General features: G+C 58.2%; 104 protein-coding genes and 6 pseudogenes (2 of these 110 running past the window's edge). 49 read left to right on the top strand and 61 right to left on the bottom strand.

The genetic code is table 11. The annotated features are described in order from the left end of the window. The 6 genes and pseudogenes from ACA058_RS11715 to istB form a co-directional block, all read left to right on the top strand. Window positions 1-550 carry the end of a hypothetical protein gene (locus tag ACA058_RS11715; RefSeq protein ID WP_497639217.1) on the top strand. The gene continues 797 nt to the left of window position 1, outside the view, so the window shows 550 of its 1347 coding nt (coding positions 798-1347); the start codon falls outside the window, past its left edge; its stop codon occupies window positions 548-550. Between the two features lie 35 nt (window positions 551-585). After that, on the top strand, window positions 586-2838 hold the full coding sequence (locus ACA058_RS11710) for an Ig-like domain-containing protein (RefSeq protein ID WP_497639216.1): 2253 nt from the start codon (window positions 586-588) through the stop codon (window positions 2836-2838). A gap of 60 nt (window positions 2839-2898) precedes the next feature. Then, window positions 2899-3360 carry a curlin gene (locus ACA058_RS11705; protein ID WP_497639215.1) on the top strand — a complete coding sequence of 154 codons (462 nt, stop codon included), beginning with the start codon at window positions 2899-2901 and terminating at the stop codon, window positions 3358-3360. Window positions 3361-3387: 27 nt separating this feature from the next. Beyond that, entirely contained in the window at window positions 3388-4842 is a 1455-nt protein-coding gene (locus ACA058_RS11700; RefSeq protein ID WP_497639214.1) for a curlin, read from the top strand. 702 nt (window positions 4843-5544) lie between these two features. Beyond that, window positions 5545-5889, top strand: a pseudogene (locus ACA058_RS11695) (IS21 family transposase); the annotation flags it as partial. 20 nt (window positions 5890-5909) lie between these two features. Further along, entirely contained in the window at window positions 5910-6665 is a 756-nt protein-coding gene (gene istB / locus ACA058_RS11690; RefSeq protein ID WP_024264899.1) for an IS21-like element ISPsy14 family helper ATPase IstB, read from the top strand. Window positions 6666-6825: 160 nt separating this feature from the next. Here istB and ACA058_RS11685 read toward each other — a convergent pair. The 27 genes and pseudogenes from ACA058_RS11685 to ACA058_RS11555 all read right to left on the bottom strand — a co-directional run. Continuing rightward, window positions 6826-7260, bottom strand: a pseudogene (locus ACA058_RS11685) (RHS repeat-associated core domain-containing protein); the annotation flags it as partial. A 480-nt stretch (window positions 7261-7740) separates the two neighbouring features. Next, window positions 7741-9000, bottom strand: coding sequence for an IS256 family transposase (locus tag ACA058_RS11680; RefSeq protein WP_497638721.1), 1260 nt, complete (start codon window positions 8998-9000; stop codon window positions 7741-7743). A 20-nt stretch (window positions 9001-9020) separates the two neighbouring features. Continuing rightward, complete coding sequence (locus tag ACA058_RS11675) at window positions 9021-10076, bottom strand: RHS repeat-associated core domain-containing protein (RefSeq protein WP_497639213.1); 1056 nt, start codon at window positions 10074-10076, stop codon at window positions 9021-9023. 199 nt (window positions 10077-10275) lie between these two features. Further along, window positions 10276-11382, bottom strand: coding sequence for an RHS repeat-associated core domain-containing protein (locus ACA058_RS11670; protein WP_497639212.1), 1107 nt, complete (start codon window positions 11380-11382; stop codon window positions 10276-10278). Between the two features lie 481 nt (window positions 11383-11863). Further along, window positions 11864-12274 carry a hypothetical protein gene (locus ACA058_RS11665; RefSeq protein ID WP_497639211.1) on the bottom strand — a complete coding sequence of 137 codons (411 nt, stop codon included), beginning with the start codon at window positions 12272-12274 and terminating at the stop codon, window positions 11864-11866. A 724-nt stretch (window positions 12275-12998) separates the two neighbouring features. Next, a complete protein-coding gene (locus ACA058_RS11660) occupies window positions 12999-14141 on the bottom strand; it encodes an RHS repeat-associated core domain-containing protein (RefSeq protein WP_497639210.1) in 1143 nt (380 codons plus the stop codon). A 253-nt stretch (window positions 14142-14394) separates the two neighbouring features. After that, window positions 14395-14712 (bottom strand): DUF6124 family protein, encoded by a 318-nt coding sequence (locus ACA058_RS11655; protein WP_497639209.1) that lies wholly within the window; start codon window positions 14710-14712, stop codon window positions 14395-14397. Between the two features lie 973 nt (window positions 14713-15685). After that, window positions 15686-16558, bottom strand: a complete 873-nt coding sequence (locus tag ACA058_RS11650) for a CsgG/HfaB family protein (protein ID WP_497639208.1) — start codon at window positions 16556-16558, stop codon at window positions 15686-15688. 30 nt (window positions 16559-16588) lie between these two features. Continuing rightward, complete coding sequence (locus ACA058_RS11645) at window positions 16589-17008, bottom strand: curli assembly protein CsgF (protein ID WP_497639207.1); 420 nt, start codon at window positions 17006-17008, stop codon at window positions 16589-16591. Beyond that, window positions 17005-17394, bottom strand: a complete 390-nt coding sequence (gene csgE / locus ACA058_RS11640) for a curli production assembly/transport protein CsgE (RefSeq protein ID WP_497639206.1) — start codon at window positions 17392-17394, stop codon at window positions 17005-17007. The genes ACA058_RS11645 and csgE overlap by 4 nt, the downstream gene beginning before the upstream one ends. Further along, window positions 17391-17930, bottom strand: coding sequence for a type II secretion system protein (locus ACA058_RS11635; protein ID WP_497639205.1), 540 nt, complete (start codon window positions 17928-17930; stop codon window positions 17391-17393). The genes csgE and ACA058_RS11635 overlap by 4 nt, the downstream gene beginning before the upstream one ends. Then, window positions 17905-18279, bottom strand: a complete 375-nt coding sequence (locus ACA058_RS11630) for a type II secretion system protein (protein ID WP_008054599.1) — start codon at window positions 18277-18279, stop codon at window positions 17905-17907. The genes ACA058_RS11635 and ACA058_RS11630 overlap by 26 nt, the downstream gene beginning before the upstream one ends. Before the next feature lie 4 nt (window positions 18280-18283). Beyond that, complete coding sequence (locus ACA058_RS11625) at window positions 18284-18757, bottom strand: type II secretion system protein (RefSeq protein WP_497639204.1); 474 nt, start codon at window positions 18755-18757, stop codon at window positions 18284-18286. A 2-nt stretch (window positions 18758-18759) separates the two neighbouring features. Next, window positions 18760-20592, bottom strand: a complete 1833-nt coding sequence (locus ACA058_RS11620; RefSeq protein ID WP_497639203.1) for a secretin GspD/PilQ domain-containing protein — start codon at window positions 20590-20592, stop codon at window positions 18760-18762. After that, window positions 20589-21107, bottom strand: coding sequence for a hypothetical protein (locus ACA058_RS11615; protein ID WP_497639202.1), 519 nt, complete (start codon window positions 21105-21107; stop codon window positions 20589-20591). Before ACA058_RS11615 ends, ACA058_RS11620 begins: the two co-directional genes overlap by 4 nt. Next, window positions 21107-21655, bottom strand: coding sequence for a GspMb/PilO family protein (locus ACA058_RS11610; RefSeq protein WP_497639201.1), 549 nt, complete (start codon window positions 21653-21655; stop codon window positions 21107-21109). The genes ACA058_RS11615 and ACA058_RS11610 overlap by 1 nt, the downstream gene beginning before the upstream one ends. Beyond that, complete coding sequence (locus ACA058_RS11605; protein ID WP_497639200.1) at window positions 21642-22187, bottom strand: pilus assembly protein; 546 nt, start codon at window positions 22185-22187, stop codon at window positions 21642-21644. Before ACA058_RS11605 ends, ACA058_RS11610 begins: the two co-directional genes overlap by 14 nt. Before the next feature lies 1 nt (window position 22188). Next, the gene (locus ACA058_RS11600) at window positions 22189-22992 is read right to left on the bottom strand and encodes a hypothetical protein (protein ID WP_497639199.1); all 804 of its coding nucleotides are present in this window, start codon (window positions 22990-22992) and stop codon (window positions 22189-22191) included. After that, window positions 22973-24679, bottom strand: coding sequence for a GspE/PulE family protein (locus ACA058_RS11595; RefSeq protein ID WP_497639198.1), 1707 nt, complete (start codon window positions 24677-24679; stop codon window positions 22973-22975). The genes ACA058_RS11600 and ACA058_RS11595 overlap by 20 nt, the downstream gene beginning before the upstream one ends. Window positions 24680-24763: 84 nt before the next feature. Beyond that, window positions 24764-25297: a response regulator gene (locus tag ACA058_RS11590; protein ID WP_497639197.1), complete on the bottom strand. Its 534-nt coding sequence runs from the start codon at window positions 25295-25297 to the stop codon at window positions 24764-24766. Window positions 25298-25517: 220 nt separating this feature from the next. Further along, the gene (locus ACA058_RS11585) at window positions 25518-26486 is read right to left on the bottom strand and encodes a peptidylprolyl isomerase (RefSeq protein WP_497639196.1); all 969 of its coding nucleotides are present in this window, start codon (window positions 26484-26486) and stop codon (window positions 25518-25520) included. A gap of 14 nt (window positions 26487-26500) precedes the next feature. After that, window positions 26501-28051, bottom strand: coding sequence for a cytochrome c/ABC transporter substrate-binding protein (locus ACA058_RS11580; RefSeq protein ID WP_497639195.1), 1551 nt, complete (start codon window positions 28049-28051; stop codon window positions 26501-26503). Between the two features lie 9 nt (window positions 28052-28060). Beyond that, entirely contained in the window at window positions 28061-28693 is a 633-nt protein-coding gene (locus ACA058_RS11575) for an SCO family protein (protein ID WP_497639194.1), read from the bottom strand. Beyond that, the gene (locus tag ACA058_RS11570; protein ID WP_497639193.1) at window positions 28690-29346 is read right to left on the bottom strand and encodes an SCO family protein; all 657 of its coding nucleotides are present in this window, start codon (window positions 29344-29346) and stop codon (window positions 28690-28692) included. Before ACA058_RS11570 ends, ACA058_RS11575 begins: the two co-directional genes overlap by 4 nt. Window positions 29347-29359: 13 nt before the next feature. Beyond that, window positions 29360-31312, bottom strand: a complete 1953-nt coding sequence (locus ACA058_RS11565) for a YncE family protein (protein ID WP_497639192.1) — start codon at window positions 31310-31312, stop codon at window positions 29360-29362. A gap of 224 nt (window positions 31313-31536) precedes the next feature. Continuing rightward, window positions 31537-37374, bottom strand: coding sequence for a manganese-oxidizing multicopper oxidase MnxG (gene mnxG / locus ACA058_RS11560; protein WP_497639191.1), 5838 nt, complete (start codon window positions 37372-37374; stop codon window positions 31537-31539). 205 nt (window positions 37375-37579) lie between these two features. Further along, window positions 37580-38188 carry a lytic transglycosylase domain-containing protein gene (locus ACA058_RS11555; protein WP_497639190.1) on the bottom strand — a complete coding sequence of 203 codons (609 nt, stop codon included), beginning with the start codon at window positions 38186-38188 and terminating at the stop codon, window positions 37580-37582. Window positions 38189-38394: 206 nt separating this feature from the next. Here ACA058_RS11555 and gspG point away from each other — a divergent pair, with 206 nt between their 5' ends. From gspG to ACA058_RS11540, 3 genes are all read left to right on the top strand, one after another. After that, complete coding sequence (gspG, locus tag ACA058_RS11550; protein WP_497639189.1) at window positions 38395-38844, top strand: type II secretion system major pseudopilin GspG; 450 nt, start codon at window positions 38395-38397, stop codon at window positions 38842-38844. A 14-nt stretch (window positions 38845-38858) separates the two neighbouring features. Beyond that, window positions 38859-40046, top strand: a complete 1188-nt coding sequence (locus ACA058_RS11545) for a type II secretion system F family protein (RefSeq protein WP_497639188.1) — start codon at window positions 38859-38861, stop codon at window positions 40044-40046. A gap of 171 nt (window positions 40047-40217) precedes the next feature. Next, entirely contained in the window at window positions 40218-40820 is a 603-nt protein-coding gene (locus ACA058_RS11540) for a hypothetical protein (RefSeq protein WP_497639187.1), read from the top strand. 115 nt (window positions 40821-40935) lie between these two features. Here ACA058_RS11540 and ACA058_RS11535 read toward each other — a convergent pair whose 3' ends face one another. The 5 genes from ACA058_RS11535 to ACA058_RS11515 all read right to left on the bottom strand — a co-directional run bounded on the left by ACA058_RS11535 (window position 40936) and on the right by ACA058_RS11515 (window position 46828). Beyond that, window positions 40936-41832: a LysR family transcriptional regulator gene (locus tag ACA058_RS11535; RefSeq protein ID WP_497639186.1), complete on the bottom strand. Its 897-nt coding sequence runs from the start codon at window positions 41830-41832 to the stop codon at window positions 40936-40938. Between the two features lie 256 nt (window positions 41833-42088). Next, window positions 42089-42715, bottom strand: a complete 627-nt coding sequence (gene ycaC, locus ACA058_RS11530) for an isochorismate family cysteine hydrolase YcaC (RefSeq protein WP_497639185.1) — start codon at window positions 42713-42715, stop codon at window positions 42089-42091. Between the two features lie 70 nt (window positions 42716-42785). After that, a complete protein-coding gene (locus ACA058_RS11525; RefSeq protein WP_497639184.1) occupies window positions 42786-44624 on the bottom strand; it encodes an amidohydrolase in 1839 nt (612 codons plus the stop codon). Beyond that, a complete protein-coding gene (locus tag ACA058_RS11520) occupies window positions 44621-45223 on the bottom strand; it encodes an antibiotic biosynthesis monooxygenase (protein ID WP_497639183.1) in 603 nt (200 codons plus the stop codon). The genes ACA058_RS11525 and ACA058_RS11520 overlap by 4 nt, the downstream gene beginning before the upstream one ends. A gap of 684 nt (window positions 45224-45907) precedes the next feature. Next, the gene (locus ACA058_RS11515; protein WP_497639182.1) at window positions 45908-46828 is read right to left on the bottom strand and encodes a LysR family transcriptional regulator; all 921 of its coding nucleotides are present in this window, start codon (window positions 46826-46828) and stop codon (window positions 45908-45910) included. Between the two features lie 157 nt (window positions 46829-46985). Here ACA058_RS11515 and ACA058_RS11510 point away from each other — a divergent pair, with 157 nt between their 5' ends. Continuing rightward, on the top strand, window positions 46986-47414 hold the full coding sequence (locus tag ACA058_RS11510) for a helix-turn-helix domain-containing protein (protein ID WP_497639181.1): 429 nt from the start codon (window positions 46986-46988) through the stop codon (window positions 47412-47414). Between the two features lie 52 nt (window positions 47415-47466). On the opposite strand, the gene ACA058_RS11505 is transcribed toward ACA058_RS11510, so the two are convergent. Both ACA058_RS11505 and ACA058_RS11500 read right to left on the bottom strand, forming a co-directional pair. Beyond that, window positions 47467-48291 carry an alpha/beta fold hydrolase gene (locus tag ACA058_RS11505; protein WP_497639180.1) on the bottom strand — a complete coding sequence of 275 codons (825 nt, stop codon included), beginning with the start codon at window positions 48289-48291 and terminating at the stop codon, window positions 47467-47469. A 32-nt stretch (window positions 48292-48323) separates the two neighbouring features. Continuing rightward, on the bottom strand, window positions 48324-48899 hold the full coding sequence (locus ACA058_RS11500) for a flavodoxin family protein (protein WP_497639179.1): 576 nt from the start codon (window positions 48897-48899) through the stop codon (window positions 48324-48326). 311 nt (window positions 48900-49210) lie between these two features. Here ACA058_RS11500 and ACA058_RS11495 point away from each other — a divergent pair, with 311 nt between their 5' ends. Further along, complete coding sequence (locus ACA058_RS11495) at window positions 49211-52015, top strand: ATP-binding protein (RefSeq protein ID WP_497639178.1); 2805 nt, start codon at window positions 49211-49213, stop codon at window positions 52013-52015. Window positions 52016-52236: 221 nt separating this feature from the next. Here the strand turns inward: ACA058_RS11495 and ACA058_RS11490 are convergent, their stop codons facing one another. Both ACA058_RS11490 and ACA058_RS11485 read right to left on the bottom strand, forming a co-directional pair. Continuing rightward, the gene (locus tag ACA058_RS11490; RefSeq protein ID WP_497639177.1) at window positions 52237-53688 is read right to left on the bottom strand and encodes an ATP-binding protein; all 1452 of its coding nucleotides are present in this window, start codon (window positions 53686-53688) and stop codon (window positions 52237-52239) included. A gap of 160 nt (window positions 53689-53848) precedes the next feature. Next, window positions 53849-54799 (bottom strand): GlxA family transcriptional regulator, encoded by a 951-nt coding sequence (locus tag ACA058_RS11485; RefSeq protein WP_497639176.1) that lies wholly within the window; start codon window positions 54797-54799, stop codon window positions 53849-53851. A gap of 210 nt (window positions 54800-55009) precedes the next feature. On the opposite strand from ACA058_RS11485, the gene ACA058_RS11480 reads away from it, so the two are divergent. Together ACA058_RS11480 and ACA058_RS11475 are read left to right on the top strand one after the other, a co-directional pair. After that, window positions 55010-55732: a pirin family protein gene (locus ACA058_RS11480; protein ID WP_497639175.1), complete on the top strand. Its 723-nt coding sequence runs from the start codon at window positions 55010-55012 to the stop codon at window positions 55730-55732. Between the two features lie 459 nt (window positions 55733-56191). Continuing rightward, window positions 56192-57175 carry an alpha/beta hydrolase gene (locus ACA058_RS11475; protein WP_497639174.1) on the top strand — a complete coding sequence of 328 codons (984 nt, stop codon included), beginning with the start codon at window positions 56192-56194 and terminating at the stop codon, window positions 57173-57175. 3 nt (window positions 57176-57178) lie between these two features. Here the strand turns inward: ACA058_RS11475 and ACA058_RS11470 are convergent, their stop codons facing one another. Both ACA058_RS11470 and ACA058_RS11465 read right to left on the bottom strand, forming a co-directional pair. Continuing rightward, a complete protein-coding gene (locus ACA058_RS11470) occupies window positions 57179-58993 on the bottom strand; it encodes an ABC transporter ATP-binding protein (RefSeq protein WP_497639173.1) in 1815 nt (604 codons plus the stop codon). Then, window positions 58990-60030: an AraC family transcriptional regulator gene (locus ACA058_RS11465; protein ID WP_497639172.1), complete on the bottom strand. Its 1041-nt coding sequence runs from the start codon at window positions 60028-60030 to the stop codon at window positions 58990-58992. Before ACA058_RS11465 ends, ACA058_RS11470 begins: the two co-directional genes overlap by 4 nt. 165 nt (window positions 60031-60195) lie before the next feature. Between ACA058_RS11465 and ACA058_RS11460 the strand changes: the two genes are divergently transcribed. The 6 genes and pseudogenes from ACA058_RS11460 to ACA058_RS11435 all read left to right on the top strand — a co-directional run bounded on the left by ACA058_RS11460 (window position 60196) and on the right by ACA058_RS11435 (window position 63810). Beyond that, the gene (locus ACA058_RS11460) at window positions 60196-61047 is read left to right on the top strand and encodes a 3-hydroxybutyryl-CoA dehydrogenase (RefSeq protein ID WP_497639171.1); all 852 of its coding nucleotides are present in this window, start codon (window positions 60196-60198) and stop codon (window positions 61045-61047) included. Continuing rightward, complete coding sequence (locus ACA058_RS11455; protein WP_497639170.1) at window positions 61034-61693, top strand: TetR/AcrR family transcriptional regulator; 660 nt, start codon at window positions 61034-61036, stop codon at window positions 61691-61693. Before ACA058_RS11460 ends, ACA058_RS11455 begins: the two co-directional genes overlap by 14 nt. Window positions 61694-61783: 90 nt before the next feature. Next, the gene (locus tag ACA058_RS11450) at window positions 61784-62197 is read left to right on the top strand and encodes a VOC family protein (protein WP_497639169.1); all 414 of its coding nucleotides are present in this window, start codon (window positions 61784-61786) and stop codon (window positions 62195-62197) included. A gap of 138 nt (window positions 62198-62335) precedes the next feature. Further along, complete coding sequence (locus ACA058_RS11445; protein WP_497639168.1) at window positions 62336-62767, top strand: hypothetical protein; 432 nt, start codon at window positions 62336-62338, stop codon at window positions 62765-62767. Window positions 62768-63064: 297 nt separating this feature from the next. Further along, window positions 63065-63277: pseudogene (locus tag ACA058_RS11440) on the top strand (hypothetical protein); the annotation flags it as partial. A 263-nt stretch (window positions 63278-63540) separates the two neighbouring features. Next, complete coding sequence (locus ACA058_RS11435; protein ID WP_497639167.1) at window positions 63541-63810, top strand: hypothetical protein; 270 nt, start codon at window positions 63541-63543, stop codon at window positions 63808-63810. 37 nt (window positions 63811-63847) lie between these two features. Here the strand turns inward: ACA058_RS11435 and ACA058_RS11430 are convergent, their stop codons facing one another. Next, complete coding sequence (locus ACA058_RS11430; RefSeq protein WP_497639166.1) at window positions 63848-64078, bottom strand: hypothetical protein; 231 nt, start codon at window positions 64076-64078, stop codon at window positions 63848-63850. Window positions 64079-64357: 279 nt separating this feature from the next. On the opposite strand from ACA058_RS11430, the gene ACA058_RS11425 reads away from it, so the two are divergent. The 3 genes from ACA058_RS11425 to ACA058_RS11415 are packed head-to-tail and all read left to right on the top strand — an operon-like array spanning window position 64358 to window position 68317. Further along, entirely contained in the window at window positions 64358-65662 is a 1305-nt protein-coding gene (locus tag ACA058_RS11425; protein WP_497639165.1) for a sialidase family protein, read from the top strand. Beyond that, window positions 65659-66252 (top strand): hypothetical protein, encoded by a 594-nt coding sequence (locus ACA058_RS11420; RefSeq protein ID WP_497639164.1) that lies wholly within the window; start codon window positions 65659-65661, stop codon window positions 66250-66252. Before ACA058_RS11425 ends, ACA058_RS11420 begins: the two co-directional genes overlap by 4 nt. A gap of 31 nt (window positions 66253-66283) precedes the next feature. Continuing rightward, the gene (locus ACA058_RS11415; protein ID WP_497639163.1) at window positions 66284-68317 is read left to right on the top strand and encodes an LTA synthase family protein; all 2034 of its coding nucleotides are present in this window, start codon (window positions 66284-66286) and stop codon (window positions 68315-68317) included. A 10-nt stretch (window positions 68318-68327) separates the two neighbouring features. Here the strand turns inward: ACA058_RS11415 and ACA058_RS11410 are convergent, their stop codons facing one another. From ACA058_RS11410 to ACA058_RS11395, 4 genes are all read right to left on the bottom strand, one after another. Continuing rightward, window positions 68328-68807 carry a DUF6130 family protein gene (locus tag ACA058_RS11410; protein WP_497639162.1) on the bottom strand — a complete coding sequence of 160 codons (480 nt, stop codon included), beginning with the start codon at window positions 68805-68807 and terminating at the stop codon, window positions 68328-68330. A gap of 12 nt (window positions 68808-68819) precedes the next feature. Further along, window positions 68820-69494, bottom strand: coding sequence for an NADPH-dependent F420 reductase (locus tag ACA058_RS11405; protein ID WP_497639161.1), 675 nt, complete (start codon window positions 69492-69494; stop codon window positions 68820-68822). A gap of 215 nt (window positions 69495-69709) precedes the next feature. Then, the gene (locus ACA058_RS11400) at window positions 69710-70168 is read right to left on the bottom strand and encodes a hypothetical protein (protein ID WP_497639160.1); all 459 of its coding nucleotides are present in this window, start codon (window positions 70166-70168) and stop codon (window positions 69710-69712) included. Between the two features lie 94 nt (window positions 70169-70262). Further along, window positions 70263-70724 (bottom strand): anti-virulence regulator CigR family protein, encoded by a 462-nt coding sequence (locus ACA058_RS11395; protein ID WP_497639159.1) that lies wholly within the window; start codon window positions 70722-70724, stop codon window positions 70263-70265. Between the two features lie 166 nt (window positions 70725-70890). Between ACA058_RS11395 and ACA058_RS11390 the strand changes: the two are divergent. Beyond that, window positions 70891-71319 (top strand): annotated as a pseudogene (locus ACA058_RS11390) (metallophosphoesterase); the annotation flags it as partial. 52 nt (window positions 71320-71371) lie between these two features. Here the strand turns inward: ACA058_RS11390 and ACA058_RS11385 are convergent. Next, window positions 71372-72166: an alpha/beta fold hydrolase gene (locus tag ACA058_RS11385; protein WP_497639158.1), complete on the bottom strand. Its 795-nt coding sequence runs from the start codon at window positions 72164-72166 to the stop codon at window positions 71372-71374. Between the two features lie 146 nt (window positions 72167-72312). On the opposite strand from ACA058_RS11385, the gene ACA058_RS11380 reads away from it, so the two are divergent. The 4 genes from ACA058_RS11380 to ACA058_RS11365 are packed head-to-tail and all read left to right on the top strand — an operon-like array spanning window position 72313 to window position 76201. Continuing rightward, window positions 72313-73497: an iron-containing alcohol dehydrogenase gene (locus ACA058_RS11380; RefSeq protein WP_497639157.1), complete on the top strand. Its 1185-nt coding sequence runs from the start codon at window positions 72313-72315 to the stop codon at window positions 73495-73497. An 18-nt stretch (window positions 73498-73515) separates the two neighbouring features. Then, window positions 73516-74955: an NAD-dependent succinate-semialdehyde dehydrogenase gene (locus ACA058_RS11375; protein ID WP_497639156.1), complete on the top strand. Its 1440-nt coding sequence runs from the start codon at window positions 73516-73518 to the stop codon at window positions 74953-74955. Window positions 74956-74987: 32 nt separating this feature from the next. After that, window positions 74988-75512 carry a GNAT family N-acetyltransferase gene (locus tag ACA058_RS11370; protein WP_497639155.1) on the top strand — a complete coding sequence of 175 codons (525 nt, stop codon included), beginning with the start codon at window positions 74988-74990 and terminating at the stop codon, window positions 75510-75512. Further along, a complete protein-coding gene (locus ACA058_RS11365) occupies window positions 75509-76201 on the top strand; it encodes a glutathione S-transferase family protein (RefSeq protein ID WP_497639154.1) in 693 nt (230 codons plus the stop codon). The genes ACA058_RS11370 and ACA058_RS11365 overlap by 4 nt, the downstream gene beginning before the upstream one ends. 58 nt (window positions 76202-76259) lie before the next feature. Here ACA058_RS11365 and cysE read toward each other — a convergent pair whose 3' ends face one another. The 3 genes from cysE to ACA058_RS11350 form a co-directional block, all read right to left on the bottom strand. Then, the gene (gene cysE / locus ACA058_RS11360) at window positions 76260-77087 is read right to left on the bottom strand and encodes a serine O-acetyltransferase (protein WP_497639153.1); all 828 of its coding nucleotides are present in this window, start codon (window positions 77085-77087) and stop codon (window positions 76260-76262) included. Then, on the bottom strand, window positions 77071-78285 hold the full coding sequence (locus tag ACA058_RS11355; protein ID WP_497639152.1) for an amidohydrolase: 1215 nt from the start codon (window positions 78283-78285) through the stop codon (window positions 77071-77073). Before ACA058_RS11355 ends, cysE begins: the two co-directional genes overlap by 17 nt. Window positions 78286-78371: 86 nt before the next feature. Beyond that, entirely contained in the window at window positions 78372-79070 is a 699-nt protein-coding gene (locus tag ACA058_RS11350) for an ArsR/SmtB family transcription factor (protein ID WP_497639151.1), read from the bottom strand. A gap of 70 nt (window positions 79071-79140) precedes the next feature. Between ACA058_RS11350 and ACA058_RS11345 the strand changes: the two genes are divergently transcribed. The 9 genes and pseudogenes from ACA058_RS11345 (at window position 79141) to ACA058_RS11305 (ending at window position 90851) form a co-directional block, all read left to right on the top strand. Then, entirely contained in the window at window positions 79141-80391 is a 1251-nt protein-coding gene (locus ACA058_RS11345; RefSeq protein ID WP_497639150.1) for an MFS transporter, read from the top strand. A gap of 152 nt (window positions 80392-80543) precedes the next feature. Beyond that, window positions 80544-80933 carry a cupin domain-containing protein gene (locus ACA058_RS11340; protein WP_497639149.1) on the top strand — a complete coding sequence of 130 codons (390 nt, stop codon included), beginning with the start codon at window positions 80544-80546 and terminating at the stop codon, window positions 80931-80933. Beyond that, window positions 80926-82434, top strand: coding sequence for a methionine--tRNA ligase (locus ACA058_RS11335; protein ID WP_497639148.1), 1509 nt, complete (start codon window positions 80926-80928; stop codon window positions 82432-82434). Before ACA058_RS11340 ends, ACA058_RS11335 begins: the two co-directional genes overlap by 8 nt. 10 nt (window positions 82435-82444) lie before the next feature. Continuing rightward, window positions 82445-83461, top strand: coding sequence for an NAD(P)/FAD-dependent oxidoreductase (locus tag ACA058_RS11330; RefSeq protein WP_497639147.1), 1017 nt, complete (start codon window positions 82445-82447; stop codon window positions 83459-83461). A gap of 46 nt (window positions 83462-83507) precedes the next feature. After that, window positions 83508-84410: an ABC transporter substrate-binding protein gene (locus ACA058_RS11325; protein WP_497639146.1), complete on the top strand. Its 903-nt coding sequence runs from the start codon at window positions 83508-83510 to the stop codon at window positions 84408-84410. A 14-nt stretch (window positions 84411-84424) separates the two neighbouring features. Next, window positions 84425-85684 (top strand): SidA/IucD/PvdA family monooxygenase, encoded by a 1260-nt coding sequence (locus ACA058_RS11320; RefSeq protein ID WP_497639145.1) that lies wholly within the window; start codon window positions 84425-84427, stop codon window positions 85682-85684. A gap of 18 nt (window positions 85685-85702) precedes the next feature. Beyond that, a pseudogene (sbnA, locus tag ACA058_RS11315) lies at window positions 85703-87722 on the top strand (2,3-diaminopropionate biosynthesis protein SbnA). 3 nt (window positions 87723-87725) lie between these two features. Next, complete coding sequence (locus ACA058_RS11310) at window positions 87726-89522, top strand: FAD/NAD(P)-binding protein (RefSeq protein WP_497639144.1); 1797 nt, start codon at window positions 87726-87728, stop codon at window positions 89520-89522. A 387-nt stretch (window positions 89523-89909) separates the two neighbouring features. After that, a complete protein-coding gene (locus ACA058_RS11305) occupies window positions 89910-90851 on the top strand; it encodes a LysR substrate-binding domain-containing protein (protein WP_497639143.1) in 942 nt (313 codons plus the stop codon). Window positions 90852-91275: 424 nt separating this feature from the next. Here ACA058_RS11305 and ACA058_RS11300 read toward each other — a convergent pair whose 3' ends face one another. Together ACA058_RS11300 and ACA058_RS11295 are read right to left on the bottom strand one after the other, a co-directional pair. After that, entirely contained in the window at window positions 91276-91812 is a 537-nt protein-coding gene (locus ACA058_RS11300; RefSeq protein WP_497639142.1) for a P-loop NTPase family protein, read from the bottom strand. A 49-nt stretch (window positions 91813-91861) separates the two neighbouring features. Further along, window positions 91862-92209 (bottom strand): ASCH domain-containing protein, encoded by a 348-nt coding sequence (locus tag ACA058_RS11295; protein ID WP_497639917.1) that lies wholly within the window; start codon window positions 92207-92209, stop codon window positions 91862-91864. Between the two features lie 185 nt (window positions 92210-92394). Between ACA058_RS11295 and ACA058_RS11290 the strand changes: the two genes are divergently transcribed. Both ACA058_RS11290 and ACA058_RS11285 read left to right on the top strand, forming a co-directional pair. Further along, the gene (locus ACA058_RS11290) at window positions 92395-93132 is read left to right on the top strand and encodes a metallophosphoesterase (protein WP_497639141.1); all 738 of its coding nucleotides are present in this window, start codon (window positions 92395-92397) and stop codon (window positions 93130-93132) included. Between the two features lie 114 nt (window positions 93133-93246). After that, window positions 93247-93555: a hypothetical protein gene (locus tag ACA058_RS11285; protein ID WP_497639140.1), complete on the top strand. Its 309-nt coding sequence runs from the start codon at window positions 93247-93249 to the stop codon at window positions 93553-93555. Between the two features lie 89 nt (window positions 93556-93644). Here ACA058_RS11285 and ACA058_RS11280 read toward each other — a convergent pair whose 3' ends face one another. Then, the gene (locus tag ACA058_RS11280) at window positions 93645-93812 is read right to left on the bottom strand and encodes a hypothetical protein (RefSeq protein ID WP_497639139.1); all 168 of its coding nucleotides are present in this window, start codon (window positions 93810-93812) and stop codon (window positions 93645-93647) included. Between the two features lie 507 nt (window positions 93813-94319). On the opposite strand from ACA058_RS11280, the gene ACA058_RS11275 reads away from it, so the two are divergent. Further along, window positions 94320-94574, top strand: coding sequence for a YceK/YidQ family lipoprotein (locus tag ACA058_RS11275; RefSeq protein ID WP_497639138.1), 255 nt, complete (start codon window positions 94320-94322; stop codon window positions 94572-94574). 337 nt (window positions 94575-94911) lie between these two features. Here the strand turns inward: ACA058_RS11275 and ACA058_RS11270 are convergent, their stop codons facing one another. The 6 genes and pseudogenes from ACA058_RS11270 to ACA058_RS11245 form a co-directional block, all read right to left on the bottom strand. Further along, window positions 94912-95565 carry a glycosyltransferase family 25 protein gene (locus ACA058_RS11270; RefSeq protein WP_497639137.1) on the bottom strand — a complete coding sequence of 218 codons (654 nt, stop codon included), beginning with the start codon at window positions 95563-95565 and terminating at the stop codon, window positions 94912-94914. A 648-nt stretch (window positions 95566-96213) separates the two neighbouring features. After that, window positions 96214-96531 (bottom strand): hypothetical protein, encoded by a 318-nt coding sequence (locus tag ACA058_RS11265; protein WP_497639136.1) that lies wholly within the window; start codon window positions 96529-96531, stop codon window positions 96214-96216. Between the two features lie 45 nt (window positions 96532-96576). Next, window positions 96577-96993 (bottom strand): annotated as a pseudogene (locus ACA058_RS11260) (Sir2 family NAD-dependent protein deacetylase); the annotation flags it as partial. 75 nt (window positions 96994-97068) lie between these two features. Continuing rightward, entirely contained in the window at window positions 97069-98394 is a 1326-nt protein-coding gene (locus ACA058_RS11255; protein ID WP_497639135.1) for a hypothetical protein, read from the bottom strand. Window positions 98395-98440: 46 nt separating this feature from the next. Continuing rightward, a complete protein-coding gene (locus ACA058_RS11250; RefSeq protein WP_258869198.1) occupies window positions 98441-98569 on the bottom strand; it encodes a hypothetical protein in 129 nt (42 codons plus the stop codon). 150 nt (window positions 98570-98719) lie between these two features. Next, window positions 98720-99058 carry a hypothetical protein gene (locus ACA058_RS11245; RefSeq protein ID WP_497639134.1) on the bottom strand — a complete coding sequence of 113 codons (339 nt, stop codon included), beginning with the start codon at window positions 99056-99058 and terminating at the stop codon, window positions 98720-98722. 175 nt (window positions 99059-99233) lie between these two features. On the opposite strand from ACA058_RS11245, the gene ACA058_RS11240 reads away from it, so the two are divergent. The 5 genes from ACA058_RS11240 to ACA058_RS11220 all read left to right on the top strand — a co-directional run bounded on the left by ACA058_RS11240 (window position 99234) and on the right by ACA058_RS11220 (window position 106371). Further along, a complete protein-coding gene (locus ACA058_RS11240) occupies window positions 99234-99884 on the top strand; it encodes a hypothetical protein (RefSeq protein WP_497639133.1) in 651 nt (216 codons plus the stop codon). 42 nt (window positions 99885-99926) lie between these two features. Then, the gene (locus ACA058_RS11235) at window positions 99927-100100 is read left to right on the top strand and encodes a hypothetical protein (RefSeq protein WP_497639132.1); all 174 of its coding nucleotides are present in this window, start codon (window positions 99927-99929) and stop codon (window positions 100098-100100) included. Window positions 100101-100414: 314 nt separating this feature from the next. Continuing rightward, window positions 100415-102793 carry a PD-(D/E)XK nuclease family protein gene (locus tag ACA058_RS11230; RefSeq protein WP_497639131.1) on the top strand — a complete coding sequence of 793 codons (2379 nt, stop codon included), beginning with the start codon at window positions 100415-100417 and terminating at the stop codon, window positions 102791-102793. A gap of 2 nt (window positions 102794-102795) precedes the next feature. Beyond that, complete coding sequence (locus tag ACA058_RS11225) at window positions 102796-105981, top strand: UvrD-helicase domain-containing protein (protein WP_497639130.1); 3186 nt, start codon at window positions 102796-102798, stop codon at window positions 105979-105981. A gap of 84 nt (window positions 105982-106065) precedes the next feature. Then, window positions 106066-106371, top strand: a complete 306-nt coding sequence (locus tag ACA058_RS11220; RefSeq protein WP_497639129.1) for a hypothetical protein — start codon at window positions 106066-106068, stop codon at window positions 106369-106371. Between the two features lie 359 nt (window positions 106372-106730). Here the strand turns inward: ACA058_RS11220 and ACA058_RS11215 are convergent, their stop codons facing one another. The 3 genes from ACA058_RS11215 to ACA058_RS11205 form a co-directional block, all read right to left on the bottom strand. Further along, complete coding sequence (locus tag ACA058_RS11215) at window positions 106731-107708, bottom strand: hypothetical protein (RefSeq protein WP_497639128.1); 978 nt, start codon at window positions 107706-107708, stop codon at window positions 106731-106733. An 82-nt stretch (window positions 107709-107790) separates the two neighbouring features. Further along, window positions 107791-108162 carry a hypothetical protein gene (locus tag ACA058_RS11210; RefSeq protein WP_497639127.1) on the bottom strand — a complete coding sequence of 124 codons (372 nt, stop codon included), beginning with the start codon at window positions 108160-108162 and terminating at the stop codon, window positions 107791-107793. A 66-nt stretch (window positions 108163-108228) separates the two neighbouring features. After that, a complete protein-coding gene (locus tag ACA058_RS11205; RefSeq protein WP_497639126.1) occupies window positions 108229-109110 on the bottom strand; it encodes a hypothetical protein in 882 nt (293 codons plus the stop codon). Between the two features lie 163 nt (window positions 109111-109273). Here ACA058_RS11205 and ACA058_RS11200 point away from each other — a divergent pair, with 163 nt between their 5' ends. The 3 genes from ACA058_RS11200 to ACA058_RS11190 all read left to right on the top strand — a co-directional run bounded on the left by ACA058_RS11200 (window position 109274) and on the right by ACA058_RS11190 (window position 112954). Beyond that, a complete protein-coding gene (locus ACA058_RS11200) occupies window positions 109274-110284 on the top strand; it encodes a helix-turn-helix transcriptional regulator (protein WP_497639125.1) in 1011 nt (336 codons plus the stop codon). 615 nt (window positions 110285-110899) lie between these two features. After that, window positions 110900-112246 carry a tyrosine-type recombinase/integrase gene (locus ACA058_RS11195; protein WP_497639124.1) on the top strand — a complete coding sequence of 449 codons (1347 nt, stop codon included), beginning with the start codon at window positions 110900-110902 and terminating at the stop codon, window positions 112244-112246. Window positions 112247-112264: 18 nt separating this feature from the next. After that, window positions 112265-112954: a hypothetical protein gene (locus tag ACA058_RS11190; RefSeq protein ID WP_497639123.1), complete on the top strand. Its 690-nt coding sequence runs from the start codon at window positions 112265-112267 to the stop codon at window positions 112952-112954. Between the two features lie 25 nt (window positions 112955-112979). On the opposite strand, the gene ACA058_RS11185 is transcribed toward ACA058_RS11190, so the two are convergent. Beyond that, the gene (locus ACA058_RS11185; protein WP_497639122.1) at window positions 112980-113966 is read right to left on the bottom strand and encodes a hypothetical protein; all 987 of its coding nucleotides are present in this window, start codon (window positions 113964-113966) and stop codon (window positions 112980-112982) included. A 36-nt stretch (window positions 113967-114002) separates the two neighbouring features. Continuing rightward, window positions 114003-114224: a helix-turn-helix transcriptional regulator gene (locus tag ACA058_RS11180; RefSeq protein ID WP_497639121.1), complete on the bottom strand. Its 222-nt coding sequence runs from the start codon at window positions 114222-114224 to the stop codon at window positions 114003-114005. 301 nt (window positions 114225-114525) lie between these two features. Here ACA058_RS11180 and ACA058_RS11175 point away from each other — a divergent pair, with 301 nt between their 5' ends. Next, window positions 114526-114855, top strand: coding sequence for a hypothetical protein (locus ACA058_RS11175; protein WP_080960877.1), 330 nt, complete (start codon window positions 114526-114528; stop codon window positions 114853-114855). 92 nt (window positions 114856-114947) lie between these two features. After that, window positions 114948-115343, top strand: partial view of a DUF932 domain-containing protein gene (locus ACA058_RS11170; RefSeq protein ID WP_497639120.1) — the beginning only. The gene runs 573 nt beyond the window's last position; the window shows 396 of its 969 coding nt (coding positions 1-396); the start codon lies at window positions 114948-114950; its stop codon lies beyond the right edge, outside the window.

The raw sequence follows: 115343 nt of genomic DNA, 5'->3' as shown, positions 1-115343 counted from the left end.
GACGGTGGTACGGCCCACTCCGATCATTGCAGAGCGCAGCACTTACTCGCGCAAAGCCGGGCCAAGCGCCCCGGTGGCCCAACAGGACGTGTTCGTGATGGCCCCGCCACCTCCGGCCACCGTGACATTGGACAGCAACAGCCCGGTGCTGAACCTGACCGAGGCTAACACCGCCGGCCACTGGTATGCCCAATCCGCCACCAACCCGACGTTGCCGAGCACCTTGCAGGTCACCGCCGACAACCACCTGGCCATCCCCACCAGCACGCCGACCACGGTGCCCACGGAACTGACCGACCTGGTGGTGATTTCCCGTGCCGAGTACAGCCTCAATGGCGGTCAGCTCACCATCGTGGCCTCGACCAGCGATGAAACCTCACCACCGGTCCTCACCGCCACTTCCGGTACCGGTGCCACCATCGGCGCCCTGAGCGGTGATGGCGCGGAGAAAATCCTCTCGACCGGCATCACGCCGATTCCACCGGCCAAGGTCACGGTGACGTCATCCAATGGCGGCACCGACACCGAAGAAGTGGTCATCGTGCAATGAACGCTCTCATGCCCAGATCCGCATCAGGAGGCATCATGAACAAGTGGCCACGCTTCGCGCTCAACGCGCTCGGGCTGACTCTCTCGCTGTCCGGCAGTGCGTTCGCGCAACTCGCTGCCGTCGACCCCGGCCCCTACACCTTTGCCACGGGGAAATTCCCCATGTGGTATCAGGACAACAACCTGCTGTCGATGGAACTGTGCCAGTCCCGCGCCGTCAGTTCACGGGTACCGAGCGCTCCTGGTGCGCCCTCCTACATGTGCACCCTGCTGGCGGAACCGGGCGTCTATGACGACACCCTGCCGATGATATTTCCGGATAACTGGCCACCGGAAGCGTTCTGGTTCCTCGCCGAGACGGCCATCCCCAACAACGCCGCAGGCTACGGCGTGGATGCCTACGTGGCCGGGATCGAAGCGGCATTCGCTTCGGAAAACCCTGTTGACGGCGATCAGGCAAGCTTCGCGCGGATTCGTATCCGGGTGAACATCCCCACCGCCGGGACCTACACCATCACCCACCCGTACGGCGTGGAAGTCGTCAACGTGACCGCTCCGGGCCGTCGTGCGATCAACATCACTCGAGATATCGGCATCGGCGCGCCCGGCAACTTCACCGGTGCAGTCAACGGTGACATCGGGCCGTTCCTGCGCAGCGTCAACGGTCCCTACACCGAAGTGAACCCGGACACCGGCGCCATCGAAACCTACGTCGGCGACCCGAACCTCACCGAAGCGGTCACCGGCAGCCCCAACAACACCAACTTCCTGCGTATCCAGGGCCCGGCCGGGACCATTGAGACCAGCCTGTTCACCCTGTCCGGCAAAGTCCTCGACAACCGGGCGCAGACCCATGTGGATATCGACCGTGCCACCTACCGCCGCACCTCTTCAGGTCCGGGCACGAGCAATACTCGGGTAGAGATCTTTGGTAAATCGAGCAACGGTTCGAGCCTGTGCTTCCGCGAAACCGTGGCCCTGGTTCCCGGGCCACCGCAGACACCGTGCCTGACCAGCATGCTTGGCGACAACACCGGCCTGTTCTTCGGCCAGCGTCTGACCGGCGCCACCGTGCCTGCGGTGGTGGTAGTCACGGCGACCGACCCGACGGGCACTACCCGTCCGTCTGCGGTATCGAGCAAAGTTTCCGACGTGGTGAAAATCCAGACCGCGCGCTACAGCTGGGACAATCGCAGCTTGCTGATCGAAGCCACCTCGTCTGACGAAGTGGTGGTACCGGACATGGTCGCCCAGGGCTACGGACGGTTGACCAAATCCGGCACCCTGCAAACCCTGACGGTTGCCGACCTGCCGCAGCCACCGGCCAGCGTCACAATCAAATCCGCCTCCGGCGGCACTGACACCGAGCCAGTGGTCGTCGTCGGCACAGCGCCAGACACCGGCGAGAACAAGGCGCCGATTGCCGTCGCCGACAGCGGCAGCACCAGCTTCGGGATCCCGATCACCCTCAGCCTGCTGACCAACGACAGCGACCCGGACGGCAACACACCGCTGAGCATCACCGCGCTGACCCAACCGGCTGCAGAACAGGGCACCGTGGCATTGAGCGGCACGACAGCTGTGGTCTATACCCCGCCCGCCGTGGTCAATGCACCGCTGACCACGACCTTTACCTACAAGGCGCAAGACGTCAAAGGCCTGGCCTCGACCGCTGCGGCGACCGTGACCATCACCGTGGCGCCTAACCAGCCTCCGGTGGCCGTCGCCGACAGCATTGCGACCCTGGGTGTGTCGATACCGATCAACGTGCTGGCCAACGACACCGATCCGGAAGGCAACGTGCCACTCGCCATCGCCAGCTTCACTCCACCACCGGCCGGTCGCGGCACGGTGACCAGCAACGGCACCGTCCTGACCTACAACCCACCGGCCACGGTCACCACGGCATTCACCACGACCTTCACCTACATCGCCCGGGACAGCTTCGGCGCCATGTCGACGTCACCGGCCACGGTCACGGTGCAAGTCTCGCCACGGCCTGCTGCGGAAACCTTCGCAGTGACAGCGGCCACGGTGACGGCCCGTTCCAACAACCGCTTCAACTGGGACTTCACAGGGACTTCATCGGTGACCACCGGCAACACCATCACCGTCCAGGTGACCACGCCGACCGGGCTGGTAACCCTGGGTAGCACCACGGTGCCGCTGACCGGACGCTGGCGCCTGACGGTCAGTAACTCGACCACGGTGATTCCGTCGGCGAACCCGACAGCCACCATCACCTCGTCCCAAGGCACCGTGCGCACGGTGCAGGTCATCGCGAACTGAGTCCTCGCCCCATCGGCCAGGCTGGCTGATGGGGCAAGCCTCTCACCAAAGGACAACGCCATGAAAACGCCGACCGCCGCCCTACTCTGCCTGCTTCTGCTCTGCAGCAGCGCAGGCGTGCGCGCCGACGATCTGATGGAAAACGATGACATTGCCTCTGGCATCGATCTCGGCGAGCTGCCACCTCCAGTGGGCCAGCAAGCCCTGATCGACCAGAACGGCCAGGCCAACGTCGCGCTGCTGCAACAGAACGGCCAGTCGCTGCTCGGCCAGATCGTGCAGTCGGGCAGCAATCAGGAAGCGTACATCCTGCAGCAAGGCAGCGACCTGATGGCATTGATCAACCAGCAAGGTTCCGGCAACGCCGCGTCCATCACCCAAACCGGCAGCCACAACCGCGCGCAGATTTCCCAGAACGGCAACAACAACGACGCCAGCATTGTCCAGGCCGGCACGGGGCAGCAAAGCGCTGTGACCCAAGCAGGAAATGGAATGAGCGTATCGGTCACTCAATATCGCTAAAGCACTGCACCACTTGGAGGTTTCATCATGTTCAAACTGACGCCCCTCACCGCCGCCATCCTGGTCATAGTCAGTGCTCAAGCATTGGCCGACGACAGCGTGTCGACCCAAAACCAGTTCGGTGACACCAACATCGCCGATGTGAAGCAGATTTCGGCACCCCTGAGCACCGCCACCCAGAACCAGTACGGCGCGGGCAACGATGCGGCGGCCGTGCAAGACAACGCCACCAGCACCATCGAGCAGAACCAGGGCGGCAACTACAACGCCGGCTACGCCGAGCAACTGTTCGAAAACAACAGCACCATCATCCAGAACCAGATCGGCGACACCAACGTCAGCCATGCCAGCCAGTCGATCGGGGTCGGCGGTGGCGAGGTCCTGCAACAACAGGAAGGGACCGGCAACTTCTCGTTCATCTACCAGGACAGCCAGGAAAACACCTCCGGCAAAAGCTACCAGTACGGCGACGGCAACGAAGCCAACATCGAACAGATCCAGGTGGGCACTGCCAACAACGCGATAATCATCCAGTACGGCACCGCCAACTACGCCACCGCCGAACAGATCAACCACATGAACGGCCAGATCGACATCAACCAGTCCGGCGGCACCAACTATGCCTACGGCGACCAGCGCTACGGCGAAGGCGGCAACCTGATCATCAACCAGTACGGCGATGGCAACGGCAGCGAAGTCTGGCAGGACACCGAGGTCGCCAGCAAAACTACCATCGACCAGAACGGCCAGACCAACGAAACCATCGTCGACCAGAGCTTCGGCGACCACAACGTCGCCCAGGTGATTCAGGTCGGCGACCTCAACGCGATCTATGCCGACCAGTTCGAGTCCCTGGGCTCGACCGTGACGCTCAATCAACAGGGCATCGGCAACATACACTTCACCTACCAGACCGGTACCGACCATGTGCTCAACGCCACTTCCACGGGCAACGACAACAAGGTCTACGCCAGCAACTGGAAAGGCCCGGCAACGCAGATGGGCGGCCAGTTCGGCACCAACCAGCGCGCCACCGTCAACCAGAACGGCAACGGCAACGTCGCCAACTTCACCCAGAAAAACGCCGGCCACATCATGACCACCAACCAGGCAGGCTACGGCAACAAAACCACGGTCAGCCAGGCCGATTCCTACAACGAGCTGTACTTCGACCAGAACGGCACCGACAACATCCTCATCGCCGACCAGCGCGGCACCAACAACCTGGCCCAAGGCAGCAGCAACGGCACCAACAACACCACCGACTTCAACCAGGAAGGCACCGGCAACCAGGCGTTCACCACACAGCTGTATGGCGAAGACAACATGATCACCATCAAGCAGGCCGACACCATGAACGTTGCCTATGTGACCCAGGGGGGGACTGGCAACATTACCAGCGTGAACCAGAGTGGTATGACCCAGACGGCGAATGTGCAGCAGTTTGGTACGGCTAACAGTGCGACTGTGTTGCAGAAGTAATCGCGCGGGGGGAAAAACCGCGGCTCTTGGGGGAGGGTCGCGGTTTTTTGTCTATCAAGAACATTGTGTAGTTTCATGAAATGAACGTAAATAATTAGTCATTTACTTGAGGAAATTTGGATTTTTTTTTGAATTTTTAGAAAAATTGGCCGACCTAATCTCATCGCGCAACCCCAAAGTCAATAGATAATTTTTTGATGAAAAAACAATTAGCTCTTTCTGATACGCTTGAGCAGCCTCTTGCGTTGGCCTATCAACTTCCGGTGTCACATCATCAAACTTTCCGTTCGATGCATCTCTCAGCCTTCTATCTGAATACCCTAAATAATCATCCGACTCTATGTAATCAAGAACCTTAAGCCGCCCATTATTAGCTTTGGCTTCCCCTCCAACTATTGCGCTTTGTTCTCTTGCCAGAGTCAAATCGACAGCGTATTTTTTGCCCGCCTCCGCGTTTATATTGCTCTGCGCTTTATATATCTTCGCACGCGCATTTACAGCCTGTGCGGGAGTTACTCCCGGCTTCAATGAATGGCGGAGATTTTCGACATCTATATAACCGAATCTAGCGACATTTCTAGCAGCTGCCCGCCGCCCTTTAATTACAAGTTTCGCTGCCAATAAAACAACCTTGAAATTCCGCCCATCTGGATCACTCCTGTTAATTGGATCTCCTGAGCAATACGTGCGGATTCCACGGGCAAAAGTCACCGCGAACATGCCGAATGGACGCCGCAGCGACTGATCCACTGGGCTGAGCAGACCGGGCCGAACACCGCTGGTGTCATCGCCTACATCCTCGAACGCCGGATCCATCCGCAGCACGGCTTCCGCGCCTGCCTGGGGATCCTGCGCCTGAGCAAACAGCACGGCGAAGAGCGGCTGGAAGCCGCTTGCCAGCGAGCACTGGCACTGGGCGCGTGCAGCTACAAAAGCCTGGAATCGATCCTGCGCCAAGGGCTGGAACGGCTGCCGCTGGCCCAGCAAAACCTGCCGTTACTGCCTGAAGAACACATCAACCTGCGCGGCCCTGGCTACTACCACTGACCTGAAAAAGGAGCACCAAAATGCTGCCCAACCCGACACTCGACAAGCTGCAAACCCTGCGCCTGCACGGCATGATCAAGGCCCTTGGCGAACAACACGCAACGCCTGACATCAACGATCTCAGCTTCGACGAACGCCTCGGTCTGATGGTCGATCGCGAGCTGACCGAGCGCGAAGACGCCCGCCTGACTACTCGCCTCAAGGCGGCCCGACTGCGCCATAACGCCTGCCTGGAAGACATTGACTATCGCAGTCCGCGTGGCTTGGACAAGGCCTTGATCCTGCAACTGGGCAGCGGCCAGTGGCTGCGCGATGGTCTGAACCTGATCATCGGCGGCCCAACTGGCGTAGGCAAAACCTGGCTCGCCTGCGCGCTGGCTCATAAGGCCTGCCGCGACGGTTACAGCGTGCGTTATCTGCGCTTGCCGCGCTTGATGGAAGAACTAGGCCTGGCCCACGGCGACGGCCGCTTCGCGAAACTGATGGCGGGTTATGCCAAGACTGACTTGCTGATCCTGGACGACTGGGGCCTGGCGCCGTTTACCGCTGCGCAACGGCGCGACATGCTTGAACTGCTGGACGACCGCTACGGTAACCGCTCGACGCTAGTGACCAGCCAGATGCCAGTGGACAAATGGCACGCGCTGATCGGCGATCCGACCTTGGGCGATGCGATCCTCGACCGGCTGGTGCACAACGCTTATCGGATCGAACTGAAGGGCGAATCGATGCGCAGACGCGCAACGAAATTGACGGCGACAGAGACTTCAGACTAACAATGCAAACCTGCGTCGCTGCGCTCCGACTGCCCGGCCGGATGATCGTGGAACAGGTGGCCGGATGTTGGTGGGCTGGGTGGCCGGATGGCGTGGAATCCGCACAATACGCATACGAATTCACTCCCCCCTTCCCAAAGGGACTCCAACTGTCCGGACTGTTAAACCGCATCAACACCGGGTTAAACGCTCGATAGCCATTACCCAACAAATAATGCCCGGTCACAGGGTCTGGTCGTTCGCCGTTGAAACCCAGCAAGCTGAGCAGTCCATTTTCAGGGCGGCGATGACCATAGGGTGAATAGGCGATGGAATGTCGTGGCTGATTGGCCTTGAGCGTCTGGAGTATCGAGCGTTGTAGATCGGTGGCGAGTAACGTGGTGTCGTGCACATCGTCCTGGGGATGTTGTTGTGCCAACAGCAGGTCGTCGTGCTGGACAATGGCGTGGTGCAGTGCCCCTTGAATTTCGGTGGCCAGGCGACTTTTGCAGTAAAAGCGTTGAAGCGGGGACGCTTTGGATTGGGTGTGGCTGATCAGACGATCCAGAGGATCGTAGCGATAGTGGCAGAGCAGGTTTTGCTGAGGGATAGTCATTGGGTGCTCCGAGCTTTTAAGGTCCGAGCGCTTGAGTATCGGTGATGACGCCAGGGTTGTGACCTAGCAGAACTGATAGCTGCCCTTTCAACCAAAGCAGCATCAACGTCCAGGCGTACACCACTCAGCAGTATGGCGAAGACAACAGGATCAACATCAAGCAGGCCGACACCATGAACATCACCTGCGTCAACCAGAGCGGCTTAACCCAGACGGCCAACGTGCAGCAGTTTGGTACGGTTACAGTGCGACTGTGTTGCAGAAGTAAGCGCATGGCGTAAAAAAACCGCGACTCTTGAGGGAGGGTCGCGGGTTTTTGTGATTTCGCACTGTAGTGAGGATGGTTAATCTCGCTCGGCGATGAAACCGTCACAAAGCCAGTTGATCGTACTGATCTGTAGCCCTCCATCCAGGCTTGGGAGAGTGTCAGATTTTTTGTGTGCGGGCCGGTAACAGCCTGCCGTAAGGCAGGCCTTCATTTCACCAAGTTGGCCTGATGAATCGATCTCCGTACAAAACCGCGAACTGATTCATTGCGTTCTTCCAGTCATGGGCCGGACTGCCCCAATTGGCGGTGATATTTTGCAGTGCCAGCCAGATCAGCTTTGTCGCCGCATCATCGGTTGGAAAATGTCCTCTTGTCTTGATGATCTTGCGCAACTGAGCATTGATGCTCTCGATGGCGTTGGTGGTGTAGATCACTTTTCGTATGGCTGGCAGGAAGATGAAAAACGGGATGACTCGGTCCCAGGCACGCCTCCAGGCAGCAGCCACCGTTGGATATTGTTTACCCCAAGGTCCAGATTCGAAGGCATCTAAAGCCTGCTCGGCAACTTCAGCGTTGAGTGCTTGATAAATCGGCTTCAGGGCTTTGGCCAGTTCGCGACGTTTATCCCAGGCCGCGTAATCAAGGCTGTTACGGATCAAGTGGACGATGCAGGTCTGCAGCGTCGTCTGAGGGAACACCGCACTCAAGGCTTCTGGCATGCCTTTGAGTCCGTCAGTGACAGCGATCAAAACGTCTTCGACGCCTCGAGTCTTGAGGTCATTGAAAACCTTCATCCAGAACTTGGCACCCTCGGTCGTTTCAATCCAGATGCCCAGAATATCTCGTGTACCGTCCGGCAATACGCCCAGGGCTAAGTAAATGGCCTTGTTGCGAACCACCCCCTCGTCACGGATTTTGACCCGCAGAGCATCGAAGAAAATGACTGGGTACATGGGTTCAAGTGGTCGCTGCTGCCAAGCACTGACCTCTTCCAGAACTGCATCGGTGACTGAGCTGATGAAGTCATGGGAGACATCTGTGCCGTATTGCTCCGATAGAAATGCACGAATCTCGCGCACGCTCATGCCGCGTGCATACATGGCAATAATCTTGTCATCGAAGCCGGTAAAGCGGCGCTCGTGCTTGGGGATCAGAATCGGAGCAAAGCTGCCATCGCGGTCTCTGGGGATGTCCAGGCGAAGCGGGCCGTCATCGGTCAGCACGGTCTTGCCGCTCTTACCATTACGCTGGTTGCTCGACTCCTCAGGGCGCTGCGCGCCCTGAGGGTAGCCAAGGTGGTGGCCGAGTTCGGCTCCCAAGGCTCGTTCAATCAGCGCCTTTTTGAACGCCATCGAAGCGTCCTGAATGGCTTCGGCACTCATCGGACCGTTCACGAACTGGTCGATCAGCTCTTTTGGAATGGATGGAAGGTCACGCTGGGCCTCGCGGGCCGGTTTCTTTTTGGTCGGCATACATGCACCTCTTCAACATGTTATGCCCGAACACAAAATTTATGACAGTCCCGACTTGGAGCCGAATCACCATCATAATCCAAAAAAATACTTTCATCACGATCAACTTTGTCAATATACTTCCTCAAGCTTTTGTCTCCCACTACAGACGAATCCAACTTCTTAAATGCAGCAGTACCAATGCCCTGCCTCCGCGGATAATTAAATAACACTGGCTTTCCATCCTCATTGAAAGCTCCAGATGGAGAGTCTGGACTACTAAGATAAGAACTAATCAAATGCTTGTTTTTCTTATGCAAACTTACATGTGACTTCAAATTACTTATCGAAGCCGCCGTTGATTTCTTATTAAGTTGCTTTGAGAGAGCAGCCAAATTATCCATATCAATTTGATCAAGATGACTCGTGATCATTTTAAATACCAAGTCACTCGTGCCTTCAAGTGAGTTTGGCGCGGGTATAGGTATGAATTTGATGGGCGTCACTACGGCTGCTCCAACGGGCTTCGACGAACTCTTGGCTGCCATTAGAATTGCACTCAAACTGTGCCCTGTGGGATCCGAAGCGTTCACCGGATCCCCCAAGCAATATGTATACGAGTTCAACCCACCCTTCCCAAATGGGCTCCAGCTATCTGGACTGTTAAACCGCATCAATACCGCGTTAAACGCCCGGTAACCATTACCCAACAAATAGTGCCCGGTCACCGGGTCTGGTCGTTCGCCGTTGAAGCCCAGCAAGCTGATAAGCCCATTTTCAGGGCGGCGATGACCATAGGGTGAATAGGCGATGGGATGTCGTGGCTGATTGGCCTTGAGTGTCTGGAGTATCGAGCGTTGTAGATTGGTGGCGAGCAACGTGGTGTCGAGCACATCATCCTGGCGCTGCAGTTGTGCCAACAGCAGATCGTCGTGCTGGACAATGGAGTGGTGCAGTGCCCCTTGAATTTCGGTGGCCAGGCGACTTTTGCAGTAAAAGCGTTGAAGCGGGGACGCTTGGGATTGGGTGTGGCTGATCAGACGATCCAGAGGATCGTAGCGATAGAGGCAGAGCAGGGTTTGCTGAGGGAAAGTCATTGGGTGCTCCGAGCTTTTAAGGTCCGAGCGCTTGAGTATCTGTGATGATGCCAAGTTTGTGACCTAATAGAACTGATAGGCGCGCATTCGCAAACAGGCGCTTATCACGCTTCTGTATTGCAACAACATGAGCGCCTTAAAACAGGACAGGGGCATGAACGTGACCCTACCTTTTCCTTTGGATCAAAGCGTCCTCTCCTCAAGAAAAAGAGCGAATTTCATGCATTTTATTCATATATAGTTTCGAGAGCCGAAAAAATTCTTGATAGATCTCACCTATAAAAGGATTATTGAGCTTCTCGAGTTTTTCTTTATACGCGTTAAACGTTTCGATCATTAGCTTATCTCTGCCTGATGACTTAAGGCGCCCCCCTATCCTAATCGGCGGATCAAAAGGTCGAAATCTTTTCTGATTCAATTTTTCCCAAGAGAGCCCAACAACACCATTTTTGTCCTCTCTGAGAAACTCCAACATTTGTAAATATGTATTTTCAGAGGCAGGCTTCCCGGTCATAGCTTCCATCACCCGGCCATCTCGCCTTGCATTACTCAGGTCAAATTCATACTGCCTATTTACGAGCCTACTTGATTCATCAGCGGTCATTTCTCCAAGCTTATAAAACTTTGCCCGATCACTTACAGCTTTTTCGGGACTTATTCCTACTGGCAACTTATATTTGCCATCCATTATCTGGATTACACCTGACCTCTTCACTACATTGACTTGCGCCCGCCTTGACCACACAACAAGTTTAGCAGCGACAACCTTGCTAATCCGCCCAGTCGGATCATATCTATTGATGGGATCCCCCAAACAATACGCATATGAATTAATCCCACCCTTTTCGAACGGACTCATACTGTCAGGGCTGCTAAATCGCATCAACCTGGAATTAAACGCTCGATATCCATTACCCAACAAATAATGCCCGGTCACAGGGTCCGGTAGTTCGCCGTTGAAGCCCAGCAAGCTGAGCAGTCCATTTTCAGGGTGGCGGTGACCATAGGGTGAATAGGCGATGGAATGTCGTTGCTGATTGGCCATGAGCGTCTGGAGGATCGAGCGTTGTAGATCGGTGGCGAGCAACGTGGTGTCGAGCACATCATCCTGGCGCTGCTGTTGTGCCAACAGCAGATCGTCGTGCTGGAAAATGGAGTGGTGCAGTGCCCCTTGAATTTCGGTGGCCAGGCGACTTTTGCAGTAAAAGCGTTGAAGCGGGGACACTTGGGATTGGGTGTGGCTGATCAGACGATCCAGAGGATCGTAGCGATAGAGGCAGAGCAGGTTTTGCTGAGGGATAGTCATTGGGTGCTCCGAGCTTTTAAGGTCCGAGCGCTTGAGTATCGGTGATGACGCCAGGGTTGTGACCTAGCAGAACTGATAGCTGCCCTTTCAACCAAAGCAGCATCAACGTCCAGGCGTACACCACTCAGCAGTATGGCGAAGACAACAGGATCAACATCAAGCAGGCCGACACCATGAACATCACCTGCGTCAACCAGAGCGGCTTAACCCAGACGGCCAACGTGCAGCAGTTTGGTACGGTTACAGTGCGACTGTGTTGCAGAAGTAAGCGCATGGCGTAAAAAAACCGCGACTCTTGAGGGAGGGTCGCGGGTTTTTGTGATTTCGCACTGTAGTGAGGATGGTTAATCTCGCTCGGCGATGAAACCGTCACAAAGCCAGTTGATCGTACTGATCTGTAGCCCTCCATCCAGGCTTGGAGCCTCTTCACCGCCGACACAACGCAATATGGCTTCTCTGCCACATACTCTCGCCTACCACGCTATTCGTTTAACGAACGCAAAAGTTCATCTGCGATGCGGACATACTTCGCTTGCATAGTAGCACGATAATCACCATCATAATCCAAAAAAATACTTTCATCACGATCAACTTTGTCAATATACTTCCTCAAGCTTTTGTCTCCCACTACAGACGAATCCAACTTCTTAAATGCAGCAGTACCAATGCCCTGCCTCCGCGGATAATTAAATAACACTGGCTTTCCATCCTCATTGAAAGCTCCAGATGGAGAGTCTGGACTACTAAGATAAGAACTAATCAAATGCTTGTTTTTCTTATGCAAACTTACAGGAAAAAAGGGGACAGATTTATTTTCAGTGAAAAACGGAAAAAAGGGGACAGATTTATTTTCATTGCATTCAAATGAATCTGTCCCCTTTCTTACATTCAAATGAATCTGTCCCCTTTCTTACACCTTTCTTACAATTGCATTCAAATAAATCTATCCCCTTTCTCAGTCTTCAAATAAATCTGTCCCCTTTCTCAGTCGTCCCCTTTCTCAGTCCTTTCTCAGTCCCCTTTCTTGTTGTCCCCTTTCTTATTGCAAATAAATCTGCCCCCTTTCTTACAGCCCCCTTTCTTACATTCTTAAGCTCGATCACACCTGATTTTTTTCATTAAGTTCGCTAGCCATCGTCTTGCCATAATTAAAGCAAAAGTTACCGAACGAACACTTGTGTGCCCATCTGGATCATATCGGCCAAGAATGCAACGATTACAGGCCCGCGAAGCAGGTCATGCACAGCGCTTCCAACGCACCAGCCTCAAACGCCGGCGGGTGTTGTTACTATGGCGCCTCGGCTTGGAGTACTGGCGCAGCGGACGCGGCGCAAAGTCTCGAAAAACCTTGGAGGGACACGAGCACGCGTTGCGAAACGAGGTGCATCAAGCTACAGGCGTTGGAGTAGATTTGTGGGGATTCCTCAGCGTCTGTCCCCTTTTCCAGTCGCCCCTTTACAGTCATATTCCCAGTCACAACCGGTAGAAGCAACAGGCTAGCCATTTGCGTGGAACCAGGCGACTGTTTTTGCCGCTGTGATTTTAGGCACATGAAAAAACCGCGACGCAGGGGTGCAGCGTCGCGGCTTCAAGCACAGTGCGGTAGTCACTACAAGTCAAAGTTGAGAAAAATACGTTTGTTCCAGTAGTTGTCTGGATGCAGAATTTTCTTGTCGAATAAAGTGAACTGCCACGAGAATTTTCCTTTTTTCGTCCAGCGCCTGATCCGCACCCGGGATAAATCGCCGTAACTCCTCGGCATACTGATTAGCAGCAACAGGACTTGGACGGCTCATCTTTGGCCACTGAGAGTCATATATGCCTCGCCCAGCCTCAGACAGCCTTTGATTAGAATACAACTTCTGCTCTCCCGGCCTTCTCTTTATGTAACCCAGCAAATTAAAGCGATCCCTGTCGACGGACGACATCTTATATAAAAAACTTTCATTATTATTCATCTTCGTGGAATCAGCCAGGTCTCCCATATATTTAGCATCGAGAAAAGTGTGCGCACCTTGACGTTTATGTATATCCTTAATCTCCACAAATGCTTTGACGGCTTCGCTATTACTTATCCCCGGCCTTACCCTATACTCCTTTGGTCCGAGATCCCAAAGTACAAGATTTCTTGTTGTTCCCAGTTTAGATTCAAACTCTGCTTGAGCAGCCACCGCCATTTTCGCTCGACCTCTCCATCTTGCTACCTTTACCGCGACACCAAAACGACTTTGTCCACTTGGATCATTGAAATTTACTGGATCCCCCAGACAATACCCATACGAATTTAGCCCGCCTTTCCCGAACGGACTGAAACTGTCTGGGCTGTTAAACCGCATCAGTACCGGATTAAAGGCCCGGTAACCCTTGCCCAGCAGATAATGTCCTGTCACTTCATCCGGCCGCTCGCCAGTAAAGCCACACAAGCTGCTCAAACCGCTTTCTGCGGGGTGGTAACCGAAAGGTGCGTAGGCGATAGACTGTGGTGGAGGATCTTTTTCGATCGTATGCAACACTGAACGCTGTTGATCAGTTGCCAGCAGAGCGCTACAGAAAACATCTCCCTCGCATCGTCGTTGCGCCAATAATTGGTCTCCACGCTGAATTATGGAATATTGCATTGCCCCCTGAATTTCGGTAGCCAAGCGGCTTTTGCAGTAAAAGCGTTGAAGTTCGGGAGTATTCGCCTGCGTTTGATTGATCAAGCGGTCCAGTGGATCGTAGCGATATTGACAGAGCAGACGATGTGGAGTGGAAGACATGGGGTGCTCCGTACTTTCCGGGGTTGAGAGCTTGAGTATCTGATGTAATGTTGAAGTTGGGTACTAGCAGAACTGATAGGTACATGTTGGTAATGTCGACACCATCAACATCACCAGCGTCCACCAGAGCGGCATGACTCAGACGGTCAACGTGCAGCGGTTCGGTATGGCCAACGGTGCTATCGTGTTGCAGACATAATCGCACGGCGTGAAAAACCGCGGCCCTTGAGGGAGGGTCGCGGTTTTTTTGTGGTCAGCGCTGCGGATCTAGATTATCCAGCGCTCTGTTTACCGCCAAGTCGGCGAGCATGATTACCTGTTGGATGCCCAGCAACATACTGCGTTGCGGTCCGTCTACGAACGTTGCGAAATCGGTGGCCATGATGCTTGCCGAAGCAAGCGATTCGCAGGCGTGGGCCAGCAGGTCTTCGGTGCTAATGTCTGAGGCGATGAGGAACATTGAGCTGGGGTTGTGGGGGGCGGAGGATTTCAGGACGGCGGATTTTAGATGAGGGTTGGAGGCAGGATTTTCGGATTTTGATTCGGGGGGATTGGGGCTGGGCTTGGGCATGGACAATCTCCTTTGATAGATGGACCACCATGACCTATCGCTAAACAAGTAAAGGTGTCAGCTGTACGCAGGTTAGCGATCCGGGGCAAAGGAAACCCGGTAGACACGAAGGTCTCCCACGCACAGCCGCCATGACACAAAATTGCAGACAACGAAGGCTGCACTTAAGTCTGGTCTGGGGCGCTGTAGCGCCTTTGCATGGTGCGGATCGCTAAACCCGGTCGCTGAATTGGCAGCGACACGAAAACGATAAAGACCAGGGACAAGGCGCACAAGCCGGCGGATTCTGGCGTAGTTGTAGGCAATGGCGCAAGGTGATGTAGCCTCGTATTCTTCCTACAGATATTGCTTGGATCGTTTACAGCCGCGAGAGATTGGTCGACTGACAAGCCGCCTTCGCGGGCAAGCCTCGCTCCTACAAAAAAGCGCGCCCATACCGTGATGTTGTGGGCGACATACCCCTGTAGGAGCCTGCGGCGGCGATCCGACTTGCCGGCGAAACAGGAGCTGCGGTGTTGCTGTTGCACCGCGTTATCGTTCTTCGCCGGCAAGGCTGGCTCCTACGGGGGATCTGGTACACCCGCAAAATCAGGTCGGCTCGTAGGCCGCCTCGCTTTTGATTTTGATCTTGCTCTGGCTTTTGATTTGCTTGCCCCGTCGAGAGGCTTCGTTCCGGTTCTGTGCAGTGGGCAAACCGGCATGGATGCCGGTTTAGACGCGCTGGGCCAAGGATGGCCCATCGCGGCGGGCCCTGTAGGAGCGAGCATGCTCGCGAAAAACCTGAGAGCACCGCGGGGTGTCAGGCTCCCCGCGTCATCGTTGACCTCCATCGCGAGCATGCTCGCTCCTACAATAGATCTGGTACAGCCGCGAGCGACTGGTCCGCTATAAGGCCGCCATCGCTGGCAGGCCAGCTCCCACAGTAGATCGGGTACAGCCGTAAGCGACTGGTCGGCTGTAAGACCGCCCCGGTTCACTCATCCTCCCCCTCACCCTCCGGCACCACCCTGTTCTGCGTCAGGTATCGATCCAGCGTCTCATTCTGCGCAGGCACGGAATTATCCCCCGCCACCTGCCACAAATGCCGCTCGATCCCCTGCGCCAGCATATGCCCCACCGCCGCCTCGATCGCCGACAGCACACACAACTGCGCCGGTTCGTTGGTGGTGTAGCCCACCTCGGCTTCAAGCAACTTCTTGAACTCGATGAACTTGAACACCCCGGCACTGCGGGCCACGGAGTAGATGGTCTTGCTGGTCATGACGTTGGACAGCACCTGCCCGCTGCGCACGTCCACCGCCCGCAGGTTCACCGTGACCTGATCGACGCGATACTCCCGAGCGATGTCGATGCCCAGGTAGCGCGCGCCTTCGCCGCCGCTGCGCACGTTGGTGTCGTAGGCGATGATCCCGCCCTCGAGCATCATGTTCGCCGCTTGCAGCGGTGGCAGTTCAGCCTGGATGTTCACCGGGGTATTGGGTTTCTTCTGCGAGGCGCGGATGATCTTGCGCTCGGTCAACAGGTTCTGCAGCCCTTCGCGCTCCAGCACCACGAACCAGCCGCTGGCCTGCAAGGCGTCCATCAGCATGCTCGCCGCGCCCTGGGTGACGCTGGTGGAAAACGAGCTGGCCGGGGTCGGCTTGTATTGCCCGGTCTGGTCGCGGAAGCCGTAGACCACCGCCATCAACCGGCCTTTGGGTCGTGGCATGTTGATCAAGTCGTAGTAAGTCGAGGCCCTTGGGGTCAGGGTCGGGGTTTTGGAGTCCTGCTCCGCCGACATCGGATCTCGCAGACTGCACCCTTGTAATGCTGCCAACATCAGCCCTAGCGCAATTATTTTTTTCATGTCCTTAACTCCCCATTGATCCTATTCCCCTCAAGGGGCCAGGCCATTCACCTGGATTTCCGAAACTTCGCCCGTGGCCCGGTCGGTCACGTTGATCGTCAGCGCACCGGAGTCGTCGACCACGTCGACGATAAAAGCGTCCGTGGACAGGCTCCCCGTGTTGCCGGTGGAGATGTTGTCCAGCAGTTGCCCCAGCAAGCGTGATTGCAACTGGGCGCTGAAGCGCTCCAGGGCCGAAGTCCCGGCCGCCGAGGTACGATCCTTCAAGTCGGGATCGTCGTAGTCGTTCTGCGCCTGAGCGTTGTTGAGCAGCCAGGTGCCGTTCAACGGGTTACCGCCAAACGATGGGTTGATCGGTGTGTAGACCAGCTCCGTGCCCTGGACCAGGGCGCAAGCGCCCAGACCGAGCAAGCATCCACCGGCGCGCTGCAAAAACGTTTTCGCTTTCATAGTTCGTCCCTCTCAAGGTCCGTGGTGTCCTGCAACAAGGCTTCCAGCTTGCGCTGGACAATCTGCCCGCGTACCCAGTCGGCGGCGGCATAGGCCTCGTCCTTGAGCTCCACGGTGTTCGGCGGCAGGAAGCGCCGGTAAACCAGTCGTTGTTGAAATTCCACGGTCACCAGGCTGCCCCAGCGAGCCGAAGGTCGTTCGCGTACCACCAGGTTGAAATCCATCGGGCTGGTGGCGCGCAGGCGTTCACTGAACGAGTAGTAAAATTCGTGGCCGATGTGCGAGATCGTGTCGTCGACGATGAAGCCGAGCATTTCGTCCTCTTCACCGGCCCAGGTCACGGCGGTGCTCAACAGCAGGATCATGGCCAGGCAGAAGCGCTTCATGGCTGCAATCCCTCCGGTCCTGCGGACTGGCCTTTGGCCGGGCCGGAAGCGCCATCGAGGAAGGCTTTCTCGGCCACGAACTGCCAGTCCTTGTAGCTGGCCATGCCATTGAAGTCCGACCATTGACTGGGGAAGTCCGCCTGTTTGAGCGGCAGGTCCGTGGACGGGCTGCTGATGCCGGTGATGCGTCCGTCGAAGCCGCGCATCAGGAACCACTCACCACCACCGATCGGGTCCGGGTACAGCTGGCGGATATGATGTTTGGCATTTGGAAAACGCTCGTCCTGCAACAGGTCGGCGAGTTCCTTGGGGTACTGGGCCAGGCCTGGCGAACTGCGGTAATAGCTGCGCAGTGCCTGAGCGTACTGGGTGCCGACCCACAGTAATTGGCGTTCGCGGTCGCGGCGCGAGGCGGTGGACCACAACTCGCCGGCACTGGCCAGGCCCATGCCCATCACCATGATCAGAAACAGCACACCCAGGTAGGTGAAGCCGTCTTGTGCCGCGGGCTTACCACTCGGAATACAGGCTGCCATCACGCGCCCTCCCTGTGGCACCACTCTTGATATCGGCGACACCGCCGGCCACGCCGTCAGGCGGTGCAACCATGACCCAGGCGTCCTTGCGTTCGGCAATCGGGTCCATCGGCGGATTGCGCAGGTAGCGCTGTTCAACAAGCTGCTCGATGGAGTCGGGATAGCGTCCGGTGTCACCGTAGTAGTGATCCAGGGCTTCGCGCATCGCCGACAGGCTCTGGCGCAGGGTGGTCTCCTTGGAGGCCTCAAGGCTGTTGAAATAGCGGGGCAAGGCAATGGTCATCAGGGTTGCGATAATTGCCATGACCACCATCAGTTCCAGCAGGGTAAAACCCTTTTCCCGACGCATATGCTCACCACTCCCGGTAGGCGATGCCGTTGAGCCCCTTGCCCCGGGCCTTGGAGTAAACGTCAAAGACGTCCTCGCCCTCCCGCGGGTTTTGAGCCGTACTGTCGTAGGAGCGCACGCCCCAGCCACCTTCGTCGTCGCGTTTGACCGGTGCCAGCGGGTCACGGGGCACGCGCCGCAGGAAGTAGAATTTGGCACCCTTGGCGCTGCGCACGTCGCGCACCCCTTCCACCAGCACCTGCAGGTTCGGCGGGTAGCCGCTGCTGTTGAGCGACTTCTCGATGTAACCGGCGTCGAACGCGCGCTTGTAGGCGTCGATGGCATCGCGGATCTGGTACAGCGCGGTGCGCAGTTGCTGCTCTTTGCCCCGGCGCACCACGGTCTCGGTCAGCGGCGCGGCCATGCCGGCCAGCAGGCCGATCAGGGACAGCGTCACCACGACTTCGATCAAGGTGAAACCGCGTTGCGAGGCGTTCATGATCAAGGCTTCCCGACGGTGACGGTGGTAGCGATCGGTGCGCTCATGCCATGGGCCCGAACCTCTTCGACTTCGACCTTCGAGCGGTCCGGCGCCTGGATGTGCATGCTGGTTTCGGTGCCGGTGGGGAATTCCATGTCCGACGGGCTCTGGTACGGCAGGTTGCGCACGATCCGCGGCGTGATCGACAACACCAGCTCGGATTTGCTGACGTCGTCCTTGTTGCTGCCGAACAGGCGACCCAGCCCAGGAATATCGCCAAGACCGGGGATCTTGTTGCCGGTGCTGCCATGGTCGTTGCGCATCAGGCCGGCGAGGATCTGCGTTTCGCCGTCATGCAGGCGCAGGGTGGTCTGCGCGTTGCGAGTATCGACCTGGACCGGAATCGTGCCCTGGCGGGTCGGTTCCAGCGGCGTGGCGTTACTCACTTCCAGGGCCACCTTGATCGCCACTTCGTTGTTCAGGTGCACGGTGGGCTGCACTTCCAGTTTCAGACCGACGTCCAGGTAAGTCACGCTTTCGGTGATCACCGGTCCCTGGGTCGACGGCACCGACGTGGCGCTGATGATCGGCACGCGCTGGCCGATGTGGATGCGTGCCTGTTCGCGGTTACTGACGCGAATCACCGGGCTGGCCAGGGTATTGATGTCCTTGTCCGCCGCGTTGATCTTGGCCTGTGGCGACGGCTGGATAGTGATCCGGCTGGAGTTGATGCCTTTGAGCTGATCAAGAACGCTAACCGCGGTACCGTCGCTGTTGATCACGCCAAAGGTATTCGGCCATTGCAGGCCAAGGTCGAGAATCCGCTGGGTGGCGACTTCCATCACTTCCACTTCCAGCACCACTTCGGGGTTGGACTGATCCTGCGATTGCAGGAGCTTTTCCGCCATGCGCACGGCGTCGCCGGTGTCGCGCATGGTCAGGGTGTTGAGGCGTTCGTCGACGAACACGTCGCGGGTCTTGAGCATGGTCTTGACCATGTTCAACGCGGTGTTGGCATCGATGCTGGTCAGGTAGAAGGTGCGCATCACCAGCTCCTGGTAATCCTTGAGCTTCTGCGGCGAATCCGGGTAGATCAGCAGGGTGTTTTCGTTCACCACTTTCTGGTGCAGCTGGTTCTGTTGCAGCAGCAGCTCCACGGCGTCTTCGATGCGCACGTCGCGCACGAAGATGGTGGCTTTCATGTCCGGGCGCAGGTCTTTGTCGAAGATGAAGTTCAGGCCTGCGACCTGGGACAGCACTTCGAAGATGGTCTTGAGGTTGGCGTCGCGAAATTCCAGGGTCACCGGCCGGTCCAGGCGGGTGCGCAGTTGCGGATAGGCCACCACGTTGCGGCTCTGCACCAGGCGGATATTGCCCTGCAGTTCCAGGGCCCCTTCGTTGTTGGGGTCCAGTTCGAGAATCTGCTTGACCTGACGCTCGGCGCCGTAGATGTCGCCGCGGCGCAGGTCGCCACGGGCCAGTTCGAGTTTCTCATCGAGGCTGCGCATGTGTTCGAGCTGGCGCAAGGCGTCCTGGGCACGGCGGTTGTTCGGTTCGATGGTCAACACCCGGCCGTACGCCATGCGTGCCGAAGCGAAATCACGCTGGGTGCGATCCATGTCGCCCTGGGTCAGCAGCGCCGTGACCGAGCGGGCACGGGTGCTGTTGAGGGCAATGTGCAGCTCGGTGTCGCGAGGGTTTTCCCGCAGGCCCTCCTCGATCCGGGCCAGACCGGCTTCGTATTGCCCCTGTTCGATCAGCTCAGAGGCTTCTTCCTTGGCAACCTGCGCCGAGCTGCAGGCGGCCAGCCCTGCGCAGAGACAGAGGCTCATCAGCAAACGGGATTTGTTCATTGCGCGCTCCCCACAGACAAAGTCTGGGACAAATGCAGAGGCAAATAGACCAGGCTCAGTTCCAGATCGGAAATCCCCTCGATCTTCCATGTTTCGTCGATCACATCCCCTTTACGCACGACGTAGATCTTTTCGCCGTTTTGCAAAAACACTTGCAGGTCGGTGCGGTCATCCATCCGGCCGATGTACTGGAACGGCATGGGCGGTGCAGTGGGGACCTGCACCACCGGCGCGACGTTGACAGGTTGTTCGGTGACGCTGGCCAGGGCCGGTGCAGCCTTCCAGCTGCGCGCGGCGAACAGGTCGCCCGCCGGGCTCAGGTCCTTGATCGCCACTGGCGCAGCGGAGGCTTGCGCGGCAGGCAACGCGCCACGGATCTTGCCTTTGGCCGGCGTGGCCACAGCGCCCACTGCAAGGTCACTGTCGTCGGCCTGCTTGAAGTATTCGGGCAACCAGGTCAGCGCCGCGGCTACGCCGAGGAACGCCACCCAACCCACTGCGCGTTTGCTGTTCATCATGACCTCGACAGGTAAAGGGTCATGCGGATCCGCCCGTTCAGGTCGGTGTCGGCGATCTTTTTGCGCTGCAACTCCAAGTCCTCCACCACCACCGCCGGCAACTGGCCGAGCAAGGCGTGCATGAAGCGCCGCAGTTGCGGGTAGCTGCCCCGCACCGGCAACAGGATCTGATAGCGCGCCAGATGGGTCTTGGGATCGATGCCCAGCGAGTATTCGCCCCGGGACAGGGTGATGCGTTCCTGGGCGGCCAGCGCGTAGATCTTGTCGATGGCGACGGTGGCCTGGGGCTGGGTCGGCAATTTGCTGCGGAAATCATCGAGCTGACGTTGCGGCACCACCGGCGCGGCGACCGAGCCGTCTTCGACCTTGGCCAGGTATTCACGGGCTTCGCGGGTCTGCTGGCTCAGGTGCTGCAGCGCCTGCCAGTCCGGCAACAAACCGAACAGGCCATAGGTCAGCGCCAGCACCAGCATGGCCAGCCCCGCCAGGCCGGGCACGCCCAGGCTTTGCAGGTATTCGTGGACGATCAATCTAGGGATTTGCATCGCCAATCTCCCAGGTAGCCGACAAGTTGAATTGCACCGGGTGTTCCGGCACGTTGGCGACGATTTCGTGGCTGAGCAACGACACGTCGGAGAGCTCGTCGCAGGCTTCGAGGCGGCGGTGGAAGTCGAGCATGGCGTCCAGGTCGCGCGCTTCGGCGCTGATCCGCACCTGGCCCTTGCGGGCATCCGGGGTCAGGGTCAGCAAGGCAATGTTGTCCCGGGGCATGGCTTCGAGCGTGGCGAACAGACGCTCCCAAGGACGGCGCAATTGCTGCGACACTTTGCGCATCTCGGCCAGGTTCTGCGCCTGCTCGCGGGTTTCGGCCGGGGTCAGGCTGACCTTGCTGCCGGTGTCGCCGGTGAGCACGCGTTGCGTGGTTTGCAGATGACCTTGCTGTTGATCGGCCTCCCGGCTGAGGTGTTGCTGAAACAGGATGCAGGTCAGCACCAGCACCACACCACCGGCCAGCAGGCTCCAGCCCAGGGGGCTTGAGCGGCGGCGCGGCTGAAAGTCGAGCATCAGGGGGCGCATGTCAGGCCACCGCCCGGGACATGACGTACAGGCAATCGTGTACGGATGTCCGGTCCTCTTCGAGAGTGCGCAGGTGTACGCCTGGCACTTCAGGGTGCGAGTCGATGCGCGCTGGCGCGTGCAGGTAAACGTTCAGCGGCCGTTCGCAGGTGAAGGCCTGCAGCTGGCTTTCGCGACCGATCAGCGCGGTCAGTGCCGCATCGCTGTCGCTGCTGCCCACCGAACGAACCGCCGTCCAGCGTCCTTCGCGGGCCAGCAGCAACACGCTGCGCACAGGTTCGGCGACCACAAAGAGGAAGTCGCCGTCGCCGAAGCTTTTGTCGAAGTGATTGAACGCCGCCATCAGGTACGGTTGCACCGAACGCAGGCGCAGGCCACGACCGCTGGCAAGGGTGCGCAGACGGTCCAGCAGGTCTTGCGGCAACGCCGTCGCAATGCGGTCGTAGCCGGCGGGTTCGGCCGAGAGCACCAGGCTCCAGGGTTGAGTCGGTACCCCGTAGAGGTCTTCGAAGCACAGCTGGGCAAACCCTCGCAGTTCATCGGGGCTGCTGATCTGCTCGCTCCAGGGCACCAGGCAAAACCGGCTGAAGTGGCCGGAGACCACCACGGTCAACTCGGCACCGGCGCGGGCATGTTCGCCCAGCAGGCGGTCAAGGGTTTCCAGGGCGACCGTCCAGGCCATGAAACCTTCATCGATGAAGCCGACGCTGCCCAGCCACAGGGTGTCGCCACCCTGACGCTGACCGAGGCCGACACCACTGGCGCCGAGCACGGCGACATAACGCTCACGAGATAAAAGTGACACGATTGATCTCCTCGAGAGTGGTCCGGCCTTGTTGCACCAGTTCCAGCGCCGATTCGCGCAACAGGCGCAAACCACGTTTGCAGGCGTGGGCCTTGATTTTCGAAATGGGTTGGCGCTCGACGATCATTTGCCGCAGCTCGTCGTCCAGGTGCAGCAGCTCGGCAATCGCAGTGCGGCCGCGGTAGCCGGTGCCGCGGCAATGACCGCAACCCTTGCCGTGGACGAAGAGGTAATGAGCGACTTGCTGCGGATCGAGCCCCGAGGCTTGCAGTTCTTCGTCAGTCGGGGTGTACGTGCTGCTGCAACTACTGCAGACCAGACGAATCAAGCGTTGGGCCAGCACGGCGTTGAGCGCGGAGACGAGGCTGTAGGGGTCGATTTCCATCTGGGTGAAGCGGCCGATCACGTCGAACACGTTGTTGGCGTGGATGGTGGTGAACACCAGGTGCCCGGTGAGTGCCGATTGCACGGCGATCTGGGCAGTGTCAGGGTCGCGGATCTCACCGACCATGATCTTGTCCGGGTCGTGACGCAGGATCGAACGCAGGCCGCGGGCAAAGGTCAGGCCTTTCTTTTCGTTGACCGGGATTTGCAGCACGCCCGGCAGCTGGTACTCCACCGGGTCTTCGATGGTGATGATCTTGTCCACGCCGTGGTTGATCTCGGTGATCATCGCGTACAGCGTGGTGGTCTTGCCGCTACCAGTGGGGCCGGTGACCAGCACCATGCCGTAGGGTTCGGCGGCGAGGCGGCGCAGTTGGCGCAGGGTTTCGTCTTCAAAGCCCAGGGCCTGCAACTGCACGCCACTGACCTTGTCGGCCAGGTCCTGTTTGTCGAGCACCCGCAGCACGGCATCCTCGCCGAAAATGCTCGGCATGATCGACACCCGGAAGTCGATCTGCCGGCCGCTGATGCCGATCTTGAAACGACCGTCCTGGGGCACGCGTTTTTCGCCGATGTCCAGTTCGGCCATGACCTTGACCCGGGAAATCACCTGCTCGGCGAACTCGTTGCCCTGGATCTTGCTGATGTTGTTGAGCACGCCATCGATGCGGTACTTGATCACCAGCCCGCTGCCGGTGGTGCCCAGGTGGATATCGCTGGCGTGCATTTTCAGCGCGTCGTAGAGGGTCGAGTTGACCAGCTTGACCACCACGCTCGAATCTTCGCTGATGCTGGTCAGGGACAGGCTTTGCAGGGTGTCGATCTCGGTGTTGCCGTCGGCCTGGGCGTTGAGCGATTCCACCGCGTGGAAGCTCTCTTCGTGGCGCGCCAGGTAGGCTTTCAGGTCGTCGGCATGCACCAGGTACAGCGGCGCGCCGTGCAGGCAGTCGTCGATCCAGGCCAGGCGAGCGCTGTCGAAGGGGTCGGCAAATACGCCGATGACCTCGTCGTTGTGACGCAGCAGGGTGAATTCGCGCTTGAGACACTGGGCCAGGGTGACCCGGTCGAACACCGGGGTGGCTTGAAACAGGCTGTCGGTGTCGAGCACCGGATAATGCAGGGTCGCGCCGAGGCATTGGATAAAGGGCATGGGGGCCAGGTCGCCCAGCACCTCAAGGGCTTCGAGCATGCGCTCGCCGGTACTGCCGGCCCGGGAACGGGCTTGAGCCAATTGCTCACTGGAAAATCGAGTGGGTCCACAGTCCAGCGGTGGCGCATCGACGACAAGGGATAGACGGTCCATGACTTGCTCTCCAACGCCCGGGGCTTAGAGCCCTGTCGGCGCGGCGAGCAATTGCGGCAGATGCCGGAACCTCTTGTCGCGCCATTACTCCCCGGCGAGCAATTGTTCGTCGTCTGGCGCTGTGGAGGCCGAAGTACTTCGTCGGCGATCTGCAAGCACCCAACTACCGTCGTACAACTGCAGCGGGAAACTTTCGGTCCTGCTCTGGCGTCGTTCGACAAAGCCTTCGGCACTGCTCACACCCGTTTTGGGTTCGCGCTGCCGCCCCAGAAGATCAAGTACTGCACGCGCCAGTTCCGCCATTGGAAAGGGTTTGAACAGGATGTGGCTGACTCCCAGTTGCCGGGCCCGCTCGCAAACCTCTGCGGTGGGGTGCCCCGTGATCAGCACAAAATGACACTTCCTGTTCTGGCGGACGGCATCGAGCACCTCAAAGCCTTCCATATCGGGCAAGCGGTAATCGAACACCATCACATCGGGTGCGAAATCGTCAGCTTCGGCGATTCCTTGCGCACCGTCGTGAGCAATCCGGACTTCCAGCGCTTGCGCCTGCAGGTAACCCTGGAGGTTTTCCGCCAGCAGCTGTTCGTCTTCAACAACCAGTACTTTGTTTAACAAGGTGGACTCCTTGAAACCGCAGGTCCGAGTACCGAACCTGGCGGAGTGCGCGCCTTGATAGGGCTAACGCACACTTCATGCCAGGCTGAGCGCCGGTAATTTTATGTATTCATGTCCTTGAATTTAAAAGCAATGCCTTTGCGTCCACATACCCCACCCCCAAAAACGGGGGAAAGCGAACGGATGTGCATCGACGCTTTCCCCCACTGTTGGGGAAAGCTCATTCATCGTCAATCCGTTCGATCCGATTGCTGGAACGCAGCTGCGCCAGCGTCTGCAGACGAGCCTGGACCTGTTTCTGTCGGGCAAGGTAAGCCCGAACCATGTCAAGTCCTTGCTCTTCTGTGACATCGGCAGCCTCCAATCGGTTCTGTAACAAGATCAAATGCCAGCCAACCGCCGTGCGCACCGGCTCGCTGACGGCCCCGGGTTTCAGGGCAAAGGCCGCGGCTTCGAACTCCGGCATCATGCGCCCGCGGGCAAAGTAACCCAGGTCGCCACCTGCGCTGGCCGAAGCGTCTTCGGAACCGCTGCGGGCGACGCTGGCAAAGTCAGCGCCTTCACGGATCGTCGTGCGCATTGTTTCCAAGCGTAGTCTCGCGGCTTCGACTGTGGAAGCATCCGCACCCTGAGGCACTTTGATCAGGATATGCCTGACCTGGATTTCCTCGGGCCGGTTCATCTCGGCGCGGTGTTCCTGATAAAACGCCCGCACCTGTTTTTCGTCCGGCTCGCCCACACGCTTGATCTCTGCAAGGATGAGTTCGGCAAACATCTGTTGCGCGCCGAGATCACGGCGGGTGTACTCGATGTAGGCAGCCTCATCGAAACCGGCGTCTTCCAGGCGCCTGGCGAACACCTGTGCGCCCCCCATGGCCTGGCGGGTCTGGTCTACCTGGTCTTGCACCGTGGCATCGCTGATCACCACCCCGCGCTTGACCGCTTCCTGCCAGAGCAGCTCCTTGTCGATCAGGGCGTCCAGCGCCGCCTTGCGCAGCTGTTTGTAGGCGCTGGGACTGCGGATGCTGGCGACCGCCCGGCCCTGATCCTCCAGGTATTCGGCGAAATAGCGCTCCAGGCGCAGCTGGGAAATTTCCTCGCCATTGACCCTTGCCACGGCCGGGCCATTGCTGCAAAACGCGGCGGGAACCCACAGGGTCAACAGCACCAATACAGTCGTGAGTTTCATCTTCGACCTCCGGATCAGGGCATGGCGGCAATGGGTTTGTAGGGGGCGACCAGATAGAAGCGCTGGTCTGGCAGGTCCACGGTGACCACATGGGCGCCGTTCAGGCCCAGGCGTCGGCCCGGCCCGAAACTGATCAGCGGGGTCAGGCCGGTATCGAAGTCATGCAGGCCTTCCAGGGCACTGATCAGTTTTTCCCGGCTGGCATCGCGCCCCGCCTGTTTCATGCCCTCGCTGAGCAGCAGCATCGAACTGTACACCCCGACCTGCAGGACCGCGTGTTCGCCACCGAGCTTCTGGCGCTCGCGCAGTTGGGTCAGGGCTGTGCGCCCGCTCTTCGTCCAGTCGCTGGGCACGAACGGATACGCCAGGAACACCCGCCGGGAAAAACCACTGGGCACCTGCAACAGATCGCCCGCCACCTGATTCGAGGCGGCGAACAGGTAGGGCACCTGGCCCGCGGTCTGCAAGCGCTCGGCCAGGCGACTGAAACCGCCACTGCTGCCCATGTAGAACACCGAGCGCGAGCCCAGTGGCAACTCGTCCTGCGGCGACTCGTAGGGTTGCAGGCGCACTTTCTCCCAAGCGTTGTCCTGCAGGTACTGGGCAAGTTTCTCGGCTGCCAGGCGCTGGCCCGGCTCGTTCGGGTAGGCGATCAGCGTGGGGCCTTGCAGCACGCGCAGGCTGGTGGCGGCGTAGTTGGCCAGCGCAATCATCTGTTCGCGCAGCCCCGGCAGCGGTTCGAAAATCTGCCGGCTTACCTGGGCCGTGCCTTGCCATGACAGCGGCCCGATCAGGGGCACGCCGGCTCGTTCCAGACGCGGGGCCAGCTCAGCATCCAGCGCCGGTACCAGCGGTGCGACCAGCGCGAAAATCCGCTCCTGTTCGATCAACTGGTCGAGCGCCTGCTCGGCGCTGACACGGTCGGGACCGGGGTCAAGGATGGTCAGGCGCAATTGCCGGCCATGAATCCCGCCCGCTTCGTTGATCCGCGCCACGCTGCCCCTGAGCACCGCGGCCACGGTAGCGCCCTCCTCGCCCAGCACGCCGGTGCTCGGCAGCAAGGTGCCCAGGTGCACGCTGTCGGGGCTCAGGCCCGGATCGCGGTCATCGGCCAGGCGCTTGAGGTACGCCGTAAGGTTGCGTTGATCGCTCATCGACAACACGAAGCGTGGCATCGCCGAGTCGAGCCGGTTGTTGCCCGGGTCACGTCCCTCCTGGATCGCCCTGGCCAGGGTGCCCTCGGTATAGGCCGGGTAGGCCCGCCCGTTGATGTGCTGTTGACCGTAGGTGCTGGACAGCCGCGACCAGCTCAGTTCCGGCGGCCGCACCCCGCCTTCCGGGCGGCCCAGCCCATCGCTGCCATGGCAGTTGGCGCACGGCAGGCTGGTGGCCGGCAGCAGCATGCCCGCCGCCCCGATCCGGGCCATGATCGGCTCACCGCTGGCTGATACACCCTCGCGGTACAGGCGTTTGCCGGCGCTTTCGCTGGGCGTCAGCGATAAGGCCTGGGCGCTCAGGCTGATGCCACCGAGTATAAGCAGGCCGAGGATCAGGGCGTTTTTCATGGCCCGGACTCAGCGGCCGGCCACGGGCATTGCCAGCAACTGCAAGCGCTGGGCAATGGCGGCGGCCGGGGCATCGGGACGGATCTTGCTCCAGCGCTTGTTCGCCACGTCACCCACGATCAACTGGGTGGAGTGCTGCTCGGGGGACGGTATGACCTGGCCGATACGCCCCAGGACCAGGTCCATTTGCGCTTTGTCGCCGGTAAGAAAAAGCCAGTGGGGCTCATCGACGCCCTGCTTCAAGGTGTAAGCCTTGAGTACCGCCGGGGTGTCCCGCAGCGGATCACTGGTAAGGGAGATAAAGGTGATGCCGTCCGCCTTGTCGCCCAGCACTTCGCGCACTTGCTTGAGCTTCTGGGTGATCAACGGGCAGGCATCGGTGCAACTGGTGAAAATCACATTGAGCAGCACCACGCGGTTGTGCAGCGCGTCGCTGTAGAAACGCAGGGTATTGCCGTTCTGGTCCTGCAACGGCGTGTCGGTGAACCAGGTCTTGGCATCGCGGGTGCCACCGGCCGGCTGCGCAGCGGCCGCCACCGTGGCGGAGGCAGGCGCCGCCTGCTCATGCCCTTCGTGGGCAATGGCCAGGGAGCTTGCGAGGCAGGAGCAGACGCTCAGGGCGATCCAGTCGAGAAGTCTCATGGTTGATGCTCCATGGCGATAGCGGTGTGTTTTGCATGGGCGTTGCGTTCACCACTGAGCTTCTCCACTTGCCGGGTCAATATGCTCGGGTCGGTGAAGCCGTAGTAGCGGGTCCAATGGCGGCTGTTGCCGTCCCCCACCAGGATCAGCGGTGCATGATTCTTGAAGTCGCCACTGAAGCTGCCCAGGCCCTTGAGGGTTTCGTTGACCGACTGCGTGGAGCCGGTCAACCAGCTCCAGCCCGGGCCGTTCTGGAAGGCGCGGGCGTAGTCGTTCAGGCGCTTGGCGTCATCGCGCTGCGGATCGATGCTGATCGACACCAGCTGCACCTCGGTACCGACCCGTGCACCCAGCTGTTTCTGCACCTTGCCCATGATCGAGGACACCACCGGGCAGACCGTGGTGCAACTGGTGTAGATAAAACTCATGACCACGATCTTGTCGGCCACCAGGTCTTTTTCCAGGCGCACGGTCTTGCCGTTCTGGTCCACCAGCGCGACGTCGGCAAACTTGACCTGGGCGGTCTCGGAGCTGGTGCTTTTGGCCGCCATTTTGTGGCCGGCATGTTCATCCGCCGAATGGGCCACGGCCTGGCCAATACTGGCGGCCAACAGGCAGAGCGTCAGCAGTCCATGATGTGCGAATCGGTTCATGTCGATGTCCTCTTCAATGAGCAATGCCTGGGGTAACCCGAACGCTGGCAAAAGTCTGGTCGTCGAAATTCGCACCCAGGGACGCCGCACGCACGTGCAGGTACCAGGCACCTTTCTGGTCGAGGGTGACCGGGGCTTCATAAATTCCATTGCCGACGTCCCGTGCAGCGACGTGCTGAGACCTTGAACTCGGCGCCAGGAAGTAGCGCACCTGTACGTCCCTGACCCCGCTGCGCTGGACCTTCTGTTTGCCCTGGACGATGCGAAAGCGCACGACATAAGGGCTACCCAGGGCGGCCGTGGATTTGTCGAGCATGAACTCCACCTTCGGCACGCCGGCGACGGGTTCGAGTTTGTCGTTCGCCTCAACCACCGCGCTGAAGCAATGGATGATGTTGGGCTGGTTGAGCAGGAACGCCACGTCGAAGCGCCCCGCCGCCGGCAGCTTGATCCGCGCGCTGTACAGCCCCGGCTCGACTTCGCGCAGGCTGCGATCGATCACCAGTGCCGCCCGCGCCACTTGCCCGCGATTGGGGTAGCCGGACATCGGCGCGTTCATGCCTTCGGCGTAGAAATAGGTGGTGTTGTCCACCGGGTTGACCACAAACACCGCGTTGTCGTCCCGCGACACCGCCAGGCTCGACGCCAGCGGCAAGTCACCGGCCAGCCGCGGCGGCTGCGGCCCGGCTTCAAAACCCTGGCTGATCGGCTTGCGGCCTTCACCGAGGGACGCCAGGTTGATCATCGTCACCTTGGGCGAAGCCAGCCCGCGCACATAGGCATAGGCCTTGGTGAACACCACTTGATAGGGTTCGGCTGACACGTCCAGTTCATGGATCAGCGAATCGGTGGCCGCGTCGATCACCGCGGCCTGGTTCTCCAGGGTATTGAGCACGATACCGAAACGGCCGTCGGCGCTGAAGCCCATCGGGCCGAGTCCCTGCTTGATCTTGATCACCCGCCGCACCGACTGGTTCGCGGCGTCGACCACGGTGACCGTGCCGTCCTTGCCATCGGCCACATAGGCCGCGCCGGACAGTGGCGAGTACACCACCGACAGCGGGTGCGAACCGGTCTTGAGCTGCTTGACGATGGTCAAGGTGGCGACATCGATGATGCTGACGGTGCCGTCGTCGCGGTTGGTGACAAAGGCAAACCGGCTGTCCTTGCTGAAGGCGATTTCGTGGTGGCCGCTGCCGGTCGCCAGGTGCTTGAGGGTTTTCAGGCTACCGGTGTCGATCACCGTGACCCCGGAAAGCTCGGCCGACGGGGCATTGTTGCCGACCCACAGCAGGCGCTCGTCCGGTTGCAAGGCCACGCGCACCGGGTTGCTGCCAGCGGCTACCGAATCAACCAGCTTGAATTGTTCACTGTCGATCACCGCAACTTCCCCCGCCGCCGGCATCGACACAAATACCCGCTTGTTATCCCTGGGGGTGACCCAATCCATCGGCGGTTGCTTGATATCGATGCGCCTCATGGTGCTGGTGATGCCGCCCACCGAGACCGATGGGTCGACCACCGAGACGCTGGCATCGCGGTTCATCACCATCAGGAAGTAGCTGTTGAGATCGAGCAGCGGGCGTGCGCCGATACTCGATTTGAGGAACACCCCGACCCGCGCTTTGCAGCTCTGTTCGCGGCCCTGGGCCTGGTCGGCGGCGAGGGTTTCCAGGTCGATCCAGGCGCCGGGGGCGACACCCGCCAGCGGTTGGCCCGACGCCTTGTCGGTGACGGTGAAACGCACGTCGGCAAACTCACCCTCGCGCAACACACCGCTTTCGGCCAGCGGCCGCACTTGGAGTGCCACCGACACGCCGTCGCGTTCAAGCGTCTGCTCGCTCCAGGTATTGGGTAACGCGATGTCGCTGAGCATGGTCGGAGGCGACGTGCGCCATACCCCGATCCAGATCAGCGCTACCCCGACGATCAGCGCAACGCTGGCGATTTTGATGGTCCTGTTCATGTTCCTACTCCCCTTTACAGATCTGTGCCTGCTGCCCTTTGTGGCGAGGGGATTTATCCCCGTTGGGCTGCGAAGCAGCCCCGGCATTCTGTCAAACACACCGCACAGTCAGGTTTTGCGACTGCTGCGCAGCCGAACGGGGCGGTGCGACGTTTCGCTAAATCCCCTCACCACATTTGTTCATTCCAATTGGGGGTGGTGTGTCCACCACCCCATCCCTACACCTACGGTGCCGGCGCCGGTTCCGGTTCGTTGGTCACCCGCAGCAATCCCCACAACCCGGAGGTGTTGCCGTAGGCGCCGTAGTCGCGGAACAAGTAGTCACCCGGTATCGCGTTGACGCCACCAGCGCTCGGTAGCATGAAACTGAAGTGCGCTGCAGGCAGCACGCTCTCGCGGGCACCGATGTACATCGACATCGGGTTGTAGCCGAACTTCACCGAACCCACGCCAGGAGTGCCCATTGGATAGCCTCCGGTATCGCTCTTCTCCGACAGGAACGGGTTGGTCGACCAGACGTGACCGTCAAGCTGGAAGGTCGTACCGCGACTGCCCCCGGTAGGCATCAGGATGTGCGTACGGAACGGTTGTCCCGGTCTGGCGTACAGCACTGGCGTTTGTGGGTCACCGCCCACCAGCGCGTTGCTGTAGGCCATGTGCGCATTCACCATGTCGCCGTAGCCTGCACCATCGGCATGGCCGAACGGTGCATCCGGGGCCAGGCCGAAGCGGTACCACATCGGTTCGGTCTTGTAGTTGATGGCCATGCTGGAGTTGTCCTGCGGATCGTTCGGCACGCCGAACCCTTCCGCCGCAATCCCTTCCACCGGCCGACCATTGGCCCAGCGAATGTTCAAGGCTTTCTGCCAGACCATAGCGAAGTCGCGGTAGCTGGTTTGCCCTGGTGCGGTGACGGTTGCATTGACCTTGCGCGCGTCTTCAACCCAAGTGGCGCCCGCCGGCAGGATGCTCATCGCAGCGGCCAGGCCTTTTTGCGACTGCTTGATCACATCCGCCGGTGTGAAATTCAAACCGCCGAACTCGATCGCCGTGGCGTTGATGTTGTCGACATTGCGGCCCAACTGAGTGATCGGTTTGCCTTCACGCTCCAGGTGCCCGGCGTAGTACTGATAGGTACGGGTCGGGTAGGCTCCGCTGCTGCCGACACGCGGTGGCACGGTCTGGGTCGGGTTGGCGCCGACGTTGGTGCCGTCGGATTTGGTGATGTCATACGCCAGCAATTGCGCGTGCAGACCCACGTGGCTCGACGGCCGCATCAGGTTGTTGCTGAAGGTGGTCGAACCGGTGCCGTTGTTGCGATCCCGTTTGACCATGCCTTGCATCACCGCCGTCTGGGTCAGGTCCGGCATGACGCTCGGCAGACGGTTTTCCAGGGTGATGTTGATGCAATCACCGGCCGCGGCGCGCAGCACCAAGGGTTCGACAGGCACACCGGGTTTGAGCTTGCCGGTGGCCGGATCGAGGTCGGCCTTGCGTACATACAGGATCGCGGTCGGGTCATGCAGCGGCCCGCTTTGTCCACCGATGGTGATGGTTTCACCGTCTTCAGGATCAATCACGGTGACCTGTGGAATGCTCACGGTGCGCGAGTTGAACACCAGGGTACCGCCGGCCGGATTCAACGGTCCGCCGACATGCTGGCCGAGGCCCGCGGGATCACCGATGCTCAGGCCCAACGGATTGCGGAGGATGTCGTTGGCCAATGCCGCGACCACTTCATAGTTGCGTTGCGGCGTCGGCCGGGTGCCGATGCCATTCGGGTTGGCGCCGATCCTTGGGCAAATGCCGTCGAAGGCCACGGTGTTGCGCATGCCGGTCGGCTTGGCGTTGTTCGGCAGCGCGAACAGATCGTTGCGTTGCGCCGTGTAGTTGCGCATCACGCCCCAGATTCCGCTCCAGTAACCTTCGATCGAGGCATCCATCGAGTACAGGTAGTCCCCGGTGGTGGCCGCCGAGCTGGACAGCATCGAGACCGGCGCAATGAAGCCCATCTGCTCGGAGATGCCGATCATCTGCGACGCGCGCCAGCCGGAGTTGGAGCTGTTGCCGAAACCGGAACCGCTTTGCAGCCACTTCACGCCGTGCAGAGTGACGTTGTGCTCCTCTTCGTGCCCGCCGGCATGCACCCGCAGCCGCACGTTGTCGCCGGTGTAGGTACGCAGCATCGGGGTGAACGGATCGCCAGGTTCGGCGCCGCCCTTGTTGATGTGCGGCGGGAACAGCGTGGTGCCGCCGGTTGGGCCGGTGGCCGCGGTGATCAGGTTCGGCGCCAGGTTCATTGCCGGGATCGCCCGGTCGGTACGGCTTTGCATGGCGTACGCCAGGTCGCCGCCCAGGCCGTCGGCCTGCATGCCGCGCTTGCCGTCCGGGCCGACCTTGTTCGGGTCGTACACCCGCAAGGCCAGCGGTTCGTTGCGGTAATTGACCACGAACATGCCCGGGTCATCGACCGAGATGGCTTGTGGGCATGGCCGGCTTGGGCAACCGGGAAGCATGCCGCCCTGCACTTCAATAATGCCGTCCAGCAGGGTACTGGCGTTGTTGCGCACTGGCGGGTTGATCGCGTAGCGGAAGCTGTCGGCGGTGGCCGGGAAGCTTTGCGCATTCGGTTTACCGTCAGGCCCGGCGCCCACGTACACACCGGCTTCATAGGCGTGCTGGAAGTCGCTGTATTCGAGGAAGAACTCACGGAAGCTGTCGTTCTTGCCGTCGCCGTCGATGTCCCCGGTAGAGATCACCGCTTGCCACGAAGTCGGCCCGCCGTCCTGCCGCGCGCCGCTGTACAACGGCTCGCCGGTTTCGGCGTGGAACCAGGTCGAACCTGCAGGTTCTGCCAGCACGGTGGCGTACAGGCCGATCTGTTGGTGAGTCGACGGGCCGAGGTGGTCGTGGGTAAAGATGGTGCCCAGGCCACGGTCGACGCCTTTGGCGTTGACCACAGGGTCGGCGAACCAGCGCTGCATCGCCGTACGCGCACCGACCCAATCGGCCCGGCCAAATTGACCGAAGTACGGGTGGTTCCTGGCTTTCGGGCAGGCCGGCGTGCCATCACGCGGGTCGCTGCCTTGGCACTGGTTGAACTCGCGGATGGCCTGGATGCGTTCTTGCACCGCGCCTGGGGAGAGTACGCCGTCTTCGTAGTTCCAGCCGTTGGACGAACCATCGGCAGCCACCAGGTCCCACTTCGGCAGGTGAATGTGCTGGCCGATCACGTCGGTCGGCGTGCGCACCTGATAGTCGTCCATCTCATAGGTGGCCGGCACCAGGTTGGTTTGCTGATACTGCACGCAGTCGAAGGTGTTCATGCGCATCACCAAAGGTTCTGGTGGACGCTGTTTGGTGATCACCGGCCAGGCGTCTTCCCAGAGCGCCAGGATGCGCGCTTGCGGGAAGTGGTAGCCAACCTTGTTGTACACCGCGTCGAACTGGATGTTCGCCGCTTTGTAGATTCGCGGACGGTCGGCGGTGAAGCTCGAGGAGCCGATGAAAGACATGCCGTCGATCTTCTCGCCACTGTTGAATTCACCGATGCCGGCGCTGCTGCTCAGGCGTTTCTGCCGGTCGTCCATGCACGGCTCGAAGTACGGCGCGCCAGCAATCGGCAAGGCGCCGTTGGTGCGGAAGGCCCGTGCAACGATTTGATTGCCCGGCAGCAGGGCGAAGCTTGGGTGGTCCTTTTTGGCGTGGAACGCCATCGCCGCATGCTCGACTTCGGTGCCCTCTTCCGGCAGGTAAATCGGCTTGGCTCGCGTCACCGTCTTGGAGAAATCCAGCGACGTGGTAATGGTTTCGGCTTCGCCACCGGCAGAGACACCGTCCAGCGCATGGCGTCCCAAGCCACCGTCCCAGCCACCGGACTGCGCCGGGTCAAGGTTGGCCCACAAGGCTTTGCCCGTGGCTTTCAAGGCCTGCGCCGTGGCAGCGTCGAGCATGTCCAGTGGTGGGGTCGGTGGGCGTTGGCCGACCGAGCTTTCCATGCCGCCGATCCAGAACGGATAGCCAGGGTTTTTCAGCGTGCCATCGGCGTTGCGGTTGGCTTCGCTGCGATCCACCAGCGCCAGGGAACCGATGGCCTGGGCACCACCGCTGCCGCCATGGTGCTCGCCGTCATCGTCGTCTTCTTCATCGTCATCGTCGTCGTGGGCGGCCACCAGGGTTTCGCCGATTTTCGGTACGACAGCGACTTTGCCTGGCATCGGTGCCATGGCTTTACCGGGCAGTGGCACCACCGCCGGGATCGGCGTACCGGCAACGATTTCGCCATCGGGCAAGGCCCGCGCGCCAGCGGCGGGTTTACCGCTGCGCAGGGCATAAGGCTCGTTGTGGAAACCGTCGGCGCCTTGTTGCGACACTTCCAGTCTGGTGCCTTCTTCAAATACGTCGTGCACCCGCCACATGGCCCACATGCCTTGGGCAAAGTGCGGGTAGAAGTGGCAGTGATAGATCGCATCGCCTGCTACCCGGTTGCGGTTGCCCGAACCGCCGTTGGCGATTTCATAGGTGTAGCCGGCGCCCGGACCGATGCCCTGGGCGTCCACATAGTCGGAGTTGTCATCGTTGGGGTTGAACAGCCACTGATGCCCGTGCAGGTGGAAGATGTGCTGCTCATGGCCGTTGTGGGTGTTGCGGAATTTGACGAAGTCACCGATGTAGCTGTGGTTGACGTTGGACGGCTCGGACGGATACAGCGCCATGGTCGCCTTGACGCCCACCTGATCGGCGTTCGGTGTCTGACCCGGGGTGATGCCTTCCAGGCCGGCGTTGGCCGGTACGTCCACCAGCATCGCCACGTCGCCGACGGTGTGGGAGCTGAGGAAGAATTCTTCGTAGGCGCAGGACAGGCAATCGTGCATCGGGCCTACGCCGAGACGGTTGGCGACCACTTCGGCGCCCATGCCGCCAGAGCCATAGTTGATCATGAACGAATCGCGGGTCGGCTCCAGCACATGGGCCATCACCGGGTCGGCCCAGTAGGCAGGGAAGGCCTGGGTCGCGGCGGTTTCATCCTGGAACTGCGAGGCGAAATCGCGGAACGGCTCCAGTCGATTGGGAATCGCCGGGTTGCGTTTGCCCACGGCTTCCAGCGGATAGGTCGAGGGCGGGAAGCTGCCATCGGCGTTGCTGCCCATGACAATCGCGTCGCTTTCGCTGGAAATGATTTCACTGCCGTCGACCATGTTGATGATCGGCGCGCCGGCCTTGCCTTCACGGATCCACGGTTCGCGTTGCGGGTAACGCGCCTGGTAATCGACGATCGGCTGACCGGCCGGGGTGCGGCCGGTGGTGGCCAGGCGCATTTCTTCTTCGGTCACGGTGTTGCGGTAAGTGCGACCGCCCTTGGGCACTACCACGACCTGGCCGAACAAACCGTTGGCCACGTTGCCGGCCGCACCTTCGCCACCGAAGGTTGCGCCACGGCTGCTGGCGGCGAACACCCCTTCGCGCTCGGCGTACAGGGTGTAGGAACGACTGGCACCCGGTGCGATCAAGGAATTGGCATTGCGTCCGGTGAACGAAGCGATGTCATCGATGCTGTTGACCGCTTGCATGCCGTTGACCTGGAAACCGACATGGCGATCGGCGACTTGCTCGTCGACCTTGAAGTTTTCGTTGTTGCCGATTTCGATGCCTTCTTCTTCCTCGCCCTCCTCTTCCTCACCACCGTCGTGGGAACCGGGGTTGGCCTGATAGGCCAGCAGGTTCTGCAGGTTGATGGTCAGGCAGTCACCGGCGGCCACTCGCAGCACCAGCGGACGCGGACGCTTGTCGGGACGCAGCGAAACCTTGCCCGGCACCGCCGCACCACCCTGGGCGAGTGAGATGTCATGGTCATCTACCACATCGCGGCGCAGGGCGAACATCATGCCATTGACGTTCTGCGCACCGAGGCGATTGAACATCAGCGGTTGGTCCAGCGCCACGACGTTGGCCACCAGGTTGCGTTCACAACGCGCGGCGGCTTCAGCCTGCTCGACGCCAAACATCGAAGCGGCGAACAACAGGAAACTGAGCAGGGATGGAACGTGAAAAATGCCGGTCATGATCACGGGCCTCACTGTGGGTGCTCACAGGGAATAATTCTCGACAAAACCCTTTGAGCAATCTGTATGCCATAAAAAATTTATCGTTTTTTCAAACAGTTACAGTCGCCACTTAATTCATCGGGGGATATTCCCCACTCATTCCCCACTTTTGCGCCGGGGCCACCATGCCCCAATGTTGGGGAAACCTGTCCCAGGGTGTTGGTCACAGCGGGGCATCCGCCGCCAGCCCCTGCAAACGCCGGTATTGGCGCAGCACGCTGGGCACATAACGCTGGGTTTCGGCGAACGGCGGGATCACTCCGCCACGGCTGAGCACCGCTTGGGGACCTGCGTTGTAGGCGGCTACGGCGAGGGCGATGTCGTTGTCGAACATCGTCATCAAGCGCTTGAGGTAGCGGGCACCACCCTGGATGTTGGCCTTGGGGTCGTAGACGTTGTTGACCCCCAGCTCGCGGGCGGTGTCGGGCATCAACTGCATCAGCCCCCCCGCGCCCTTGGGCGATACGGCGCTGGCGTTGTAGCTCGATTCGGTCTGGATCACCGCGTGCAGCAACGCCGCCGGCAACTGGTTGTCCGTGGCGGCCTTTGAAACCAGCTCGGCATAAGGGCGCGCGGCGATCATTTGCGGCTGCTGATCGACGCTGACCACAGCCGCTTCGACCTCCTGAACCACCCGTTCATAGTGGCGGCCGGGGCGATGGACATTGGACAAGACGAAGTCGCCCTTGGCGTCCCTGGAAACGAACACATCGGCCTGAGCTGTGCCTGCCAACAGCATCACGCCGAGCAGTCCTGTGGTGAGAGTTTTCATTGTTCTGTCTCCCCTGACCGCCCCCGAAAAATGGGGGTAATGCCCCAATGGACGGTCGTGTATCAGCCACACGCAAGCACTGTGCCGAAAGCGCGAGCGGCCGTAATACGGGGGTTGCACAGAGATGTCAGGAGCTTGATCGGGCCTTTGCATGGCAATTGCATAAGCGCTTGTCAGGACCCTTCTGCCGACTGTGTGAGGTCATCATGAAACAGCGTCTGCGTTTCGCCCCGCGTGATTTTTCCCTTCGAGCCGAGCGCGGGTTCACATTGCTTGAACTGTTGGTGGTGCTGGTGGTGCTGGGGCTGTTGGCCGGCATCGTCGCGCCGAAGTATTTTGCGCAACTGGGCCGCTCCGAAGTGAAAGTGGCCAAGGCGCAAATAGAAGGCCTGGGCAAGGCCCTGGACCTGTACCGCCTGGAGGTCGGCCATTACCCGTCGACCGAGCAGGGTTTGCAGGCACTGGTCACCGCCCCCAGCGACGAAACCCGCTGGACCGGCCCGTACTTGCAGAAAAAACTGCCGCAGGACCCGTGGGGCCGTAACTACACCTACCGCTACCCTGGGGAAAACGGCGAGTACGACCTGCTGTCCATGGGCAAGGACGGCCAACCCGGCGGCGAAGGCGAAAACGCAGAAGTCACCAGTTGGCAATGACGGGAATGGCGACCATGCGTTTTCACCTCAAAGCGGTAGGCAAGGCCGGTGTGGTTTCAATGACTGTCGAGGCGACGGGTGACAGCGAAGCCCGGCGCATCGCCGAAGACCAGGGGTTGCGGGTGGTCAGCCTGCACGCCGAACGACACTGGCGGGCACTGCGCCTCAAGCAGCGTGAGACCTTCAACCTGGTGTTGTTCAGCCAGGAACTGACCACACTGCTCAATGCCGGCCTGCCGTTGATCGATGCGCTGGAAAGCCTGGCGGAAAAAGAGAATGCGCCGCAAGCCCGCAAGACCTTGAGTGAACTGGTGCGCCTGCTTTACGAAGGCAAATCGTTTTCCCAGGCATTGGCCCAGCTGTCGGCAGTGTTCCCGCCGCTGTACGTGGCATTGGTCCAGTCCAGCGAGAAAACCGGTGCCGTGGGCGAAGCCCTGGGTCGATACGTCAGCTATCGCCAGCGCATGGACGAGGTTCGCCAGAAGATCATCAGCGCGTCGATCTACCCCATGCTATTGCTGGTGGTGGGCGGTGGCGTGGTGCTGTTCTTGATGGGTTATGTAGTGCCGCGCTTCAGCCTGGTGTTCGAAGGGCTGGGGTCGAACCTGCCGTGGCTGTCGCAGATCCTGATGAGCAGCGGGATGTTCCTGCACGCCCACCAGGGCGAATTCTTTGGCGCCCTGGCGACGATCATCATTGCCCTCGCCTTCCTCCAGCGCCAACCGGCCTTTCGTCGGGGCCTGGACCGCCTGATCGAAAAACTCCCGGCGGTGCACCAGCGCATCTTCATGTACGAGTTGGCACGCTTTTACCGCTCCCTGGGCATTCTGCTGCAAGGCGGCATTCCCCTCGTCACCGCCATGGGCATGGTCCGCAACCTGCTCACCCCGGCCTCCCGATTGCGCCTGGACCAGGCCTGCGAACGGGTGCGCGAGGGGCAGTCGTTGTCGACGGCGCTGGAACTCAATCACCTGGTGACCCCGGTGTCCCTGCGGCTGCTGCGCGCCGGCGAGCAGTCCGGCAACCTCGGGCAGATGATGGAGCGCAGCGCCGACTTCTACGACGAAGAAATCAGCCGCTGGATCGAATGGTTCGTGCGCCTGTTCGAACCCTTGCTCATGACCTTCATCGGCCTGCTGATCGGGGTGATCGTGATCCTGATGTACATCCCGATTTTCGAGCTGGCTTCAAGCATTCACTGACCCCTCTGGGACGGGACCTGGCTGTGGGTTGCAGGGTTTATCGACATTCCAACTGAATAAAACCGCAGGTTGAGGTGTTTACCGACGTCTCAACTGAATTTCCAACTCGATACAGCAGCACGCAGCGTTGTTTATCAGCGCTGCAACTGAAATAAGAAGACGGAGATCGATATGCACATGAACAAGCTTTTGTTGGCTGTTGCTATTGGCGCAGTTCTGTCAGCGTCTACCGTACTGATTCCGGACAGCCTGTCGGGGGTTTCGAGCGTTCAGGCTAAAGAAGGCGGTAGTGGAGGCGGTGGCGGTGGCGGCCATGGTGGAGGTAGTGGCGGTGGCGGTCATGGCGGCGGCAGCGGAGGCGGCGGAGGTGGCGGTCATGGCAGCAGCGGAGGTGGCGGAGGTGGCGGTCATGGCGGCAGCGGAGGTGGCGGCGGAGGTGGTCACGGCGGCAATGGTGGTGGCGGCAGTGGTCATGGTGGAAGTGGCAACAGCGGCCACAGTGGCAGCGACCATGCTTCGGGGCATTCCGGCAGCACAGCCTCGTCCTCCGGACGCAGTGGCACCCATGCCGAACCGGGTGACGATCATGGCGTTCATCAGGCCGGGCATGACGACAATGGGGTTCACCGCTCCGGCGAGGTAGGTGACGACCACGGCGTTCACCGCTCCGGCGAAGTGGGTGACGATCGCGGCCTGCATGCCGCTGGCGAACCGGGCGACGATCGTGGCGTCCACGTCGGTGGCGAACCGGGTGACGACAAACGCGTCAACTGACATGTACATGCCCTTGTAAATGTAGGAGCGAGCCTGCTCGCGAAAAACGTCCAGACACCGCGGGCATTCAGACAGCCCGCGTCATCGTTGACGTCCATCGCGAGCATGCTCGCTCCTACAAGGGGTTGTGCGAACCGTCCAGCCGCTCGCGCAAAAACTCGATCAACGCCTGCACTGGTCGCGATGACTGACGATGCTGCGGATACACCGCCGATAACGTCAGCGGCTGCGGTCGAAACTCATCCAGCACCGCCTCCAGCCGCCCATCCTTCAACGCCGAACCGACAATAAACGTCGGCAAGCAGGTAATCCCCATTCCGGCAATCGCCGCGTCCTTGAGCAACTCGCCATTGTTGACCCGCATCCGCCCGGTGACGTTGACCACCAGCGGCCTGCCCTGCCCTTCAAAGCGCCATTGCACCTGACGCCCGTGGCCGTAAGGCAGGCAGTCATGGTTGTGCAAATCTTCGGGTTTGACCGGCGTGCCACGCTCGGCCAGGTAAGCCGGGCTGGCGCAATACACGCGTTCGATAGTCGTGATGCGACGGGCGATCAACGTCGAGTCTTCCAGCGTGCCGATACGCAGTGCCAGGTCATAGCCTTCGCCGAGCAAATCCACCGGGCGATCACTCAAGTCCACCTCCACCGTGACGTCCCGGTAGCGCTGCAAAAACTGCGGCAGCAGGCTCCCCAGATGTGCCAGCGCAAACGACAGCGGCGCGCTCACGCGCAGGGTGCCCCGCGGCTCGGTGGTCTGCCCGGCGATGCCCTGCTCCACCTGCTGGACTTCACTCAGCAAACGCAGGGCCGATTCGTAATAACTCTGCCCCAGCGGCGTGACATCCAGCCGCCGGGTCGAGCGATTGAGCAGTCGCACGCCCAGTCGCTCTTCCAGTTGCATCAACCGTCGGCTGACAAACTGCTTGGACAGCCCCAGTTGATCGGCGGCGGCCGTGAAGCTGCCGGAGTCCATCACCTGGCAAAAAATACGCATATCTTCGAACGGGTTCATTGTCATGCCTTGGTTGACAGTCAAACCCTTTATAACTTGATTCTTATCCAGGATGCTCCTTTGTGGCGAGGGGATTTATCGAAACGTCGCACCGCCCCGTTCGGCTGCGAAGCAGTCGCAGAGCTCCCGTTGCCTGAACGCGGGGGCCGCTTCGCGACCCAACGGGGATAAATCCCCTCGCCACAAATGAGATGCCCGCCTGAAGGTTTGCTGACGTGAACAGACACGGCGGGCATTCTTATCTCATTGCAACAACTTACTTCGAAGTAAAGGTCGTGTAGCTGTTGATCAGGTTACGGTAGTTCGGAATGCGTTCCGACAGCAGGTTGGCCAGGCCTTCCATGTCGTTGCGCCAGTCGCCTTGCAGCTCGCAAGCCACGGAGAACCAGTTCAACAGCTGTGCACCGGCGGCCGACATACGGGCCCAGGCTGCTTGTTGGACGGTGGTGTTGAAGGTGCCGGAAGCGTCAGTCACCACGAACACTTCAAAACCTTCGGCCAGGGCCGACAGGGTCGGGAACGCCACGCACACGTCAGTGACCACACCGGCGATGATCAACTGCTTGCGACCGGTGGCTTTCACGGCCTTGACGAAATCTTCGTTGTCCCAGGCATTGATCTGGCCTGGACGGGCAATGAACGGTGCATCCGGGAACTGCGCCTTGAGTTCTGGCACGATCGGACCGTTTGGCCCCTTGTCGAAACTGGTGGTGAGGATGGTCGGCAGATTGAAGAACTTTGCGATGTCGCCAAGGGCCAGCACGTTGTTCTTGAATTCATTGGGCGAGAAATCCTGCACCAGCGAGATCAGGCCGGTCTGGTGATCGACCAGCAGCACAACAGCGTCGTCTTTGTTCAAGCGAGAGTACGGAACGTTGCTCATGTAAAAACTCCTTGGTGGATGGTTGTCACTTGCTGCGCCTGACCAGGAGGCCGGCGCTTATTGGTATTCGTCAAAAGGCAAAGCACGAGCAGCCGAAGGCCCCCCAGAAACCGGTAAAATCACTGACCGGCGCATTCGACAGACGCGCCCGCTCATGGCTGTGGGAGTGCACCGCGCATGGCCCGCTGCACTGGTGAACCTGCGCCTGCAACGGCGAATTCGGCCGCCAATGCCCCGGTACTTTCACCACCGGCGACCAGTCCGGCAGCACCGGCACGCTGAGGGGCCCGAGTTTTTCGAAATCACCGGCGGCATACACCACCTTGCCACCGACCACGGTCAGCACCGACTCGATCCATTTGATCGCTTCTTCCTCGACGCTGAAAAAGTCCGCGCTCAATGCCGCCACGTCCGCCAGTTGCCCGACCTTGATCTGGCCTTTCTTGCCCTGCTCGGAGGAGAACCAGGCGCTGCCATGGGTGAACAGTTCCAGGGCGGTCTGCCGCGACAGGCCCTCGGCGTGCAACTCCAGGCCACCGACGGTGCGACCGCTGACCATCCAGTACAGCGAGGTCCAGGGGTTGTAGCTCGATACCCGCGTCGCATCGGTGCCCGCGCCGACCGGTACACCTTCTGCCAACATGCGCTTGATCGGTGGCGTCGCTTCGGCCGCCTTGGCGCCGTAGCGCTCGACGAAATATTCGCCCTGGAACGCCATGCGATCCTGAATGGCGATGCCGCCACCCAACGCCCTCACCCGCTCGATGTTCTGCGGGGTGATGGTTTCAGCGTGGTCGAAAAACCACGGCAAGCCATTGAACGGAATGTCGCGATTGACCTTCTCGAACACGTCGAGCATGCGGCTGATGGATTCGTTGTAGGTGGCATGCAAACGGAACGGCCAGCGCTGCTCGACCAGATGGCGCACCACCGGTTCCAGTTCGTCTTCCATGGTTTGTGGCAGGTCCGGACGCGGTTCGAGGAAGTCCTCGAAATCCGCGGCGGAGAACACCAGCATTTCCCCGGCGCCGTTGTGCCGCAGGTAATCGTCGCCCTGATGCAGGGTCACGCTGCTGGTCCAGTTCTTGAAATCGGTCAGCTCTTCCTTGGGCTTCTGGGTGAACAGGTTGTAGGCGATGCGCACGGTCAGTTGCTGGTCCCTGGCCAACTGCTCGATCACCTGATAGTCGTCCGGGTAATTCTGGAAACCACCACCGGCGTCGATGGCGCTGGTCAGGCCGAGGCGATTGAGTTCGCGCATGAACTGGCGCGTCGAGTTGACCTGATACTCCAGCGGCAACTTAGGCCCCTTGGCCAGCGTCGAGTACAGAATCATCGCGTTGGGCCGCGCCACCAGCATGCCGCTGGGCTCGCCATTGGCGTCGCGCACAATCTCGCCACCCGGCGGGTTCGGCGTGTTGCGGGTGTAACCGGCAACACGCAGCGCCGCGCGGTTGAGCAAGGCACGGTCATACAAATGCAGGACGAACACCGGGGTATCGGGCGCGGCCTGGTTCAGCTCTTCGAGCGTCGGCATGCGCTTTTCGGCGAACTGGAATTCATTCCAGCCACCCACCACCCGCACCCATTGCGGCGTGGGTGTGCGGTCGGCCTGATCCTTGAGCATGCGCAGCGCATCGGCCAGCGATGGCACGCCTTCCCAGCGCAGTTCGAGGTTGTAGTTCAGGCCGCCACGGATCAGGTGCAAGTGCGAGTCGTTGAGCCCGGGAATCACGCAACGGCCCTTGAGGTCGATCACTTGCGTGCCGGAACCGCGCAACGCCATGGCCTCGGCATCGCTGCCGACCGCGACGAAGCGGCCATCAGTGATGGCTACCGCATTGGCGCGTGGGTTCTCACGGTCGACGGTATGGAATTGGCCATTAAACAGAATCAGATCGGCGCTCATCGCGTTTCCTTGGGCTGAGTGGAAGAGGACAGCCAGGACGCGAACAAGCGCGTCGCCATCGGCATGAACAGGTACACCACCGACAGCACGATCGTCAGGGTAATAAGGAATGTCGCAACCACGTAATTGGAGAGCACGGCGTTGAGTTGCAACAACGGCCCCCAGAGCAGCGGCACCAGCAAGGTGTGCGGCAGAATCACCAACAGCGTGACCACGGCCTGTTTCCAGCGCGGCGCTGGCGAACCCGACTCGGCCTGTGGAGCGAACCAGAATTCGTTGACCGGATTGACCTCGGTCTGGTCGCCGTCGGCCAGCATTGGCGTGGCTTCATTGACCAGCGTTTGCCGTTGCGGCGAATCGAGCCAGCGCTGCATCGCCTCGGTGGAGCAAAAACGCAAGACGCAGGTGTACATATCGAGGCCAGCGTTCTTGCCGCGCATCACGTCCACGCCCAAGTGCCCCTCCTGCTGTCCGGCGACACTGACAATGTTGCGCAGCCAGGCTTCGTAGGGCACTTCAAAACCGGCCTTGACCCGGTGTTTGATGACCAGGGTCACGACTTCCTCGAAAGGCGAGTCGAGCACATTGGAATCGGGCATGACGCAGGGCTCCGGCGAGACAATATTGAAGGCGAACACAAAATTACTGACATTGATCGCCGGTATTGAGATGAATAGTGCCGGGGCGGGGCAGGGAAAAATTGGATGTACGTGCTCTTTTTGCAAGGGGCCGCGTATCCAAGGAACAGCATGGATCCCTGTGGGAGCGAACTTGCTCGCGATGTTGGAGTGTCAGCCGAAATCATTGTTGAATGACACACCGCATTCGCGAATGTTGGTCGGCTGGCAGGCCGCCATCGCTGGCAGGCCAGCTCCCACAGAAAAGCAAAAGCAAAGCGACGTACACCTACCCGCTCTTCACCACTCATCAGGCCGAGCGTTAGCTCGCCTCAAGCTTTTGATCTTGATCCACCCGCCCCTTCGGGAGGCTGAGTGGAGGTGTTCATCCGGGGAGTGGCGCGCAGCGCCGTTCGACGAAGTCGAACACGCTGCATGTAGGTGCAGCGAAGCCAACCGGAGGGCAGTGTCCCCGGATGAATACCGGAGCGAAGGAACCCCGAGCCTCAGCGAGGGGCCGGACGCTGGGGCAAGACCTTTTGGTTACTTTTGGGGCGTTTGCCAAAAGTGACCCGCTGTAAGAGCGGAACCATAGGTGGCCGTTACCGCAGCAACGGATATGTACTCAAACAACCAAGAACCTGGTCGGCCCCCAGGCCGCCACGATCAAGCCAGAACCGACACCGGCTCCGACATAAACTGACTGATCCGCGACCGCAACCAGCGCTCCGCCGGATCATTGTCATGCACCCCGCTCCACGCCATCGACAACTGCGCCGCCGCAATCTCGAACGGCGGATCCTCAGCACGCAAGCCACACCCCTCCACCAACGCGCAAGCTGCATAATCCGGCACCGTGGCAATCATCTCGGTCCCGGCGAGCAACGCGCGCAAACCACTGAACTGCGGCACCCCCAACACTACCCGGCGGGTGCGGCCAACCTTCGCCAGATCCAGGTCGATATTGCCGCTCAGGTCCCCGGAAAACGAGACCATCGCATGGGGCCGCGCACAATACTCATCCAGGGTCAGCGTCCCCGGTCGCTTGTCACCACGCAGCACTTTGCAGGGAATATCGCGCAGTTTCTTGCGCTTGGCATTGGCCGGCAGGTCGGTGGTGTAGCTGACGCCCACGGAGATTTCCCCCGACGCCAGCAATGCCGGCATCAGCAGGTAATTGGCCCGGCGTACAACCACGACAATGCCCGGTGCTTCCTCCTGCAGCTTGCTCAGCAGTGGCGGAAACAAACCGAACTCGGCATCGTCCGACAGGCCAATGCGAAACACATCGCAACTGGTCGCCGGATCAAATTCCTTGGCGCGACTGACCGCGCCGGAAATGGTGTCCATCGCCGGTTGCAACTCCTTGAGAATCGCCAGCGCCCGCCCCGTCGGCTCCATGCTTCTACCATTGCGCAACAGCAAGGGGTCGTCGAACAGATCGCGTAAACGCCCGAGGGCCGCACTCACGGCCGGTTGGCCCATGAACAGTTTTTCCGCAACGCGGGTCAGATTCTTTTCGAACATCAACGCTTCGAAAATCACCAACAGGTTCATGTCGACGCGGCGCAGATCGTTACGGTTCATAGGCACGGTTCCCTTGTGTGTTGAGCCAGGCGCGAGGTGGCGATTGTGTCTGACTTTACGCAAGACTGCCCGCCATGGACGAGGAATTAACAACGTTTAACTCGCAAGCCAGTGCCCTGGGGTTCAAGAATGAATTCTACCGACACGGACATTCGCCATGGCTCACTTGCAGCAAAGCGCCGCCCGCGCGACAGTCACAGAAACACAGGGAAAAAGCGCCAGCGGTCTCAGTCCGCAGCGTGAACGGTTGGTGAAACGACTGATCCTTGATCGCCTAGGCGAAACCCTGCAAGTGACCGAACTGGCCCAGGCCTGTTCGTTGTCGCGCAGTCATTTCTCCCGTGCGTTCAAGTGCAGCACCGGCTGTTCGCCCCAGGAATGGATTCGCCAACAACGCATCGCCCGGGCCAAGCTGCTGATCCAGCACACTGACCTGAGCCTGACGCGGATCAGCCTCGAGTGCGGCTTTTGCGACCAGGCGCACTTCTGCCACATGTTTACCCGCAGTGAAGGCATCAATCCGTTTGCCTGGCGTTGCCGGACAGTACGCGCCCTCCCCACCTCACCCGTACAAACAACCCTGTAGGAGCCCGGCTTGCCGGCGATGGCGATTCCACGGGCGCCATCGCCGGCGTACATCAACCCTTGAGAAACGCCAGCAGATCGGCGTTGAGCTGGTCCTTGTGGGTGTCAGTCAAGCCATGGGGCGCGCCAGGGTAGACCTTCAGCTGCGAACCTTTCACCAGCGCTGCCGCAGCGATACCCGCGGCCTCGATCGGCACCACCTGGTCGGCGTCGCCGTGCACCACCAGCGTCGGCACGTCGAATTTCTTCAGGTCTTCGGTGAAGTCGGTTTCAGAGAAGGCCTTGATACAGTCGTAGGCGTTCTTGTGGCCGGCGGTCATGCCCTGCATCCAGAACCAGTCGATCATGCCCTGGGACGCTGTGGCGCCGGGTTTGTTGAAGCCGAAGAACGGGCCGCTGGCGAGGTCCTTGTACAGCTGCGAGCGATCCACCAGCGAAGCCTGGCGAATGCCGTCGAACACTTCGATCGGCAGGCCGCCGGGATTGGCTTCGGTCTTGAGCATCAGCGGCGGCACCGAGGAAATCAGCCCGGCCTTGGCCACACGCTCGGTGCCATGACGCCCGATGTAACGCGCCACTTCGCCGCCACCGGTGGAGAAGCCGAACAGCACGACGTTCTGCAAGTCCAGGTGTTCGATCAGTTGCGCGAGGTCATCGGCGTAGGTGTCCATGTCGTTGCCGAACCACGGCTGGCTGGAACGGCCATGCCCACGGCGGTCGTGGGCAATGACGCGGTAACCCTGGGTGGCCAGGAACAACATCTGCGACTCCCAACTGTCGGCATTCAACGGCCAGCCATGACTGAAAACAATCGGCTGACCGGTACCCCAGTCCTTGAAGTAAATCTCGGTGCCGTCGCGGGTGGTGAACGTACTCATGGGGCGTGCTCCTTACGTGGGGTTGAGGTGAGTCAATCGGATGCGCGGCCCATTCGCTCGGCCAGCCGCGCCACGCGCTCGCCCAGGTGCGCCGCGGTGCAGCGGTCCTCGACGGGTGGTGCCAGATCAGGGGACTGTTCGACATTCGACTGGGCCATGGCGCCCAATGAACTGCCCAGCCGGTTCATTTGCCCGTCGAACGCGCCTATGGCGGAGCGTGCGGGCAGCAGGTCGAGGCCAACCCAGATCATCGAATGCTGGGCGGCGAACACCGCCATCTGCAGCAAGGTGTTGCGTTTGTCGCCGCACAGGCAGCCGGAATTGGTAAAGCCGGCAGCCAGTTTGTCGCGCCACGGTTGCGCCAGGTAGAACGTCGCCGTGGCCTCCATAAAGGCCTTGAAGGCCGCCGAAGCGCTGCCCATGTAGGTCGGGGCGCCGAAAATGATCGCGTCGGCTTGGTGCAAACACGCCCAGTGCTCGTCCACGTCTTCGACCGCAATGAGCCGGCAGGTGCTGTCTACGTGCCGTTGCACACCCTGGGCCACGGCTTCGGCCATGACCCGGGTGTGTCCGTAACCGCTGTGATAAACCACCACCACGTTGCTCATTTCCGGCGTCCTTTGTGGGAGTGAGCTCGCTCCCACATGACCGGTGGAAGTTGAAGAAGCAGAGTTTTGGGCGTAGACCGGACGCACGACGAGTTAAACGTTGTTAATTTTTCCTGGCATGTCAAAAATCCCGACGGCCCAGGTTTACCGCGTTCCCGGCCAATGTTCACGGGACCGCCAGCCATTACCTGAGACGCGACATTCAATGCGCTTGACCAACAGTCACCCGCACAGCGCATTGCACGGCGGCAAAAACCTGAGGAATATGCTCGAAAAGCGTGTTCCAGACGCATGCAAACAGGAGTAACCCGTTGACCCTTGCCCCCGAACAGGCTGTGCATTTCGGCCCCTACAGGATCTACCCCGGACAACGTCTGGTGATGGAATCCGAGCGGCCCCTGCGCCTGGGCCGACGAGCCATGGACATCCTGTTGATCCTGCTGGAACACGCCGGGAAGGTGGTCAGCAAGCAACACCTGATGGCTGAAGTCTGGCCCAACAGCGTGGTGGAAGAGATCAACCTGCGGGTGCATATGGCAGCCCTGCGCAAAGCCCTGGGCGACGGTCAGGCCGGCCAGCGCTACATCGTCACCGTGGCCCAGCGCGGCTACAGCTTCGTCGCGCCGCGCTCGCTGGAGCGCATCGAACAGGGCCCGAAAAATGACGTCGTTGAATCGAGCAGCCATAACCTGCCCTTGCGCCGCGCCCGCCTGATCGGTCGCCAGGTGCTGGTCGACAGCCTGGTGGCGCAACTGCCACGCCAGCGTTTCATCACCCTCGTCGGCCCCGGCGGCATCGGCAAGACCAGCGTCGCCCTGCGCGTTGCCGAGCAACTGATCGGCCGCTACCGCGATGGTATCCGCCTGCTGGACCTGACGTCGATCAACGAGCCGTCGATGATCACCAGTCATCTGGCGACATTGCTGGACCTGTCCCTGCACGAAGACGAACCGATGAACAGCCTCGCCACGTTCCTGCGCGAACGGCATATGTTGCTGGTCATCGACAACTGCGAACACCTGATCGACAGCGTCGCAGTGCTCTGTGAAAGCCTGCTGCGTAGCGCCCCTCGGTTGCATATCCTGACCACCAGCCGCGAGAGCCTGCGAGCCGAGGGCGAATTCGTCCAGCGCCTGGAATCACTGGACTGCCCCCCGCCCATTGCCGTACTGGACCGCGCCCAAGCCCTGGGTTTTTCCGCACTGCAGCTGTTCGTCGAACGGGCCATGGCCAACCACGACAGCTTTGAACTGACCGACGGCCAATTGCCGCTGGTCATCGATATCTGCCGACGCCTGGACGGCATTCCGTTGGCCCTGGAACTGGCAGCCGCGCAAGTCGCGAACCTTGGGCTGCACGGTTTGCTGACGCAGTTGCAGGAAAGTTTTCGCCGGCTCACTCACAGCAGCCAGACGACCTTGGGCCGGCATCAGACCCTGCGCACGACGCTGGACTGGAGCTTCAAACTGCTCACTGTCTGCGAACAAACCTGCCTGCGTCGACTGGGCATCTTCCGCGGTGGCTTTACCCTGGAATCGGCAGCGGCGGTGATCGTTGGCGAACACATCGAACCGCGCGAGGTGTTCGGCTCGATCACGCAACTGGTGGCCAAGTCGCTGCTGAACGTGGACGTCGGTGACGAAGAGGTGTTCTACCGCCTGCTCGACACCACCCGCGGTTATGCCCTGGAAAAACTCGAACAGAGCGCTGAACTGCCCGCCACCCGCGACCGCCACGCCCAGAGATGCCTGGCCCTGATGCAGCAGGCGCAGGACGACTGGGAACATATCCCCACCGGGCAGTGGATCGAGCGTTATGCCCGCAGCCTGGAAGACATCCGTGCGGCGCTCGACTGGGGGCTGTCTGCGCCAGGGCCGCATGCGCTGGCAATCCGCCTGACCGCGACGTCCACGCCGCTGTGGCAGGAACTGTCGCTGCTCAACGAGTACGGCGCTTATGTGCGCAAGGCCCTGACGCTACTCGATGCAGCGCCCGAGCCCTGCCTTCGACAGAAAATGCTGTTGAAACTGGCCCTGGGCAGCACCTGTTACCACGCCCAGGGCGGCACTGCCGAAACCGTCGAAGCCTTCGTCAGCGCCCGGACCCTGGCCAATCAATGCAACGACGTGGCCGGACAGTTGCGCGCCATTTCCGGGCACCTGGCGGTCAACCTCAGTTGCGGCCACTATCAATTGGCCCTGGAACAGAGCGAGCAATTCGACCGACTGGGGCTGCACAGTGACGCGGCGCTGTCCTTGAGCACCCATCGCCTGCGCGTGCTGACCCTGCACTTTGCCGGCGATCAGCAACGGGCGCGGATGAACGCCGAAGAGGTGATCCAGCGCATGGCCCACAGCGGCCATCTCAACCGCTTCACCCATGGCTTTGGCGTGCAATACGACCAGAGCGTAGCGGCCCTGACCATCCTTGCCCGCATCCTCTGGATACAGGGCCAACCCGAACAAGCCTGGCGTACGGCCCGGCAGGCGCTGGACGTTGCGCTGCAGATCAACCACGGCACATCCATCTGCTACACCCTGGCCCTGTCGGGCTGCCTGATCGCCCATTACAACGGCGACAGCCAAACCGCTCGCGAACGCTTGCGCCTGTTGCTGGAACAAGCGCAGAAACACTCGGTGCTGCTGTTCTACACCTGGGCTCGACACTATGCACAGGTCATCGACTGTGCCGACGCCCATGCGTTACCTCGTCCGGGTGTGGGTTTGATCAAGGAAATCATGGTCACCCTCGACGGCGACTTCGTCGATGACGATTTGCTGCAACGCGCCGAGACCGGCGCGGCGGGCTGGAGCACCGCGGAGATTCTGCGGGCCAGGGCCAATGCGCTGCTGGCTGCTGATTGCCCGGTGAAAAACTGTGCCGCCGAGACCCTGTTGCTCAAGGCGCTCAACGTGGCAAAAACCCAGGGTGCCCTGGCCTGGGAGCTGCGCAGCGCCACCTCGTTGGCGCGGCTTTGGCAACGTCAGGGCCGCCATCGGCAAGCCCAGGAGCTGCTGACGCCGATCTACCAGCAGTTTACCGAAGGCCATGCCACACCGGACCTGGTCGCCGTGCAGCGCTTACTCGGCGAGCTGCAAGGTCACTTGCCGATCTAATGGCCGGCGCGTGTGACTGACGTAGCCGGCGTAGCGCATTTCGAAGTGCGCAAAGCCCCGCTTTGTTCGTAATGCTGTTCACTTAGGCACGGGCCACACATTTGTGGCGAGGGGATTTATCCCCGTTGGGTCGCGAAGCGGCCCCCTGCGTCCATTCAGACTGACTGAGTTGTTCGGGTTTACGACTGCTTAGCAGCCGGACGGGGCGGTGCGACGTTTCGCTAAATCCCCTCGCCACAGGTCTCTTGCGTTCCCGAAGATGTCTTATGTGAACAGCATTCCCCGCTCTGTTCGAGTTTTTCCAGGGCATAGCAACGGGTGGTATTGAGGAAGCGATAGCGGGTTACGCCGCGCACTTGCTCCAAGGACAGCAGCGATTTCAGTGCCAGGCTTTCCATTACGCTGATCAGACTGGAGGGCCGCAACGTCGCGCAACTGATCACGCCCATCGCCGCGTCGAAAGTAAACGCCGACTTGAACACCGCCAGACGCTGCAAAACAGTTTGCTCCAAAGGTGTCAGCCGCTCATAGCTCCAGTCCAGGGCCGCTTTCATGGTCTGGTGCCGCGGCACTGCCGTGCGTCGCCCCTGGGTCAGCATCTGAAAACAGTTATCCAGTTGCGCTTGCAACCCCACCAGCGCCAGCGCATCGATCTGCGCCGCCGCCAGCTCAATGGCCAGAGGCAAACCATCGAGTCGCCGACAGATTTCGCGCACGGCCTTGAGGTCCTGCTCGCGCAGGGCAAATCCTTGTTGGCGGGCTCGAGCACGGCTGACGAACAACTGCACCGCCGAATAGCCCATGACCTCATCGAGACTGCACAATGCCGACGTGGGTGGCACCAGCAGCGGCGGCAAAGGCAGAACTGTTTCGCCAGTGGCCAGCAGCGGTTCACGGCTGGTGACGAGAATCGACAGGCGGGGTGCCGAAATCAGCAGCGCCTCGACCAGTGTCCGGCAGCCTTCAAGCAGGTGTTCACAGTTGTCGAGGACCAGCAATGCATGCCATTGCCCCAGCGCGTCCAGGGTCATGCCGACGTCCAGCTGCAACGTGCGCGTCAAATGATCGACCACATGCGCCGGGTCATCGATCATCGCCAGATCCACCCGCCACACCCCATCGCGATAGTGCTGCAACAGCAATTCGGCGACACACAGCGCAACGGTGGTCTTGCCGATGCCACAGGGCCCGACCAAGGTCATGAAACGGCGCACCGGCAACTGCCGCACCAGACTGCCAACCACTGCATCGCGACCAGTGACGGGGGTGAGTCGTGCCGGCAGGTTGTGTGGGGGGTTCTGAAAAGAGTCGACGGCGAAAGGCGTGACCTCCCTTGCCTGCTGCACCGGCGCGACAAAACTGTAGCCACGCTCGGGGATATTGACGATGTAGCAGTGCCCGTTCTGTCCGTCACGAAAGGCCCGACGCAAGGCAGCAATGTGCACCCGCAGGTTGATTTCCTCGACCACCGTTCTCGGCCAGACCTGAGCAATCAGCTCGTCTTTACTGACCACAGAGCCTGCATGCTCGACCAGCACCTGCAAGATGTCCAGAGCGCGCCCGCCCAGGCGCAACGGCTGATCACCTTCCAGGACCAGTCGTTGATTGAGGTGGAACGCATAGGGGCCGAAGTACAGCACCGTGTCGCTGTTTACATTTCCAAGACTGTTCATCCACTTTCACCCGCTGGAAACCTGCTTGGCACGTGAGGCCATCCAGGCTCCGTACCTTCCTTGCAATGAGTTCACCGGTATCTTGGCAGGCCCCGGTGACGGAACAACAGCCATGAGGGGAGCGTCACGGCCATTAGGGTGCGCACAACGGACAAGGGCGCTAGCTGAACTGCTCGCGGTACTGGGTCGGGGTCAGGCCGAGCTTTTCACTGAACAGGAAGCGCATGTGGCGCACGCTGCCGAAGCCACTTTTGAACGCAACGGTCTTGAGCGGCAATTCAGTGGTCTCCAGCAGATTCCTGGCGCAGTCGATGCGTGCGCTTTGCAGGAACTCCATGGGTGTCATGTTCACCTCTCGGGCAAAGACCCTGGCGAAATGGCGCGGGCTCATGGTGGCCAGGCCGGCCATGCGTTCGATGCTGAAGGTTTCGTCCAGGTGTTCTAGCACATGGTTCTGCACCCGGGTGATCGCCGTTTCATTAGGGGCTACCGCTGCCATCAACGGACTGAACTGCGCCTGGCCACCCTGGCGCTTCATGACCACCAACAACACCTTGGCCACGTCCTGGGCGACTTTCTTGCCATGGTCTTCGGCGACCACTGCCAGCGCCAGGTCAATGCCGGCGGTGACGCCGCCGGAGGTGATTAGGTTGCGGTCCTGGACGTAAATCTGGTCGGTCTCGACCGTCGCCTTGGGGAATGCCTTGATCAATCGCTCGGTGTAATGCCAGTGGGTGGTCACGCGATAGCCGTCGAGCAAATCGGCGTGCCCCAGCACAAACGCCCCGGTGCAGATCGAGCCATAGGTCTTCGATCGACTGACGTTGCGCTTGAGCCACTCGAGCAAGGGTGGATGTTTTTCGTTGTAGGCACCGGGGCCACCGGGTACCAGCAACAAATCAAAGCCGTCACAGGCCTGATCGACAGGCAGGTCAGCCTGCACCCTCACGCCATTGGACGCCCGCAGTGCCCCGGGCTCGGTGCCAATGGTCGTCAGAACATAATGGTCGTCAGGCTTGAGATATCTATTGGCAATGGAAAACACCTCCATGGGCCCTGCCATGTCGAGTAGGAGAAAGTCGGGGAACAGCAGCATTGCCACGGTTTTCATGGGTTCAAAATCACTGGAATCAAAAAAGGATGCGGACTGCTCACCGGCATTGCCATGCATTATGGCGGAGTGGGAGCTCAGCGTCGTCTGCACTTTACTGTCAACCTGAGAGAGACAGTATTTCAATGTCCATCTACTTATTGCATCCACCGGTAAACATTAACCTTCTCCTCACTCGGACGATTTGACGTCCCCACAGGAGATTTCATCATGCTGACCCTTCGCAAAGCATCGGATCGTGGCCTGGCCAGTCACGGTTGGCTGAAGTCGTTCCATACCTTTTCCTTCGCCAGCTATCGCAACCCGAAAGAACAGGGTTTTTCCGATCTGCTGGTGATCAACGATGACCGCGTGGCGGCCGGTAAAGGCTTCGGCCAGCACCCGCACCGCGACATGGAGATTTTCTCCTATGTGCTCGAAGGCGCGCTGGAACACAAGGACACCTTGGGAACCGGCTCGGTGATCCGTCCCGGCGATGTGCAGTTGATGAGCGCCGGCAGCGGCGTGGCGCACAGCGAGTACAACCACTCGGACTCCCGGCCCGTGCACTTTCTGCAAATCTGGATCGTCCCGGACGTCAGCGGTGCCAAACCCCGCTATCAGCAAGAGCATTTCAGCGCGCAGAAAAAACGTGGTCGCCTGCAATTGATCATCTCCCCTGATGGCGCCCAGGGTTCGCTGAAGGTGCGCCAGGACGCGCGGGTGTATGCCGGCCTGATCGATGGCAAAGAGAGTGCCACTCTGGAACTGGCCAGCGATCGCTATGCCTATGTGCATGTGGCTCGCGGTCGCGTCGAACTGAACGGCGTGCCGCTGCAGGAAGGCGACGGTGTGCGGGTTCGCGAAGAACAGTTGCTGACCTTGAGCAATGGGGTGGATGCCGAAGTACTGGTGTTCGATCTGCGTCCGCAAGAGCTGCCTGAAATGCCGTAATCCAGCCTGACCAGTCCGTCCTTCTCCCTGCCGCGAATCAACGCTGCGCGGGTGTTGGGTGTCGATCAGGCCACGGTGGGTCGCCGCATCACCGCGCTGGAAAAATCATTGAGCGGATGGAGGCTGGTGATTACATCGGCAAGATTGTGCTGCGCGTGGACTGATTGCGGCGCTGATCCCTGTGGATTCTATGGTTGGGGGGAAGCCTCTGGGCGTGAAGGCAGCCTGGTTTCGCGGATGTATTCGTCCCCCTGTAGGAGCAATGCTTGCTCGCGATGGAGGTCCGAACGAGGAGATCATTCAGACAGGGCGCGTTATCGTTCACGACCATCGCGAGCAAGCATTGCTCCTACAAGGCATTCAAAAGTGCGAGCCCACTCCCACAAGTCGCATTTTTCCCCACCCCGCGCGCGCATCTGTTAAAACGCGGACTTCATGTCCGTATCAGTGAACCACCCGATGACCGCTGCCCTTCTCACCCGCCTGCGCCTACGCTGGCTACCGCTGCTGTGCATGGCCGCGCTTGTCGTCGGCCTGCCCGTGGGTTGCGGCGCGCTCAAGTACAAAGAGCGCGAGTTGCTGTTTCGCATCGAACCGGGCACGGCCGGCTGGTATCGCGGTTTGCCGCAGGATGTGCAGGAATTCGACATCAAGCCTGCCGATTTCAACACCGGACAAAACCTGCATGCCTGGTGGTGGCCGGCCGCGCGCCGTGACGCGCCATCGATCCTGTACCTGCATGGCGTACGCTGGAACCTGACCGGCCACGCCTTTCGCATCGAGCAATTGCGCGCCATGGGCTATTCAGTGCTGGCGATCGACTATCGGGGCTTTGGCCAGAGCAAAGGTGATTTACCGTCGGAGGCCAGCGTTTACGAAGATGCCCGGGCCGCCTGGGAACGCTTCACGGCGATGCAACCGGACGCCAGCAAGCGCCTGATCTACGGCCACTCCCTGGGTGGCGCGGTGGCCATCGACCTGGCAGCGGACCTGGCCGCACAGGCGAAAAAGGAAAAACACCCGGTCCCGGTGCGCGGCCTGGTGATCGAGTCTACCTTCACCTCGCTGGGCGATGCCGTCACCGAAGTGGCGGGCAACAACCTGCCGGTGAACTGGCTGCCGGTGCGCTGGTTGCTGTCGCAGAAGTTCGACTCCATCGACAAGATCGTCGACATCGACATGCCGTTGCTGGTGGTCCATGGCCTGGCCGATCAGTTCATGCCGTCGAGGTTCAGTCAGCAGTTGTTCAATGCGGCCAACGAACCCAAGCGTCTGTTGCTGATACCTGGCGGCACGCACAACAACAGCATGAGCCTGGGCGGCAGCCAATATCGCCAGGCGCTGGAAGGCCTGATGCGGTCTAAACCGCTGATCGCCGGGCCTATGGTTTCAGGGGGCAGGGTTTCAAGGGGCATGGTTTCGCGGGGCGCCCAGGATTCCTGAGGGTTATCGATAGCCCCGTGCCTGCAGATCAAACAGCTGCGCATAACGCCCGCCGGCCGTGACCAGCGTGGCATGATCGCCACGCTCAAGGATGGTGCCCTGATCCAGCACGATGATGTGATCGGCATTGCGCACGCTGGAAAAACGGTGGGATATCAGCAGGGTCATGCGGCCTTGGGTGTGCTGGCTGAAATGCTCGAACACCGCCGCTTCCGCCGCCGGGTCGAGTGCCGAGGTCGGTTCGTCGAGAATCAGGATATCGGCATCGCGGCGCATATAGGCGCGCGACAGCGCGATTTTCTGCCACTGCCCGCCGGACAGCTCCAGCCCACCGGCAAACCAGCGCCCCAGCTGCGTGGCGTAGCCGCGATCGAGTCGCTCGATGAACGGCGCGGCCATGCCTTCGGCGGCGGCTTGCTGCCAGCGCTGCTCATCCTTGAACGCCAGCGTGTCGCCCACGCCGATGTTCTCGCCGACGGAAAACTGGTAGCGAATATAATCCTGGAAGATCACTCCCATGCGCCGGCGCAGCGCATCTTCCTCCCAGGCCTGCAGATCGCTGCCGTCCAGCAGAATGCGCCCGTGATCGGGACGGTATAGCCGGGTCAACAGTTTGATCAGCGTGGTCTTGCCCGAACCGTTCTCCCCCACCAGCGCCACACTGTGCCCCGGCACCAGGTGCAGGTCGATGCCTGTCAGCGCGGCGCGACTGGCACCCGGGTAACGGAAACCGACGTTCTCGAACCGCAAGCCATCGCCAGGCACCGCGCCCACCGTCAGATGACCCGTGTCGGCAACCACGGGTTCGGCCAGGTATTCATAGAGGCTCGACAGGTAGAGGCCATCCTCGTACAGACCGCTGATGGCGCTCAGGCTGCTGCTCACCGCCGCCTGTCCCTGCTTGAACAACACCAGGTACATGGTCATCTGTCCGAGGCTGATGTTGCCGTGGACGGCGTCGACCACCACCCAGGCATAGGCCAGGTAGAACGCCGCGGTGCCGAGCAGGCCGAGGGCAAATCCCCAGCCATCGCGACGCAGGGTCAGCCGCCGGTCCTCGGCATAGAGCCTGGCAAAGGTGTCACGGTAACGCTGCAACAGCAGCGGCGCGAAACCGAACAGCTTGACCTCCTTGATGTAGCCCTCATGGGAAAGCAACGTCTCGATGTAGTTCTGCTGCCGACTCTCCGGCGCTCGGCGGGTAAACAAGCGAAAGGCATCCCCGGAAAAGTGCGCCTCGGCAAAAAATACCGGCAACGCGCCAATCACCAGCAACACCAGCGCCCAAGGCGAAAAATGCACCAGCAACACACCGAAGCTGATCAGCACGATCAGGTTCTGGATCAGGCCCAGCGACTTCATCACCAACGCCAACGGCCGGGTCGAGGCTTCGCGCCGAACCCGCACCAGCTTGTCGTAGAACTCGGAATTCTCGAACTGCACCAGCGATAACGTCTGGGCTTTTTCCAGAATCATCGTGTTGACCTTCTGCCCCAACTGCACCCGCAACAGCGACTGCTGCACCGACAGCGCACGCTGGGCGGCGGACAGCAAGGCCAGCACGCCCGCCTCGAACAGCACATAACGCACCACCGGCCACAATGGCGCACTGCCCTGTTGCGCATGCAATTGCATGGCGAAGACCACGGCGTCGACAATGCGCTGACCCAGCCACGCCGCCAGCGCCGGAAGCACACCGGCGACCAGCGTTGCCAGCACCAGCCCCAGAAACAGAGCACGGGATGTGCCCCAGACAAGGAGCAAAGCACGACGTGCCTGGTCAAGAAGCGAGGTGGCGCGGGCAAAAAACGGGCTCACTCCAAAGGCTCCGCCAAAGTATCGGGCCGCTCCCCCTGAAACCGCGCCCGATACCGCCCCGGACTCTCGCCCGTCCACTTCTTGAAAGCCCGGTGAAACGCACTCGGCTCCTGGAAACCCAGTTGCTCGGCGATATCGCCGATACTGGCCTGGCTCCCGCGCAACTGTTCGAACGCCACCCCGCGTCGTACTTCGTCCTTGATCTCCTGATAGGAACAGCCTTCGCGCTCCAGTTTTCGGCGGAACGTGCTGGGGCTCAGGTGCTGTTCGAGGGCAAAGGCCTGCAGGGTCGGCCACTGGCTGTAATGGCTGTTGCGCAAGCGCTGGTGGACCTGTGACGCCAGGCCGTGCTGGTTGCGAAAGCGGATTACCAGCCATTGTGGCGCGGTGCGCAGGAAGACTTTGAGCGATGCCAGGTCCTGGACCACCGGCAGCCGCAGGTAATGACTGGCGAACTCGATTTCCGTGCGCTCGGCGCCAAAGGTCAGGTTCGGCCCCCAGAGCAAGGGGTCGTCGCTGAGTGGCAGGCGCTCATGGCGAAAGTCCGCGCGGTCGATCGGGATGCGCCTACCACCCAGCCAGCACAGCAGGCTGATCATCAACACCAGGAAGGTCTCTTCGCCGAAACGGCTGACGTCTTCGTTGGCACCCTGGCTCTGCAGGCTGATGACCGCCCGTTTGCCGCGCACGGTGAGCGTGCCGCGGAAATCGCGCAGGAACAGGGCGAAGTTGACCAGGCACTGGCGCATGGCCTTGTGCAGATCGGGCTCCTGGATCAATGCCCGGCAAATCAGGGCGAAGCTTCCCGGCGGCATGCCGTGGGAGTCGAGGCCGAAGAATTCGTCGTTGAGCTCGCGGATCTGGATCAGCCACAGCGCTGCAAACGCGCTGGCCGGAACCCGCAACGTGGGTTGCTGCATCACCGCCGGGTCGATGCCCGCCTGTTCGAGCACAACCCGTACACGCTGCGGATCGTCCACCAGCCCGTGGATCATTGCCTGCACGAAGTAGGCGGCTACCGAGTCCTTTTCCCGCATGCGAACGCTTCGCTCCCCATCACCCGAAATGGCAAAAAACATCAGTGCCGTTGAACAGTTGCGGCATAGGCCAACCACCCTGCCGGCTCTAGACTCGCGGCAATAGTACGCTTTCGGCCATCACGGCGGCCAAGGTATCGCAGGGTTTATCGAAAGGACGGCAACATGAATCTGCAACACATTGGCGTGATCGGCGCCGGCACCATGGGCAACGGTATCGCGCAAGTCTGCGCCCTGGCGGGTTTCAACGTGACCCTGCTGGACATCAGCGAGGGTGCCTTGCAAAAAGCCCTCGCCACCGTCGGCAAGAACCTTGACCGGCAGGTCGCCAAGGAAACCCTGACCGCCGAGCAAAAGAACGCCGCCCTCGACAAGATCCGCATCAGCACCGATTACAGCAGCCTGCACGACGCGCAACTGGTGATCGAAGCCGCCACCGAGAACCTCGACCTGAAACTGCGGGTGCTGCAACAGATTGCCGCGCAGGTCAGCGCCGAGTGCGTGATCGCCTCCAACACCTCGTCGCTGTCGATCACCCAGCTCGCTGCCAGTGTCAGCCAGCCTGAACGCTTCATCGGCCTGCACTTCTTTAACCCGGTGCCGGTGATGGGCCTGATCGAAGTCATTCGCGGCCTGCAAACCAGCGATGCCACGCATGCCCTGGCGCTGGACATGGCGACCCGCCTGGGCAAAACCGCAATCACCGCCGGCAATCGCCCGGGGTTTGTGGTCAACCGGATCCTGGTGCCGATGATCAACGAAGCGATCCTGGTATTCCAGGAAGGCCTTGCCAGTGCCGAGGACATCGACGCCGGCATGCGCCTGGGCTGCAACCAGCCTATCGGCCCGCTGGCCCTGGCGGACCTGATCGGCCTGGACACGTTGCTGGCGATCATGGAGGCCTTCTACGAAGGCTTCAACGACAGCAAATACCGCCCGGCGCCATTGCTCAAGGAAATGGTCGCCGCCGGTTACCTGGGACGCAAGACGGGGCGCGGCTTCCATGCCTATGCCTGAGCGTTGCTCGCGTTTCGCCGAATACCGGGACAAGGTGCTGGAGTTGTTCGCCAGCAAGGGTTTCGGTCAGGTCGGCATGCGTGAGCTCGCGACGTGCCTGGGGCTTTCCCCGGGCTCGCTGTATCACCATTTCCCGAGCAAACAGCACCTGCTGCTGGACTTGATCGAAGAGTTCTACGAAGAGCTGCTGGCCACGCTGGGGCGCATCAAGCAACAGGCGCCGGCCAAACGCGACCGACTCAACAGCCTGATCCGCGCGCACCTGAACCTGCATCGCGACATGCCCTGGCATTTTCGCCTGGTGGAACGCGACAGCGGTTGCCTGAACGAAGAGCAACAGGCACGGGTTCGACAACTGCGCGAGCAGTACGAACGCCAATTGCTGGTGATCCTCGGCGCCCGTTCGAGGTTCAGTGAATCGGGCCTGCTGGCGGCCGGTCATGCCATCGCCGCCTTGCTCAACAACGCTCCCAGCTGGCTGACGTCCCATTCGCTGGACGAGGGCGAGCACGATGAACTGCTGGAGAACCTGGTCAGCGGCGGCATCGAGCGTTTGCTGGCGCCACGGCGCCCGAGCGAGGCTATAAGCTTGGCGCGCCCTATCGAGAAAACATCTAAAAATACCCAGGCTCGCGCCGCGTTTTAGCGCTTTGCTTGACCAGTCAATGCCATCGGAATTCACGCTTGCAAGCGGCGTCCAATTCGATGTGTACCGTCAATGACCGGGAGCGCAATCATGAAAATCAATCCCTACCTGATCTTCAATGGCGACTGCAAAGCCGCGTTCACCTTCTATGCCGAAAGCCTCAAAGGCCAAATCGAAGCCATGCTGACCTTCGGCGAAACGCCTGCCGCCGAGCACGTACCCAAGGATCTGCACAATCTGATCATCCACACCCGGCTGGCCGTGGGCGATCAGGCGATCATGGGCTCGGACACCACCCCTGATCGCCCCACCGACGAGATGAGCGGCTGTTCGATTTCGTTGAATGTCGACAGCATCAAGGAGGCTGAACAGGTGTTTTCGGCCCTGTCCGAAGGCGGCAAGGTACAAATGCCGCTTGAGGCCACCTTCTGGGCGGCGCGTTTTGGCATGTTGGTCGATCGTTTTGGCGTGTCGTGGATGATCAACTGCGAGAAGGACCAGTAACAGGATCGTTTGCAGCGACGTTGTGCAAGCCATCACGCAGGTCTGGCCTGGAACGGTCGTGCATTCTGGAAACTCCCGGGGCGTCTGCTACCGTCAACAAGCCACCCACGTGGCAGCGGCCCTTCGGAGGAAACCACCATGCAAACCCATGACGCGTCATGGTCCACCCGTTTCAAACTGTCGCTGCTGGCGGGAGGGCTCGCCGCCGCCCTGCTGGCACTCAGCGGTTGCGCGACAGTCGATGCCCAGACCACCGCCTACGTTGGCGTGGAACATCCCGCACCGACGCTGCCCAGTGAAGTTGTGGTGCTGCGCACCGAGCCCCTGCGCCCGCACGTTCGACTGGGCGAAATACTGATCGACGCCAGTGTCGACCCGGCTCCGCCCATTACCGAGGTCGAACAGAAACTGCGGGAAGAATCCGCCAAGCTCGGTGGCGATGCCGTGGTGGTGGTGTATGACCATATCCAGCCGGTAGGTGCCTATCTCAACGGGCCGCTATGGGCTCGCGACGTAGAGACCGTCAATGGCCGCAAACTCAAAGGGATCGTGATCAAGTACAAAATTTAAGTCGCGCGATTTTTCGTTGAAAATTACAACGCGGGGCGCAGTTTCCCCCGCGATTACGCCTTTTCTGACCCGACGCTAGCTGTTCGTTTCAGGCGTCTGGTCTTCCATGAACAACGAAGAGAACCCCAGCTGGAAGGCAGGGATGAAGAAGAACACAGGATTGACCGGCAACGAAAGTAGATCGCCGCCCCCCGTCCACCTCGCCAGCCGCGGTCAATCGTTTGGCCAAAGGCGCTGAACCTGGGCGGGTACACCGGCATGAAGGCCGAGCTGGTCGCGACCTTGCAACAGATGGTTTCCAACATTGCCGTGCTCGCCCTGATCGAAGGATTGGTGGCGGGCGTGACGGCTCGCAACAAGGAAGCCGTCAAGCTGGCGACCGAACTGACCGAAAGCGTGATGTCCTATCTGCATATCCCGTCCAGCAACAAATCGCCGAAAAGTGATGGTTCCTGGGCGACTGCTGTAACGCAGCGCCCAACGGCAACTGCCGACCCGCACCCTGGCTGACGGCACGGGCGATGCGAAGGATGTTGAAATCTGGCGGCCGTGAAAATTCGGATTTACGTGTCCCCTGAGCTGCGGTGCAGCGATCCGACTTGTCAGCGATGGCGGCATAACGGCCACCCTCGCTTCGCCAGAAAGCCGGCTCCTACAAGGTGTATGTCGCCCGGTACAGTTTTTTTCAAACCTGCCGCTCGTCCGCCGCTGCGCACCTTCCTTTGAGCCACTCTTCCAATGCTGTACATCCCTTCGCACGGAAGACTCAAACGATGAACACCACCATTGCCGCTCTCATGCTGACGGGCCTGCTGTCGGCCTCGCCGCTTTACGTGCTGGCAGCCGAGAAAACAACCGAGGATGCAACCATTCCACCTTCCGCCCTTCCCGGGCTCAACGCTGAATCAAACGAGGAAAAGGCCAATAAAAAGGGCGAGGAAGCGGCGGGTTCAAACGCCGGTGCCGACGCGCATTCCATTAAAAAAGACGCGGAGTCGGAAGATGACGGGGACAATCAGAGAGGTAGCGAGTCGGGAAGCTGATCAACCCCTACCCCTCTTTCAAAAGACCCTGGATGTATCAGTCGTCCCGGTCGTCACGATCGCGATAACGACGGTTGTCGCGGTCATCGTCACGACGATCGTATCGATGGTCATACTTTCGATCATCGTCATCCCTTTGGTCATATCCACGGCGATGATCATGATCGTGATATCGGCCGTACCTTTCTCCGTCTTCCCAGTGAGGTCCGCAACCGCCCAGCAAGAGCAGGCTGGAAAGGGCCAGGGTCATCATTACTGCGCGATTCATTTGAGCATCCTGAAGGTCATGGGGGTGAGAGGGTTTTGGCCGATGGAAAATCCCACACGGCGTTCAAACCCTGTCTATGACCATTCAGTAACTCAATGATTCCGTTGGGAAATACAGCAGGCAGGGACAAGCCATCGAGTTGCGCCAGGTCTGCAGTATCTGCCCGAAGCACGCGCCTACAAACAACAGCCTGCAGAATAGAAATTCTTACAATTCAATCATGTACCAAAGTCTTGTGTTGAGTGTTCTAATGGGCCTTGAAATGCCAAAGGCTTAATCATGCGCATCAAATTTCCCGGCATTCCTGCTCTCGTTGCCTACCTTGCCCTGGTTTGCCTCTTCGCGGGCGCATGGATCACCCACCCTGCCCCCGAGCATTCTGCCTTTGCCTTGATGAATCCAGTCATGGCTGTGGCGGACAAAGAAGCCAAACCCATCTATACCAGCCGGTTCGCCTCCTCCGGATTGGTGGACTTCGTGCATTCCGCGGCGGTCACTGCCTTGCCTGACGGTAGCCTGATGGCGGTCTGGTTCGCTGGCACTCGCGAAGGCGCAGCCGATGTGCAGGTGCGCTCCGCCCGTTTCAACCCTGGCACCGGCGAGTGGGGGGAGGAACAGGTCATGGCGACCCGGGATTCGACCCAACAAAGCACGCGAAAATACATCCGCAAACTGGGCAACCCGGTCATTGCCCTCGCGCCGGACAATCGCCTGTGGCTGTTCTACGTCTCCGTATCCATGGGCGGCTGGGCCGGTAGCGCGGTCAATGTGATGGTTTCAGACGACTTTGGTGGACATTGGTCGGCGCCGCGCCAATTGATCACTTCACCTTTCCTGAACATCAGCACCCTGGTCCGGTCGGCACCGGTGTTTCATGCCGACGGCTCCATCGGCTTGCCGGTCTACCACGAATTCCTCGGCAAGTTTGCCGAGTACCTGTACTTGAGCGCAGACGGTGTGGTGATCGATAAATTCCGCATCAGCCACGGCAATAATTCATTGCAACCGGCGATCGTTCCGCTGGATGGTCAGCGCGGCATCGCCTTGTTGCGTTATGCCGGCAACACCTACCACCGAGTCCTGGCGAGCCGCACGGAAGATGCCGGGCAAAGCTGGAGCGAACCGTATCCGCTGGTTCCTTCGAACCCCAATTCCTCGTTGGCGGCCGTTGCCACGCCCGAACACGGGTTGCTGGTAGCGCTCAATGACCTGCAAGAGGGGCGCTTCAAGCTGAGCCTGTATGTCACCGATGCGAAAATGGACATTTGGCGCCTGTTGCACAATCTGGACAAATCACCGGATCCAGAGGGCGATCCGTATACCCCCCTGGTCTACAAGGAAATCATCGGCACACAGTTCCGTGGTTCCAGTGGCAAGCTGCGCCAGGCGCTAGAAGCGCAATTCCTCGATAACCTGGACAAACGTGTGTGTAAAGGCCAGGAGTGTGAGTTTGAATATGAATATGAATACCCCTACTTTATCCGCAGTCCCGACGGGATGTATCACCTGGTTTATTCCTGGAACAACACTTTCATCAAACACGTCACCTTCAACGATGCCTGGCTGTCCGAGCGTCTCCAATGATTAATCTGTGGCAAGCCCATGCCAGCTTCGCGATGATCATCTTCCTGCTACTGCCCTCTTTTGGCCTGGACAGGGTCTGGCGCATTGCGCTGCTGCTTGCCTTGCTGGTCGCCAGCTTCATACCGCTGGGCGGGTTGTCGCTGGCCGCTTACTTGCGCAGCCATATCGATGACCTTGCGATCACCTCGCTGGTGTTCATGGCATGGGGGTGTTTGCGTCGGCTGGGCGTGTTGCCGCCCGCGCAGCAGGGGCAAACCAGTGTATTGATCCTCTTCGCCGCGCTGGCCCTGGTGTTGTACCCGGCAACCTTGGGCCTGAGTGAGCTGGATCCTTACCGGCGGGGTTACAACCCGCGTCCCCTGTTGTTGTTCGTCGCACTGATTACGCTAGGCCTGTTTTATCTGCGTCATTACCTGGCCGTGGTGATGTTGGCCAGCGCGACCCTGGCCTTCATTGTCGGGATCAAACCTTCCCACAACTATTGGGATTACCTGATTGATCCGCTGCTGGGCCTGTATTGCTGCCTGGCACTGCTGGTGCTGGCGGCGCGTTGGGCGTATCGCCGGCTCATCACCCTGCGCGGCGTTTGAAATTCAACGAAATCTTAATAAGGAAACAGGCATGGGCTGGCTGAAATCGAGACGTCTACATTACTGGCTGGGCGTAACAGCGATCGCATTTGTGCTGTTTGCACTGCTTCGGGTGGTGTTCTTGTTCGGCTTTTCCGGTTTCGACGCCAAAGCCCTGGGCGACGAAAATGTGCTGACAACCCTGGGCATCGGCTTTCGGTTCGATGTGCGCCTGGCCATTCTGGTCATGCTGCCATTGGCGTTGCTGGCCTGGATCCCTCGCTGGAACCTTGTCGGCAGCCGCCTCCTTCGCGGCATCGCCCGCGTGTACCTGGTCGCCATCCTCAGCGCTGTGCTGCTGATCTACATCATCGATTTTGGCCACTACGCCTACCTCGGCGTGAGAATCAACGCCACGGTGTTGCGCTTCATCGAGGATGCGCAAATATCCCGTGACATGGTCTGGCAAACCTACCCGGTCATCTGGATTTCACTGGGTTGGCTGGCGACAGTCGCGTTCGTGACACTGGCCCTGGTGCGCCTGGAGCGCGTCACCCTGGACCGCCCGCGCAAAGTGGTTCACCCGTTCTCCGCGACATGGGGTGGTGCGGTGATGGTGTTGCTGGTGCTGCTGGGTATCCTGGGTCGTGTCGAACACTTGAACTTTGAAAACCCTGTGCCGTTGCGCTGGAGCGATGCGTTCTTCTCGGGCAATAACCAGATCGCCGCGTTGGGCCTGAACCCGGTGATTTTCCTCTACGACACCGTCAAGGTCGGCCAGTCGCGCTATGACGAAGCGCAGGTGCGCGAACATTACGCGGTCATGGCCCACTATCTGGGCGTCGACCAACCCGATCCGCAGACCCTCAACTTCGTCCGCCATCAGGCGCCACAACCCTACAAAATTTCAGGCTCGCGGCCACCCAACGTGATGTTCATCATGCTTGAGTCGCTGGGCACCAGCGCCGTCGGGGCCTATGGCAACCCGATCGATCCAACGCCCAATATCGATCGCCTGGCCACTCAGAGCTGGTTCTTCACGCACTTCTATGTGCCGGTCACGGGGACCGCAAAAACCGTCTGGGCCAGCATTACCGGGGTGCCTGACGTCACTCGTCAGGAAACCGCGACGCGCAATCCACTGATCACCCGGCAAAACACGCTGATCAATGCCTTCACCGGCTACGAAAAGATCTACACCATTGGCGGCAACTCCGGCTGGGCCAACATGAACGCCTTGATCAGGCAAAGCATCGACGGCGTTCGCCTGTTCGACGAGCGCGACTGGAAATCCCCGGTGGTGGATGTCTGGGGCATCTCGGACCTGGACCTGTTCAAGGAAACCGACCAGATCCTGCAAGCGCTGCCCAAGGACAAACCGTTCTTCGCTTATGTGCAAACAGCCGGCAACCATCGCCCCTTCACGATTCCAGAGAGCAATGACGGATTCGAGGTCAAGCACCCTACCCTGGAGCAAGTCCAGGCCGCAGGCTCGCGCAGTGTCGAGCAATACAACGCCGTGCGCTTGCTGGACTTCAACCTCGGACGCCTGATGGAAATCGCCAAGGCCGGCGGTTGGTACGAAAACACCATTTTCGTGATGTTTGGCGACCACAACACCCGTATCGCCCAGATCCCTTTCCTGCCACCGGCCTACGAGCAACTGGGCCTGGAAAGCAACGCGGTGCCGATGATCATCCACGCGCCAGGCATGATCGGGACGCGCAAGGTCGAGGAAGCAGTCGGCCTGGTGGACCTGCTGCCCACCGTGGCGGGCATGGCCGGCCTCGAGTTTCGCAACGGCGGCATGGGCCGCGATATCCAGCAGCCCGCGCCCGAAGGCGAACGCGTGGTGCCATTGGTGTTGCGTGAAGGCACCTTCCCGCTGATCGCCGGCGTGACGCAACACTACATGGTACAGATGGAGCACGACGGCAGCTCGCCAAGCCTCCATGACCTGGCCTCACCAACACCGCTGGACAACGTCGCCGAGCAAAACCCTGAAGAGTTCAAGCGACTGTCACTATTGACCCGCGCCATGCATGAAACCTCGCGGTTGATGCTGTACCAGAACGTGCGCAAGTAACCACTCAAAGTTATGGTTTTACTGCGTGACCATCGTCCATGTGAGGGGCGTCAGCTGGTTTCTTCTGCGGAACTGTAAAGTTCACTGCCGTACTGGTGAGGATCTTGTGAGTCGGGTCGGCCACTTCAAGCAGAACCTTGTGAGTGCCGGGCGTCAGTCCGACCAGGATGATCGGGTCTTCACTGGTGTGCGCCCATGTACCTTTCCAGTCGTCGACGGTCACGTGAAGGTGACCGAGACGTGGTGAAACATCAGCAGCCGCTTTACCGAACACCGGCATGATCCTGGCGTGCTCTGTTCGATATTGGATAATGACGACTCCGCGGGCGAGCGGTTCGGCAAGCGGCGGATAGGCAATGAGTTTTGGCGCCGTCTCGGATTCCAAGGGCAGTATTGCCGGTGGGTGATCGGTGACTGCTGCCACTTGACCGCACGCTGCTGTGCAAAAGAACACACCCCAGGCAAGGGCCAACAGATTTTCGGGAGCCATGGTGTTTTTCTCCTAAAGGCCCAGCCTGCGCTTGAGTTCGGCTTCGCTCCAAAGGCCGCTGAGCGGGCCACCCGGCAAACCTTCATTGGCTCGCGCCAGCGGGAAAACGACCGGCAAAAAACCGGCGTCGCGCACCAACCGGGCTCCCATGTCTCGGGCCTGGGCGTCGTCGGCGAAAACGGGAATCGCCTTGTTTTTGCCAGACTGGTCTTTCATTGATGCATAGCCTACGGCGTTGAACGCCCGCACCAGGTGTACTCCCGGCAGATATTGCTGGTCCGCCAAGGCTGCTCCCACCTCTAGCGCCTTGCGCCCGACCTCTGCGTCACGGCCGCTGAACGGGTTGCTGGTGCTGAACACCACCTTGCCATCCAGCTTGCCCTTGAGCTGTTCGGACAGCACCGGCATCGCGCCGTAGGGAACACTCAACACGATCACATCGCCCCATGCCGCGGCATCGTTCACCGAGCCCGCCCGAGCGTTGGGGCCGGCGCTCTTGACCAGGTCCGTCAGCTCCTCGGGGTGGCGTGACGAAAACATCACCGAATGCCCGGCCTTTACCCATAGCGTACCCAGCGTACCGCCAACGTTACCGGCGCCGATGACACTGATCTTGAGGGTGTCCGCCATAGCCTGGCTGGTAAACATGACCATGCCAGCGAACATCAAATAGAGGATTCTGGACATACGCTGTGCTCCTGCGTTGGAAAGCAGTCCTCTATCCACACGGGAAGAGCCTGCAACACCAAGGTGAAGACTAGCTGCTTATTGCATATCCTCGAGAGCGCTGGGTAAAACGCTTTCCGCCCTGCATTACAAAAAAAATCCCGGAAACAGAATGTGTCCGGGATTTTTTTGTAAAAGCCTGGCCGCTAAAAAATCGCTTGCCTGGCAGTTCCTGCTCAATGGGATTTTTTTTGCGCCCCGGTGTTACTCAGTCCCTTCGAGTTGTGGTCTCCCGGCGTCGATGCCGAAATTGCCTTCGCTTTAGCTACGCCGCGCGTGTCTTTGGAATGTGCAATGCCTGAAGTCGTGGTGCCGTGACCGTTGTCACTATTACGATCACTGCCGTAATGATTGCCACTTATGCCATGGTCGCGAACCGCCTTGCCAGCATGATCACTGCTCAAACCCTCGCCACGGCCATTACTGCCAGAGTGACCCGAACCGCTGTGACCGCCACCATTACCGCCGCCATGACCTCCGCCATTTCCGCCGCCGTGGCCACCACCACCACCACCACCACCTTCTTTCGCATAGGCGGCGTTCATGATGGACAGATCAGCAGGGAGTAACGGGGCGGCTGCAAGCATCATGGCGAATGACATTACAGCAACGAGACTCTTGTTTTTAAAAAGCATGATTGCTTCCGTGAGGGTTGATATCGCGTACCTTAAGACGCGTTAAACCCCTGACAGTTCAAGTCCCACGACGGACGGAATGCGCCAGCACTCGTCAATCGAAAGCGCCGCTGAGAACTTCATAAATAAGACCGGTAGCGATCGCAACCAGTATCAGGTCAGTACCCGCTTGCTGCCATTCGTACCCGTCATAATGAGGCAGCCTGCCGATCAGCCGACCATCCAGCTTTTTGGCAATCCCGGGTGGAAGCGGTTTACCACGGGCGAGGTTCTTTTGAATGCCGGGGGGCAAAGCAGGTCCAGGGCTCCAGTAGTCGCGATATCCATCCACAATACCAAGGATGCTTCCTCGATTGATGCTTGGGCCATTATCCCAATCACCGCCGCCTGAATTCTTCCCCTTGTTGTCTTGGTTGCCATGCTCCTGGCTGTTTTGCGAATTCCCCTTTGCGTTTCCCTGCCCCTTGCCATTACCTGGATCGGCCAATGCCGGAGCGGAGCCAGAAACCAATGCAACACAAGCAATAGCGGCAATCAACGAGCGATGTCTGAACATATCCGTTCTCTGAAAAAGGGAATACTCCCACGAATGTAGACGCTTCGAAGCGAAGCCATGCCAAAATCTCAAGAAACACCTGTGACAGGGCCACAACCCTGGCGCATGCTTAAGCGGTCATCTACAAAGCAAAAAAGCAACGCCTTCTGCCGTACCGGAGTGACCAATGATCGAATCTATCGAGGTGTCGCTCATCAAGCGCTTCGCTGCAAACACCGCTGGCCGGGATTTCGCGGTGGGTGATATTCACGGTCACTTCACCCGATTGCAGGCTGCTCTGGATTCAGTCGGCTTCGATCCTGTCGTCGACCGCCTGTTCAGCGTCGGAGACCTGATTGATCGTGGACCTGAGTGCCGAGACGCTCTGGACTGGCTTTCCAAGCCATGGTTTCACCCGGTGCGCGGCAACCATGATGACTTCGTGGTCCACTTCGACACGTGCGACGTCGTCAGCTGGATCTGCAACGGCGGGTCATGGTTCACCGGGCTGTCGCCATTCGAGCAGCAAGCGTTCGCGTTGCAGTTCGCCGAACTGCCGATTGCCATCGAGATCGAGACGCCTGGCGGATTGGTCGGGATTATTCACGCCGATTGCCGGCGTACCAACAGCGAGTTGTCGCGCGAAGGCAATAGTTTGTATGACTGGATCAAGAGCAGCCTGGCAGCGTTGACGTGACAGCGTGCTGCGCGAGAAACAGTCGAACGATCTGCGCCAGCCCCCACGGATCTTCTGCCGGTATCAGGTGCCCGCATGGCATGGTAAACAGGTAGCCTTCGGCCAATCGCTCATACAGCGACACACTAACGTGGGCCGGTATCAACTGATCGGCCAGGCCAATAATAACGGCCGTCGGGCAGCGGATTCGCAGCACCTGGGACGAGACATCCAGTGACAGGTTCAGCGCGACCTGGGTGGCAACACTGGGCCAGTCCACCCGCAGGTAAAACGCCTCGACGAGCGCCGAAACCTGAGCCGACCCCATGGCATTCAAGGAGGTTGCACAGAAACCACGCATCACAATCTGCGCGGCCAGATCCTTGGGATTATCCTTGAGCAGTTGGCGCCAGTGCTCGAAGGTACTGCGCACCTGCGGGTCGCGTGCGTGCTCGAACGGTGCGATCAAGGTCAGCGAGAGGATTTTGCAAGGCATAACGTTGGCCACCTCAACCGCCAGCGCGGCGCCCATTGAATAACCAATCAAATGGACGTGTTCAGCCGCGCAACGGCTGATTTGCGCAGCGATCAACCTGGCCAGACCTTCCAGGGTTTGCGCCCCCGCACCGACCTGCGCCAGTCGTGATAGATCAACTGCCAGGATGTGGTAGTGCCCTTGCAGGCAACTGGCAAATCCCTCCCAAGTGGAACCCGGGCTCCCTGCAGTGCCATGGATCAGTACCAGGCAAGGTCCCGCACCAGCACCCAGTTCAGTCAAATTCAGCATCTGCACACCTTTTTCCACTCAGAGCCCTGGTCGATGCTAAAGCCTGCACGGTCTGCTTCAGGTCAATTTTTCTAAACCTTGATTTCAGATTTTGTGCGTTGAAGGCGCCGCCTACTCGCCCTAAAAAGGACATAAGGAGGAACGCCATGCAGACAGTTAACTCAACGTTCAACGCACATCAACTCAATGCCGACTGGAACTATCCCACCCCCATCTGGTTTGGTGTCGAGCGGATCACCGAGCTTGTCAATGGTTGCGTACTACTGGGCAAACAACGGCCCCTGGTGGTCATCGATGGGATGCTGGTTGAGCATCCGCTGATTATCCTTGCCCTGGAGCGTTGCACCCAGGCGGGCATAGACCTGAAGATTTTTTCAAGCTTTCACTCCGACCCGAATACCGAGATGCTCGAACGAGGTATCGGTGCCTTCAACGAATATGCCCGGGACATAGTGATTGGAATCGGTGGTGGAAGCGCTCTGGACTTGGCCAAGGCCATCGCCTTCATGGCGGTTCAAACCAAGCCGATCTGGACCTTCGAGAGCCTGCCCAACCTGTGGAAAGCAGCCAACGACAACCTTCCGCCCATTATCAGTGTGCCAACCACCGCAGGCACCGGGGCCGAGGTCGGCCGGGCAGCTGTGCTGCTGGACACCCTGGAAAATCGCAAACGGCTGATATTTCATCCAAAAATGCTATCCAGCCTGGTGATCGTCGACCCGGCCCTGACCTTGACGGTGTCGGCAGCCGTTTCTGCCGCCGTTGGAATAGATGCCTTCTCCCATGCCTTCGAAGCTTATTGCGCCAACAGTTTCCACCCCATGGGTGACGGCATCGCACTCCAGGCCATGGGCCTAATCAAGGAGTGGCTGCCCATCGTGGTTCAAGACGTAGCCAACCTCCAGGCCCGCTGCTACCTGAGCGCGGCCGCCTTGATGGGCGCAGTAGCCTTTCACAAGGGGTTGGGCGCAGTGCATGCCATCAGCCACTCCATCGGGGGTGTATACGGCACCCACCATGGCTTGACCAACGGCGTATTGCTGCCCTATGTGGTTGCCTTTAATCGCCCGGTCATTGACGCCAAGCTAGTGCGGCTTAGCGAGTGCCTGAACCTGACGCAGCCTGGCTATGAGGCCTTTACCGCCTGGCTCAAAGACTTTCTTGCCGACCTGGGTATTCCTGACCGCTTGAGCGAAATCATCCACCAATCCTTCGACGCCGATTACATCGCACAACTGGCCACGGCGGACCCTACCGCCCGGACCAATCCGCAACCCCTCTCGACGCAGCAGTATAAAACCATCATCGAAAACGCGTGGTTCGGACGTTGAGCCCGCCTAGGAGGTCATGTGTATAAGGACATTGGTCTTTTTATCAACGGCAAATGGATTTACCCCGACAGCGATACAGCTTGCATTGACATAATCAATCCCAGTTCTCACCAGCAGCTCGGGCGCTTGGCCTGCGCCGACGTCAATCACCTGGATTATGCCCTGGAGGCGGCGCGCCAAGCATTTATGCAATGGCGCTTTTCCAGCGCCGAAGAGCGCAGCAAGGTGCTTTATGAAGCCTACCGAATCATTTTTAGCGAGGCCGAGTCCATCGCCGTGCTGATGACGCTGGATCAAGGCAAGCCAATGGCTGAGGCCCTGGCCGAAGTGCGTTTTTGCGCCGAGCATGCCAAATGGCACGCCGAAGAGTGCAAGCGGCTGTACGGCAGGCTGGTGCCCGCTCGAAACCCCAAGGTTCGCCAATCAGTAGTTAAGCGACCGGTAGGCGTATGCTGCGCATTCACCCCCTGGAACTTTCCGTTCAATCAGGCCATTCGCAAAATCTGCGCTGCCGTGGGGGCTGGTTGCACGCTGATCCTCAAGGGCCCCGAGGAGGCTCCTTCGGCTGTCGCGGCGCTGGCAGATATCTTTCACAGGGCAGGATTGCCTGACGGTTGCCTGAATCTAGTGTGGGGCGATCCCGAGCAGATTTCCAGTTACCTGATCGACTCTCCTGTGATTGCCAAGGTGTCGTTCACCGGCTCCATTGCGGTCGGCAAGAAACTCGCAGCCCTGGCCGGGGCAAAGATGAAACGGATCAGTATGGAACTGGGCGGGCACGCCGCCGTAATCGTCTGCTCCAGCAGCAATATCGACAAAGTCTGTACTTTGCTAGTAGATGCCAAGTTCCGCAACGCCGGACAGATTTGCATTTCCCCTTCGCGCTTTTTTGTCCATGAATCGGTCATTGATGACTTCGTCACCTGCCTGCTTGAGAAGACTCGCAAGGTTCGAGTAGGCGATGGCATGGAGCCGCAGACCAAGATGGGCCCGCTGTGCAACGAGCGCCAGATTGTACGCCTCCAAGCCCTTATCGACGACAGCCTGGCGGCAGGTGCCAGCCTGCTAGTTGGCGGCAGTCGAGTCGAGCGTCAGGGAAATTTTTTCCAACCCACGATTCTGACCAATGTGCCCCTGAACTCCCGGATGATGCAGGAAGAACCTTTCGGCCCCGTAATCCCGGTCAATGCCTTCAGCGACCTGGACACGGTGATCGCCTTGGCCAATGCGCTCCCCTATGGCCTTGCCGCCTATGGGTTCAGTGAAGATCGTAATGAATGCGCCAAGCTGGTCGAAGGCTTGGAAGCAGGCATGATTTCGCTCAATCACTATGGCCTGGGTATGCCGGAAACGCCCTTTGGCGGCATCAAGGAAAGCGGCTACGGCAGCGAGGGCGGCGCCGAGACCTACGACAACTACATGTCGACCGTCTTTATCAGCGAACTGACCCAGTCCTGAAAAGACAGCCCCGTTGCAACCGAGGAACAATCATGAACATCACCCTTAGAACCTTTCAAACCGCCGATTTCGATACGGTCATTTCCTGGATCGATGGGCCGCAGACTTTGTCCCTCTGGGCGGGAGCGACCTTTTCCTATCCATTGGACAAAGAGCAGCTTCAGCGCTATCTAGACAAGGCCTGCGAGCGTTATCCGTGGCGTCGCCTGTACGCGGTGGTCGACCAGGATGACGAGAAGTTGATCGGCCACATCGAGTTTTCAGATATATGGCCCCATCTGTCCCTGCGTTTCGCGCGGATCCTGATTGGTGACCCTGAGTCTCGTGGCAAGGGCTACGGCCAGGCTACCCTGACCCAGGCCTTGAAACTGGCCTATGCCCAATTCAACGTGGCCCGGGTCGACCTGGGTGTCAAAAAGGAAAACCTGTTGGCGATCAGCTGCTACCGCAAAGCCGGATTCAAGGACATCGGACTGTGGCCCGAAGCAATTGAAACGCCGATTGGCTGGATCGATGTGCACTGGATGACCCATACCCGCGAGGAGCAACAGCTATGAGCCAGATCACCCTTTACGGCCATCCGGAGTCTGGGCACAGCTACAAGGTCAAGTTGATGCTGGACGTGGCCAAAGTGGAGTACGCCTATCATCAGGTGGATATTCTCGTTGACCGCGCTGCTCGGCCCGAGCCTTTCAGGTCGCTGAGCCTGGCGCGTTTTGGCGAAGTGCCGTTGGTGACCATTGGCCAGGCACACTACGTCCAATCCAACGCCATCCTGACCGAGCTCGCCGACATCCTTGGGTTGTTTGGAGGCAGCGGACGTCGAGGCACGGTCTCGTGCAAGGAGTGGTTGATGTGGGAGGCCAACAAGATCGGCTTGTCGCTGCCCCATCTGCGCCTGGCTCGCAACTACTTCCCCGATGACTACCCAGAGGGTGCTGTTCAGTGGCTGGCCAGTCGCTTTCAGGAAGACGTTGGCAGGCTCGACAAGGAACTGTGTGATGGACGTCGCTACATCCTCGGGGACGAGCTGTCGATCGCCGACTTCTCCCTGGTCGGTTACCTTTTCTGGAGCAATCAGGCCTGGGTGCAACTGCCCGAAACGGTCGTTACGTGGCTGGGGCGCATCGCCCGCCTGGATGGTTGGCAGAGCCCCTATGCGTGTCTGTCACAAAAGCCAGGCTATGAAACCTTTGGCCTGATCAAGGAAGAGTTCGACCCGAGCCCCCACCATATCGTCGCCTGAAATCCTGGAATAATCCCGCCAGCGAGAAGACCTTCTTCTCGCCTTTTTACCGTAAACACTAATTGATGGATTGATCCATTTCCTGGGCGGGCCGCTCGTGCCTTGGCTGGTCTACCCCGCAGGCCGGGATGCCGACCACTGTGGTCCTGGGAGGCACGGCCTTGAGCACCACACTGTTGGCCCCCACCTTGGAACCCGCGCCAATCTCGATATTACCGAGGATTTTCGCCCCGGCCCCGATCATCACGCCGGTCCTGACCTTGGGATGGCGATCACCACTGTCCTTGCCGGTGCCCCCCAGAGTGACCCCCTGCAAAATGGACACATGATCCTCGATCACCGCTGTTTCGCCGATGACGATGCCGGTGCCATGGTCCAGCAGCACCCCACGCCCAATTCGGCACGCTGGGTTGATATCTATGCCTAACACCACATTGCATCGAGCCTGCAGGTATAAGGCTTCCAGTCGACGTCCCTGTTGCAGTAATACATGGCCAAAGCGATAGACCTGCAACGCGGCAAAACCCTTGGCAAACAAAAATACTTCAAGCTCGCTCTGAAACGCCGGGTCGCGCTGAACTACGGCTTCCAGGTCAGCAGCGATACTGCAAAGGATGTCCTGTCGGCCACTGAGCTCGTGGAGCGCCTCATGCATCAACCGGCGCTCAGCGGTGTCATGGGGCGTCAACAGGTCCGCAATACGAGTGGCCATGCCCGAGCCGAGATCCGCGCACTCGAGCACAGGGACACTGACCATGTAGGCAAGGTTTGGGTGCCGCTCAAGGGCAGCGACTGCTTGTACGTTCAGTGCATGCCACAGCAGCACCACGCTACCGATAACTTCGGCCGTGTGTTGCAGTGGTGCATCATCATTGCTCAGAAACATTGGCATGATCTCCCAGGTCGACGGCCGCACTCATGGCCCCGAAACACGTGCGCACGAATGAGGCGAACCAGGCCGCCCCCGAATACAGGATTGCGTCGTTGAAGTCGTAGCGGGGTGAATGCAGCGACGGTTCATCTGCATGGCGGGCAGCCCCCAAAAGCGCGAAGACACTGGGTATACGCTCGCTGAAAAAAGCGAAATCCTCAGCGGCCATGGTGGCCTGCGCCTGGCCTTGCACCTGCTGTTCGCCGAACACCTGCCGGGCCGCCTCCAACGCCAGGTCGACCATGAACGCACTGTTGATCAGCGGTGGGTAGCTGCGGCGAAAATCCACCATCGCCTGACAGCCAAAGGCCTGGCCGATACCGCTGCTCATCCGCTCGATAGCTCCGACCATTCGTGCGACCGTAAGGCTATCAAAGGAGCGCACCGTGCCGCGGATAATCACTACTTGGGGAATGACGTTAAAGCCATTGCCCGCCTGGACCTCGGTCACCGTCAACACGGCGCCTTCGAGCGCATTCACTTCGCTTGCCACCACCGATTGCAACCCCAGGCACAAGTGGGCGGCCGCGATGATCGGGTTGGTCGCGGCATGGGGTTGCGCGGCGTGACCGCCACGGCCCTCAAGGCGAATCTCGAACTTGTTGCTTGAGGCCATCAAGGCCCCGGGGCGGGTGGCAAAACTACCGACGGGCAACAAGGGCCAATTATGCAGGCCGGCGATTGCCTGGATAGGAAAGCGTTCAAGCAGGCCATCGTCGAGCATGGCTTTAGCGCCGGCCTGCCCCTCCTCGGCCGGCTGAAAGATCAGGCACACGGTACCGTTGAAATCGATGTAGCGAATGATCAACTCGGCGGCGCCCAACAGCATCGCTATATGGCCATCATGACCGCAGGCATGCATGCAACCTGGGTGCCGTGAAACGTGGTCAAAAGTGTTTTGTTCAGCAATAGGCAAGGCATCCATGTCGGCACGAATGGCAATGTAGGGGCCAGCCGTGCCTTTGGTGATAACGCCAACGACGCCAGTCTTTGCCATCCCGCGAATATACGGAATACCCAATGCGTCCAACTCTCCACAGACCGTGTCACTGGTTCGCGTTTCCTGAAAAGCCAGCTCAGGAATGCTGTGCAAGTTCTTTCGAAGCTTTGCCAGCCGAGTCACAAAGCGTTGCTGTTGCTTCTGAGTCATCATGATGTCGTCCTCCGACGGTTATCATGACTGCAGCTGCCCTAATGAAAATCGATTTGCGTTAAACGCAGGCGTGAAAAAAACTTAACTCAGTCAGCCCCGAGCTGGATATCAAACACGCTCGCCAGGCGCTTGCGACCTTTGGCGGTTACGGTCAATGCGCGAGAGTCCAAGGCCCGCTCGACCCACTTGTCCCGCACCATATGCCCCAGCAGCACCACGCCGAGGGTCCCACCTACGTGGGCGCAACGCTGGCTCCAGTCCAGGCAGGGAAAAGCAAAGCGGCGCCGCGCCTGAGTGTTCGAGTTGAGGTCAATGCCAATTCGGGTCAAATGCTCTATACCCTTGGGCGTCAACTCATAGTCACCCTGCTGTTGGCACATCCACTCGCCCGCCAGCAAGGCATCGTGCAACATGACCCCCAGCTCCCCGGCCAAATGGTCGTAACAGGTGCGGGCATGGCGCAGATGGCAAGGCGTGGAAGGCTCGAACGCCGGCATCTCAAATGAGGCGATGGACAACAGTCCCTCCAATGCCTTGGCAACATCCCCGTTTGCCAGTTGGAAGTAGCGATGCTTCCCTTGGGAAACCAAAGTCACCAGCCCTTGTTTCAGCAGTTTTTGAAAATGACTGGACGCGGTGGAAGGACTTTTCTGCGCTACCACCGCCAGCTCGGTGGCCGTCCGCGCCCGTCCATCCAGCAAACAGCACAGCATGCGCGCTCTGGCGGGGTCGGCAATGGCCGAGGCGACATTGGCCAGGCGCAGTTCGGACTGTTCAACATCCATTGTTCGACGCTCCTCGAAGTGAAAGGTACACCAGGAGGATAACCTATGAGCCAACATGGAGGAGTTGGCGATGAAGAACACTCGTTTTTTTGGACAGACCGTACTGGCGTGTACGTTCATACTGGCAATTGTCGGCTGGGGAGTAGGCTTCTACGGGCCTCCCATCTACCTACAGGCGGTCATGGAGCGCACCGGCTGGCCCATCGCCCAGGTGTCGGCGGCCGTGACCCTGCACTTTCTTAGCGGCACGCTGGTCATTGCCAACCTGCCCCGAATTTATGAGCGTTTTGGAGTGCCTGCCATCACCTTGCTGGGCAGCATCGTGTTGGGGATCGGGGTGAATATCTGGGCTCAGACCAACCAATTATGGGTGCTGTATGCCGGCGCCATCTGCTCGGGCATCGGCTGGGTCACACTGGGTGCCGCCGCCGTCAATACCTTGATCGCTCCCTGGTACGTCAAGGAACGGCCCAAGGCCTTGGGCAAGGCATACAACGGTGCGAGCATGGGTGGAGTAATCTTCTCGCCATTATGGGTGTTTTTGATTGAGCGCTTTGGCTTTGCCACGGCAGCACTGGTGATCACCGTCGCGGCGGTGGTGCTGATGGGCAGCTTCGCCTTTCTGGTATTCAACAAAAGCCCGCAAAGCCTGGGACAGCACCCCGACAACGCGGAGCTGCCGGAACCCATCGCGCCCCACGCCAGCGTCGCTCCCTGGACTGCCACACAGATCCTCAAGTCAGCGAAATTCCGCACCCTGGCCGCCGGTATGTCGCTGGGGCTATTCGCGCAGATTGGATTGATCGCGCATCTGTATTCGATACTGGTGGGACGCATGGGCACTCATGACGCTTCATTCGCCATGGGCCTGGCCACCGCCAGCGCCATGGGCGGTCGTTATGTCGCCGCGCGCTTGATGACCCAGGGCGCTGACCGCCGTCAATTGGCTTGCCTCGGCTATGCCGTCCAGATGCTGGGGACCCTGATGTTCCTTGGCCTGGACAGTCACCCGGCCGTGGCCTGGGTGGCGGTGGTGCTGATCGGCTCGGGTATCGGCAACGCCACCTCGCTGCCACCGCTGATCGCACAAACCGAGTTCAGCCGCGAACAAACCGCCAAGGTGATCGCGTTAATGGTGGCGATCAGTCAAACCATCTATGCCTTTGCCCCGGCGTCCTTCGGCCTGATCCGCTCAGTCTTTTCCAACGCGGGCGAGGCAATTACTGCCATCGTGGTGGCCGCCGTGATTGTACAAATGCTGGCGATACTGTCGTTCTACCTGGGTTCGACCGCGCGCCCATTCGGCAAAACCGTTTATTGACCCCTCCACCGACCAGGCAGTTGCGCTGCTTGGTCGCCTGCGCCCTGCCCTGGATTTAGTCCTCCTTAATCCAGAATTGAATAATTGTGCGTTGTCAATCAACCCGCCCGAAAACACCATCGAGTGAACTTCTCCACTCGCAGGGTGAGCCCATGGGTTTTGAAATTTTCAGGAAAATGGATTGGTCCGCACTGGTGCATGAATACGACCTGGACGGAAAACGCCTGCTGCCTTGGGATGGCTACCCCATGCCGTTTGCCGCTGGCTGGTGTGTGGTCAGACCCAACACCCGCAGCGAGCCCCATGTGCAAGTCGACCAGGAAATCTTTATTGCCCTGAAGGGTCAGGGTCGGCTGGTAATCGGCGATGTGCAGTACCTGTTTGAAGCCGGCGATATCGCCGCCATCCCGAAGTACACCAATCACTACGTGATCAACGACAGCGACGAAGACTTCCATTTCTACGTGGTCTGGTGGGACAAAATCATCGCGGGTGACTACCTGAAAGCCGATATCGCTCACCTGGAGATCGAGAATGTCTAAATTCATTATCACCATCACACCGCCGACGCCCAATGGCGACTTGCACATCGGCCACCTGGCCGGGCCATTCTTGAGCGCTGATATTTTCACCAGGACCCAGCGGCAAAAAGGCCATGACTGTGTGCTTGTTTCCTACTCCGATGACTATCAGTCCTACATGCTGCGCCGGGGCATGGAGCAGGGCCGCGAGCCTACCCTGATCGGTGAAGAAAACACCCGCAAGATCAAGATCAGCCTGCAAATGGCCGGTATCGAGATTGACCACTGGATGACCTCGCTGGACAACACGTATTTTCGCGATGCGGTGCTGGAGCTCTATCACCACGGTGTCAACAGTCGCAACATCTACCAGAAAAATGTCCTGGCGCCCTATTGTCGCGCGTGCAATGTGTGGGGTTACGAGGCATTTGGTCGTGGCCAGTGCAGCAGTTGCGGCCAGGATTCAGACGCCAGCCAGTGCGAAGAATGTGCCTGCGCGCCGAACTACCTCTTCATGAAAAACTTCAAGTGCAAGCTCTGCGGTGGCGAGCATGAGTGGGTAGAGAAAGAACACGCCTACCTGAACATCAGCAAGAATGTGCGAAAACTACGCAGCTGGCTCAGCGACAGCGCCGTGCGCCTTAACTCCCAGGCCTTCGTCGAACGGGAATTGGCGCCCACGCCCCAGGACTGGCAAATCACCCGTCATGGCGATGCCGGCCTGGATATCGACCAGCCCAACCTGGGTAAGGCCCACACCTGGTTCATGGGCATTGCCGGGTACATCGCGGCGACTCGAGAACATTTCACCGTCAACGAGCAGACGCCCCAACTGTTCGATGCCTTTTGGCGTGCAGATGACACGACCTTGGTCAACTTCCTCGGATATGACTGCCTCTACAGCCATGGAATTGCCTACCCCATCCTCCTCGACGGTGGCCCCTACGGTAAAGAAACCCAATACCTGTACACCAACATGTTCTTGAAACTCAACGGACTGAACCTTTCTACCAGCCGAAACCACGCCATCTGGATTCACGACCTGATCAGCGATTACGACACCGACTCAGTCAGGCTCTACATGGCCCTGATGGCCCCAGAAGAGCAAGAGAGTGACTTTGTTGAAACCCAGTTCGTGACATGGCACCAGAATTTCTACCAAGAAAAACTCGAAGCCCTGACAGTCGCAGCCGCACACGAATCCCCTGCGTTCTGGCTGGACGGCATGCAACGCAGTGAACACAAGCTGCTATGCGAGGTGTACAACCGCTGGTCTGCGGTGACCAGTGCTCACAGTTTCTCCAGTTGCAAGCTGGCCTTGTTGGCGGTTGAGCTCTACGAGCTGGCCTATTTGCGGCTGCAAGCGAAGAAGCCGCTGTATTACCTGGTGGCTTTGGCGTCATGCATTAGCGCGCCGATCACGCCGACCTTATCCAGGCAAATGCAGAAGCGCTGCGGGTTCCACGAGGCGCTGATCCTGGACAACCTGATCAACGCCAACTTCCTCGATTACTCCATCTAGGGAGCGAGCCATGAGCAACGATTTCGAAGTGGCCGTCATTGGCGGCGGGATCATCGGGCTGACCCTCGCTGCGCTGTTGGCAGAGCGCGGTGTTGATACTCTGCTGGTGGAGCAGAACCGCTGCGGCTATGGCGGTGCGACCGCCCACACTGGTGGAATATGCCGCACCTTTGAGCCGAACTCGCAGCTGGCGAAATTAGCCGCCGTAGTGGGCTTAAAATCCGGCGAAACCGAAGTTGAGTCGATCTTGCGCGCACATGAGCGGGTAACCGGCGCACTTTACCGACTGCCCCTTGGGTATTCGCCGGACAGCAACGCCAGGGTCCAAGCCATCTCGGTCCAGGCGGCTGCAGCGTTGGCCGCCCAGCCGGTGGCTGACGATGGTGTTTACTACCATGAGCCCGGTGCCGCGGTCAGCGACGTGCACGCGACCATGAGCGCACTGCGTACTGCACTGCGCAAAAACGGCCGCCTAATTGAACGCTGTACGGTCCAGCGCCTGGAAGAACACGCCACCCATGTCGAGATCCACAGCCTTGAAACCGTCTACCGTGCGCGGTGTGTCGTCAATGCCGCAGGCGCCGACAGCCAGGCGCTCAGTCCCGTCGACGGGGCCCAGGTTCGCACTATCCCCTACTTCAAATTCCGGGGTTCGTCGGTACCCGCTTTGCCTTGCATCGATTATGTCGGCAGCACCTACGTCCTGCCGCTGTCCGACAACCTCGTGCAGAGCAGCACAGCGATCAGGCCCAGCATAGCGCAAATAGAGGAAGACTCCAGGCACTTGCGCCTCATGGTCGAGGACTGCAAGCAGCGACTACGAGGCCTGCTGGGCGATGTCGATGACTACTCACTGCTCTCGATTGACCTGGCCACCGACCTGTACACCCCTGACGGTCTGCCCAGGCTGGGCCCACAACGGGCCAGTTCAAGACTGTGGCTGGCGACTGGCCTCAATGGTGTTGGCTACAAGTACGCCTATCCGATCGCCAGGCGTATCTACGACCAGATAGCCCGGCAACGCTGATCACCTCTTGCAGCACCTTTGAACCCACGTCCTCGGAGGGACGACCATGCCCTTTTGCATCGGTATTTCGGCAATTTTCGAAAGCACCAGAACTGTGCATGCCCGCACGTTCCTGGCGGCCGTCAACCATTTCCTCAACACCCATGACACCCAGGGGCTGACGTTCATTTTTGAAGACGACGATGCCAGCTACGAGGGAGGCCGCCATGCGGCACAGCGTTTGATCACCAAGGGAGCAGACATAGTGGTCGGACATTTTTCGTCCGACGCCGCGGCGGGCGCCTTGCCGGAGTATCAGCGCATGGGCATTCCGGTGCTGTTGCCAGCGGCGACCAAACAGCAATTGGTCGGAAGCACGGTCCACGCCTTTCGCCTATGCCCTTGCGACAACGGCTTGATGATGCTGCTGGCCAGGCATTTACTCGAGGTTTACTCAGGAGCCAGCGTGCAGATTACCCATGATTCAACCGAACATGGTGAATCCTTGGCCCGCGCCCTGACATCGATTCTGGCCCACTCCAGCCTGGGTATTTGCCCATCCCTTAAACAAGCCGCAGCAGTGGTCTACTGCGGGCGCTTGAACAACAGCATCCGTTACGTCAACGCCCTCTTCAAGCAGCGCTGTGATGTGCCGATTTACCTCACCGACGATGCGCTCTCCAGCTGGTTTATCCAGAACACGCCGTCGTCAGACAGCCTGCGCATCGTCGGCCTGTCGACGGGCAATCGCACGCAGTCAGCTTACGAAACCTACTACCTGGAAAGCCTTGCTGCCCTTCAAATCGCCAAGGCTCTGAGCCGTGGCGGTGAAATGCTCGCTGCCCTGCACACTTCCACCTTCAACACCGTCATGGGTGACGTGCAGTTCAGCGACGGCGAGAACCGATTCGCCCGAGCAGCGCTTTGGAAAATCCACAACCAACGTTTCATCTCCTCCACTTCTGCTTAAACACAGGTGCCCCCATGCAAGTAACGCCCGACTATTACGAAATGATCAATATCGGTTTTGGCCCCGCCGGCATTGCCTTAGCGTGTGCACTCGAAGAAAACGCCCAGGGACCTCTGAAAACCAGGCAATGCCTGTTTCTGGAAAAGAACGCCAGCTGCGCCTGGCACCCTGAGTTTCTACTGGACGGCACCGACATCAATCACCACGTACTGCGTGACTTGGTGACGCCGCGCAATCCCCAGAGCCGGCACTCGTTCGCCATGTACCTCAAGGAACATAACAGGCTCTATCAATTCGGCCTGTTAAATCGCCCTGCCAGTCGTAATGAGTGGTCCGATTATGTGGCCTGGGTTGGCAAGGCGTTTGCGCCTTACGTGCACTATGGGGAGGAGGTCGAAGAGATCCGACCGGTCATGGAAAACGGCGAAATTAGGCAACTGTTGGTGGTGACCTCCAAGGGGCATTACCTGACACGCAATCTGGTGCTATCTACCGGCAGCACACCCAATATGCCACGGCAGTTTGCCAGCCTGGACAGCACCCGAGTGATTCATACCTCGCGCTATCTGAGCAGTATCGACACCCTCGATCGCCAGGCCAACTGGTCCTTCGCAGTGATCGGTTCAGGGCAGAGCGCCGGGGAATCCATCATCGACCTGTTGAATCGTTTTCCCAACGCCCAAGTCACTTCAATCCACCGCAGCAGCGGTTTCAAGATTGCGCAACTGGGGCAGTTTCCCAACCAGGCGTTCCATCCAGACCGCGTGGCCTATTTCCATAAACTGGGCCAGGCCGAGAAAGCGAAGATTCTGGAGGAGGTCAAGTCCACCAATTATTCCGGCATCGATGTCGACGAAAGCCAGGCCCTGTATTCGCTGTTTTATGAGGGCCTGGTCAGCAACAAGTCAAAACTGGCACTCAAGATCTTCACTCACATCAAATCGGCCTCGCAAACCTCCACCCACGTAATCCTGCAAACATGCGACCCCTACAGTCAGGAACGCAGTAGTGTCAGCGCCGACTATGTGATCCTGGGCACAGGCTACATGCAGGACTACATCCCTTCTGTGCTCTCGCAACTGCAACCCTGGCTGACCCTGGGCACCGACAACGGCGTGCAGGTGGAACGCAATTATAAGCTGACCACCGACCCGCTGTTCAAACCCGCGATCTTCGTCAACGGCCTTTCCGAACGCTCCCATGGCATCGGAGAGGGGCAGTCGTTTTCCTTGCTGGCCATGCGCTCCAGTGTCCTGACCCACTCATTGTTTTGAACGCCCATAGATATCGACATGTATAACGCCTCTTCCGATATCGTGTTTGACGACGTATTCCTTACCATCAAGGGTCTGGGCATCCGTTGCGCGCTCAAACTGGACTACTTCAACGCCGCCGGCTCGATCAAAATGAAAACGGCCCTGGGCCTGGTCCTGAGCCTGGAACAGCAGGGCCTGATCAATGAGAACACCACATTGATCGAATCCTCGTCCGGCAACCTGGGGGTTGCCTTGAGCATGATTTGCGCCGAACGCAAGTACCGGTTTACGTGCGTCTGCGACCCGAGTATCTCCCAGTCGAACTTGAAGCTGATGGTGGCCCTGGGTACGCAAATCGTTCAGGTAGACACCAAGGATTCCAACGGTGGTTTCCTGGGAACCCGGATCGCCTACGTCCAGCAATCAATCGCCGCCGACCCGAACTGTCTGTGGCTGAACCAGTATTCCAATCCGGCCAATCCGCAAGCCCATGCCCGCACCACTGCCACGTCGATCTTCAATAGCTTTACCCGGGTCAACTACCTCTTCGTGGGCGCCGGTACCACCGGAACCTTGATGGGGTGTATCGACTTCTTCAAAAAACACAGCCCCTATACCAAGATCATCGCGGTAGATAGCCTGGGCTCGGTGACGTTTGGCGGACCCGCAGGGAGGAGGCATATCCCGGGCCTGGGCTCCAGCCAGATGCCGCCACTGTTTCGCTCCGACCACCTTTACGCCCTGGAAGTGGTCAAAGAGGCTGACACCATCCAGATGTGCCGCTACATGGCCAGGCAGAACGGCTTGTTGTTCGGCGGTTCCACTGGCACCGTCCTAGCCGGGGTGATGGCCTGGAAAGATCGCATTCATCCCGACGCCACCGTCGTCGCCATATCCCCCGATGCCGGCGAGCGCTACCTGGACACCATCTACAACGACGACTGGGTGCGCGCGCGATTCCCGGACTATGACTTCACGCTCACCTGTCCCAATACCGTGACCCGAGACAAGGAACGCTCCCATGCCTAGCGCCAGCAACTTGAAAAGCCGTGGTTTTCACATCGTCCGGGGCGGCACCATCCGAGACATCTTCAATCAGTTTCCGACCTTGGCCCTGGACCTCGTCCGGCACACTTACCTGCAGCATCACCACGGCCGCACCGAAAACCCGAACAGCTACTTCCTGCGGTTCCAGGACCGCCCTGAAGACCGCATTATCGCCTTACCCGCCGCCACCCTCGATGGACCGGACAAGGTCGCCGGACTCAAGTGGATCGCAAGCTTCCCGGGCAATACCCGACACAATCTGCAGCGAGCTTCGGCCACCTTGCTACTCAATGATCTGGAGACGGGCTATCCCTTTGCCCTCCTGGAAGCATCGATCATCAGTACCGTTCGCACGGCAGCCTCTGCAGTACTGGCGACCTTTTACCTGCTGGGGCAGCGTACTGAAATTCCACGGTTGTCATTTGTCGGCGCCGGGGTCATTTCACGAACCATCCTTGAACAATTCAGCAGCTACAAGTGGTCTATCGGCGAGGTCTTGATCCACGACACCGACCCGGGCTCCGCCGCAGCCTTCAAGCACCATGCCCAAACGCTAGGGCTCGACTGTATCTGGGTGAAACACCTCGAGCATGCCTTGGAAGCCAACGTGGTGGTGCTGGCCACTAATGCCTCCCAACCCTATATCGATGAGCAGTACTCAATAAAGGCCGGCACCGTGCTGCTCAATGTGTCCCTGCGCGACCTGGCGCCCAGCCATATCCTCGAATCCTTCAATATGACCGACGACACAGAACACTGTCTCAAGGCCAACACCTCGTTGCATGTGACTGAACAACAGGTGGGCCATCGAGACTTCATCCATTGCACCCTGGCACAGCTGATGCTCGGAGAATGCACGCCCGATCTGCGCCGCCCGCTGATTTTTTCGCCGTTTGGCCTGGGTGTGCTTGACGTGGCGCTGGGTAAAAAAGTCCTGAACATCGCGCTTGCTCGGAACCAGACCGTGCCCGTCGATGACTTCTTCGAATCCACCGCCCGTTGGAGTTGAGCCATGCGTATAGCACTTATTGGAATGGGCGCCACAGGCTTGCTGGCACTGGCCAAAACCTTTTCCATGGCCAAGCGTCAGCCGCAGATGTCGGTAACCGTACATGCCTTCGATGCCCAAGCTGCGGGCCAGGGCGTTCATCGCGTCGACCAAGAGAATTACCTTCGCCTCAATACGGTGGCGGGACAACTTTCGATGTTTGAGGACAATGACTTCTCACTGTTCTCCAGGCACGCGTTTCGCCCCACGCTCTATGAATGGTTGGTCAGCGAGCATCCCGAGGCCATCAGGGGCGAGGAGGATCGCTTTGCCTTTTTGCCACGCAAATACCTGGGCTTGTACCTGCAGTGGTACTTCACCCAATTGTTGGAGCATATGCCCACCAACGTTAGGTTCGAATCCTCACGCTGCTTGATCCACACCATTGAGGAGGAGCCGGATGGGCGCTTTCGACTGCTCGCATCGCCGCCCGTGATCGGAGCCTACGACACCTTGCTGCTGTGTATCGGCCACGGAGTACTGCCCGGCAACGAGCCCGTCACTCCCAGCATCAAGCCCTACCCATTGCCCGCAACACTTGAAACCATCGCCAGCGGTTCAACGGTGGCCATTCAGGGCGTAGGGCTGACGGCCATGGACGTGGTGGCCGCCTTGACGACTGGCCGTGGTGGCACCTTTGAGCAAACCGTCAACGGGCTGAAGTACGTGCCTTCTGGCCAGGAACCGGTAATTCACCTGTACAGCAACTCCGGCATGCCTTATCGGACAAGGCCGGAAATCGACAATGCGGTGATTCGCCACCAGCCTCTTCTACTGACTCAAGCGACCATTGACCAGATTCGGCGCGAAGCGCGGGACCAAAAAATCGATTTTGAAAAACACCTGCTGCACCTACTACATCAGGAAATGAAAGCGGCCTACTACTGCGCCTGTGCAAGCCTACATGAAAACAGCGACTATACCTATCAAGTGCGATACCACAAGATCTGGGCTCAACAGCAACAGGCCCAGGCCGCCGGAAAACTGTCCGACCTCTTCAATCGCCTGGCCGAAGAATATGGTCCATACCATCCGCAGGAGGTTCTGCAATGCAACCCGCCCGATGACTTGACCGAAAGTACCTATCCACTGTGGTTTATCGCCCAACTACAAACCGATATCCATGACAGCACCAAAGGCTGCCGGCACAGCCCATTGAAGAAATCGCTGGAAATCTGGCGCGACCTGCGAAACGAGCTGTGTTGTGCCATCGATTACCAAGGGTTGGACAGCGATGCACATCAAGTTTTTTATACCCTCTACTGCCCGCTGATCAATAGAATGGTTGCTGGACCACAAAAAGAACGCCACGCAGAGTTGATTGCATTAATTCAAAGTGGAAGTGTCAATATCCTACCTGGCTATGACGCCACTGACAGTTATAATCCAACAACACAAAAACACACCCTAACACTTAATAAACCCGCACAAAAACGTTTTATATTCGAACACCTGATAAAAGCTAATGTCAGCGTGCAGCGCACTCAGCATGAGCTGCACTCCCTACTAAGTTCCATTACCGAACAGCCGGCTTCATTTTCGTCCCAGGCATACAGCGACTTTACTTCACACAATAATCCGGGCTTCGTACATTCGCATTTGCGAGAGCGAATCTACGTATTCGGCCCAGCACTGGAAGGCTCCAGTTACTACAATCACTATGTGCCCTCCACCAACCATTCACGCATCTCATCGTCGCTGGAAAAATGCCTGAACAACGCATTCATCTACTACAACCACTGGTTCAGTGAAACATTTTAGAAACACAAATCCTCACCCCACAACCTGACAAGCGCAAAATAATACTTATTTACAAACTTGCACAAGTACAATTTTGAGATCATGGTACACTATATAAAAACACTCACCCCATCACTTCAGATAAGCATTAGATTATCAAATTTTGCTATCGCCTTGCTGCGAATAAATCACAACAGAACGAAAAAAATTAACATCTACAAGGGAATACCAATACAACACTAAACCAATAATACTTAATCGTCCTTCCGGCCACTTCTGGCGAGCACTTTAATAAAGCCGTTTCATCCCCGCTCAATTGCGGCGGAAGCGGCTACCTTGATATAAATGCATTCATTGATTCATAGTTATGGGTCGCGCAGCGGTGAAACTACAACAAGGGACTAAACAATGAGCAGAGCAATGCCATTATTATCGCTCCATATATTTGTAGAGGTTTGCAAACATAACAGCATGAAAAAGACCGCCGATATACTATGCGTCACCCCAGGTGCTATCAGCCAGCAGATAAAAAGCCTCGAACACCGGATGTCCGTGAAACTGTTTGAGCGATCCCATCGAGAGATTAGCCTGACTAGCGCCGGCAAAAACCTGATGGACCAGTTGGCAGCCTCTTTCAAAAATATCGAGGAGGTATGGGAAGACTTCAAGTTGTTTCGAAGCAAGTCTGCCCGGCTATCGATCAATACCAGCGTATCCTTCGCCAGTTCCTGGCTGATTCCACGACTCGCTCGGTTTCAACAGCATTGGCCAGACTTCGAAATTAACCTGTCGACTTCCCACCATCCGGCAGACCTACGCCGAGACGGCATTGACATTGAGATCCGCCATAACCTGGGTGCTTACCCTGGCCATCACAGCGAAAGGCTGTGGACACTCAAAGTCCTGCCGATTGCGCACCCCGGTTTGGTGAAAAAGGATCGAAGGATCCAGACGCCTGCCGACTGCCTGAGTTACCCACTCCTTCAGGACGCCAGCCGCTCAAACTGGAAACTGTGGCTCAAGACGTACGGGGTGGAGGATAGGCGCTCGCGTCGCGGCTCCAGTTTTACCGATGACCATCTGTTGATCGACGCAGCCATCGCGGGCCAGGGCTTGGCGCTGGTCAGTGATGTATATGCGCTCCCCGCCATCGAGGCCGGATTGGTCGTACCGGTCCTTGAGGCCTCATCGCAAACCGAGGCGGCCTATTACTTGGTGAGCACTCAGGAACAAGCGGACGATTGGAAAATAACCATTTTCAGGAACTGGATAAAAGCGGAGGTCAGCCTGTTTTTCAAAACGACCGAACCCAGCACTTTTTCTCGGCAACCTGATATAACTTGCGAGTAATTATGCACTGCATGATCGATTCGTGGCGGGGTAAAAAAGGTTCTACACTGATTACCGAGAAAGACGCTCTTGATCTTTATGAAAAAGAATTCAATATTCCGATAACCGTACACCGTTGGCTTGATGACCTTTATTCAATTGTTTAGCCCTTTCAAATAACTGGTGTGCATAGCCAGCGCACATGGCTTACGATTATACACAAGTAAGTCTGTAGACTTCTGACAAACAGGATCAGAGCAGGCATTACGCTTTCGATGTGAAATGACGATATCAGCGGCAAAAATAATATGAGTCTTGCGAGACTACGATCACGATTTTACCCTTGCGGCCAACTCCCGCAGGAATTGCCCGTAGAAGAAACACACCTTGCGATGGACGCCCATAGCTGGACGGCTGACTCAATCGCTTGTTGATTTGTGGTAAGTCAAATCTCAATCGCTGCGAATACATCCGTCACCATGTCTGCGACCGCTATTTCTCCGTTTAATCTAAGGGTTGGTTTAGTCAGTTGCTTGAGCAGCTCATGCCTAGGCCTTCTACGACCTGCTCGGCTACCTGCTTCATAGCTTTCAGCCCATGCGAGAAATTTTTGTTGACTCTCATACATATCGCCGCTAAGCAAAATTCGCCGGCCAAACCGTTGTGATTCCCGCGACCTCAGGCGCTCCATTCGCAGTGCCGTTGGAGTGTCAATAAACACCACCAAGTCAGCGTTTTGAATCACCTCAGCCCCCCAGTCATCTAATGATCCGGACAATGACCAGGGGAAATCTGCTAGCGCTCGTTTCAACAGAACAAGTCTTTCTTCAGGCGGGCGTGATTTCTCAAAGGGAGGATCCGTCGGGTACCAATAATAGTCATCGACATCAAAATGAGGCACGTGAAGCCTGTCAGCCAATGCTGCTCCAAACGTGCTCACTCCTGCGCCCGAAGCTCCGCTGATGTAAATCCGTTTGCTCAACGCTTGATCTCCTGTCTTGCGAAAAAATCAGCTGGATCTCGCTTGATAATCAGCCTTCATCTGGAAACAGGAAGTCTACCTCGTAGATACCCCGCGCCGCGCGGACGGTCACGGGACGTGTGACCAGCCTCAAATCACTCAATTCCCATGTGAGCCAGCCGGCCTCAAAATAACTTGCACAGGCCGCTTGCATGTCAGCAAGGACAAACGGGCGAACAGCTTTAACGCGCACGATTGCGACGGCAATACCGTCATCGTCTTTATCACCATCGGTGTGGAGAAATCGCCCGTTTTCGACAATCAGGAGATCTTCGGAAGGATCCAGATCTGGATGCCAACGACGAATTTCGAGGGTTCTCTCCCCAGAAGCGATTCGACCGCCATTTGGCCGTACAATAGATAAAGCCTTGATGGTTCTCTCCTAAAAATCAGACATCTGGAAATAGTCGCGTCGACAGGATGTAGTGGTCTCAGGATATCGGCGCCGCGCAGCTCGGCAAGCACCACACAGCCTTGGCGCATGCTGTAGCGGTCATCGACAAAGCAACATAAGCAACGCCTTCTGCCGTACCGGAGTGACCAATGATCGAATCTATCGAGGTGTCGCTCATCAAGCGCTTCGCTGCAAACACCGCTGGCCGGGATTTCGCGGTGGGTGATATTCACGGTCACTTCACCCGATTGCAGGCTGCTCTGGATTCAGTCGGCTTCGATCCTGTCGTCGACCGCCTGTTCAGCGTCGGAGACCTGATTGATCGTGGACCTGAGTGCCGAGACGCTCTGGACTGGCTTTTCAAGCCATGGTTTCACCCGGTGCGCGGCAACCATGATGACTTCGTGGTCCACTTCGACACGTGCGACGTCGTCAGCTGGATCTGCAACGGCGGGTCATGGTTCACCGGGCTGTCGCCATTCGAGCAGCAAGCGTTCGCGTTGCAGTTCGCCGAACTGCCGATTGCCATCGAAATCGAGACGCCTGGCGGATTGGTCGGGATTATTCACGCCGATTGCCCGGTACCGTCATGGGATCAACTGCGCACCGAACTGCAATCGCCTGAGAGCGACAAACAGCTGCGACTCGTGCAGCTGCGCTGCATGTGGTCACGAACCAGGATTCAGGTCGGCGATACCGGCGCCGTCGAAGGACTTCGCGCCCTGGTGGTCGGCCATACACCACTCGAGCAAGCTGTAGTGCTGGGCAACGTGTACCACATCGACACAGGCGGCTGGATGGACGGTCATTTCACATTGCTGGATCTCGCAAGCCTGCAGTGCTACCCGCTGATTGATCCTGAACTGGGTTTCGATTGGGAGCGTTGAAAGCCTTCCGCTTTAGACCAGACACGCCGTTCGTCCAAAGCCTGGCACTCGCAATGCGCCGCTATCTCTCATGTACAAGCACGGACATTCCGCGCATCAGAACGGAGAACCCGCATGGACATTAACGAGAATGCACTGGGTAACAGGTCGCAGCAGGACGTAACGCGAACAACGGACAACGAAACCGGCCATGACCCAAGGAAGGATGAGCCCGAGGTGCCATTGCCGCCGGACGATGAAGCGCCTGTCGATGAAGAGATGACAGATGTGGATGCCAATAACTCAGTGTCGAGTGAGCATCCGGTAGCAGGACAAAACGGTCGTGTCGATGATCCTGACGCCGACCCACAAATGAACGATCAGGACGAAAATGAAAAGGAGGCTCGCGGCGTACCGGCGAGCGACCCTGAATCAGGTGCCTGAATCTAACTCACGCCCATGTCGAACCCGGTTACGGAGTACGGCGCCCTTTAGGCTACTTACATTTCGTTAAGCCGTTAGATATTGTCGTCCTAGTCTTCTTGATCAATCGAATCAAGATAGTCAAGGTCATCATGTTCTTCGTCTTCATCGTCAAAAATGCCTTGAGCGTCTTCTTCAACCCATGGTTCTTCATCGTGGAATTCATGGTCGAGCAGATGGTCGTGCTCGGGCTCTGGAATATCAATCTCATCGCTCATCTACATTTCCTGCATTGACTGAACTGCGCATAGGGCATCTGTATATGCGTGCCCTGCTCCTCAGTCAATACTCAGACGATGACCGCTAATTGGACACTGGGCCTGGAACCAGATTGAGCAAATGCGCTTCGGCCTGCAGAACTGCCGCAAGCTCGGCAGAGACTCCGCGCCATCGTGGACCGCTCCTGAAAATCTTGAAGAGGAAGCAGGCGTAAAAAATCGTGAAGGCATGCAAAAGCTGACATCGCGAATCCTCTGTGGAGATTTCAGCGTAGCATCGAGAAATAGTGCCTGAGGGGTTGGTGGCCAGCGCGCCCATCCCCATAGAGTTCGGGCGAGAATGTCGCGGTCGTTATCGATTGCAGTCAGCACTTTTCTCCTCGCGGAAAAAAGCAGGCAAGTGGCCGGTGCGTAGTTTTTTTAGAGATCGAGCCAGTGAGGAGGCATGTATCATGCCTTCCCCTGCTCGGTGAGGATGTGGTCAATCTGTCAGGGATCAGAGATGACATGGTCGCGAGCAACACGCTCGCCCGATGGCACTCACATTGCGACTCAATTCCACGAATTTATAGCGGCGCCGCGCTGAATTACTGCACGTTGGATGCAGAGCCCCGTCGTTCTGTCGGCTTTGATGGCCACCCTGCGGCGCCATTAATACTTTTCGATTTGGCCCTTTCTGGTGTGGCCGACACGGTCGTGCTGCCATACACGATCTATCTGCAGAACAACCGCGGAGATATTCCAAAGGCGCGCTTCGAGTGACGCCCTCGTTGTGGGCATCTGGCGTCCATGGACTCTAAACCGCCGGCTTGTTTGCTGGTGCGAGCAGGTTAACCAGGCAATTCGGATCATCGTCGATCACGGCCGCCGGTTCTTCGGGAAATGGCAAGGGTTTAGCCACGGTGGAACACTGAAGGATCTGGTCAAAGTGTTTCGGGAGAATCTAAACGTCGATCAAGCGAGCTGCCTGGTGCGAATCGATGGTTGGAATCATTCCAGATCCCTGGTGTTCCGCGATCCACTTCCTAGCCAGTTCCACGTCGAAGCGCCAGCAGTGCGCTTTCATGAGCATACTCTTGACCTAGCGACAATATGGTCGCTAGAAATTCAGTCGAAACAGAGTTCGCCAAAAATTTTTGATTGGGGAAATACGATGCTTTTCCCAATTCCGCTGCCACCAGTCATCCTCATTCTTTACCACCGCTTCAATATCGCTGCCGGTTTCAGAAGCCGCATGCTGACGAAAGAGCATTGGAAATACGCAGTGCTGCTTTATTTTCTTCTTGAACACGACATCTACCGGTGTGCCATCGTAAGAAATGTCGGCTAATACCTGACAACCTTCCCGAGAGAGAATATAGGCATGAAGCGCTACGACTCTTCCGCGAGCTATAAAGGGAAACCACGTCAACCAAGTTTTACCCATGCTGTAGCCTAGATGCAGAGCCTGAAACTGATTTTTTCGAATGAACCGATTGATCCAACGAACAGGTGTGCGGTTAAACTCATATGGCTTCACATCATCTTCAAAAATCAACACGCTATGAAGACCGTTTTTCAAGGCATCCCGCGCAATAGCCTGGTGCGATTCAAAGCATCCCTGGACAGGATCTTCATTCTTGCGGGCTATATGAAAACTGATGGGATTTGCAATCAGCGAACCTACTGTATTTTGAAAAATCTCTCGTCTATCCACTCTCGCTTCGAGAGATATACAGAATACAGCGTCAACATCAAACCTAATTTTGCTCACCATCAGTTCCTAGTTATTCCAACACTTTGGAGGTTTTCGATTATTTGGAATTTCCCTCTGCAAAAACCCTGTAAAAGAAAATTAAAAACGCTCGCATTATCACACTTCAAGATATCCAGAAACGTTTACTTCTATTCCCTGCAGAATGCGAACCGACTTCGCCTCTTTTGTCTGCCTTTCCAAAGCGTAATTAACGGAACTCTTCCCTGGTGACACGTGGCCAATCTTCGCGAATTAAAATTGAAAAGAGCTCTCTACGTTTAATCCGGTCAAAAAATTACGCATCCTGCTTATCAATATTATAAAAACTCTATTAACAGTACTGTCTAAGTTGCCACCCATTTTAGACATCGGCAAGATCCGTGTCACGCTGAAAATACCCTGAAACCTTAGGGCCCTTCGCTGCTCTTCCATCTCCTTTTGGTCATGTTGCCGTCGCCCGGGACGAGGACGGCTGGTGGAACCACCGGGCATGTCAGATTTCGATGAAGACCTGGGCGCCGAACCAATCAAGCATTTGCTGTTTCATTCGGGTCAAAAAGCTGGTTATACCGTTCCAACGGACCGCGCTCGCACCATCTACTCAATCACCGAAATTTATGCAGGAAAAGCATCCGATTTCAAACCGGAGAGCTCATCCTCTGGTAGCTATGCTGCTTCCGGCCTTTCACTTGTCACATCCATAGCCGCCTGCGTGGCGCTCCACTCTTGCGCAAATACTGGAGTCATCGGCAACGGTGTCAGTGGCACCATTGCATCAGGTTCAATTAACTCCGATTCGACTGGAAGCCTACAACCGAGCTCAACACAAGCAGCAAATCTTGTAGTACACAAGGTGTGCCTACCTGGCATGGGTTGCGCTAGTTCAGCTGCAACTTCCAACGATCCATCTGTGACGCTCGCAAAATTAAAAGAGATGAACGCAAGTGAGCGACTGCCAAAATCCATCAGGCTGATGAAATACATGATCCATCCGTGCCGCACTCGCCTGTGGCACACCTACCCTGCCTCGGCAAAGCAGCGCGGCGAGCCAAGGCTGCCGTGCAAATGCAACACGTCAGGGCAGCCGCGCGTTCGAGCAAGTCATCGACGTTTTGAGTGACAACGGTAAGCCTGTGTACCTGTGTACCTGTGTACCTGTGTACCTGTGTACCTGTGTACCCGTGTAGCCAGTTTGGCTATCGCCATGTGCGCGGCGTTCGGCTTTGCCGCCAGCACCTTGGCGCGCCGCCATTCGTACCATCCCCACACCAGGGCGGGGTCATTGCGAAAGGCCTTGGCAGTCGCCAGGGAGGCGGGGGCAAAACGCTCCCATAGCCCGGTCAAGGCATCGCGGAATGTAGGGATGCCACTCTCTGCGGAAATACCGGCACCCGAAAAGACAACGACACGAGTTGCATCGCGCAGCTGGTGAGCCTGGAACTCCATAATGACCTCCTACGCTCTACCGCTGCCCGAGCCGCAGCAGATCTCAGTGAACTATGGGATGACCGTCATTATCAGCTAACGGACGTGATAGCCAATCATGAACAATGCCCGCTCCAGTTCCAGCAGGGTCACTGATCGCCCTTGAGCGGCGAGCGACAGGACCACTTGTTGCAGGATACGGTTGCTAATACGGACAAGATCGGCCCAACACTCGGTTCGGCTCGTCGCCACGGTGCTGGGCTTATAAAGCGATAAAAAATCGAATCCATCACGCGAGGGGTCACGCGTTTCCATCTTGTTACTGGCCGTTTTGGTGTTCGGCCCCCAGCGAAATCCGAGGTCGGGCGGTACGGTGGAACGTCGATTTTTCACCAGCCAACAACGCGTCAACAATCCCAATGCCGCGCCCACCCGCCCATCGTAGATGATGATGTTGTGCGGATCTGCAGCCGCGTAAATCTTGGTCATCGCGGAATTCATGAGCAGGTTCTTGCCGTCAAAGGCTTTCAGCGATTCAGTGCATTGCGGGCGAAGCAGTTCGACGGCAGAGAGGATTGAGCGGCACAAGGTTTTGGCAGCAGCTTGCGCCTTGACCCACATCAGGGAGGCGTCGTCTTTCTTGCGAGCGACACCACCCCAACTGAATATATTCTCGCAGGCTGTTTGTGCAGCAATAGGATCGTTCGCCGCGAGTGCTTGATGAAGTCGGGTCGCAATACTGGCAAAGTCATCAGGTGCCAGCTTTTCAGGCCAGGAATAATGGTCAGCCGCCTGAGCCAGGGTCAGACACCACCAGTCGTCACCATTGCCACGCTCTTTCCAGGATTTCCAGGAATGATGCTTGCTGGTTTGATAGCGATGTTTGAAAGATCCTGGCGCCCCACCCCATAATGCCCCCAAATGATTGGCGAAAGCCAACTGGTCAGGGGTCAGGAGTCTTGGGTGTTTGTCGTCTATGACTGGTTTTATCAGTTGATGGTCGGTCACGACAGCCATTGGCCCTTTCGTCAGCCAGACGCAAGTGGGGCTGTTCGGATTGATACCTACAACCCCCAGTCGCTGCAGAATCGCAAGTACATAGGTAATGTTTCGCTGGCCGTATTTCCCCGATGGGAGCTGTCGGGCAGCTTTGCAAAGGGGCCCGGCTTTTTCATGGTCGTTATCAGCCCCGATCACACACGGATTACCTGCATGATGATCGTTGGCGTGCAGATACTCCAATGCCGCTTCGAACGCGACCTTGCGAATAACCACCCCTGTCTTCCCGGCCTGCACTTTGACTCGCTCAGGCGTCACGCTTTCAACAGCGAATGAAGAACGTTGCGAGGGTGTTCGAAGCGGTCCCAGTTCGCCCAACGTTGACCACAACGATGAGACTGTTTGAGCTGCCAATTGCGTCATGCTGACTTCCTTGCCAAATCCAGGGTCGAATTGATACCGACGAACACTAAGTCGGCCCCTGCCCCTTGCGCAAGAACTCATTCTCCGCCTCCATCGCCTTGTAATGCCGATACACCTCATACCCTTTTTTGGCGATGACAAAAGCGCCAACGGTGGCCAGAATATTTTTCAGCACCGTCCTTACTCCCCTGATTGGATGCTTTGAGCATGCTCATGGAGTGCGACAGATCGCGTCGCCCCCAAAAGCATCACGGATGATTTTTTGGCCTGCCAAGGCTGTTGGACTCATACCCGCAATGGACGGGGAGCCACAGGCATACTCTGCTTACTCACCATCCTCATATTCGAGGTATTCACTCTGGAACAAGTCGCAGTGCAGTGCTGGTTGCGAGCGATACAGCCGATAGCTACCGTGCTGAAAAACATAAGTTTGCAGCTCAAGAAACTCGCGGTTGCCACTCGACCTTTCGAAAGTCACAACAAAGGAAATCAGCGGTCGACTTGCCTGCCGCCACAGGCTTGCAGCTTTGTCGATCGTGGCGGCAAGGTTCTTCTCGGCACTGTAGGAGATAAACGTTGAGAAAGCGGCAGCTTCATGGTTGGACAGCAATTTTTCGATCTCGCCGACATCGTCCCTGTGCGCCTCGCTCCACTCCCACTCCACTTAACAAGGATCCGCGTGTAGATCCAAAACTTTAATAAGTGATAGCCTATCGCCATGCCGCGGCAAAATGTGTCGCATGGCTTTTCCCGAACGCTCAAGCACGGCCCCAACCAGCCGATACGGTAACGATGCTCAAGGCTAAGCAGACCTCCTCAGCCCCAAGGAAAGATCTGGAATGGACTACCAGTCGCTCAAGACCCGCCACCGCATCGAACGTGACGCGCACCACCCCAATCTTGCGCTTCGGGTTCACCGTGCCTTGAGCTGGCTCAATCGTGCGGAACAGGCAGAGGATGTGGACGGTCGTTTCATCTTCCTCTGGATCGCCTTCAACGCCGCCTATGCCACCGATCTCGATGAGTATCATCGGTTGTCCGAGCAGGAAGCATTCAAGGCATTCCTGCAAAAGCTCTGCCTGCTGGACACCGAACATCTGATCGAAAAACTGGTGTGGTCGCAGTTCCCTGGCAGCATCCGTGCGCTGCTGGACAACCCTTACGTGTTTCAGAGCTTCTGGGATTTCCAGAACGGCAAGATCACCGAAGTCGTGTGGCAAGAGCGCTTTCGCAGCGGCAAACGCACCGCGCATGCAGCACTGGCTGACCGCGATACAGCGAAGGTGCTGGGGGTGATGTTCAACCGCATCTATACCTTGCGCAACCAGCTGCTTCACGGTGGCGCCACCTGGGAAGGCAGCGTCAATCGCATCCAATTGCGTGACTGTACCAACCTGCTCGGCAAACTTGTGCCGCTGGTGATTCTGCTCATGCTCGACAACCCGAGAACACTTTGGGGCGACGCCTGCTACCCGGTGGTCCAGGCGTAGCACGCCTATTCGCACTCCAAGCCTCTGCACAAGGATATTTCCGTGCCTTCAGCCAAATCGCATTCAACGGTTAGCCGCCAGTGGGAGCTGCTCAAACATCTGCCCAAATGTGAATCCGGTATCACAGTGACCGAGTTGCTGGCGCGTCTTGATTCTTCCGGGTTCAAAATCAGCCGGGTGGTGGAGCAGCCGGCCGAGCTTCGGACTCAAATTTAGCCTGTATTTTCGTCATTGCAACAACGCACCGATAGCGGTGTGTTGAACCCTTCACAAGGAGCGTCAACGTGTCTGAAATGCTCATCACGTTCGGTATGCAACTCGATGGTCAACGGGCAACCCGGGCGAGTAATCAGCTGGGCGCTTTGACGGTCGGGCCACAGGGGTTTCTGGATATTCTGGAAACCCAACTGGGCCTCACGGCACACCAACCTTGTGCGGCGCAGCGTACAGCGGCGTATCGGGATTGCCTGGCACACTGCAACAACGCACAGCGATTCTACAACGCCAGTTTTTCCGCCGATGAGCTGGGTGTGGCCGCTGCGTTGCTGGCCTGGCGGGATGACTTGTATCTGTACGGTTGGGATGGGCGCGTGGAGGCAGATGCCAGCCAGCGCCTGAAGGACCTTACCGAGGTAGAGATGAAAGCCCGCGAGGTAGTCGCGCTTTCGATTGGGCAACGCCTGCACAATGTTGCCGCGGCTCTGGCTGTTCGGCAACCACCGATCAAGAGTGTGTTGCTGGCTGACGATTGGGAGGTGTACCCACTTGGTTGGCAAGCGGTGCTGCATCATCTCCCACACGAGCGTCTTGAGGTGCCCGTGGGCACAGCGCAAGGCTTCCTGGGCCAGTTGCAGACGCAACTGCGCAAAAGCATTGCCGGTGAGCGCGTGACGCCGATGCCGTGGCAAGAGGACGGCACGGTAAAGGTCGTTCAGGCACAGACTCGAGTGTTGGCGGCGAGCTGGTTGAGTCGCTCGCTGGATGAAAGCGTAAAGACCTTGCTGGTAGCCGGTGCCGAAGGTGGCTGCCTTGATGGTCATTTGGTCGGTGCAAACCAGGCTCGCCATGGCCTGAATGGCAGCAGTGATTTGCGGCCGGCCCTGCAGGTATTGCCTTTGGCAATGGAGTTGCTTTGGGCGCCATTGAATTATCCGGCGCTATTACAGTTTCTGACCCATCCGATCTGCCCGATTCGGCTGTTTGCCCGTCGGCAGTTGGCGACCAAGGTATCGAGTATGCCGGGCATTGTCGGAGTCGAATGGGAAGCAGTTTTGGAGCGCATCGCCGAACACTACGGTGCCGAAGCGCCTCGTGTACGGACATCCATTGGCGACTGGCTCGAAGCTCCCACGTTCAGTGTTGATGAAGGCGCGCCGCTGAGCGAAGTTCTAGTGCGTGTTCAGCGCTTGCTGGCGTTTTTTCAACCGCGGCTGGGCCACGAAGAACCCGCACACAGCCTGGCTGCTCGGACGGGTTATGCGCAGTGCGAGGCTGCTTTGGAATCACTAGAGACACTTCAACTTCAAGGCGTCGAGCGGTTGCGTCCGCGACAATTGCAGCAGGTGATCGAACAGACCACTGCAAGCGGCACGGATAATCCGTTACTGGCCGCCCAGGTCGGCGCTCATTTGACCGTTTCCCGCCCGGGTGCCGCCATTGAGAGCTCGGACAAAGTAGTGTGGTGGAATCTGGCCATGCCGGCACTGCCTGCAATTTCGCCGTGGTCCAAGGCGGAACTGCTGCAACTCGCAAATGCAGGAGTGGCGCTGCCCGACGGTGGGACGCTGCTGGCTCAAGCGGCCCAAGACTGGCTACGGCCTTTACTGGTCGCGAACCGCTATCTAACACTGGTGCTGGCGCCGCCACACGAAGAAAGTCACCCACTTTGGCAGATGATCGAAGCGGTTACTCAGCACCCAAAAGTACATGCGCTGGAAGACCTTTTATTTGCGCCCGGCCTCTTATTTCAAACACAACCATCGACCCCCCTACCAGTGCGCAAACGATGGTGGAAGCTACCGACAGACGTGCCGCTGGCTCTGCCAGAAAAAGCCTCTTTCTCGAGCCTTAACCTGCTGCTGTTCAACCCTTACCAATGGCTGCTGCAATACGGAGCCAAGATTCAGACATCCAAGAGTCTTAGCCTGAGCGACAGTTTTCTTCTGAACGGTTCGCTTACCCACCGATTAGCTGAACACTTTTTCAGCAGATCCGACGCGTTGACCATGGACGCGGCAGACTTCGCCACATGGTTCTCGATTCATTTCCCGCGCGTGGTGCGTGAAGAAGGGGCAGTGCTGTTGATGGAGGGGCGCGGTGCCGATCTGTCGACCCTGCGCCACCGAATGTTGCGTGCAATGACCCAGCTGCGAGCGCACTTTGCCAATGCCAATGTCCGCGTCGTAACCGCAGAGCAGGCGTTGGATGGGCAATTCGCTGGAGGCGCTCTGGCGGGTTCTGCCGACCTGGTGCTGACCACAGAAGACGGGCATCGAGCCATCGTCGACATGAAGTGGGCCGGCGGCAAAAAATATCCCGAACAACTCAAGGCGAACCGTCATTTGCAACTGGCGATTTATGCCGAATTGCTGCGTCAGGAGACCGGCTCATTGCCGTCCGTGGCGTATTTCATTCTGGAGTCCGCCCGCCTGCTGACACCGGATGACCGTGTATTTGCCGATTCCGAACGGGTGCCCGCCTCTCCACCAAGCACCACGCCCGAACTCTGGCTGAGCTTTACCGAGGCCTGGAAATGGCGTCAGGCGCAGATCACAGCGGGTCTCTTTGAAGTGGCACTGGAAAGCATTGAAGAGGACGAGGCTTCGGCCCCCCCCGAGAAAGCGATGCCAATGGAATACCTCAAGGAAGCCTATAACGACTACCTGGCCCTGGCCGGATGGGAGCAATGACAATGCCTAAGAACGCGCACATCACTTTTATCAGCGCAGGCGCCGGCAGCGGAAAAACTCACCGGCTCACAGAGATTCTGCACCAGGAATTGCTCAGTCAGCAGGTCCAACCTGCGGGCGTTATTGCCACCACCTTTACACGAAAAGCGGCGGCCGAACTTCGTGAGCGAGTACGCAGCCATCTGCTCAAAAAAGGTGAGATTGGTTTGGCGACCTCTATGGGGCAAGCCCGGATAGGCACCGTCAACAGCGTATGCGGCCAATTGCTTGAGCGCTTCGCATTTGAAGCAGGCATGCCACCACAGCAGCGAGTCCTGGAGGAGAATCAGGCGAAAGTGCTGCTCAATCAGGCAGTAGACAGGGTCCTGCATGGCGAAAGCATGAACACCTTCCTTGCCATCGCACGCCGCCTTGGCCTGGAAGTCACCCATCAACAGGGCGACTATGCGAGCAATAACTGGCTCGATGAACTGCGTCGACTGTTAGATCAGCTACGCACCAACGACATCGACCTCGACCTGGCTCGTGGCTTTGCGGCCCGCAATGCCGAGGACATGCTAGAACATTTCCCCTCAGCGACCAAAACCGACTTGAGTGGCGAGCTCCTACGCATCATTCCTGATGTACTTGCTCAACTGGTCGCTACCAACAGCGACAAGAGCAACACCAGGACGTATGTATCGTTGCTCACTGATTTTCAGCGCGAGCTGCGCCAAGGCAACGCCCGCTGGAGTGACTGGGCAAAGCTGGCGAAAGCGGCTCCAGAGGCCAAGCTCAAACCGCTGATTGCGAGCCTGACCGAGACGGTCGAGCGCTACGCCGAACACCCGGATCTGCATCGCGATATCCGGACATATCTGAACCAGGTGTTCACCCTGGCCATCGACGCTTTACAGGTGTACAGCCAGAGCAAACTTGAGCTCGGCGTGCTGGACTTTGCTGATCAGGAACATGCATTGCTTAAGCTGCTAGACAACCCCGCCGTGATTCAGGTGCTGGAGCAAGAACTTGATCTGGTCATGGTTGACGAGTTTCAGGACACCAGCCCAATGCAGTTGGCGGTCTTCTTGAAGCTTTCGCGCTTTGCCAAACGGGTTTACTGGGTAGGCGATATCAAGCAGGCCATTTATGGCTTCCGTGGCAGCGACTGTGCATTGATGCAGGCCATCCTGAACGCCTTGCCCGAACTGGGTGGTGTGAAACAGGTGTTGCCCAACTCATGGCGCTCACGACCTGAGTTGGTCGAACTGGCCAACGAAGTATTCAGTCAGGCGTTCGCCAACAGCTTGCCGCCGGAGGAAGTCCGGCTGTTACCCACCCGCGAGGATCAATTGCCCGGGCCCGCCTTCGCCAATTGGTTACTCGATGGCAGCAATGCCGAGCAGCAGGTGAGTGCGTTGGCCGAAGGCATTGGCCAACTGGTGAAAAACCGGCATCAGGTATTCGATAAAACCACCAACGAAATCCGTGACGTCCGGCTAGGCGATATCACTGTACTCTGCTACTCCCACAGCAACGTCGCGAAAGTGGCTGCCGCCCTCGACGCGGCTGGCATGCCCTGCTCCACCGCACAGCCGGGATTGCTGGCTACCGCAGAAGCAACCCTGGCGCTAGCATGCTTGCGTCGCTTGAATGATCCCTCCGATACCCTGGCCACCGCGCAAATTGTCTCGCTGGCTGAAGCCGAAGAGCCAGAGATCTGGGTTGCAGAGCGCCTGCGTTATTTAAATGCGGGTCATCCAAAAGCGCTGTGGCGCGAGCAAGACGTCGACGACTATCGGGCACACCCTTTGGTTGCGGCAGTGGCGCGGCTCCGCGCTGACCTCCCATTGCTGACGCCTGTGGAAGCGTTGCAACGCTTAATTGCTGAGTGTGACTTACCCTCGCGCGTCACGAGTTGGTCGACCTCGCCAACACAGACTCAGAAGCGCATGGCCAACCTCGACGCAATAATCGACTTGGCGCAGCAATATGAGGACCTCTGCCGAAATGGGCTAGGGGCTGCATCTATCTCCGGGCTAGTGCTCTGGTTGAGCGAAACGGCCAGCGCCAACAATGATGCATTGGCCACACCGGCGTTGGACACCGTTCAGGTGATGACCCACCACGCCAGCAAAGGTCTGGAATGGCCGGTCGTCATCCTGATGGATTTGGCGCGCGATATTGGCGACCGGTTATGGTCGGTCTCAGCTCAATCCAATAGTGCATTCGATCCACATCAACCATTGCATGCCCGCTTGATCCGCTACTGGCCATGGCCGCTAGGCAAACAGAAAGCGGTACCGCTGAGCGAAACGTTCGAACAAACCGCCATGGGGCTAGCGTGCCGGGATGAAGCTGTTGAAGAGGCAAAACGCCTGCTCTATGTAAGCATGACCCGCGCCCGCGACCTGTTGGTCATTGCCCGTTCGAATAGAAAGATCACAGGCGAATGGCTCGACACTGTCCAGGCACCCTGGTTGATGACGCCTCCCGGGCTGTCGACTTTGGAGTTGCCAAGTGGAAAAGAACTGCGCGCAGATTGCCAAACGCTCACTGCCAGTGATTCACCTGAGCCCGTGGCATTGATTGAACAGAATCTGCACTGGTTTGCCCCGATACAAGCGATCCAGCCTCGTTTGCCACTGGGCTTCCAACCGTCCAGCGGTGGCGCTCGCGCCAGCAACTCAGCCCGCAATACATGCCAGATAGGCACTCGCATCGCCTTCCAGGGCAGCCCGGAAATGAGTGCATTAGGAACGGCCATTCATGCCAGTTTGTGCCTTTCATTCACTGACCCCAACTGCCCCCTGACCTTGGACGAAGTGCAGCATCTGTTGCAGAGCTACGCCGTGCACGAGCACGTGAATGCCAATCAGGTCATCGCACAGCAATCGGCCTTGCATGCCTGGATCGAATCCCGCTGGCCCGAGGCCAAAGCCATGGCTGAGTACCCGGTGCAACAGTTGTTGGGCTCGGGCCAGGTGCTGAATGGACGGATCGATCTTCTGCTCGACACAAGCGATGGCTGGGTGCTGATTGACCATAAATGCAACCCAGCACCCCACACGCAGTGGGAACGATTGGCCGAGGAACATGCAGGTCAGCTTGATGCATATGCCCAAGCGATTGAAGAAGCTTCGGGTCGGCCTGTATTAGCGGCATGGCTCTTTCTGCCGGTGGCGGCCGGAGCGATTCAGGTTTTTTAGCCGACGGTGTAACTCCACATTCGCGAAAACGCCCCATCACGGCGGTCGGGTTAGTCCTGACCGCTGACATCACAAGGAAAAAGCATGACGTTATATGAATCAATACTGCTCGAATTGCGCAACGGTGTGCTGAGCGAACCCTTTGAAGTACAGGAACTGACCAGCGAGCGTCGTCGGGTCATGTGCCCTGTTGAGCAGAAGCTGGTTGAAAAATACCGGATTGGATTCGAATTTTTTATGGGAACAACGATCAGAACGGCCATCGCCAACTATGCCCAAGACGAGCAGACGGGAGCCGGGGGCTTCAATGTCGATCAAGGAGCCGAGGCAAAGTACCTGCGAGTCAAGCCTGGCGTGTACAAAGTCAAAGTACTGGAGCGTACGGAGTAGCCGCCAGGCTGAACTTCAAGTACAGAACGCGCCGAGCAATCGTTTCACTTTAGCCACGGCTACTTCCAAGGCCGTGGCTTGCTCCATCTGTACAGTCTGACCTTTGCAACGCGGGCAAACTTCAGGACAGTCTTCGTACCGCAACACGTCACTGAGCGGGATAACCGTTTGGTTCCAGCCACAATCTTTGCATCGCATGGTGAAAGGACACATAGGCCTGACCATGGAAACTCCTCAATCTGCGGGCACTTCCTGCAGCGTACGGCATGGTGCGACAAGATGAGTCGTTCGCTCGAATCACATCCAACGCCCAGCAATGTCATGCACCCGCCTTTGCATAACCAGCGTCGCAGGATGACCTAGAAACCTCGCGCTATATGGCTTCGCGTCCACAGATATCGACAGTCCTTGCACTCAAATTCCTGGGTCACTTCATGATCCGTCACGGTCACTTGCCGCGACTTGCGCTGCCCGGTCAGCCTGTCGTTGACAATGCGTTCTACAGATCGGACCTGGTAGACCGCTTCATGGTAGCGGATCAGCTTTATCGCTCTGTGGTGACAGTTGGGGCATTCTTTGTTTTTCTGGTGTTCGATCCATCGGATCTGCAGATGGGGAATGAGCCAGCTCGCGGCACTGAGCATTCCAGCGATGATCAATTGGTCCGTCAACTTCACCGAGAACGTCACCACCTCGAACGCGCCAAGCACGCACAGCCCACCAAAAAAGCTGCCCCAGAGGACAGCACAGAGCAGTCGAAAATTGCACAACTGCTGGTAACGCGACTCGCGGCGGGCAATCTGCTCAGCGAACGTTGTATCTACAGTCCGCACGGCTACACCCATGACGGCAGACAAATATTCGCAGTCATCGAATGTATTGTTATAGAACTGCTGAGCCTGCAACTGCAGCTGCGCGCAAAACTCGTCTGAAAGAACCGTGTACTCATTATTCTCGGCGTATCGAAGCTTCAGTTTCAGTGCTTTGGCATCACACAGGCGGCGAAGAGTCTCTTGAGAGGGCTCGATGAAGAACATACCGATTTCGTAAAAATTGCTTCCACGATAATCGCTGCTTTTGCTTACCTGGTACTTCAATTCCAGCCGTTGACCGTCGATCAATAGGGTCAATTGAGAGGGCACCCAACAGCCTGAGCGAGAGGTCTTGATCTCGACATCAAGAATCATGCGGTCTGAAGCAGGACGGATATTGCGGCGCCACGAGAAGGTGATTTCATTCTTGCCAGCACGATGCCGGCAGTGGCGCAGATGCTGAATCGTGGTGAGGCCATCGAACTCATCCTGTTCGACGGATACAAAATCAGACTTGATATCCATCAGACTTCCCTTACTGACTGCTACACATGGGTGATATTCGCTACAAATCGAATTCGTAATGAGCACTTGGCTGCCGGGCGTCTTACGATCCTGCATTCGGGTTCTTGGCGCGTATCTTCGCCAGCATGTCGTCCAGCTGAGCAATCAAATCATCTGCGCTGATCTCTACAAACTCCCCGCATGATGCGGCGATGATCTTCTCGGCAAATTCAGCGCTGTACTCTGGGTGAGGGTAGTCCGGGTCAGTCTTATCGATTGCTGTGTAGCACCACTTGCCGCCAACTTCCTGGCCCATAAGACTATCGACCTCCTGCAGGCCTAAAAGCGTGGACTGATACTGGGCGTTACAAAGGTCCGGGAACGCCTGCATCACGGCGCTGCTCAAATCACCGGCGCAGATGCCGTCCACGGCTAGTTGGGTAATGCAAGCCTGTAACGGATTCATCTTGTCCATCGTGCACCTCAAACATTCAGAGATACCTCCCCGCCGGGCGGCGGGGAGGGAATGACCGCTCAGGGTTCAGGCTGCCAAGACTGAGCGCTGCTCGCCCAGGTCATAGCCGATCATGAAAAGTGCAGCTTCCAGTGCGCGCAATGGGTCGTTTGGAGTGGCCACGTTTTGGAACCGGCTGCCAGCCGCACCTGGATGAGCCAGAACGGAACTCAACACCCAGCTGGCGCGCATATTCCACATTGCGTGTTGTTGTCCTGAGCGCAGGCCCTTGAATTTCAGGCCGCCAATACCAGGGTCGCGACGTTTGGGAGCGAGGGCATTTTTCCCTTCCTTGGCGGCCGCCCAAGGAAAGCGCAGCGCTTCAGGTACCTTGCAAAGCCCGTGGGCCTGACAGTACTTCACGACCATCCAGCCCAGACCTGCAGCAACGCGGCTGTCGTAGATGATGAAGTCCTTGCACAGCAGCGAATACACCTTGGTCATCCCGGAGTTGAAACGAAGCTTTTTCGCACGCAAGACAGGTGCTTGATCGTCGCCGGCGTCTATCGCCGCTTGTACGCCTTTCAACATGCGGCCTAGACCTGCCTCGTTCGCCTTCAGCCAGTCCGCGTTGCGGGCCGTTACGCCACCCCAACGCATCACGTCGATGGTTGCATCAAGAGTGCGCGAATCGCTCCCTACGGCGCTAATCAGGTCCTGACGCAGGGTGGATAAAGCGATCCCGTTGCTGCTGGAACACTTACCGGGATTAAAACCCAAGCGGGCATTGCCCGGGTGATTCCAACAGTACTTTTCGAAAGCGTCATACAGGCTGCTGCACGACCATTTCTGATTGGTTTTACGATTGACGTATTGATGCTTAAAGCGCGATTCTGTATCGAGTTCGGTCGCCAGCCAGTGGATGAATTCAGGAACGTGAGAGAGGGTCAGATAGGTTTGACGGCACATGAAATACTCCTGTGGGCTGGCGCTTTTGATCGCAGAATTGCTTGCCAGCCAAGAGATCTTCCCAGAAGATAAACCCACTTTTTGTCCATGAGCTTCAACGATGATAAATTATCAGCGGCGCCGAACTGCCTTGCGCAAAATCCTCCAGCGAAACGGACAGTCCATGTCGACGGCGGAGCTGCACAAAGAGCTGTGCCAGTGGTTCGACGATCAAAGTCTCACTGTAAAAACCACCCTGCGCGATCTCGAGGCGCTGACCGTTGCCGAGTTGGTAGCCAAAGGCGAGGATGGTCCGGACAATAAATCAAACTACTGGAAATCAGGTCGAGGCAGCTTCGACCTTACGCTTTCCCCTACCGAAGCCATGACATTGGCGGCTATTTTCGATCATGCAGAGCGCTTCGGCTTCAAACCCCACACTGAACAACTTGTCGAGCTACGCGAACACGCAACCACGGAAATGACCAAGCGCTCCGCGCGTACCCTGGCGTGGACGAAGCGGATCACTACCGGGACCCGGTTTACGCTGCTTAGGCCGGGTAAATATGACCCTGCACACCTCACCAGTATCCAAGAGGCCATTCTGGCTGATGCCTCACTTGAAGTGACATATTTGCCAAGAGACGTCGGCGACGTCGAGTGTATTTACTTACTCAAACCCTTGGCACTTTCATATCAGGATTCAAACGTCTACCTGTCAGCATACGTACTCGAGGAGCGTTGGCCGCAAGAGCATCTACCTGCACCAGGCACCCGCCGCGGCAAGTACAGCAGCAATGGTTCCAACACGCTGTGCGCACTCATGCTCCATCGAATGGTGGAGGTCAAAGCGAGTTGGCTGGAAATACCTGACCCGGATAACTACGACGTGAATTCGCTTGAGGCTCAAAAGCATCTCATGACGATACACGGCGATGGTCCCATCCAACTCAAACTACGTCTTGGCCCCAACCTACAAAATCGGCTTACCGAGAACCCGCTGACTGAAGACCAAGTCGTCGTGCGATATGCCGACGACAAATGGGACTTGAGTTGCAACCTCTACGACACTCAAGGCCTGCGCCTGTTCCTGCTCAGCAATGCGGGAGATATTGAAGTCCTCGAACCCCCGTTAATCCGGGCGCACGTGCGCGATAATCTTCGTCGCGCAGTGAGTGTGTACGCTGGCGATTAATTGCCAGGCCGCAGATCTGATGCAATGTTGCCAGCGGGCTGCAACCCCATCACCTACGAGGATGGGTTGCTGAACCGGCCAAGGAACTGAAATGAAGGTTCCGTCATTTCATCGCTCGATATTGGCCAGATCGCGGACTCGTTCAGAATTTATGCTAAGCCCGCATCCCTGGACGCGCGCGCCTTCAAGTTCAGTCACTCACACATGGCAATAGACTTGCAATCAATCGCGGCAATCGACTTATAAACGTACAGCCAGCCAGCCATCCGTCTGGCAGGCCCACTACACAAGGCAATCTCAATTCACTACCAATTCACTACCAGAACAGTCAAATCGCAACCATGAAAAAGCCCAACCTTTTCAGATTGGGCTAAGTCATTGAAAAATATGGTCGGGACGGAGTGATTCGAACACTCTACCCCTAGCACCCCATAAAGGTAACCCATAATCCAATCCCGTCTAAATAAATCCAAGACAATGTCCTAAAGCACTGTATTCATTGGTTCATCACAGTTTACACAGTCCAACCGCTTCCGATAGCATTCTACCAAAGCCAGCGAGAAACGGTGACCCAACGGTGACCAACTGGAGCCTGGCCTTTCTGGGGAAACGAAAGTGGCGACGATCACCGACAAACAGATGAGCGCAAAACCAGCCAAAGCGACCTGGCTGATCGAGGATGCTCCTCGCGGCTGCGGCCGATTCATGGCTCGCATTCGCCCAAATGGCGAGCGCCTATTTTATTTCAGATACACTGACACCAGCGGTGTGCGAGTATTTCTGCCCATAGGAGCATATGACGCCACTGGCACCGATGGACTTACCCTCAAGGAAGCACGCACTAAAGCTGGAGAGTGGTCACGCCTCTACCAGAGCGGAACTCGCAACCTACGCGAATACTTAGCGGCCTCGGAATCTGCCCGAATCGCAGCCCGAGATGCGGAGTTGGCACGCCTCACTGCCGAGAAAGCAGCTGCGGAAGCCGAGCAGGCTCGTCAGGCTGCACGTAAGACTGTTGCCGATCTATTCGAACACTGGGCTAAGGTTGACCTCATCAACCGCAAAGATAAAGGCGCAGAGGTGCGTCGTATGTTTGAAAAGGACGTTCTACCTTACTTAGGAAGTCTGGCTGTAGCCGACATTAAAAAAAGCCACATCACAGTAGTGACCGACGCCATGCTAGCCCGCGGAGTTAATCGCGCTGCGAAAATTGCCTTTTCCCTGATGCGCCAAATGTTCCGCTTTGCAGTGGATCGCGACTTGATTGAATACGATCCGAGCGCCAGCATCCGCAAAGCCAAGATCGGTGGCAAGGATGTCGAGCGCGACCGCGTATTGAGCGATGAAGAAATCCGCACCTTAGCTAAGTTAGCCCCCAAGGCCGGATTGCTGCCTTCCACCGAGGCCGCTATCTGGATCGCTCTTTCCACCTGCTGCCGTATTGGCGAGCTGCTTGGCGCACGTTGGGAGCATCTAGACTTGATCAAGGGCTCTTGGCTGATTCCTGTCGAGAACAGCAAGAATGGAAAACCTCACAACGTCACTCTGTCACCGTTCGCCGTCAAGAAATTTAAGCGTGTCCGAGAGCTTAATGGTGCCTCCACTTGGTGCTATCCCAATACGGACAATACTGGCCCAGTCTGTTCCAAAACGGTTACCAAACAACTGGGAGATCGACAACGCCAACCAATCCAAGGAGTGATGAGCAACCGGAGCGCTAAAGCCCAAGCATTACTTCTAACTGGAGGAAAGTGGACACCACACGACTTGCGGCGGACAGGGGCCACAATTATGACCGCGCTAGGCGTACTGCCCGAGGTGGCTGAGAGATGCCTAAATCACACTGAAGAAAACAAAGTCAAAAGAACCTATCAGAGACATAGCTACAGCAAGGAAATGCAAGAAGCCTGGAGCATCCTAGGATGCCACCTTGAAAAGCTAAACCTTAAAATACTTAATTGACAAAAATAAATGCAAGCCATGAAAAGCAAAACCAGAATACCTGAAGATCTAAAAAATTTCCTTATGAAGGATACCCCGAAGTCCACGAATAAGAAAATTCTCGCTTTTGACTGCATGTGCGCTGATTTTTTTGAGCAGTCCAATGGACCCTCACACTATCAGACTTTAATCGAAAAACAACAAACATCAATATCAGAGGGCAGATACACCTACGAGACCATCCTATCGGGAGATAGCGACATTCAAAACAATCCACACGACTCACTCCTCAGCCTATCCCACCACAGCCGACTAGCACTTACTTATCGAATCCTGGCAGAAGATCTAGAAGAGCAAGGCATGGACGACGAGGTGGTTATTGCGATTACCAGTGCCTGTCTACACCTAGGAGCTAGCATCTCTAGCTTCTTCATAGAAACAGGCACAAAACTAAACACCCATTCCAAAAATAAAGCTGCTGCACAAGAGAAAAGCAAAAAATATAAAAAAACAGCAGAGTATTTCGCTCACATAATCAGAGAGAACGCACCTCTCAACGGCTGGAGAACAAGAGAAAATGCCGCAAATAAATTAGCGGCAGAAATTCAAATTTTCGAAATAGAAAACGATTCAGTCACATCGAAAGATCCGACTTCTAAACTTCTCCGCTGGATGCGAGAGAATGAATCGGTCAAAGCTGCAATCAATGAGACCCTCAAGAAAAAATAAAGAGGATCTCACTCGCTGACTGACATCAATGCACAAACGGCCCTGCCTTGCCAAAACACCTTCCTCGCCCTGGCACATCAGCTTTAAGCAGGGTATCCGCACTGAACAGTACAGCGAGTTTCTCCCTTATGATCCCCAACCCTAGATCATCCACTTCTAAAAACTCCTCGACCTCTGAAGATCCACTGCAAAAATCATAGACCTCAACAGTACACGGAAGCTTTCCATTGGGCACACTCAGCTTTTGTCTCCCCTTACGCTCCACACACTCACAGAATTCACGAACACACCCCTCATCAACAAAAAAAATAGCTCTCGCATAAAACCTATCACTCAATCCAAATTCAACCCTCCAAATATATCCTCGCAACCCAGCCGGACACTCTTCCTCTACCAGCCTCAAAAAACCGTCTAAATCTTTCCTTACAACGTCAGCAGATGGCAAATCCTGCCTATCGCCCCAGCGGCTATAAATGTAGCGTAATTCCACAGCTACCGAACAAATACCCGAATACTTCCAGAACATATCATCTAAATATTTAGATACACTCGATAAATTTTTACGAGCACCACGTTCCAGACACCTTGAAGCTTTCTTCAACTCAGGAATACCATACTTTTCCTCAATACCATCGAGCACAGCCTTCTCAAGAAACCTAAGGTAACCAATCTTGCCACCAAGGGCCCTTGATTCATGCGCTTCATCAGAAACAGACGAATCCACCACCACCTTAAATATACGAATGTACGGATGTATTCTTGCCCCCTGCAGAGCATCCAAAATCCCTTCAAAATCATAATCAACAATTTGTAACACCCTAGAGCCAAGCGGGGTAATGCACAAATCACCTTGGTTTCCGGCTACAACCAATGCCTCGCGAGCTATAATCCGCGCAACAACCTGAACAATCTCACAAGCATCATCCATCAAGCTTACATCAGGCATAATTACTGAAATAAATCTTTTTTCGTCACCAATCAGACAAATCCGATCAGCAACCAACAAATTCATTGTCGATGTTTTCGTTAAGCCCTGAACAATCACCTATTATACCCCGCTCTCACCTAAAGACTCTGCCCTCATCCTGATCCACTTATCAATACTGCTCTCAAGCCAGCCAACCGCTGACAGACCAATCTTGAAAGGCTTAGGAAAATCTTTATCGTAACGAGGAGAACTGGGGTTAATCCGATCGTATATCGCTGCCCTTGAATACCCAACCCTCTCTTTTACTTGCCATATCCGTAAAATTCTTTCACCGTCTTCCACAATTAAGCCCCTCCGAAATGTCTTTCGGCACAACCTTATTGCGCAACCTTTCTCGGGTCTACTTACGTCCCATGGCACCTGTAAATTTTGCCCCCCCTACCGCCATTTCGTGGCTGCCACAAACCACTCAGATAGTTAGTTCCCGCGCAAAAAAGTTGGTTCTCAACCGGTCCAACGACGTAGATCCACCTTTCCCACGCATACTCCCCTCCCCGCCACCAAGCTCAGAACATCGATTCAACTCAAATAAATTTCAGCCCTACATAACTGCCATGCCATCACCACCAAGGAGGTTCGCCCCATGTCATTGCAGTGTCCTCGCTGTCATTCCCCCAAAGTTGCCTCTTTCCATCACGCCATGAAAATCGGGGCTGCCATCGGCACCGTAGGCGGTGCCGCCCGTGGCGTCAGCGCAGCTCTAGCCGGTGGTCAGGCTGGTGCGCTCATCGGCGCTATCGCCGGGCCTGTCGGCATAACCCTCGGCTCAGTGTCAGGTGCCATTCTCGGCGGCTTAGCCGGCGGTGTTGGCGGCTGCGCACTCGGCGCCCAATTGGGTGAGTCGCTCGATCGCCACGTCCTGGCCCACAACCTCTGCTTGCTCTGCGGTCACCGCTTCAACCTTCCAACCTGATCTGATCACTTTCACTTCTATCTATTACGTCCGTTTTGGTGCTGCGCCTTGCGCAGCATTTATGCCGGCGTGCACCCAAAGGAAATACCACCATGGCTCATCTCGTCGAAACAATGGCCTACGCTGGCGCCACTCCCTGGCATGGCCTTGGCAATCAGCTCACTCAAAACCAACCCATCGAAGTTTGGCAACGCGAAGCCGGCATGGACTGGCAGATCCAAGAAAGCCCGGTGCACTTCAAATCGAGTGCCGCCGGCCACCTGGGCGCCATCCATTCCTTCCCCGAACAGAAGGTGCTCTACCGCTCCGACACCAAGGCACCGCTGTCGGTGGTCTCCCAGCGCTATCACACCGTGCAGCCTCGGGAAGTTTTGGAGTTCTACCGAGACCTGACCGAGGTCTCCGGCTACGAGCTGGAAACGGCCGGCGTGCTCAAGGGCGGGCGCAAGTTCTGGGCGCTAGCGCGTACCGGCCAAGGTGCTGCGCTC

The sequence above is a fragment of the Pseudomonas sp. LBUM1649 genome, assembly GCF_059716155.1.
This window is presented reverse-complemented; position numbering and strand designations above follow the sequence as displayed.

Coding starts and splice junctions, on each gene's coding strand:
- ACA058_RS11570 (WP_497639193.1), bottom strand. CDS start 29,346: ATGAACCGATTCGCACATCATGGACTGCTGACGCTCTGCCTGTTGGCC.
- ACA058_RS11210 (WP_497639127.1), bottom strand. CDS start 108,162: ATGGACAAGATGAATCCGTTACAGGCTTGCATTACCCAACTAGCCGTG.
- ACA058_RS11420 (WP_497639164.1), top strand. CDS start 65,659: ATGATTAATCTGTGGCAAGCCCATGCCAGCTTCGCGATGATCATCTTC.
- ACA058_RS11485 (WP_497639176.1), bottom strand. CDS start 54,799: ATGAAAACCGTGGCAATGCTGCTGTTCCCCGACTTTCTCCTACTCGAC.
- ACA058_RS11425 (WP_497639165.1), top strand. CDS start 64,358: ATGCGCATCAAATTTCCCGGCATTCCTGCTCTCGTTGCCTACCTTGCC.
- ACA058_RS11205 (WP_497639126.1), bottom strand. CDS start 109,110: ATGTGCCGTCAAACCTATCTGACCCTCTCTCACGTTCCTGAATTCATC.
- ACA058_RS11265 (WP_497639136.1), bottom strand. CDS start 96,531: ATGTATTTCATCAGCCTGATGGATTTTGGCAGTCGCTCACTTGCGTTC.
- ACA058_RS11435 (WP_497639167.1), top strand. CDS start 63,541: ATGAACACCACCATTGCCGCTCTCATGCTGACGGGCCTGCTGTCGGCC.
- ACA058_RS11595 (WP_497639198.1), bottom strand. CDS start 24,679: ATGGACCGTCTATCCCTTGTCGTCGATGCGCCACCGCTGGACTGTGGA.
- ACA058_RS11330 (WP_497639147.1), top strand. CDS start 82,445: ATGAGCAACGATTTCGAAGTGGCCGTCATTGGCGGCGGGATCATCGGG.
- ACA058_RS11355 (WP_497639152.1), bottom strand. CDS start 78,285: ATGATGACTCAGAAGCAACAGCAACGCTTTGTGACTCGGCTGGCAAAG.
- ACA058_RS11490 (WP_497639177.1), bottom strand. CDS start 53,688: ATGAACAGTCTTGGAAATGTAAACAGCGACACGGTGCTGTACTTCGGC.
- ACA058_RS11325 (WP_497639146.1), top strand. CDS start 83,508: ATGCCCTTTTGCATCGGTATTTCGGCAATTTTCGAAAGCACCAGAACT.
- ACA058_RS11675 (WP_497639213.1), bottom strand. CDS start 10,076: ATGACTTTCCCTCAGCAAACCCTGCTCTGCCTCTATCGCTACGATCCT.
- ACA058_RS11310 (WP_497639144.1), top strand. CDS start 87,726: ATGCGTATAGCACTTATTGGAATGGGCGCCACAGGCTTGCTGGCACTG.
- ACA058_RS11370 (WP_497639155.1), top strand. CDS start 74,988: ATGAACATCACCCTTAGAACCTTTCAAACCGCCGATTTCGATACGGTC.
- ACA058_RS11510 (WP_497639181.1), top strand. CDS start 46,986: ATGGCTCACTTGCAGCAAAGCGCCGCCCGCGCGACAGTCACAGAAACA.
- ACA058_RS11290 (WP_497639141.1), top strand. CDS start 92,395: ATGATCGAATCTATCGAGGTGTCGCTCATCAAGCGCTTCGCTGCAAAC.
- ACA058_RS11555 (WP_497639190.1), bottom strand. CDS start 38,188: ATGAAAACTCTCACCACAGGACTGCTCGGCGTGATGCTGTTGGCAGGC.
- ycaC (WP_497639185.1), bottom strand. CDS start 42,715: ATGAGCAACGTTCCGTACTCTCGCTTGAACAAAGACGACGCTGTTGTG.
- ACA058_RS11700 (WP_497639214.1), top strand. CDS start 3,388: ATGTTCAAACTGACGCCCCTCACCGCCGCCATCCTGGTCATAGTCAGT.
- ACA058_RS11705 (WP_497639215.1), top strand. CDS start 2,899: ATGAAAACGCCGACCGCCGCCCTACTCTGCCTGCTTCTGCTCTGCAGC.
- ACA058_RS11415 (WP_497639163.1), top strand. CDS start 66,284: ATGGGCTGGCTGAAATCGAGACGTCTACATTACTGGCTGGGCGTAACA.
- ACA058_RS11575 (WP_497639194.1), bottom strand. CDS start 28,693: ATGAGACTTCTCGACTGGATCGCCCTGAGCGTCTGCTCCTGCCTCGCA.
- ACA058_RS11625 (WP_497639204.1), bottom strand. CDS start 18,757: ATGAACGCCTCGCAACGCGGTTTCACCTTGATCGAAGTCGTGGTGACG.
- cysE (WP_497639153.1), bottom strand. CDS start 77,087: ATGTTTCTGAGCAATGATGATGCACCACTGCAACACACGGCCGAAGTT.
- ACA058_RS11240 (WP_497639133.1), top strand. CDS start 99,234: ATGGACTACCAGTCGCTCAAGACCCGCCACCGCATCGAACGTGACGCG.
- ACA058_RS11430 (WP_497639166.1), bottom strand. CDS start 64,078: ATGAATCGCGCAGTAATGATGACCCTGGCCCTTTCCAGCCTGCTCTTG.
- ACA058_RS11680 (WP_497638721.1), bottom strand. CDS start 9,000: ATGCCGACCAAAAAGAAACCGGCCCGCGAGGCCCAGCGTGACCTTCCA.
- ACA058_RS11410 (WP_497639162.1), bottom strand. CDS start 68,807: ATGGCTCCCGAAAATCTGTTGGCCCTTGCCTGGGGTGTGTTCTTTTGC.
- ACA058_RS11445 (WP_497639168.1), top strand. CDS start 62,336: ATGCAAACCCATGACGCGTCATGGTCCACCCGTTTCAAACTGTCGCTG.
- ACA058_RS11460 (WP_497639171.1), top strand. CDS start 60,196: ATGAATCTGCAACACATTGGCGTGATCGGCGCCGGCACCATGGGCAAC.
- ACA058_RS11565 (WP_497639192.1), bottom strand. CDS start 31,312: ATGAACAGGACCATCAAAATCGCCAGCGTTGCGCTGATCGTCGGGGTA.
- ACA058_RS11365 (WP_497639154.1), top strand. CDS start 75,509: ATGAGCCAGATCACCCTTTACGGCCATCCGGAGTCTGGGCACAGCTAC.
- ACA058_RS11505 (WP_497639180.1), bottom strand. CDS start 48,291: ATGAGTACGTTCACCACCCGCGACGGCACCGAGATTTACTTCAAGGAC.
- mnxG (WP_497639191.1), bottom strand. CDS start 37,374: ATGACCGGCATTTTTCACGTTCCATCCCTGCTCAGTTTCCTGTTGTTC.
- istB (WP_024264899.1), top strand. CDS start 5,910: ATGCTGCCCAACCCGACACTCGACAAGCTGCAAACCCTGCGCCTGCAC.
- ACA058_RS11650 (WP_497639208.1), bottom strand. CDS start 16,558: ATGAAAAAAATAATTGCGCTAGGGCTGATGTTGGCAGCATTACAAGGG.
- ACA058_RS11475 (WP_497639174.1), top strand. CDS start 56,192: ATGACCGCTGCCCTTCTCACCCGCCTGCGCCTACGCTGGCTACCGCTG.
- ACA058_RS11185 (WP_497639122.1), bottom strand. CDS start 113,966: ATGAATTTGTTGGTTGCTGATCGGATTTGTCTGATTGGTGACGAAAAA.
- ACA058_RS11275 (WP_497639138.1), top strand. CDS start 94,320: ATGGTCGCGAGCAACACGCTCGCCCGATGGCACTCACATTGCGACTCA.
- ACA058_RS11225 (WP_497639130.1), top strand. CDS start 102,796: ATGCCTAAGAACGCGCACATCACTTTTATCAGCGCAGGCGCCGGCAGC.
- ACA058_RS11610 (WP_497639201.1), bottom strand. CDS start 21,655: ATGCAAATCCCTAGATTGATCGTCCACGAATACCTGCAAAGCCTGGGC.
- ACA058_RS11190 (WP_497639123.1), top strand. CDS start 112,265: ATGAAAAGCAAAACCAGAATACCTGAAGATCTAAAAAATTTCCTTATG.
- ACA058_RS11605 (WP_497639200.1), bottom strand. CDS start 22,187: ATGCGCCCCCTGATGCTCGACTTTCAGCCGCGCCGCCGCTCAAGCCCC.
- ACA058_RS11630 (WP_008054599.1), bottom strand. CDS start 18,279: ATGCGTCGGGAAAAGGGTTTTACCCTGCTGGAACTGATGGTGGTCATG.
- ACA058_RS11175 (WP_080960877.1), top strand. CDS start 114,526: ATGTCATTGCAGTGTCCTCGCTGTCATTCCCCCAAAGTTGCCTCTTTC.
- ACA058_RS11220 (WP_497639129.1), top strand. CDS start 106,066: ATGACGTTATATGAATCAATACTGCTCGAATTGCGCAACGGTGTGCTG.
- ACA058_RS11545 (WP_497639188.1), top strand. CDS start 38,859: ATGCGTTTTCACCTCAAAGCGGTAGGCAAGGCCGGTGTGGTTTCAATG.
- ACA058_RS11480 (WP_497639175.1), top strand. CDS start 55,010: ATGCTGACCCTTCGCAAAGCATCGGATCGTGGCCTGGCCAGTCACGGT.
- ACA058_RS11535 (WP_497639186.1), bottom strand. CDS start 41,832: ATGAACCCGTTCGAAGATATGCGTATTTTTTGCCAGGTGATGGACTCC.
- ACA058_RS11385 (WP_497639158.1), bottom strand. CDS start 72,166: ATGCTGAATTTGACTGAACTGGGTGCTGGTGCGGGACCTTGCCTGGTA.
- ACA058_RS11335 (WP_497639148.1), top strand. CDS start 80,926: ATGTCTAAATTCATTATCACCATCACACCGCCGACGCCCAATGGCGAC.
- ACA058_RS11380 (WP_497639157.1), top strand. CDS start 72,313: ATGCAGACAGTTAACTCAACGTTCAACGCACATCAACTCAATGCCGAC.
- ACA058_RS11450 (WP_497639169.1), top strand. CDS start 61,784: ATGAAAATCAATCCCTACCTGATCTTCAATGGCGACTGCAAAGCCGCG.
- ACA058_RS11345 (WP_497639150.1), top strand. CDS start 79,141: ATGAAGAACACTCGTTTTTTTGGACAGACCGTACTGGCGTGTACGTTC.
- ACA058_RS11500 (WP_497639179.1), bottom strand. CDS start 48,899: ATGAGCAACGTGGTGGTGGTTTATCACAGCGGTTACGGACACACCCGG.
- ACA058_RS11255 (WP_497639135.1), bottom strand. CDS start 98,394: ATGACGCAATTGGCAGCTCAAACAGTCTCATCGTTGTGGTCAACGTTG.
- ACA058_RS11515 (WP_497639182.1), bottom strand. CDS start 46,828: ATGAACCGTAACGATCTGCGCCGCGTCGACATGAACCTGTTGGTGATT.
- ACA058_RS11280 (WP_497639139.1), bottom strand. CDS start 93,812: ATGAGCGATGAGATTGATATTCCAGAGCCCGAGCACGACCATCTGCTC.
- ACA058_RS11655 (WP_497639209.1), bottom strand. CDS start 14,712: ATGCCCAAGCCCAGCCCCAATCCCCCCGAATCAAAATCCGAAAATCCT.
- ACA058_RS11405 (WP_497639161.1), bottom strand. CDS start 69,494: ATGTCCAGAATCCTCTATTTGATGTTCGCTGGCATGGTCATGTTTACC.
- ACA058_RS11525 (WP_497639184.1), bottom strand. CDS start 44,624: ATGAGCGCCGATCTGATTCTGTTTAATGGCCAATTCCATACCGTCGAC.
- ACA058_RS11670 (WP_497639212.1), bottom strand. CDS start 11,382: ATGACTATCCCTCAGCAAAACCTGCTCTGCCTCTATCGCTACGATCCT.
- ACA058_RS11710 (WP_497639216.1), top strand. CDS start 586: ATGAACAAGTGGCCACGCTTCGCGCTCAACGCGCTCGGGCTGACTCTC.
- ACA058_RS11320 (WP_497639145.1), top strand. CDS start 84,425: ATGCAAGTAACGCCCGACTATTACGAAATGATCAATATCGGTTTTGGC.
- ACA058_RS11620 (WP_497639203.1), bottom strand. CDS start 20,592: ATGAACAAATCCCGTTTGCTGATGAGCCTCTGTCTCTGCGCAGGGCTG.
- ACA058_RS11455 (WP_497639170.1), top strand. CDS start 61,034: ATGCCTATGCCTGAGCGTTGCTCGCGTTTCGCCGAATACCGGGACAAG.
- ACA058_RS11660 (WP_497639210.1), bottom strand. CDS start 14,141: ATGTCTTCCACTCCACATCGTCTGCTCTGTCAATATCGCTACGATCCA.
- ACA058_RS11645 (WP_497639207.1), bottom strand. CDS start 17,008: ATGAAAGCGAAAACGTTTTTGCAGCGCGCCGGTGGATGCTTGCTCGGT.
- ACA058_RS11215 (WP_497639128.1), bottom strand. CDS start 107,708: ATGGATATCAAGTCTGATTTTGTATCCGTCGAACAGGATGAGTTCGAT.
- ACA058_RS11285 (WP_497639140.1), top strand. CDS start 93,247: ATGGACATTAACGAGAATGCACTGGGTAACAGGTCGCAGCAGGACGTA.
- ACA058_RS11465 (WP_497639172.1), bottom strand. CDS start 60,030: ATGCGGGAAAAGGACTCGGTAGCCGCCTACTTCGTGCAGGCAATGATC.
- ACA058_RS11400 (WP_497639160.1), bottom strand. CDS start 70,168: ATGCTTTTTAAAAACAAGAGTCTCGTTGCTGTAATGTCATTCGCCATG.
- ACA058_RS11635 (WP_497639205.1), bottom strand. CDS start 17,930: ATGGCAGCCTGTATTCCGAGTGGTAAGCCCGCGGCACAAGACGGCTTC.
- ACA058_RS11520 (WP_497639183.1), bottom strand. CDS start 45,223: ATGCCCGATTCCAATGTGCTCGACTCGCCTTTCGAGGAAGTCGTGACC.
- ACA058_RS11540 (WP_497639187.1), top strand. CDS start 40,218: ATGCACATGAACAAGCTTTTGTTGGCTGTTGCTATTGGCGCAGTTCTG.
- ACA058_RS11615 (WP_497639202.1), bottom strand. CDS start 21,107: ATGAACAGCAAACGCGCAGTGGGTTGGGTGGCGTTCCTCGGCGTAGCC.
- ACA058_RS11200 (WP_497639125.1), top strand. CDS start 109,274: ATGTCGACGGCGGAGCTGCACAAAGAGCTGTGCCAGTGGTTCGACGAT.
- ACA058_RS11305 (WP_497639143.1), top strand. CDS start 89,910: ATGAGCAGAGCAATGCCATTATTATCGCTCCATATATTTGTAGAGGTT.
- csgE (WP_497639206.1), bottom strand. CDS start 17,394: ATGAAGCGCTTCTGCCTGGCCATGATCCTGCTGTTGAGCACCGCCGTG.
- ACA058_RS11395 (WP_497639159.1), bottom strand. CDS start 70,724: ATGTTCAGACATCGCTCGTTGATTGCCGCTATTGCTTGTGTTGCATTG.
- ACA058_RS11350 (WP_497639151.1), bottom strand. CDS start 79,070: ATGGATGTTGAACAGTCCGAACTGCGCCTGGCCAATGTCGCCTCGGCC.
- ACA058_RS11580 (WP_497639195.1), bottom strand. CDS start 28,051: ATGAAAAACGCCCTGATCCTCGGCCTGCTTATACTCGGTGGCATCAGC.
- gspG (WP_497639189.1), top strand. CDS start 38,395: ATGAAACAGCGTCTGCGTTTCGCCCCGCGTGATTTTTCCCTTCGAGCC.
- ACA058_RS11585 (WP_497639196.1), bottom strand. CDS start 26,486: ATGAAACTCACGACTGTATTGGTGCTGTTGACCCTGTGGGTTCCCGCC.
- ACA058_RS11340 (WP_497639149.1), top strand. CDS start 80,544: ATGGGTTTTGAAATTTTCAGGAAAATGGATTGGTCCGCACTGGTGCAT.